At 76.2% G+C, this 92,419-nt stretch carries 97 protein-coding genes and 1 pseudogene (1 of these 98 cut by a window edge); 22 read left to right on the top strand and 76 right to left on the bottom strand.

What is annotated here, in order from left to right; genetic code table 11:
* Nucleotides 1-184 precede the first annotated feature (184 nt).
* The 8 genes from dapB to WA616_RS18935 all read right to left on the bottom strand — a co-directional run bounded on the left by dapB (nt 185) and on the right by WA616_RS18935 (nt 8,309).
* Nucleotides 185-991 carry a 4-hydroxy-tetrahydrodipicolinate reductase gene (gene dapB / locus WA616_RS18970; RefSeq protein ID WP_083628866.1) on the bottom strand — a complete coding sequence of 269 codons (807 nt, stop codon included), beginning with the start codon at nt 989-991 and terminating at the stop codon, nt 185-187.
* 48 nt (nt 992-1,039) lie between these two features.
* Nucleotides 1,040-1,411: a VanZ family protein gene (locus WA616_RS18965; protein WP_336032319.1), complete on the bottom strand. Its 372-nt coding sequence runs from the start codon at nt 1,409-1,411 to the stop codon at nt 1,040-1,042.
* A gap of 15 nt (nt 1,412-1,426) precedes the next feature.
* Complete coding sequence (locus tag WA616_RS18960) at nt 1,427-2,866, bottom strand: M16 family metallopeptidase (protein ID WP_336032317.1); 1,440 nt, start codon at nt 2,864-2,866, stop codon at nt 1,427-1,429.
* Nucleotides 2,808-5,084 carry a polyribonucleotide nucleotidyltransferase gene (locus WA616_RS18955; RefSeq protein WP_336032315.1) on the bottom strand — a complete coding sequence of 759 codons (2,277 nt, stop codon included), beginning with the start codon at nt 5,082-5,084 and terminating at the stop codon, nt 2,808-2,810. Before WA616_RS18955 ends, WA616_RS18960 begins: the two co-directional genes overlap by 59 nt.
* A gap of 243 nt (nt 5,085-5,327) precedes the next feature.
* Nucleotides 5,328-5,597 carry a 30S ribosomal protein S15 gene (gene rpsO / locus WA616_RS18950; protein WP_336032312.1) on the bottom strand — a complete coding sequence of 90 codons (270 nt, stop codon included), beginning with the start codon at nt 5,595-5,597 and terminating at the stop codon, nt 5,328-5,330.
* A 127-nt stretch (nt 5,598-5,724) separates the two neighbouring features.
* Nucleotides 5,725-6,693, bottom strand: coding sequence for a bifunctional riboflavin kinase/FAD synthetase (locus WA616_RS18945; protein WP_336032309.1), 969 nt, complete (start codon nt 6,691-6,693; stop codon nt 5,725-5,727).
* A gap of 32 nt (nt 6,694-6,725) precedes the next feature.
* Complete coding sequence (locus tag WA616_RS18940) at nt 6,726-7,865, bottom strand: branched-chain amino acid aminotransferase (protein WP_336032308.1); 1,140 nt, start codon at nt 7,863-7,865, stop codon at nt 6,726-6,728.
* Between the two features lie 120 nt (nt 7,866-7,985).
* Entirely contained in the window at nt 7,986-8,309 is a 324-nt protein-coding gene (locus WA616_RS18935) for an antibiotic biosynthesis monooxygenase family protein (protein ID WP_336032307.1), read from the bottom strand.
* Between the two features lie 78 nt (nt 8,310-8,387).
* On the opposite strand from WA616_RS18935, the gene WA616_RS18930 reads away from it, so the two are divergent.
* Nucleotides 8,388-9,068, top strand: coding sequence for an HAD family hydrolase (locus WA616_RS18930; RefSeq protein WP_336032305.1), 681 nt, complete (start codon nt 8,388-8,390; stop codon nt 9,066-9,068).
* A gap of 23 nt (nt 9,069-9,091) precedes the next feature.
* On the opposite strand, the gene truB is transcribed toward WA616_RS18930, so the two are convergent.
* From truB to rimP, 11 genes and pseudogenes are all read right to left on the bottom strand, one after another.
* Nucleotides 9,092-10,012, bottom strand: coding sequence for a tRNA pseudouridine(55) synthase TruB (gene truB, locus WA616_RS18925; RefSeq protein ID WP_336032303.1), 921 nt, complete (start codon nt 10,010-10,012; stop codon nt 9,092-9,094).
* Nucleotides 10,013-10,067: 55 nt separating this feature from the next.
* Entirely contained in the window at nt 10,068-11,372 is a 1,305-nt protein-coding gene (locus WA616_RS18920; RefSeq protein WP_336032301.1) for an MATE family efflux transporter, read from the bottom strand.
* The gene (locus tag WA616_RS18915; RefSeq protein WP_336032299.1) at nt 11,369-12,427 is read right to left on the bottom strand and encodes a DHH family phosphoesterase; all 1,059 of its coding nucleotides are present in this window, start codon (nt 12,425-12,427) and stop codon (nt 11,369-11,371) included. The genes WA616_RS18920 and WA616_RS18915 overlap by 4 nt, the downstream gene beginning before the upstream one ends.
* A gap of 5 nt (nt 12,428-12,432) precedes the next feature.
* On the bottom strand, nt 12,433-12,678 hold the full coding sequence (locus WA616_RS18910) for a hypothetical protein (RefSeq protein WP_336032297.1): 246 nt from the start codon (nt 12,676-12,678) through the stop codon (nt 12,433-12,435).
* Nucleotides 12,675-13,145 (bottom strand): 30S ribosome-binding factor RbfA, encoded by a 471-nt coding sequence (rbfA, locus tag WA616_RS18905; RefSeq protein WP_336032296.1) that lies wholly within the window; start codon nt 13,143-13,145, stop codon nt 12,675-12,677. The genes WA616_RS18910 and rbfA overlap by 4 nt, the downstream gene beginning before the upstream one ends.
* Nucleotides 13,146-13,221: 76 nt before the next feature.
* Nucleotides 13,222-13,515, bottom strand: coding sequence for a DUF503 domain-containing protein (locus WA616_RS18900; protein ID WP_073421844.1), 294 nt, complete (start codon nt 13,513-13,515; stop codon nt 13,222-13,224).
* A gap of 46 nt (nt 13,516-13,561) precedes the next feature.
* Nucleotides 13,562-15,394, bottom strand: a complete 1,833-nt coding sequence (gene infB, locus WA616_RS18895; protein WP_245794753.1) for a translation initiation factor IF-2 — start codon at nt 15,392-15,394, stop codon at nt 13,562-13,564.
* Nucleotides 15,395-16,444: 1,050 nt separating this feature from the next.
* Nucleotides 16,445-16,588, bottom strand: a pseudogene (locus WA616_RS18890) (translation initiation factor IF-2 N-terminal domain-containing protein); the annotation flags it as partial.
* Between the two features lie 69 nt (nt 16,589-16,657).
* Nucleotides 16,658-17,035, bottom strand: a complete 378-nt coding sequence (locus tag WA616_RS18885) for a YlxR family protein (protein WP_336032332.1) — start codon at nt 17,033-17,035, stop codon at nt 16,658-16,660.
* A gap of 41 nt (nt 17,036-17,076) precedes the next feature.
* On the bottom strand, nt 17,077-18,210 hold the full coding sequence (nusA, locus tag WA616_RS18880) for a transcription termination factor NusA (protein WP_336032292.1): 1,134 nt from the start codon (nt 18,208-18,210) through the stop codon (nt 17,077-17,079).
* A complete protein-coding gene (gene rimP / locus WA616_RS18875; RefSeq protein WP_336032290.1) occupies nt 18,207-18,893 on the bottom strand; it encodes a ribosome maturation factor RimP in 687 nt (228 codons plus the stop codon). Before rimP ends, nusA begins: the two co-directional genes overlap by 4 nt.
* Before the next feature lie 219 nt (nt 18,894-19,112).
* On the opposite strand from rimP, the gene WA616_RS18870 reads away from it, so the two are divergent.
* Both WA616_RS18870 and WA616_RS18865 read left to right on the top strand, forming a co-directional pair.
* Nucleotides 19,113-19,646: a hypothetical protein gene (locus WA616_RS18870; RefSeq protein WP_336032288.1), complete on the top strand. Its 534-nt coding sequence runs from the start codon at nt 19,113-19,115 to the stop codon at nt 19,644-19,646.
* A gap of 36 nt (nt 19,647-19,682) precedes the next feature.
* Entirely contained in the window at nt 19,683-20,141 is a 459-nt protein-coding gene (locus tag WA616_RS18865) for a ferritin-like domain-containing protein (protein ID WP_336032287.1), read from the top strand.
* A gap of 21 nt (nt 20,142-20,162) precedes the next feature.
* Here WA616_RS18865 and WA616_RS18860 read toward each other — a convergent pair whose 3' ends face one another.
* Genes WA616_RS18860 through dxr form a run of 5 tightly spaced genes read right to left on the bottom strand, consistent with a single transcriptional unit; the run spans nt 20,163 to nt 26,798 of the window.
* Nucleotides 20,163-22,073 carry a penicillin-binding transpeptidase domain-containing protein gene (locus tag WA616_RS18860; protein WP_336032285.1) on the bottom strand — a complete coding sequence of 637 codons (1,911 nt, stop codon included), beginning with the start codon at nt 22,071-22,073 and terminating at the stop codon, nt 20,163-20,165.
* A 46-nt stretch (nt 22,074-22,119) separates the two neighbouring features.
* Nucleotides 22,120-22,971: a GNAT family N-acetyltransferase gene (locus WA616_RS18855; RefSeq protein WP_073421839.1), complete on the bottom strand. Its 852-nt coding sequence runs from the start codon at nt 22,969-22,971 to the stop codon at nt 22,120-22,122.
* Between the two features lie 34 nt (nt 22,972-23,005).
* Entirely contained in the window at nt 23,006-24,169 is a 1,164-nt protein-coding gene (ispG, locus tag WA616_RS18850) for a flavodoxin-dependent (E)-4-hydroxy-3-methylbut-2-enyl-diphosphate synthase (protein ID WP_336032281.1), read from the bottom strand.
* Nucleotides 24,170-24,210: 41 nt separating this feature from the next.
* Nucleotides 24,211-25,572 (bottom strand): M50 family metallopeptidase, encoded by a 1,362-nt coding sequence (locus WA616_RS18845; RefSeq protein ID WP_336032330.1) that lies wholly within the window; start codon nt 25,570-25,572, stop codon nt 24,211-24,213.
* Between the two features lie 23 nt (nt 25,573-25,595).
* The gene (dxr, locus tag WA616_RS18840) at nt 25,596-26,798 is read right to left on the bottom strand and encodes a 1-deoxy-D-xylulose-5-phosphate reductoisomerase (RefSeq protein WP_336032279.1); all 1,203 of its coding nucleotides are present in this window, start codon (nt 26,796-26,798) and stop codon (nt 25,596-25,598) included.
* Between the two features lie 73 nt (nt 26,799-26,871).
* On the opposite strand from dxr, the gene WA616_RS18835 reads away from it, so the two are divergent.
* On the top strand, nt 26,872-27,192 hold the full coding sequence (locus WA616_RS18835) for a DUF2631 domain-containing protein (protein WP_336032277.1): 321 nt from the start codon (nt 26,872-26,874) through the stop codon (nt 27,190-27,192).
* A gap of 112 nt (nt 27,193-27,304) precedes the next feature.
* Here the strand turns inward: WA616_RS18835 and WA616_RS18830 are convergent, their stop codons facing one another.
* From WA616_RS18830 to WA616_RS18820, 3 genes are all read right to left on the bottom strand, one after another.
* Nucleotides 27,305-28,042, bottom strand: a complete 738-nt coding sequence (locus WA616_RS18830) for a VIT1/CCC1 transporter family protein (protein WP_336032275.1) — start codon at nt 28,040-28,042, stop codon at nt 27,305-27,307.
* A gap of 24 nt (nt 28,043-28,066) precedes the next feature.
* Nucleotides 28,067-29,248 (bottom strand): 23S rRNA (adenine(2503)-C(2))-methyltransferase RlmN, encoded by a 1,182-nt coding sequence (gene rlmN, locus WA616_RS18825; protein ID WP_336032274.1) that lies wholly within the window; start codon nt 29,246-29,248, stop codon nt 28,067-28,069.
* A gap of 63 nt (nt 29,249-29,311) precedes the next feature.
* Nucleotides 29,312-30,544 (bottom strand): hypothetical protein, encoded by a 1,233-nt coding sequence (locus WA616_RS18820; RefSeq protein ID WP_336032272.1) that lies wholly within the window; start codon nt 30,542-30,544, stop codon nt 29,312-29,314.
* A 106-nt stretch (nt 30,545-30,650) separates the two neighbouring features.
* Between WA616_RS18820 and WA616_RS18815 the strand changes: the two genes are divergently transcribed.
* Genes WA616_RS18815 through WA616_RS18805 form a run of 3 tightly spaced genes read left to right on the top strand, consistent with a single transcriptional unit; the run spans nt 30,651 to nt 33,197 of the window.
* Entirely contained in the window at nt 30,651-31,298 is a 648-nt protein-coding gene (locus tag WA616_RS18815) for a TrmH family RNA methyltransferase (protein ID WP_336032270.1), read from the top strand.
* Nucleotides 31,299-31,335: 37 nt separating this feature from the next.
* Nucleotides 31,336-32,097 (top strand): polyphosphate kinase 2 family protein, encoded by a 762-nt coding sequence (locus tag WA616_RS18810; RefSeq protein ID WP_336032269.1) that lies wholly within the window; start codon nt 31,336-31,338, stop codon nt 32,095-32,097.
* Entirely contained in the window at nt 32,094-33,197 is a 1,104-nt protein-coding gene (locus tag WA616_RS18805; RefSeq protein WP_336032268.1) for a DUF952 domain-containing protein, read from the top strand. The genes WA616_RS18810 and WA616_RS18805 overlap by 4 nt, the downstream gene beginning before the upstream one ends.
* On the opposite strand, the gene WA616_RS18800 is transcribed toward WA616_RS18805, so the two are convergent.
* The 5 genes from WA616_RS18800 to rpsB all read right to left on the bottom strand — a co-directional run bounded on the left by WA616_RS18800 (nt 33,161) and on the right by rpsB (nt 37,765).
* Entirely contained in the window at nt 33,161-34,183 is a 1,023-nt protein-coding gene (locus WA616_RS18800; RefSeq protein WP_336032266.1) for a phosphatidate cytidylyltransferase, read from the bottom strand. The two genes, WA616_RS18805 and WA616_RS18800, sit on opposite strands and share 37 nt — an antisense overlap.
* Nucleotides 34,184-34,358: 175 nt before the next feature.
* The gene (frr, locus tag WA616_RS18795) at nt 34,359-34,916 is read right to left on the bottom strand and encodes a ribosome recycling factor (protein ID WP_073421830.1); all 558 of its coding nucleotides are present in this window, start codon (nt 34,914-34,916) and stop codon (nt 34,359-34,361) included.
* Nucleotides 34,917-35,005: 89 nt separating this feature from the next.
* Nucleotides 35,006-35,791, bottom strand: coding sequence for a UMP kinase (gene pyrH, locus WA616_RS18790; RefSeq protein ID WP_073421829.1), 786 nt, complete (start codon nt 35,789-35,791; stop codon nt 35,006-35,008).
* 136 nt (nt 35,792-35,927) lie between these two features.
* The gene (gene tsf / locus WA616_RS18785; protein ID WP_073421828.1) at nt 35,928-36,743 is read right to left on the bottom strand and encodes a translation elongation factor Ts; all 816 of its coding nucleotides are present in this window, start codon (nt 36,741-36,743) and stop codon (nt 35,928-35,930) included.
* A 92-nt stretch (nt 36,744-36,835) separates the two neighbouring features.
* Nucleotides 36,836-37,765: a 30S ribosomal protein S2 gene (gene rpsB / locus WA616_RS18780; protein ID WP_336032263.1), complete on the bottom strand. Its 930-nt coding sequence runs from the start codon at nt 37,763-37,765 to the stop codon at nt 36,836-36,838.
* Between the two features lie 298 nt (nt 37,766-38,063).
* Here rpsB and WA616_RS18775 point away from each other — a divergent pair, with 298 nt between their 5' ends.
* A complete protein-coding gene (locus WA616_RS18775) occupies nt 38,064-38,594 on the top strand; it encodes a murein hydrolase activator EnvC family protein (RefSeq protein ID WP_336032262.1) in 531 nt (176 codons plus the stop codon).
* A gap of 7 nt (nt 38,595-38,601) precedes the next feature.
* Here WA616_RS18775 and whiG read toward each other — a convergent pair whose 3' ends face one another.
* The 15 genes from whiG to rpsP form a co-directional block, all read right to left on the bottom strand.
* Nucleotides 38,602-39,402, bottom strand: a complete 801-nt coding sequence (gene whiG, locus WA616_RS18770) for an RNA polymerase sigma factor WhiG (protein ID WP_336032261.1) — start codon at nt 39,400-39,402, stop codon at nt 38,602-38,604.
* Nucleotides 39,403-39,483: 81 nt separating this feature from the next.
* Nucleotides 39,484-40,419: a tyrosine recombinase XerC gene (locus WA616_RS18765; protein WP_336032260.1), complete on the bottom strand. Its 936-nt coding sequence runs from the start codon at nt 40,417-40,419 to the stop codon at nt 39,484-39,486.
* A gap of 84 nt (nt 40,420-40,503) precedes the next feature.
* Nucleotides 40,504-41,763, bottom strand: a complete 1,260-nt coding sequence (dprA, locus tag WA616_RS18760; protein WP_336032259.1) for a DNA-processing protein DprA — start codon at nt 41,761-41,763, stop codon at nt 40,504-40,506.
* Nucleotides 41,760-43,280, bottom strand: a complete 1,521-nt coding sequence (locus tag WA616_RS18755; protein WP_336032258.1) for a YifB family Mg chelatase-like AAA ATPase — start codon at nt 43,278-43,280, stop codon at nt 41,760-41,762. The genes dprA and WA616_RS18755 overlap by 4 nt, the downstream gene beginning before the upstream one ends.
* Nucleotides 43,277-43,636, bottom strand: coding sequence for a YraN family protein (locus WA616_RS18750; RefSeq protein WP_073421823.1), 360 nt, complete (start codon nt 43,634-43,636; stop codon nt 43,277-43,279). Before WA616_RS18750 ends, WA616_RS18755 begins: the two co-directional genes overlap by 4 nt.
* Before the next feature lie 131 nt (nt 43,637-43,767).
* A complete protein-coding gene (locus WA616_RS18745) occupies nt 43,768-44,088 on the bottom strand; it encodes a DUF2469 domain-containing protein (RefSeq protein ID WP_073421822.1) in 321 nt (106 codons plus the stop codon).
* On the bottom strand, nt 44,085-44,873 hold the full coding sequence (locus tag WA616_RS18740; RefSeq protein WP_336032257.1) for a ribonuclease HII: 789 nt from the start codon (nt 44,871-44,873) through the stop codon (nt 44,085-44,087). Before WA616_RS18740 ends, WA616_RS18745 begins: the two co-directional genes overlap by 4 nt.
* Nucleotides 44,874-45,053: 180 nt before the next feature.
* Nucleotides 45,054-45,776, bottom strand: coding sequence for a response regulator transcription factor (locus tag WA616_RS18735; RefSeq protein ID WP_336032256.1), 723 nt, complete (start codon nt 45,774-45,776; stop codon nt 45,054-45,056).
* Between the two features lie 256 nt (nt 45,777-46,032).
* Entirely contained in the window at nt 46,033-46,932 is a 900-nt protein-coding gene (lepB, locus tag WA616_RS18730; protein ID WP_073421820.1) for a signal peptidase I, read from the bottom strand.
* 75 nt (nt 46,933-47,007) lie between these two features.
* Nucleotides 47,008-47,364 (bottom strand): 50S ribosomal protein L19, encoded by a 357-nt coding sequence (gene rplS / locus WA616_RS18725; RefSeq protein ID WP_073421819.1) that lies wholly within the window; start codon nt 47,362-47,364, stop codon nt 47,008-47,010.
* Between the two features lie 188 nt (nt 47,365-47,552).
* On the bottom strand, nt 47,553-48,068 hold the full coding sequence (locus WA616_RS18720; RefSeq protein ID WP_073421818.1) for an NUDIX hydrolase: 516 nt from the start codon (nt 48,066-48,068) through the stop codon (nt 47,553-47,555).
* The gene (gene trmD / locus WA616_RS18715; protein ID WP_073421817.1) at nt 48,061-48,804 is read right to left on the bottom strand and encodes a tRNA (guanosine(37)-N1)-methyltransferase TrmD; all 744 of its coding nucleotides are present in this window, start codon (nt 48,802-48,804) and stop codon (nt 48,061-48,063) included. Before trmD ends, WA616_RS18720 begins: the two co-directional genes overlap by 8 nt.
* Entirely contained in the window at nt 48,801-49,325 is a 525-nt protein-coding gene (gene rimM, locus WA616_RS18710) for a ribosome maturation factor RimM (RefSeq protein WP_336032249.1), read from the bottom strand. The genes trmD and rimM overlap by 4 nt, the downstream gene beginning before the upstream one ends.
* Before the next feature lie 16 nt (nt 49,326-49,341).
* Nucleotides 49,342-49,578, bottom strand: coding sequence for an RNA-binding protein (locus WA616_RS18705; RefSeq protein ID WP_073421815.1), 237 nt, complete (start codon nt 49,576-49,578; stop codon nt 49,342-49,344).
* 3 nt (nt 49,579-49,581) lie between these two features.
* The gene (gene rpsP / locus WA616_RS18700; RefSeq protein ID WP_073421814.1) at nt 49,582-50,079 is read right to left on the bottom strand and encodes a 30S ribosomal protein S16; all 498 of its coding nucleotides are present in this window, start codon (nt 50,077-50,079) and stop codon (nt 49,582-49,584) included.
* Nucleotides 50,080-50,237: 158 nt separating this feature from the next.
* Between rpsP and WA616_RS18695 the strand changes: the two genes are divergently transcribed.
* Nucleotides 50,238-50,636, top strand: coding sequence for a VOC family protein (locus WA616_RS18695; protein WP_336032244.1), 399 nt, complete (start codon nt 50,238-50,240; stop codon nt 50,634-50,636).
* Here WA616_RS18695 and WA616_RS18690 read toward each other — a convergent pair.
* The 7 genes from WA616_RS18690 to WA616_RS18660 all read right to left on the bottom strand — a co-directional run bounded on the left by WA616_RS18690 (nt 50,606) and on the right by WA616_RS18660 (nt 59,614).
* A complete protein-coding gene (locus tag WA616_RS18690; protein WP_336032242.1) occupies nt 50,606-52,378 on the bottom strand; it encodes a proline--tRNA ligase in 1,773 nt (590 codons plus the stop codon). The genes WA616_RS18695 and WA616_RS18690 overlap by 31 nt on opposite strands.
* A gap of 53 nt (nt 52,379-52,431) precedes the next feature.
* Complete coding sequence (locus tag WA616_RS18685; RefSeq protein WP_336032239.1) at nt 52,432-53,514, bottom strand: amidohydrolase family protein; 1,083 nt, start codon at nt 53,512-53,514, stop codon at nt 52,432-52,434.
* Nucleotides 53,511-55,079: a signal recognition particle protein gene (gene ffh / locus WA616_RS18680; protein ID WP_336032236.1), complete on the bottom strand. Its 1,569-nt coding sequence runs from the start codon at nt 55,077-55,079 to the stop codon at nt 53,511-53,513. The genes WA616_RS18685 and ffh overlap by 4 nt, the downstream gene beginning before the upstream one ends.
* A 103-nt stretch (nt 55,080-55,182) precedes the next feature.
* Complete coding sequence (locus WA616_RS18675; RefSeq protein WP_336032234.1) at nt 55,183-55,386, bottom strand: hypothetical protein; 204 nt, start codon at nt 55,384-55,386, stop codon at nt 55,183-55,185.
* 86 nt (nt 55,387-55,472) lie between these two features.
* On the bottom strand, nt 55,473-57,839 hold the full coding sequence (locus WA616_RS18670) for a [protein-PII] uridylyltransferase (protein ID WP_336032232.1): 2,367 nt from the start codon (nt 57,837-57,839) through the stop codon (nt 55,473-55,475).
* 99 nt (nt 57,840-57,938) lie between these two features.
* Nucleotides 57,939-58,277: a P-II family nitrogen regulator gene (locus WA616_RS18665; RefSeq protein WP_073421809.1), complete on the bottom strand. Its 339-nt coding sequence runs from the start codon at nt 58,275-58,277 to the stop codon at nt 57,939-57,941.
* A complete protein-coding gene (locus tag WA616_RS18660; RefSeq protein WP_336032230.1) occupies nt 58,274-59,614 on the bottom strand; it encodes an ammonium transporter in 1,341 nt (446 codons plus the stop codon). Before WA616_RS18660 ends, WA616_RS18665 begins: the two co-directional genes overlap by 4 nt.
* Nucleotides 59,615-59,944: 330 nt before the next feature.
* Here WA616_RS18660 and WA616_RS18655 point away from each other — a divergent pair, with 330 nt between their 5' ends.
* The 4 genes from WA616_RS18655 to WA616_RS18640 are packed head-to-tail and all read left to right on the top strand — an operon-like array spanning nt 59,945 to nt 62,524.
* Nucleotides 59,945-60,649, top strand: a complete 705-nt coding sequence (locus tag WA616_RS18655; RefSeq protein WP_073421807.1) for an energy-coupling factor ABC transporter permease — start codon at nt 59,945-59,947, stop codon at nt 60,647-60,649.
* Nucleotides 60,646-61,002, top strand: a complete 357-nt coding sequence (locus WA616_RS18650; protein WP_336032227.1) for a PDGLE domain-containing protein — start codon at nt 60,646-60,648, stop codon at nt 61,000-61,002. The genes WA616_RS18655 and WA616_RS18650 overlap by 4 nt, the downstream gene beginning before the upstream one ends.
* Nucleotides 61,003-61,004: 2 nt before the next feature.
* Nucleotides 61,005-61,784 (top strand): cobalt ECF transporter T component CbiQ, encoded by a 780-nt coding sequence (gene cbiQ / locus WA616_RS18645; RefSeq protein ID WP_336032225.1) that lies wholly within the window; start codon nt 61,005-61,007, stop codon nt 61,782-61,784.
* Nucleotides 61,781-62,524 (top strand): energy-coupling factor ABC transporter ATP-binding protein, encoded by a 744-nt coding sequence (locus WA616_RS18640; RefSeq protein WP_336032222.1) that lies wholly within the window; start codon nt 61,781-61,783, stop codon nt 62,522-62,524. The genes cbiQ and WA616_RS18640 overlap by 4 nt, the downstream gene beginning before the upstream one ends.
* Nucleotides 62,525-62,537: 13 nt before the next feature.
* Here the strand turns inward: WA616_RS18640 and ftsY are convergent, their stop codons facing one another.
* Nucleotides 62,538-63,770 (bottom strand): signal recognition particle-docking protein FtsY, encoded by a 1,233-nt coding sequence (gene ftsY / locus WA616_RS18635; protein WP_073421804.1) that lies wholly within the window; start codon nt 63,768-63,770, stop codon nt 62,538-62,540.
* A 72-nt stretch (nt 63,771-63,842) separates the two neighbouring features.
* Between ftsY and WA616_RS18630 the strand changes: the two genes are divergently transcribed.
* Both WA616_RS18630 and WA616_RS18625 read left to right on the top strand, forming a co-directional pair.
* Nucleotides 63,843-65,549, top strand: coding sequence for an alkaline phosphatase D family protein (locus WA616_RS18630; RefSeq protein ID WP_336032218.1), 1,707 nt, complete (start codon nt 63,843-63,845; stop codon nt 65,547-65,549).
* A 12-nt stretch (nt 65,550-65,561) separates the two neighbouring features.
* Nucleotides 65,562-66,377 carry an endonuclease/exonuclease/phosphatase family protein gene (locus WA616_RS18625; protein ID WP_336032216.1) on the top strand — a complete coding sequence of 272 codons (816 nt, stop codon included), beginning with the start codon at nt 65,562-65,564 and terminating at the stop codon, nt 66,375-66,377.
* A 57-nt stretch (nt 66,378-66,434) separates the two neighbouring features.
* Here WA616_RS18625 and smc read toward each other — a convergent pair whose 3' ends face one another.
* The 12 genes from smc to WA616_RS18565 all read right to left on the bottom strand — a co-directional run bounded on the left by smc (nt 66,435) and on the right by WA616_RS18565 (nt 78,842).
* A complete protein-coding gene (gene smc / locus WA616_RS18620) occupies nt 66,435-70,019 on the bottom strand; it encodes a chromosome segregation protein SMC (RefSeq protein ID WP_336032214.1) in 3,585 nt (1,194 codons plus the stop codon).
* A gap of 55 nt (nt 70,020-70,074) precedes the next feature.
* Entirely contained in the window at nt 70,075-70,278 is a 204-nt protein-coding gene (locus WA616_RS18615) for a hypothetical protein (RefSeq protein WP_073421800.1), read from the bottom strand.
* Nucleotides 70,279-70,427: 149 nt separating this feature from the next.
* The gene (locus WA616_RS18610) at nt 70,428-70,703 is read right to left on the bottom strand and encodes an acylphosphatase (protein ID WP_336032213.1); all 276 of its coding nucleotides are present in this window, start codon (nt 70,701-70,703) and stop codon (nt 70,428-70,430) included.
* The gene (gene mutM / locus WA616_RS18605) at nt 70,700-71,575 is read right to left on the bottom strand and encodes a bifunctional DNA-formamidopyrimidine glycosylase/DNA-(apurinic or apyrimidinic site) lyase (protein ID WP_336032211.1); all 876 of its coding nucleotides are present in this window, start codon (nt 71,573-71,575) and stop codon (nt 70,700-70,702) included. Before mutM ends, WA616_RS18610 begins: the two co-directional genes overlap by 4 nt.
* A gap of 5 nt (nt 71,576-71,580) precedes the next feature.
* Nucleotides 71,581-72,408, bottom strand: a complete 828-nt coding sequence (gene rnc, locus WA616_RS18600) for a ribonuclease III (RefSeq protein WP_336032209.1) — start codon at nt 72,406-72,408, stop codon at nt 71,581-71,583.
* An 11-nt stretch (nt 72,409-72,419) separates the two neighbouring features.
* The gene (gene rpmF, locus WA616_RS18595) at nt 72,420-72,599 is read right to left on the bottom strand and encodes a 50S ribosomal protein L32 (RefSeq protein ID WP_073421798.1); all 180 of its coding nucleotides are present in this window, start codon (nt 72,597-72,599) and stop codon (nt 72,420-72,422) included.
* 2 nt (nt 72,600-72,601) lie between these two features.
* On the bottom strand, nt 72,602-73,225 hold the full coding sequence (locus tag WA616_RS18590) for a YceD family protein (protein ID WP_083628854.1): 624 nt from the start codon (nt 73,223-73,225) through the stop codon (nt 72,602-72,604).
* Between the two features lie 105 nt (nt 73,226-73,330).
* Nucleotides 73,331-74,017 (bottom strand): hypothetical protein, encoded by a 687-nt coding sequence (locus WA616_RS18585; protein ID WP_073421796.1) that lies wholly within the window; start codon nt 74,015-74,017, stop codon nt 73,331-73,333.
* Nucleotides 74,014-74,496 (bottom strand): pantetheine-phosphate adenylyltransferase, encoded by a 483-nt coding sequence (gene coaD, locus WA616_RS18580; RefSeq protein ID WP_336032204.1) that lies wholly within the window; start codon nt 74,494-74,496, stop codon nt 74,014-74,016. The genes WA616_RS18585 and coaD overlap by 4 nt, the downstream gene beginning before the upstream one ends.
* Nucleotides 74,493-75,047 (bottom strand): 16S rRNA (guanine(966)-N(2))-methyltransferase RsmD, encoded by a 555-nt coding sequence (gene rsmD / locus WA616_RS18575; RefSeq protein ID WP_336032202.1) that lies wholly within the window; start codon nt 75,045-75,047, stop codon nt 74,493-74,495. Before rsmD ends, coaD begins: the two co-directional genes overlap by 4 nt.
* Nucleotides 75,044-77,242: an ATP-dependent DNA helicase RecG gene (gene recG, locus WA616_RS18570; RefSeq protein WP_336032199.1), complete on the bottom strand. Its 2,199-nt coding sequence runs from the start codon at nt 77,240-77,242 to the stop codon at nt 75,044-75,046. The genes rsmD and recG overlap by 4 nt, the downstream gene beginning before the upstream one ends.
* A 1-nt stretch (nt 77,243) precedes the next feature.
* Nucleotides 77,244-78,842 carry a DAK2 domain-containing protein gene (locus tag WA616_RS18565; RefSeq protein WP_336032197.1) on the bottom strand — a complete coding sequence of 533 codons (1,599 nt, stop codon included), beginning with the start codon at nt 78,840-78,842 and terminating at the stop codon, nt 77,244-77,246.
* A gap of 161 nt (nt 78,843-79,003) precedes the next feature.
* Here WA616_RS18565 and rpmB point away from each other — a divergent pair, with 161 nt between their 5' ends.
* Nucleotides 79,004-79,195 (top strand): 50S ribosomal protein L28, encoded by a 192-nt coding sequence (rpmB, locus tag WA616_RS18560; RefSeq protein ID WP_073421792.1) that lies wholly within the window; start codon nt 79,004-79,006, stop codon nt 79,193-79,195.
* An 83-nt stretch (nt 79,196-79,278) separates the two neighbouring features.
* Here rpmB and WA616_RS18555 read toward each other — a convergent pair whose 3' ends face one another.
* The 3 genes from WA616_RS18555 to WA616_RS18545 are packed head-to-tail and all read right to left on the bottom strand — an operon-like array spanning nt 79,279 to nt 81,447.
* On the bottom strand, nt 79,279-79,902 hold the full coding sequence (locus tag WA616_RS18555) for a cytidylate kinase-like family protein (protein WP_336032193.1): 624 nt from the start codon (nt 79,900-79,902) through the stop codon (nt 79,279-79,281).
* Nucleotides 79,890-80,429 (bottom strand): GNAT family N-acetyltransferase, encoded by a 540-nt coding sequence (locus WA616_RS18550; protein ID WP_336032191.1) that lies wholly within the window; start codon nt 80,427-80,429, stop codon nt 79,890-79,892. Before WA616_RS18550 ends, WA616_RS18555 begins: the two co-directional genes overlap by 13 nt.
* Nucleotides 80,413-81,447: a thiamine-phosphate kinase gene (locus tag WA616_RS18545; protein ID WP_336032188.1), complete on the bottom strand. Its 1,035-nt coding sequence runs from the start codon at nt 81,445-81,447 to the stop codon at nt 80,413-80,415. Before WA616_RS18545 ends, WA616_RS18550 begins: the two co-directional genes overlap by 17 nt.
* A 92-nt stretch (nt 81,448-81,539) precedes the next feature.
* On the opposite strand from WA616_RS18545, the gene WA616_RS18540 reads away from it, so the two are divergent.
* A complete protein-coding gene (locus tag WA616_RS18540; RefSeq protein WP_073421789.1) occupies nt 81,540-81,773 on the top strand; it encodes an Lrp/AsnC ligand binding domain-containing protein in 234 nt (77 codons plus the stop codon).
* A 97-nt stretch (nt 81,774-81,870) separates the two neighbouring features.
* Nucleotides 81,871-82,374, top strand: coding sequence for a DUF3515 domain-containing protein (locus WA616_RS18535; RefSeq protein ID WP_336032185.1), 504 nt, complete (start codon nt 81,871-81,873; stop codon nt 82,372-82,374).
* Nucleotides 82,375-82,384: 10 nt separating this feature from the next.
* Here the strand turns inward: WA616_RS18535 and WA616_RS18530 are convergent, their stop codons facing one another.
* Together WA616_RS18530 and WA616_RS18525 are read right to left on the bottom strand one after the other, a co-directional pair.
* Entirely contained in the window at nt 82,385-83,032 is a 648-nt protein-coding gene (locus WA616_RS18530) for a hypothetical protein (RefSeq protein ID WP_336032183.1), read from the bottom strand.
* Entirely contained in the window at nt 83,029-84,165 is a 1,137-nt protein-coding gene (locus WA616_RS18525) for a D-alanine--D-alanine ligase family protein (RefSeq protein ID WP_336032180.1), read from the bottom strand. The genes WA616_RS18530 and WA616_RS18525 overlap by 4 nt, the downstream gene beginning before the upstream one ends.
* Before the next feature lie 107 nt (nt 84,166-84,272).
* On the opposite strand from WA616_RS18525, the gene WA616_RS18520 reads away from it, so the two are divergent.
* Nucleotides 84,273-85,061, top strand: a complete 789-nt coding sequence (locus tag WA616_RS18520) for a CDP-alcohol phosphatidyltransferase family protein (RefSeq protein WP_336032179.1) — start codon at nt 84,273-84,275, stop codon at nt 85,059-85,061.
* Between the two features lie 225 nt (nt 85,062-85,286).
* Here WA616_RS18520 and WA616_RS18515 read toward each other — a convergent pair whose 3' ends face one another.
* The 3 genes from WA616_RS18515 to WA616_RS18505 are packed head-to-tail and all read right to left on the bottom strand — an operon-like array spanning nt 85,287 to nt 88,248.
* The gene (locus tag WA616_RS18515) at nt 85,287-86,435 is read right to left on the bottom strand and encodes a cystathionine gamma-lyase (protein WP_336032177.1); all 1,149 of its coding nucleotides are present in this window, start codon (nt 86,433-86,435) and stop codon (nt 85,287-85,289) included.
* On the bottom strand, nt 86,432-87,433 hold the full coding sequence (locus WA616_RS18510) for an NAD(P)H-dependent glycerol-3-phosphate dehydrogenase (protein WP_336032176.1): 1,002 nt from the start codon (nt 87,431-87,433) through the stop codon (nt 86,432-86,434). The genes WA616_RS18515 and WA616_RS18510 overlap by 4 nt, the downstream gene beginning before the upstream one ends.
* Nucleotides 87,430-88,248, bottom strand: coding sequence for a lysophospholipid acyltransferase family protein (locus WA616_RS18505; protein WP_336032173.1), 819 nt, complete (start codon nt 88,246-88,248; stop codon nt 87,430-87,432). Before WA616_RS18505 ends, WA616_RS18510 begins: the two co-directional genes overlap by 4 nt.
* A 122-nt stretch (nt 88,249-88,370) precedes the next feature.
* Between WA616_RS18505 and cofC the strand changes: the two genes are divergently transcribed.
* From cofC to WA616_RS18490, 3 genes are read left to right on the top strand one after another with little or no spacing between them, the layout of a single operon-like run.
* Complete coding sequence (gene cofC, locus WA616_RS18500) at nt 88,371-89,009, top strand: 2-phospho-L-lactate guanylyltransferase (RefSeq protein WP_442902012.1); 639 nt, start codon at nt 88,371-88,373, stop codon at nt 89,007-89,009.
* A gap of 52 nt (nt 89,010-89,061) precedes the next feature.
* A complete protein-coding gene (locus WA616_RS18495) occupies nt 89,062-91,167 on the top strand; it encodes an RNA degradosome polyphosphate kinase (protein ID WP_336032170.1) in 2,106 nt (701 codons plus the stop codon).
* Nucleotides 91,157-92,104, top strand: coding sequence for an NUDIX hydrolase (locus WA616_RS18490; protein WP_336032168.1), 948 nt, complete (start codon nt 91,157-91,159; stop codon nt 92,102-92,104). Before WA616_RS18495 ends, WA616_RS18490 begins: the two co-directional genes overlap by 11 nt.
* 22 nt (nt 92,105-92,126) lie before the next feature.
* Here WA616_RS18490 and leuD read toward each other — a convergent pair whose 3' ends face one another.
* Nucleotides 92,127-92,419, bottom strand: partial view of a 3-isopropylmalate dehydratase small subunit gene (leuD, locus tag WA616_RS18485; protein WP_336032167.1) — the end only. The gene runs 316 nt beyond the window's last position; the window shows 293 of its 609 coding nt (coding positions 317-609); its start codon lies off the right edge, out of view — the gene reads right to left on this strand; it ends in the stop codon at nt 92,127-92,129.

Below are 92,419 nucleotides of genomic sequence, written 5' to 3'. Positions count from 1 at the left end.
CGTCAGCAGCGGCTTGTCCTACCGTACGCCGTGTCCAGAGGCTCTGCACCCTCGGGGTGCTCCTCCGTGGCCCTCGCGGGCTCCGTCCGGCGCGAAGAGAACAGTACACCAACTCCGAGGGGGTCTGCACGGGGGGTCCCGTGGGACGCCGGACACACCCCGGACACCTCCCCCGAGGCGGGCCTCAGAGCCCCAGGAAGGACTCCAGACCGACGGTCAGACCCGGGCGCCGGCCGATCTCCCGGACGGCCAGGAGCACGCCGGGCATGAACGAGGCCCGGTCGTACGAGTCGTGCCGCAGGGTCAGCGTCTCCCCCGCCGCACCCATGAGCACCTCCTGGTGCGCCACCAGGCCGGTGAGCCGCACGGCGTGCACGGCCACCCCCTCGACGTCGGCCCCGCGGGCACCGGGCAGTGAGTCGGTGGTGGCGTCCGGGGACGCGGGCAGGCCGGCCGCACGCCGCGCGGCGGCCACGAGGCGGGCGGTGCGCACCGCCGTCCCCGAGGGGGCGTCCACCTTGTTCGGGTGGTGCAGCTCGACGATCTCGGTCGAGGGGAAGAAGCGCGCGGCCTCCTGGGCGAAGCGCATCAAGAGGATGGCGCCGATCCCGAAGTTGGGGGCGATGACGACGCCGACGTCGGGCTTGGGCTCGAGCCACTCGGCGACGGTCGCGAGCTTCTGCTCGTCGAAGCCGGTGGTGCCGACCACGCAGGAGATGTTCTGGTCGATGCAGAAGCGGATGTTGTCCATGACGACGTCCGGGCGGGTGAAGTCGACGACCACCTGCGCGCCGGCGTCGGCGACGTTGAACAGCCAGTCGCCCTCGTCCACCATCGCCACGAGCTCGAGGTCGTCGGCGGCGTTGACCGCCTTGACCACCTCGGTGCCCATCCGCCCCCGGGCGCCGAGGACGCCGACCGAGATCCGTGGCGGCTCTCCCACCACGGTGCCGGGAGCCTGCTGGTCGGGGGTCGGGGTGCTCGTGGTCACCCGGTCAGTCTCCCGGGGTCCCCGGACGGCGCAAGTGTCGGGCCGTCCTCAGACGGCGGGGACCCGCCGCTCCCCCACCGCCCAGGCGGCCAGGCCGAGGGCGATGCCGACGGCGTCGGCCAGCCAGTCGGTCACCGTGCCCGAGCGCCCGAGCAGCGGCAGGGCCTGGACCACCTCGCTGACGGCGCCGTACCCGAGCAGCAGCACCCCGAGCGGCACCGGCCGGATCCCCGCCCAGCGGCCGGCGAGGGTCAGCGCCAGGAACAGGACGAGGTGCACGACCTTGTCCACCCCCGGCGGCGACGACGGCACGTCCGCCGCCGGCGCGAAGAGGACGGCGAGCGAGACGAGCACCGTGACGGCGAGGACGCCGCGGGACAGGGCGCCGTGCACGCGCAGGGCGGGGTGGGGTCGGGCCATGGTGCGGGCGGCCTCTCAGAGCCGGTCGAGGTCGGACTCGCGGTACGGGCCGACGACGGCCAGGCAGGTGTCGCGGCCGAACAGGTCCGCGGCGGCGGCACGCACCTGCTCCTCGTCGACGGCGGCGATCCGCTCGAGCACCTCGCGCACCGGCACGTACTCCCCGTGCGAGAGCTCGCTCTTGCCCAGCCGGCTCATCCGCGACCCGGTGTCCTCCAGGCCGAGGACCGTGCCGCCGCGCAGCTGGCCGCGGCCGCGGGCGACCTCCTCGGCGGTGATCCCCTCGGCGGCCACGCGCGCCAGCTCCTCGCGGACCAGCCGGAGCACCTCGGGCACCCGCTTCTTGGCGCACCCGGCGTAGACGGAGAACGACCCGGTGCCGGCGTAGGAGGTCAGCGCCGACCCGACGCTGTAGACCAGCCCGCGCTTCTCGCGGATCTCCTGGAACAGGCGCGAGCTCATCCCGCCGCCCACCGCCGTCTCCAGGACCGCGGCCGCGTAGCGGCGCTCGTCGAAGCGGCTCAGCCCGACGCTGCCCAGCAGCAGGTGCGTCTGCTCGGTCCTCCTGCTCACCAGGCCGGCGGGCCGGGCGGGGCGGCCGAGCACCAGCTCGTCGCCGCGGCGCAGCGGCGCCGGCGGCACGGAGCCCGACAGCCGGTCGCCGAAGACCGCCGTCACCAGGTCCACCACCTGCTGGTGGTCGACCCGGCCGGCCGCGGTGACGACCATCGACGGGAGCGCGTATCGGGACCGGTACCAGCCGTCGACGTCGTCGCGGGTCAGGCCCTCGATCGACTCGACGGTGCCGAGCACCGAGCGGCCGAGCGCGGTGTCGCCGAAGAGCGTCTCGGCGAACAGGTCGTGCACGAGGTCGGAGGGCTCGTCGTCGCGCATGGCGATCTCCTCGAGCACCACCGTCCGCTCGGACTCGAGGTCCTCGGCGGTGTTGAGCGCCTCGGTGACCAGGTCGCCGAGCAGCGTGACCGCCAGCGGGAGGTCGCTGGCGAGCACGTTGGCGTAGTAGCAGGTGTGCTCCTTGGCGGTGAAGGCGTTCATCTCACCGCCGACGGCGTCCATCGCCGTCGCGATCTCCAGGGCGCTGCGGCTGCGCGTGCCCTTGAACAGCAGGTGCTCGAGGAAGTGCGAGGCGCCGGCGACCCGGTCGCTCTCGTCCCGCGAGCCCACGCCCACCCAGATGCCGAGCGTGGCCGAGAGGACGCCGGGCATCGTCTCGGTGAGCACCCGCAGCCCGCCGGGCAGCACGGTGCGCTCGACGCGGCCGCCGACCTCGTCGACGTCGAGGACACGGGTGACACCGACCGGGGCCGGGACGGACGCGAGGTCGGCAGACCCCGCGCCCGTCCCGGCCCCGGCAGGAGTCGGGTCGGCGACCGTGTCAGGCCTCCGCGGACGCGTCGGCCGCAGCCGCGGTGTCGGCGGGGGCGGCACCGTCACCGGCGCCCTCCGCGGCGACCGGCACGAGGCTGATCTTGCCGCGGGCGTCGATGTCGGTGATCTCCACCTGCAGCTTGTCGCCGACGTTGACGACGTCCTCGACCTTGCCGATGCGCTTGCCGCCGCCGAGCTTGCTGATGTGGACGAGGCCGTCCTTGCCGGGCAGCAGCGAGACGAAGGCGCCGAACGGCGTCGTCTTGACGACGGTGCCGAGGAAGCGCTCCCCGACCTTCGGCATCTGCGGGTTGGCGATCGCGTTGATGCGGTCGACCGCCGCCTGCGCCGAGGGGCCGTCGGAGGCGCCGACGTAGATCGTGCCGTCGTCCTCGATGGTGATGTCGGCGCCGGTCTCGTCCTGGATCGAGTTGATCATCTGGCCCTTGGGGCCGATGACCGCGCCGATCTTGTCGACCGGGATGCGCACCGTGGTCACGCGCGGGGCGTACGGGCTCATCTCGTCGGGGGCGTCGATGGCCTCGTTCATCACGTCGAGGATGTGCAGCCGGGCGGCGCGGGCCTGGGTCAGCGCCTGGGCGAGCACGTCGGACGGGATGCCGTCGAGCTTGGTGTCGAGCTGCAGCGCCGTGACGAAGTCCTTGGTGCCGGCGACCTTGAAGTCCATGTCACCGAAGGCGTCCTCGGCGCCGAGGATGTCGGTCAGCGCGACGTACTGGGTCTTGCCGTCGACCTCGTCGGACACCAGGCCCATGGCGATGCCGGCGACGGGGGCCTTCAGCGGGACACCGGCGTTGAGCAGCGCGAGGGTCGAGGCGCAGACCGAGCCCATCGACGTCGAGCCGTTGGAGCCGAGCGCCTCCGACACCTGCCGGATCGCGTAGGGGAACTCCTCGCGGTCGGGCAGCACCGGCACGAGCGCCCGCTCGGCGAGCGCGCCGTGGCCGATCTCGCGGCGCTTGGGCGAGCCCACGCGGCCGGTCTCCCCGGTGGAGTACGGCGGGAAGTTGTAGTTGTGCATGTACCGCTTGCGGTTCACCGGCGACAGCGTGTCCAGCTGCTGCTCCATGCGCAGCATGTTCAGCGTGGTGACGCCCAGGATCTGGGTCTCGCCGCGCTCGAACAGCGCCGAGCCGTGCACGCGGGGCAGCACCTCGACCTCGGCCGACAGCGGCCGGATGTCGGTCAGGCCGCGGCCGTCGATGCGGACCTTGTCGCGCAGGATGCGCTGCCGCACGACCTTCTTGGTGACGGCGCGGAACGCGGCCGACACCTCCTTGTCGCGGCCGGCGAACTGCTCGGCCAGCGAGGCGGTGACCTCGTCCTTGAGCGCGTCGGTGGCGTCGTTGCGCTCGGTCTTGCCGGCGATGGCCTGCGCCTGGGTCAGCCGCTCGAGGGCGGCGGACTCGACGGCGGCGTAGACGTCGTCCTGGTAGTCGAGGAAGCGCGGGAACTCCGCGACCGGCTTGGCGGCCTTCTCGGCGAGCGCGGCCTGGGCCTCGCACAGCGCCCTGATGAACGGCTTGGCGGCCTCGAGGCCCTGGGCCACGACCTCCTCCGTGGGCGCGGTGGCGCCGCCGGAGACCAGCTGGATCGTCTTCTCGGTGGCCTCGGCCTCGACCATCATGATCGCGACGTCGCCGTCGGGGAGCAGGCGGCCGGCCACGACCATGTCGAAGACGGCGTCCTCGAGCTCCTCGTGGGTGGGGAAGCCGACCCACTGGCCGTCGACCAGCGCGACGCGGGTGCCGCCGACCGGGCCGGAGAACGGCAGGCCGGAGAGCTGGGTCGACGCGGAGGCGCCGTTGATGGCCAGCACGTCGTAGAGGTGCGCCGGGTCCAGCGACAGGACGGTGATGACGACCTGGACCTCGTTGCGCAGGCCCTTGGCGAAGGTCGGGCGCAGCGGGCGGTCGATGAGCCGGCAGGTGAGGATCGCGTCCTCGCTGGGGCGGCCCTCGCGGCGGAAGAACGAGCCGGGGATGCGCCCGGCGGCGTACATCCGCTCCTCGACGTCGACCGTCAGCGGGAAGAAGTCGAAGTGCTCCTTGGGGTGCTTGCCGGCCGTGGTGGCCGACAGCAGCATGGTGTCGCCCATGCTGACGACGACCGAGCCGGCGGCCTGCTTGGCCAGCCGCCCGGTCTCGAAGGTGATCGTGCGGCTGCCGTGGCTGCCGTTGTCGATGACCGCGGTGGCGGTGGTGACCCCGTCCTCGGGGTCGTACTCGGCAGCGGTGCTGCTGGCGGTGGTGGGTGCGGACACGTCGTCCTCTTCCTACGTCGCATGCGGCGACGTCCTCTTCGTGGCGCCCGGCGCCGGACTGCTCCCGGGTGACCGGTCTTCGATCGAAGCCCCCGGGGACGTTCCCCCCGCGACGGGAGGGCATGCCCGGAGGCCACCACCGAGGACCGGCCGGCGTCGGAGCGCGCGGCGGGCGCCGTGGTCCCGTGGGGCGGACGCCCCACGAGAGAGGGGACCGTCCCGGTGGGACGGTCCCCTCTGGGGTCAGCGGCGCAGACCGAGCCGCTCGATGAGCGAGCGGTAGCGGTTGATGTCGGTCTTCGCCAGGTAGTTCAGCAGCCGCCGGCGGCGGCCGACCAGCAGGAGCAGGCCCCGCCGGCTGTGGTGGTCGTGCTTGTGCATCTTGAGGTGCTCGGTCAGGTCACTGATCCGGCGGGTGAGCATCGCGACCTGGACCTCGGGCGAGCCCGTGTCCTTCTCGACCGTCGCGTACTCGGTCATTATCTGCTGCTTCGTCGCGCTGTCGAGCGCCATGGGCGGGCCTCCGGGCCTGGTCAGGTGTGGCCCCCGGTCTGGTTCACGAGGGCAGCTCGCACACACGTCGGGCGGGACCCGACACCTCCGAGGCTACCAGCGTGCCCGCGGCCGCCCGTGCCGGTGATCACCCGGCGGGGGGCAGCCCCAGGACGGCGCGGGTGCGGGCGACGTCGCCGGCCATGGCCTCCACGAGGGCGTCCACCCCCGCGAAGGAGGTCATCGGCCGCAGCCGGGAGACGAACTCGACGCCGACGTGCTCGCCGTAGAGGTCCCCGGTGAAGTCGAGGACGTACGCCTCGACGGTGCGCCGCGACCCCTGGAACGTCGGGTTGGTGCCCACGGAGATCGCCGCCGGGGCGCTGCGGAGCGTCGCGCCGGAGGGGTCGAGCGTGACCAGGTGCCCGGCGTAGACGCCGTCGGCGGGGATCGCCGTCCACGGCGGGCTCTCGACGTTGGCCGTGGGGTAGCCGAGCTCCCGGCCCCGCCGGTCGCCCCGGACGACGACGCCGTCGACCCGGTGCGGGCGGCCCAGCGCCCGCGCCGCGCTCTCCATGTCCCCGGCCGCGACGCAGGCGCGGATGTAGGTGGAGGAGATGGTGACCTCGCCGTCGGCGGAGTCGTCGCCGGCCAGCGGGATGCCCTCGACGGCGAACCCGAACCGGCGGCCCTCCTGGGCGAGGGTGGTGACCGTGCCCGCGGCCCGGTGCCCGTAGGTGAAGTTCTCGCCGACGACGACCGCCGAGGCGTGCAGCTGCTCGACGAGCACCCCGTGCGCGAACTCCTCGGGGGTGTGCCGGCTGAACTCCAGGGTGAACGGGATGACGCACATGCCGTCGACGCCGAGCCCGGCCACCAGCTCGGCCTTGCGGTCCAGCGACGTGAGGATCGCCGGGTGCGAGCCGGGCCGCACGACCTCGCTCGGGTGCGGGTCGAAGGTGACCAGCACGCAGGGCCGGCCCAGCGACCGGGCCCGCTCGACGGCGGTGCCGATCAGCTGCTGGTGGCCGCGGTGGACGCCGTCGTACTGGCCCACCGTGACCACCGTCCGCCCGAGGTCGGCCGGGGTGGCCGCCAGCCCGCGCCAGCGCCGCACGCGCCGTCCTCCTGGGGGTCCGCCGGGGTCGCTCAGGCGACCCGGTGCAGCCAGCCGTGGGTGTCGGGCACCCGGCCGTGCTGGATGTCGAGCAGGTGTTCCCGCAGGCCCATGGTCACCGGGCCGGGGGTGCCGTCGCCGACGGTGAAGTCGCCGGTGCGCGCCTTGACCTCGCCGACGGGGGTGATGACGGCGGCCGTGCCGCAGGCGAAGGTCTCGGTGACCGTGCCGTCGGCGACACCGGCGCGCCACTCGTCGACGCTGAACTTCCGCTCGGTCACCCGCATGCCGCGGTCGCGGGCCACGGTGATCAGCGAGTCGCGGGTGATGCCGGGCAGCAGGGTGCCGGTGAGCTCGGGGGTGACCAGCTCCGCGTCGTCGCCGGAGCCGAGGACGAAGAACAGGTTCATCCCGCCCATCTCCTCGACGTACCGCTTCTCGACGGCGTCGAGCCACACGACCTGGTCGCAGCCGGCGGCGATCGCCTGCTCCTGCGCCAGCAGGCTCGCGGCGTAGTTGCCGGCGCACTTGACGTCGCCGGTGCCGCCCGGCGCGGCGCGGATGTAGTCCTCGGAGAGGTAGACGCTCACCGGGTGCACGCCGCGCGGGAAGTAGGCGCCGGCGGGGCTGGCGATGACGAGGAACAGGTACTCGGTGGCCGGGCGCACGCCGAGGAACGGCTCGCTGGCCAGCTGGTACGGCCGCAGGTACAGCGTCTGGTCGGGGCCGGTGGGGACCCAGTCGCGGTCGGCGTCGACGAGCGCGTCGACGGCGGCGAGGAAGGCCTCCTCGGGCACCGGCGGCATGGCCAGCCGGCGGGCGCTGCGGGCGAAGCGGGCGGCGTTGGCCTCGGGCCGGAAGGTGGCGACGCTGCCGTCGGGCTGGGCGTAGGCCTTGAGCCCCTCGAAGATCGACTGCGCGTAGTGCAGCGCGGCGGTGGCCGGGTCGACCTGCAGCGGCCCGTAGGGCGTCAGCCGGGCGTCGTGCCAGCCGCGGCCGGCCTCGTAGCGGGCCACGAACATCGAGTCGGTGAAGGAGCGGCCGAAGCCCGGGTCGGCCAGCACGGCCTCCCGTTCGGCGGCGGGACGGCGGGTCACCGGCTCCACGGTCACCGGCACGCCCTCGGTGAAGATCCGGGAGGAGGTGCGGCTGTCGGCGAGCGTGTCGGTCATGTCTCCCACCTGGGTGAGCTCGTGCGGGCGCCGGGCCGGCGGAGGGCCGGCCCGGGCTCACAGTAGCCCCGGGTCCGGCGGCGGCCGGGAGCCGACCGCCGCCGTACCCACCCGGCCGGCTCAGGGCCGGTCGGGCGCCGAGCTCTCGACCACCTGGTAGGACCACAGGTGGTGCGAGTCGCTGGCGGCCGGGGCGAGCTCGTCGCCGCCGCCGGAGTGCGCCCGGGCGAAGTCCTGGCCGCCCTCCCAGGCCTGGTAGGCCTCCTCGCTCTCCCACCGCGTGTAGACGAGGTACTGGTCGGTGCCCTCCAGGGGGCGCAGCAGCTCGAACCACTCGAATCCGGGGGTCTTCTCGACCAGGCCGCCCCGGCCGCGGAAGCGCTCCTCGAAGCGCTCCTGCGCGTGCGGCGGGACCACGATCGCGTTGATCTTGACGACGCTCATGCGCGGCTCCTTCCCGGCGTGGCGGCCGGTCACACGCACGCCCCTGCGGCGCCGCCGGTCCCGGGCGAGGATGGCCCGGTGACCCAGGACCCGCGGCCCGGCGTGCTGTTCGACGTCGACGGCACCCTGCTCGACACCAACTACCTGCAGGTCCTCGCGTGGTGGCAGGCATTCCGCGACACCGGGCACGACGACGTGTCCATGGCCGACTGCCACCGCGCCATCGGCATCGCCAGCGAGCAGCTGGTCACCCACCTGCTCGGCGAGGACGCCGAGGACGCCGAGGAGATCTCGGAGACCAAGACCCGGCGCTACGAGCCGCTGCGCGAGCTGGTCTCCGCCTTCCCCCGCGTCGACGAGCTGCTCGCCGCCTGCCGCGAGCGGGACCTCGCCGTGGTGCTGGCCACCAGCGGCAAGGAGTCCGACCTCGAGTGGATGGTCCCGGCGATCGGTGGCGAGGACGTCGTCGACGGCTCGACCACCTCGGCCGACGTCGAGTCGGCCAAGCCCGCGCCGGACCTGCTGCGGACGGCGGCCGAGCGCAACGGCCTGGACCCGCGCCGGACGGTGGCCGTGGGCGACACGATCTGGGACGTGCGGGCGGCCCGCGACGCCGGCTTCCCGTGCATCGCGCTCACCTGCGGCGGGATCTCGCGGCAGGAGCTGCTCGAGGAGGGCGCCGACGAGGTCTACGCCACCCCGGCCGACCTGCTCGAGCACCTCGACGACTCGCTCATCGGCAAGGCCGCCCGGGGCTGACGCGCCGGGCGCCGAGGCGCCGGTCAGGAGGGTGGGAAGCCCACGGTGACCCGGGCCGTGGTCCCGGCGTCCTCGACCAGCGCGGCGAGCCGCCCGGCCGGGTCGAGCGCGGCCACCAGGCCGGGGTGCCCGGTGGCGGGGATGCGCTGCCCGTAGCCGAGGGCGCGCGCCTCGTCGTCGGTGAGCCGCCGCTCCGGGTAGATCGCCGTCGCGGCGTCGGGCAGGGACAGCACGCCCGGTCCCCCGCCGGCGGCGAGCGCGGCCGCGGCCTCCTCCACCGGCGCGGCCTGCGCGGTGGTGAAGGGCCCGGAGGCGGTGCGGCGCAGCGCGGTCAGGTGGCCACCCACGCCGAGGGCGGCGCCGGCGTCGCGGGCGATCGCGCGCACGTAGGTGCCCGCGGTGCAGGCGACGGTGACCTCGACGTCGACCAGCCCGGGCGCGGGGCGGGTGACCGCGTGCACGTCGAGGCGGTGCACGGTGACCGCCCGCGGCTCGAGGACCACCTCCTCGCCGGCGCGCACCCGGTCGTAGGACCGCCGCCCGCCGACCTTGACCGCGCTCACCGAGGAGGGCACCTGCAGCAGCGGCCCGGTCTGGGCGGCGAGCGCGGCGCGGACGGCGTCGTCGTCGACCCCGTCGGCGGGGGTGGTGGTGAGCACCTCGCCCTCGCGGTCGTCGGTGACGGTGGTCTGCCCGAGCCGGACGGTGGCCTCGTAGACCTTGTCCGAGCCGCCGAGGTGGCCGAGCAGCCGGGTGGCGGCGCCGACGCCGAGGACCAGCAGGCCGGTGGCCATCGGGTCGAGGGTGCCGGCGTGCCCGACGCGGCGGACCGACAGCACGCGGCGGGCGCGGGCGACGACGTCGTGGGAGGTCATGCCGCCGGGCTTGTCGACCAGCAGGATCCCGGGGGCGATGTCGGCGTCGGCGGCGCGGCGGCGGCTCATCCCGGGGTCCCCGCGAAGACGTGGAGCGCCGGAGGAGCGTCTTCGTGGGGTGAGCTCATGCGCCCACCGTCGCAGGTGCGGTCAGCCACCTGTCCCCCGCCACCCGGGCGAGGACGGCGACCAGCCGCAGCGCGATGAAGAGGGTCAGGCCGGTCCAGACGCCGGCGAGCCCCCAGCCGAGCGGGCCGGACAGCAGCGACAGCGGCAGGAACCCGAGCAGCGCCGCGCCCACCGTGACGGTGCGCAGGTAGGCCACGTCGCCCGCGCCCATGAGCACGCCGTCGAGGGCGAACACCACCCCGGCCAGCGGCTGGAAGCCGGCGAGGAACCACCAGACGAGCTCCGCCTGCTCCCGGACGGCGGGGTCGCCGGTGAACAGCGGCACGAGCAGGTCGCGGCCGGCGAGCAGGAGCACGGCGACCAGCGCGCCGGTGCCGAGGCCCCACAGCACCACCCGCCGGGCGGTGGCCCGGGCCTCCTCCGGCCGCCCGGCGCCCAGGGCGTGGCCGACGAGCGTCTGTGCGGCGATGGCGTAGGCGTCGAGGACGAGGGCGAGGAAGAGGAACAGCTGCAGCGCGATCTGGTGGGCGCCGAGCTGCGCCTGCCCGGCGCGGGCGGCCACCCCCGCCGCGGTGAGGAACGCCGCCTGGAGGACGGTGGCGCGCAGCAGCAGGTCGCGGCCGAGGACCAGCTGCGCGCGGACGGCCGCGGGGCGGAGGCGCCAGTCGGCGCCCTCGCGGAGCAGCGCCCGCACGAACAGCGCCGCCGTCACCGCCTGGCCGGCGAGGTTGGCCACCGCGGAGCCGTTCAGCCCCAGACCCGAGGTGTGCACCAGCAGCGGGCACAGCACCAGGCTGAGCACGCTCCCGGCGACGACGAAGCGCACGGGCCGGCGCAGCTCCTGCACCCCGCGCAGCCAGCCGTTGCCCGCGAGGGACACCAGCAGCAGCGGCGCGCCGCACCCGGCGATCCGCAGCCACCCCTCCCCCGCGGCGGCCACCTCGCCCGGGCCGCCGGCGAGCGCGCGGGTCAGCGGGCCGGCCAGCACCTGGAAGAGGACCACGACGGCGGCGCCGAGCAGCAGCGCCAGCCAGGTGGCCTGCACGCCCTCGGCGACCGCACCCGCCCGGTCGCCGGCCCCGGCGCGGCGGGCGGCGCGGGCGGTGGTGCCGTACGCGAGGAAGTTGAGCAGCGCGGCGGCCCAGGCCAGCAGCCCGCCGCCGACGGCGAGCCCGCCCAGCGGGACGGTGCCCAGGTTGCCGACGACGGCGGTGTCGACCAGCAGGTACAGCGGCTCAGCGGCCAGGACCACCAGCGCCGGGACGGCCAGCCCGAGGACCGACGGCGCCCGCGCCGTCACCGGGCGAGCGTCGCGGGTGTCCCCTCGGCCCCGACCGTGCCCCGGGTCGTGGCCCCGACCGTGGCGCGGAGCGTGGCGCGGATCGCCGCGACCGTCGCCTCCCGGTCGAGGTGCGAGGTGAAGCCCGCGGCGGCGCGGTGCCCGCCGCCGCCGAGCGCCGTGGCGACGCGGGCGACGTCGGTGGCCCCGCGCGAGCGCAGCGACACCGACCACGAGCCGTCGTCCTGGCCCTTGAGCACGCAGGCGACGTCGGCCTCGGCGGTCGCGCGGACGACGTCGACCAGCGCCTCGAGCTGCTCGCCGGGCAGGCCGTGCTCCGCGGCCTCCGCGGTGCTCGACCAGGTCCACACCAGGCCCTGGCCGACCTCCGGCTCCAGGACGGCGCGCCCGGCGACCGCCGACAGCAGCCGCAGCCAGCCGAACGGCGCGGTGTCGAACAGGCGCCGGCTGATCGCGGCGTGGTCGATGCCGGTGCCGAGCAGCCGGGCGGCGAGCAGGTGCGTGTCGGGCCGGGTGCTGCCGAAGCGGAAGGAGCCGGTGTCGGCGGCGAGGCCCGCGTAGAGCAGCGTGGCCAGCGGCGCGTCGAGGAAAACGCCGAGCTCGTCGAGCAGCCCGGCCACCAGGACGACGGTGGCGGGCGCCGCGCCGTCGATCAGCCGCACGTCGCCGAAGCCCGGGTTGCTGGCGTGGTGGTCGACCACGACGGAGGTGCCGGCCCGCTCGAGCAGCACCGCCAGCTCGCCGAGACGGGCCGGGGAGGCGACGTCGAGGCTGACGAAGACGTCCGGCGCGGGGTCGACGGCGGTGGCCGGGGTGAGCCCCTCGGCACCCGGCAGCCAGCCCAGGGACGCCGGGAGCTCCGGCCGGCCCGGGAAGGTGGCGGTGACGCGGGCGCCGCGCCGGCGCAGGCCCTCGGCGAGCGCGAGCGTGCTGCCGAGCGCGTCGGCGTCGGGCTGCACGTGGCCGGAGAGCACGACGGTCGCGCCGGCGTCGGCGGCCGCGGCCAGCACGGCGGCCGGGGTGCGCGGCGGCACCCCGGCGGACAGGAGGGTCACCGGCGTCAGGCGTCGGGGCCGGGGTCGGACACCGGGGCGGCGTCCTCGTCCTCGGACACGGTGCCCCCGCCGGGCGCCAGCGCCGGGCCGCCGTCGTCGGGCAGGTCGGAGGCGATGCTCGGCGCCGTGCCGATCTGGCCGTCGCGGCCGCCGTCGGTGGGGTCACCGGCGTTCGGCTCCTGCCGGCCGCCGAGCTCGGAGAGCCCCTGGCCCTCGCCGGGCAGGTACGGATCCGGGTCGTTCTCGCTCATGAGGCGCTCCTGTGCTCGGGAGAGGTGTCGGCGCCCTCGTCGTCGTCCTCGTCCGGGTGCCGGTAGGGGTCGGCCTCGCCGGCGTAGCTCGCGTTCTCGCGCAGGCGGGCGAGCTCGGCGTCGGCGTGCCGGACCCGCTCGAGCGCCTCGTCCAGCTCGCGGGCGGTGTCGGGGACCATGTCGGCGACGAAGGTCAGCGTCGGCACGAACTTGATGCCGGTCTGCCGGCCGACGGTGGAGCGCAGCACGCCGGTGGCGCTGGCCAGGGCGCGGGCGGAGTCGGCCACGGCGGTCTCGTCGCCGTAGACGGTGTAGTAGACCGTGGCCTCGTGCAGGTCACTGGTCACCCGGGCGTCGGTCACGGTGACCATGCCGAGGCGCGGGTCCTTGATCTGCGACTCGATCGCCGCGGAGACGATCTGGCGGATGCGCACCGCGAGCTTGCGGGCGCGGGCGGGGTCGGCCACGGCGGACCTCCGGGGGTCGGGGGCGCGCCGGGGTGGCGCGCCCGGACGGGCGTGGGACTGCGGCCGGCCGGTGTGGCTAGTCGGTGTCGGAGAACAGCTGCCGGTGCGTCGACAGCAGCGTCACCTCCGGCCGCTCGGCCAGCAACCGCTCGCAGGCGTCGAGGACGTCGGTCACCTGGCCGGCGTCGCCCGCGACGGTGGCGACCCCGACCTGCACGCGGCGGTGCAGGTCGAGGTCGCCCACCTCGGCCGCGGCGACGGCGAAGCGGCGCCGCAGCTCGGCCACGATCGGCCGGACGACGGCGCGCTTGCCCTTGAGCGAGTGGACGTCGCCCAGCAGCAGGTCGGCGGTCAGCGACCCGGTGAACACCCGGTCTCCTCCCTGGGACCTGCCGTGGGCGACGTCCGGCGCGGTCTTACGCGCGCGGCTTCTCGCGCATCTCGAACGTCTCGATGACGTCCTCGATCTTGATGTCGTTGAACGACCCGAGCCCGATACCGCACTCGTAGCCGTCGCGGACCTCGGTCACGTCGTCCTTGAAGCGGCGCAGCGACTCGACGGTGAGGTTGTCGGCGACGACCACCCCGTCGCGCACCAGCCGGGCCTTCGAGTTCCGGGTGATGACGCCGCTGCGGACGATGGAGCCCGCCACGTTGCCGATGCGCGGCACGCGGAAGACCTCGCGGACCTCGGCGGTGCCCAGCGCGACCTCCTCGTACTCCGGCTTGAGCATGCCCTTGAGGGCCGCCTCGATCTCCTCGATCGCCTGGTAGATGACCGAGTAGTACCGGACGTCGACGCCCTCGCGGTTGGCGAGCTCGGTGGCCTGGCCCTCGGCCCGGACGTTGAAGCCCAGGACGATGACGTCGTCGGCCAGCGCCAGGTCGATGTCGCTCTTGGTGATGCCGCCGACGCCGCGGTGGATGACCCGCAGCGAGATGTCGTCGCTCACCTCGATCTTCATCAGGGCCTCCTCGAGCGCCTCCACGGTGCCCGAGTTGTCGCCCTTGATGATCAGGTTGAGCTGGCGGTTCTCCTTGAGCGCCGCGTCGAGGTCCTCGAGGCTGATCCGCTTGCGCATGGAGGCGTTCTGCGCGTTGCGGATGCGGGCCTGGCGACGGTCGGCGATCTGCCGGGCGACGCGGTCCTCCTCGACGACGAGGAACGTGTCACCGGCACGCGGCACCGAGGTGAGACCCACGACCTGCACGGGGCGGGCCGGCAGGGCCTCCTTCAGCTTGTTGCCGTGCTCGTCGAGCAGCGACCGGACACGGCCGTACGCGTCGCCGGCGACGATCGAGTCGCCCTGGCGCAGCGTGCCGCGCTGGACGAGGACGGTCGCGACGGGGCCGCGGCCCTTGTCCAGCTTGCCCTCGATGACGACACCCTGCGGGTCCTGCTCGGTGTTCGCGCGCAGGTCCAGGGAGGCGTCGGCGGTCAGCAGGATCGCCGTGAGCAGCTCGTCGATGCCCTGGCGGGTGGTCGCGGAGACGTCGACGAACATCGTGTCGCCGCCGTACTCCTCGGCCACCAGCCCGTACTCGGTGAGCTGCTGACGGATCTTGGCGGGGTTGGCCCCCTCCTTGTCGATCTTGTTGACCGCGACCACGATCGGCACCTCGGCGGCCTGGGCGTGGTTGAGCGCCTCGACCGTCTGCGGCATGACGCCGTCGTCGGCGGCCACGACCAGGACGACGATGTCGGTCACCTTCGCGCCGCGGGCACGCATCGCGGTGAACGACTCGTGACCCGGGGTGTCGATGAAGGTGATCGGACGCTCGTTGTCCTCCAGCTCGGTGACGATCTGGTAGGCGCCGATGTGCTGCGTGATGCCGCCGGCCTCGCGCGCCACCACGTTGGTGTTGCGGATGGCGTCCAGCAGCTTCGTCTTGCCGTGGTCGACGTGACCCATGACGGTGACGACCGGCGGGCGGGCCTCCCAGTCCTCCTCGTCGCCCTCGTCGCCGAAGGTGAGGTCGAAGGTCTCGAGGAGCTCGCGGTCCTCGTCCTCCGGGCTGACGACCTGGATGTCCCACTCGATCTCGGCGCCGAGCAGCTGGAGCGTCTCGTCGTTGACCGACTGGGTCGCGGTGACCATCTCGCCCAGGTGGAACAGGGCGGTGACCAGCGCGGCCGGCTGGGCGCCGATCTTCTCGGCGAGGTCGGTCAGCGAGGCGCCGCGGGGCAGCCGGACGACCTGCCCGTGGCCACGCGGCAGGCTGACGCCGCCCATGCTGGGCGCCGCCATGGAGTCGAACTCCTGACGCCGCTGCTTCTTGCTCTTGCGCCCGCGGACCGGACCGCGGCCACCGGGACGCCCGAAGGCACCCGCGGTGCCCGCACCCGAGCCACCGCGGCCACGGCCACGGCCACCGCCGCCACCGCGGAAGCCACCGCCGGCCGGCGCGCCGACGCCACCGGGGGCGCCACCGCCACCGGGACGGAAGCCACCGCCGCCGCCGGGACCACCCGGACGGCCACGGCCGCCGGGACCACCCGGACCGCCGCCGGGACGGCCGGCACCGGCCGGACGCGGCGGCATCATGCCGGGGTTGGGCCGGGGCGGCATCATGCCCGGGTTCGGCCGGGGACCACCCGGGCCGGCCGCGGGACGCGGGCCGCCCGGACGGGGACCACCGGCACCGGGCGCGGGACGCGGACCGCCGGCACCGGGCGCCGGGCGGGGACCGCCGGCACCGGGGCCCGGACGGGGACCGCCGGCCGCGGGACCCGGACGCGGGCCACCGGCAGCCGGACCCGGACGCGGGGCGCTGCTGAAGGGGTTGTTGCCCGGCCGCGGGGCCGGACGGGGACCCGGGCGCGGACCGGCACCCGGGGCACCGGGCGCGGCACCGCCGGGACGCGGGGCGCCGGGAGCGGCCGGGCGCGGGGCACCCGGACGGGCGCCACCGGGCACGGGACCACCGGCCGGACGCGACACGGGGCCGCCCGGACGGGGGGCACCCGGCGCGGCCGGACGCGGGCCCTGCGGGGCGACCGGCTGCTGCGTCGGCGCGCTCGCGGCCGGGGCCTGCGGGGCGGCCGGCTGCTGCACCGGCTGCTGGGTCGGGCGCGGGCCGGGCACGGGGGCACCCGGGCGCGGGGCACCCGGACGCGGGCCCGGCGCCGGGCCGGCCGACGGGGCGGGCACGGACGGCGCGGCCGGCGCCTGGGGGGCGCGTGCGGCCGGCGCGGGCGCCGACGGGCGCGGCGCGGCCGGGGGCGTGGGACGGGGCGCGGGAGCGCTCCCGCCGTTGCCGCCGCCGTTGCCGCCGCCGGTGGCGGCGCCGAGGGCCTCCCGCAGCCGCCGGGCCACCGGGGCCTCGACGGTGGAGGAGGCGGACTTCACGAACTCGCCCTGCTCCTTGAGCTTGGCGAGAACGGTCTTGCTGTCGACCCCGAACTCCTTGGCGAGTTCGTGGACGCGGGCTTTGCCTGGCACGGATCTCCTCTGGTGAGGCCGGCGGCTCGCCCGCGCGACCTCGTCGTCAGTGGTGCATGGTCTGGCTTGTCATCGTGGGGACTTCACGGCTTGCTCATCCGACGACGTCCTGCTCTCGACGTGCGGACCGGCCGGGTGCCGGTCCGTCTGGGGAAGTGCGGTCTGTCGTTCGTCCGGTGTCGCCCGTCCCGGGTCGCGGTCGCCCGGCGCGGAGGCGCCGAGGACGTGCTCCCGGAGCGGACCGGCCTCCACCGCGGCGCCGCCTCCGGGGAGGCGCAGCGCCCGGGGGAAGGCCCGGCGTCGCTCCGCTGCGTGCAGGCACTCCGGCGTGGGGTGCAGGGACGCACCCCTACCGGGGAGCCTCCTCCGCGGATCGGGCACCAGGGCGCCGGAGCGGAGGACGACACGCAGCAGGTCGGTGACCGGAGCGCGCTCCCGGCAGCCCACACAGGTGCGCACCGGGATCGACGTTTCGGCCACCCGTCATGTTAGCGCGCGGCGGGGCCCCGGTGTTCCGGGCGTCGCTGACCGGTCCGGGGCGCCCCTCCACCGGGGTACGGGCGGCCGCCGGGGGCCCCGGCGCGCACCGGCGGCGGACCCGACCGCAGCGGCGGCCGGCCCACGCCCGGCGACGGCGCGGCGTCGTCGGCCTGGGCGTCGCTGCGGATGTCGATCCGGCAGCCGGTGAGGCGGGCGGCCAGGCGGGCGTTCTGGCCCTCCTTGCCGATCGCCAGCGACAGCTGGTAGTCGGGCACGACCACCCGCACGGCCTTCGCCTTGGGGTCGACCAGCGTCGCCGAGGCCACGCGGGCGGGGCTCAGCGCCGAGGCCACGAAGGTGGCGGGGTCGTCGGACCAGTCGACGATGTCGATCTTCTCGCCGTGCAGCTCGCTCATGACGTTGCGCACGCGCTGGCCCATCGGGCCGATGCAGGCGCCCTTGGCGTTGAGCCCCGGCACGGAGGTGCGGACGGCGATCTTCGACCGGTGCCCCGCCTCGCGGGCGACGGCGACGATCTCGACGCTGCCGTCGGCGATCTCGGGGACCTCGAGGGCGAACAGCTTGCGCACCAGGTTCGGGTGGGTGCGCGAGATGGTCACCTGCGGGCCGCGGTGGGTGCGGGCCACGGAGACGACGTAGGCGCGCAGCCGGCTGCCGTGCGGGTACCGCTCCCCCGGCACCTGCTCGGCCGACGGCATGACCGCCTCGACCTTGCCGATGTCGAGCAGCACGGCCCCCTGCGCGTTGCGGCGCGCGTCGGCCTGGACGACGCCGCTGACGATGTCGCCCTCGCGGCCGGCGTACTCGCCGAAGGTCTGCTCGTGCTCGGCGTCGCGCAGCCGCTGCACGATGACCTGCTTGGCGGTGCTGGCCGCGATCCGGCCGAAGTCGGAGGGGGTGTCGTCCCACTCGCGCACGACCTGGCCGTCGTCGCTGAGCTCCTGGGCGAGCACGGCCACCTCGCCGCTCTTGCGGTCCACGTGCACCCGCACGTGCCGGGCCGCGCCGTCGGCGTGCCGGTAGGCGGTCACCAGCGCCGTCTCGATGGCCTCGATCACCGTGTCGGCGGGGATGTCCTTCTCCCGCTCGATGGCCCTGAGGGCGGTCAGGTCGATGTTCACTGTCGTCCTCCGTCGTCGCCCTCGTCGTCGTCCAGCAGGTCCTCGTCGAGGTCGTCGTCGTCCGTGTCGCCGTCGAGGTCGTCCCCGAGGTCGTCCAGGTCGTCGTCGACGTCGCCGTGGCCCGGGTCGCCGTCCGCGGGTCCGTTCTCGTCCCTGCCGGGCCGGCCGAACTCGACCTGCACCCGGCCGGCGCCCAGCTGCGCCCACGGCACGTGCCGCGGGGTGGGCGCCTTCTTCTTCGCGCCGGGCTTGCCCGGCTTCTCGACCGCCAGGGTCACACCCGAGTCGTCGACGGCGGTGACGCGGCCGGTCAGCTGGTCACCGCCGACCGCGACCGCCACCAGCCGCCCGGTGTTGCGCCGCCAGTGCCGCGGCTCGGTCAGCGGCCGGTCGACGCCGGGGCTGGTCACCTCGAGCACGTACGGCGCGCGGCCGAGCTCGCCGTCGTTGCGGTCGAGCACGGCCGAGACGGCCCGGCTGACCTCGGCGACGTCGTCGAGGGAGACGCCCTGGTCCCGGTCGACGACGACGCGCACGACGCTGCGGCGGCCGGCGGGGGTGACCACCAGCTCCTCCAAGTCGTACCCGGCGTCGGCGACGACCGGCGTGATCCAGCCGGCCAGCCGCGTCGCGGCCGGGTCCCCACCCCTCGCTGCCGGGTCCTGGCCCTTCGCTGCGGACACGGGCTCCCTCCCTCCTGACCGGTCGGAGCTCGTGCTCGGCGGACCGCACCCGGGCCGGCCGGCGGCGCGCACGGCACCGCCCGGCGGCGTACCCGGGAAGTGGTCAGGCTACCGCTCCGCCGCGGGCCCGGCCCCGGCCGCTCGGCGGGGACGGACCGACCGGGCCGACCCGCCCGTCGCTGCCCGCGGCGCGCGGGGGCGCCTGGGAGGATGGCGGTGATGTCCACCTCCCTCCCCGACGGCTCCCCCGCCGGCTTCTCGCGGCGCCGGCTGCTCGCCGGCGCGGCCGGGCTGGCCGTGCTGGCGGCGGCCGGGTGCACCGCGGGCGACGGCGGCGGAGCGGCCGCGCAGACGTCGGCGCAGGACGACCGGCTGGCCGCGCAGCTGCCGGTGCAGGAGGCGGTCGTGGCCGCCTACGACGCCGCGGTGGCCGCCGACCCGGCCCTCGGCGGCGAGGTGGCCCCGCTGGCCGAGCAGGCGCGCACCCAGCTCGAGCGGCTGCGTGCCGCCGCGCCCGGGGCGGCCGCGTCGTCGTCCGAGTCGTCCTCCGAGTCGTCGTCGTCCGGGTCGTCGTCCGGGGCGTCGGCTCCCGCCCCGCCGGCGGGCGGGGACGTGCGCGGCTGGCTGCGCGAGCAGGTGGCCGCCGCCGCGGCGGGGCACACCGCCGCGTGCGTGGAGGCCTCCGGCGCCCGAGCGGCCCTCCTCGGCGCGGTGGCGGCCGGGCTGCGCGGCCACGAGGCGGCGCTCGCATGAGGGCTCGCACGGGGACTCGCGGGAGGAGTGGCCGACGTGGCCGATGACGGGACCGCCGCCGGCGGCGAGGACGCCACGCTGCGCGAGGCGCTGGCCGCCGAGCACGCGGCGGTGTGGGGGTACGGCGTCGTCGGGGCGGCGCTGCCGCCGGACGCGCGCGGGCCGGCCGTCGACGGCGAGCTCGCCCACCGCGACCTGCGCGACGGCCTGGCGGCGCTGCTCGAGGAGCGCGACGCCGACCCGGTGCCCGCGGAGGCCGGCTACGAGCTGCCCTTCCCGGTGCTGTCCGACGTCGACGCCGCGGCCCTCGGCGCCGTGCTCGAGGAGGGCGTGAGCGCGTCCTGGGTGGCGCTGCTGGGCGCCGCGGAGCAGCCGGCGGTCCGCCAGCTGGCCGTGGACGCGCTCGGCGCCGCGGAGGCGCGCGCCGTGGGCTGGCGCCGGGCGGCCGGGCGCACGCCGGTCACCGCGGCGCTGCCCGGCCTGCCCGACTCCTGACGGGCCCGCCCCGGCGGGGCGTCAGCCGACGGCGCCCAGGAAGGCGTCGGTGACCGCGACGGCGGCGCTGCTGGACTGCCCGCCCTCGACGAGCACCGCGAAGGCGATGTCGCCCTGCGCCCCGCCGAGCCGGTAGCCGACGAACCAGCCGTGCGAGTCCGGCGGGGTGTTGGTGCCGTACTCGGCGGTGCCGGTCTTGCCGTACACCTCCCCGCGGTCGGCCAGGGCCGTCGCGGTCCCGCCCAGCACCACCTGGCGCATCATCGGCCGCAGCTGGTCGAGCACGGCCTGCCCCGGTCCCGCGGGCGCGGGACCGGCGGGCTCCGCGCCGACGACCTCGACCGGCGCCGCCGGGGTGCCGCTGGCGATGCCGGCGGCGACGAGCGCCATCTGCGCGGGGCTCATCAGCACCTGGCCCTGGCCGATGGCGTTGGCAGCCTTGGTGGTGCCGGTGGAGTCCGACGGCACGCTGCCGGAGAAGACGCCGACCGGCAGCTGCCACTCGGTGCCCACGCCGTAGGAGGCGGCCGCGGCGGCCAGGGCGTCGTCGGGCAGCTCCAGGCCCTCCTGGATGAAGGTGGTGTTGCAGGACTGCGCGAACGCCTCGGTGAAGGGCACGGTGCCGAGGTCGAACTGGTCCTGGTTCTCGAACTCGCGGCCCTCGACGACCGTCGTCCCCGGGCAGGCGACCGGGGTGTCGGGTGCCACCGTCCCGGTGGACAGCAGCGCGGTGGCCGAGATCGTCTTCATGCTCGAGCCGGGCGGGTACTGGCCGGACAGCGCGTTGGCCGGCACGGCCGCCTCGTTCGACGCGACGGCCAGGACCTCCCCGGTGCCGGGCCGGACGACGACGAGGTGGGTGGCCCGCGCCTCGGTGGCGACGGCGGCGTCGGCGGCGTCCTGCAGGGGGCGGACCAGCGGCGTCTGCAGCGGCTGCCCGGCGACCGGCGCGACGGCGGCCACCTCGCGGCCGGGATCGCCGGTGGCCTCGTCGGTGCTGACGACGGAGACGGTGAACCCGGGCGTACCGGTGAGCTGCTCCTGGAACGCCCGCTGCAGGCCGGACAGGCCCACCTGGTCGCCGGCGGCGTAGGCAGGGCCGGCCTCCTCGGTGGTGGTCTCCTCGATCACCTCGGCGGTCGCCGCGCCGACCCGGCCGAGCAGCGCGGAGGCGAACCGGGGCGAGGGGGCGAGCAGCCGGGTGTCGGTCGGGAAGACCGCGCCGGGCAGGTCGAACACCTGGGCGCGGATGGCCTCGAAGTCGGGGCGCCGCAGGGTGATGACCGGCACGAACTGTCCGGGCGGCGCGGCCTGGACGTCGGCGGTGATGTCCTCCGCCGGGATGCCGGTGGCCGCCGAGAGGCCCGCGACCAGCGCCGGCAGGTCGGTGACCTGGCCGGGATCGACGCCGACGTTGACGACCTCGGTGGGGGCGAACAGCGGCTGCCCCGCGGCGTCGGTGACCGCGGCGCGCTCGGGCAGCGCGCGGGTGAGCTGCAGGCGCTGCCCCTCCCCCAGCTCGGGGTGCACGAGCGCGGGCTCCGCGACGACCTGCCAGGCCTCCGCGCCGTCGCCCTCGCCCTCCCGCAGCTCGAGGGTGCCGTCGTAGGTCCAGTCGGGGGCGGCCTGCAGGTCCCAGGTGGCGGTCCACGCGGCGGTGGCGGTGCCGTCCTCGACGGTGACCGCGCCGAGCTCGGCGGACAGCGCCGCGCCGGGCAGGTCGGCGGCGGTCTGCTCGAGCAGCGCGGTGGCGGCGGCGGGGTCGGTGGTGGCGTCCGCGGCGGCCGCGGCGTCGCCGCCGGCCCAGTCGTCGAGGAAGGCCTGCGCGGCGGCGCGGACGTCGTCCTCGGAGCTGCCGGAGCAGGCCGCGAGGACCGGTGCGGACAGGAGGGTGAGGACCGAGCCGAGGACCGCCGTGCGTCGTGCTGCCACGTCCGGAGAGCCTGTCAGACGGCGGCGGCAGTTCCCGGGAGGCGCCTCAGAACAGGACGCTGGCGTAGCGGCCGACCTCGCGGAACCCGACCCGGCGGTACACGGCGCGGGCGGGGGCGTTGAAGTCGTTGACGTAGAGGCTGACCACCGGCGCGATGACCGTGCGGGCGTAGTCGACGACGGCGGCCATCCCGGCGGCACCGATCCCGCGGCCGCGGGCCTCCGGGGCGGTCCACACGCCCTGCACCTGGCAGGCCGCGCGCGACACCGCGCCGATCTCGGCCTTGAACAGCACCCGCCCGTCCTCGATCCACGCCAGCGACTGCCCGGCGCGGACCAGGTCCTCGACGCGCATGCGGTAGCCGATCCCGCCGTCGGCGCGCAGCGGGCTGACGCCGACCTCCTCGGTGAACATGGCCACCGCGGCCGGGAGCAGGACGTCGATCTCGGCCGGCCGCACCGGGCGCACCCGCGGCTCCGGCGCCACCGCGGGCGGGCCCTCGATCGCCAGCAGGGGCTGCCGCGGCCGGTGGTCGCGCGCCGGGCCCCAGGAGGGCTCGAGCAGCTCCCACAGCGGGTCGACGGCGGCGGCCGGGCCGACGATCGTCGAGCAGCGGCGCCCGGCCCGGCGGGCGCGCTCGGCGAACGCGGCCGCGGCCGCCCGCTCGGCGCCCGGGACGCTGAACGGGATCAGGTTCGCGCCGGCCAGGCAGACGGCGTCGAGGCTGCGGCCGCTGCCGATGCCCCACAGCGGCGCCCCGAGCGAGGCGGGGGCGGTGCCGGCCGCCTCCACCCGCCCGGCGAGCACGCACGCGGCGACCGGGTCGGCGGACAGCAGGCGGCGGACGGCCGGTTCGTCGCTCTCGTCGAGGACGCGGGCGGCCGGCGAGCGCAGCACGGAGGGGACCGGGGAGGGCGGACGGGGCGGCGCGTCAGCCGACGGTGACGACGGGCGGGCCGGAGGGGACGCCGTCGTCGTCGAGCTGCTCCCCGGCCAGGCGCATGGCCTCCTCGATGAGGGTCTCGACGATCTGCGACTCCGGCACGGTCTTGATGACCTCGCCCTTGACGAAGATCTGGCCCTTGCCGTTGCCGGAGGCGACGCCGAGGTCGGCCTCGCGGGCCTCGCCCGGGCCGTTGACGACGCAGCCCATGACGGCGACCCGCAGCGGGACCTCCATGCCCTCGAGCCCGGCCGTGACCTCGTCGGCCAGCTTGTAGACGTCGACCTGCGCGCGGCCGCACGACGGGCAGCTGACGATCTCCAGGCCGCGCTGGCGCAGGTTCAGCGACTCGAGGATCTGGGTGCCGACCTTGACCTCCTCCGCGGGCGGCGCGGAGAGGGAGACGCGGATGGTGTCGCCGATGCCCTGGGACAGCAGCGCGCCGAAGGCGACGGCGGACTTGATGGTGCCCTGGAACGCGGGGCCGGCCTCGGTGACGCCGAGGTGCAGCGGGTAGTCGCACTGGGCGGCGAGCAGCTCGTAGGCGCGGACCATGACCACCGGGTCGTTGTGCTTGACCGAGATCTTGATGTCGCGGAAGTCGTGCTCCTCGAACAGCGAGCACTCCCACAGCGCCGACTCGACCAGCGCCTCGGGCGTCGCCTTGCCGTACTTGGCCAGCAGGCGCTTGTCCAGCGAGCCGGCGTTGACGCCGATGCGGATGGGGATGCCGGCGCCCTTGGCCGCGCGGGCGATCTCGCCGACCTTGTCGTCGAACTTCTTGATGTTGCCGGGGTTCACCCGCACCGCGGCGCAGCCGGCGTCGATCGCGGCGAAGACGTAGCGCGGCTGGAAGTGGATGTCGGCGATGACCGGGATCTGCGACTTCCGCGCGATGATCGGCAGCGCCTCGGCGTCGTCGGTGTCCGGGACGGCCACGCGCACGATCTGGCAGCCCGAGGCGGTCAGCTCGGCGATCTGCTGCAGCGTCGCGTTGACGTCGGCGGTCTTGGTCGTGGTCATCGACTGGACGCTGACCGGGTGGTCGCTGCCGACCCCCACGTTCCCGACCATCAGCTGGCGGGTCTTGCGCCGGGGCGCGAGGACGGGCGGGGGTGCGGCGGGCATGCCGAGGCCGACGACGGTGGACATGCCCCCGAGTATCCCCGTTCTCCGCAGGTCGGCGCCGCGCGCTACTGGAGTGTGATCGGGTTGACGACGTCGGCGATGAGCAGCAGGCCCGACAGCGCGATGAACAACCCGGCGACGACGTAGGCCACGGGCATCAGCCGGGCGATGTCGAAGGGGCCGGGATCCGGCCGCCCGCGCCACCGGGCGACCACCGAGCGTGCCTTCTCGTACAGCGCTCCGGCGACGTGCCCGCCGTCGAGCGGGTAGATCGGCAGCAGGTTGAACAGGAACAGCACCAGGTTGACGCTGGCCAGCAGGCCGAGGAAGAAGCTCAGCTTCTGCGCGCCGCTGAACTCCTCGATGGCGAACACCTCGCCGGAGATCCGCCCGACGCCGACGACGCCGATCGGGCCGTCGACGTCGCGCTCCTCGCCGAGGAAGGCGGCGCGGAAGAGCTGCGGCACGCGCTGGGGGATCTCGACGAGCCGCTGCACCGACTGCGACACGACCATGCCGAAGTAGCCGGGCAGGTCGGAGAACGACTGGCGGGCGAAGCCGAACACCGGGCTGACGCCGAGGTAGCCGGCCGTCATGGTGCCCTCGCCGTCGTCGGTGGCGACGACGTTCTCGATCGGGGTGACGGTGAGCTCGCGGGTCGCACCGTCGCGCTCCACGGTCAGCGCCAGCGGCTCGTCCGCGGAGCCGCGGATCGCCTGCTGCACCGCCGTCCAGCTGTCGTAGGCGGTGGGGTCCAGCGTCCGCCCGTCGATGGCGACGATCGTGTCGCCGGGCTGCAGGCCCGCCTCGGCGGCGGGGCTGGCGACCGGCTCCGCGCAGCCGGGGGTGCCCTCCTCGCACAGCTGCCCGGCGTCGGCGCCGCTGGTGACGATCGGGATGCCGCAGACGTCGGTGTCCTGCTCGGCGGCGACGTCGATGCTCTCCGCCCCGGCCGGCACCACGCACGCGGGCACGCTGGCCAGCTGGGTGGTGATGACGTTGGTGCCGATGGCGGTGAGCAGCACCGCGAAGAACACGACGGCCAGCACCAGGTTGTGGAACGGCCCGGCGAACATCACGATGACGCGCTGCCACCAGGGCTTGGCGTAGAAGACCCGGCCGGCGTCGCTGGGCAGGACGTCGTCGAGGGCCTGGCCGCGGACCTCGGCGATGAAGGTCCGCATGCGGGTGGCCCGCGTGCTCTCGTTCTCCTCGGCGGGCGGGATCATGCCGACGATGCGGATGTAGCCGCCGAGCGGGATGGCCTTGACGCCGTACTCGGTCTCGCCGCGCCGGCGGGAGAACACGGTCGGGCCGAAGCCGACCATGAACTGCGGCACGCGCATGCCGAACTTCCGCGCCCAGAAGAAGTGCCCGTACTCGTGGAAGGCGATCGAGGCGAGCAGGCCGACGAAGAACGCGACGATCCCGAGGACCGTCAGGACGATGCTCAGCTCGGGCCTCCGGCGAGAGCGGCGCGGGCGTGCTGCCGGGCCCAGCGCTCAGCGGCCAGCACGTCGTCCACGCAGGTGGGGGCGCCGAGGTCCGGCGCGTCGTCGAGGGTACGCGCGACGAGGCCCACGACGTCCGGGAAACGCAGCCGTCCCCCCAGGAAGGCGGAGACCGCCTCCTCGTTGGCCGCGTTGTAGACCGCGGGGACGACGCCGCCGGCCTCCCCCGCCGCCCGCGCGAGGCGCACCGCCGGGAACGCGTCGTCGTCCAGCGGCGCGAACTCCCAGGTGCTCGCGGCCGACCAGTCCAGCGCCGGCTGCACGTGCGGCAGCCGGTCGGGCCAGGCCAGCGCGAGCGCGATGGGCAGCCGCATGTCCGGCGGGCTGGCCTGCGCGATGGTCGCGCCGTCGGCGAAGGTCACCATCGAGTGCACGATCGACTGCGGGTGCACGACGACGTCGATGTCGGCGTAGGGGACGCCGAAGAGCAGGTGCGCCTCGATGAGCTCCAGGCCCTTGTTGACCAGGGTGGCGGAGTTGATCGTCACCACCGGGCCCATGTCCCAGGTGGGGTGCGCCAGCGCCTGCTCGGGGGTGACGTCGGCGAGGTCCGCGGCCCGGCGCCCGCGGAAGGGCCCGCCGCTGGCGGTGAGCACCAGCCGGGCGACCTCTCCCCGGTCCCCGCCGCGCAGGCACTGCGCCAGCGCCGAGTGCTCGGAGTCGACCGGCACGAGCTGGCCGGGCGCGGCGGCCGCGGTGACCAGGTCGCCGCCGGCGACCAGCGACTCCTTGTTGGCCAGGGCGACGGTGTTGCCGGACCGGAGCGCGGAGAGCGTCGGCCCCAGGCCGATCGAGCCGGTGATGCCGTTGAGGACGACGTCGGCCGGGCGGGCGGCCAGCTCCTCGGCGGCGCGCGGCCCGGCGAGGATCTCCGGCAGCGCGTACTCCCCGCGCGCCCAGCCCCGCTGCGACGCCGCCGCGTAGAAGGCGAGCTGCAGGTCCTGGGCCGCCGTCGCCCGGGCCACCGCCACCGTGCGCACGCCGAGCGCGAGGGCCTGCTCGGCCAGCCGGGCGACGTCGCCCCCGCCGGCCGCCAGGGCCGTGATCCGCAGCCGGTCGGGGTTCTGCTCGGCGACCGCGATCGCCTGCCGGCCGATCGACCCGGTCGAGCCCAGCACGGTCACCTCGCGCGGCTCGCTCATGCGGCGCATCCTCCCCGACGCGCCGCACCACCTCGAACGGTGGCCTCCGGGCGGGGCTGGCAGGATGGGGACCGTGAGCGAGCACCACGGCCCGGGGGTCCGTCAGGACAACGCGCTGACCACGCGCGTCAACCAGCCCAACCGCGAGGAGGGCGTCGTCCGCGCCGGGGGGCACCCGGTCGAGGAGGAGCGCCCCGAGGACTGGGGGTGGCACGGCCGCTCCGGCAAGTGGGCGCAGATCGCCGGCTGGCTCACCGTGCTCTCGATGCTCGCCTACACGTGGGGCAACCACGAGGGCCGCATGGAGGACCTGTGGCTGTTCGGCATCGCCGCGGGCCTCGTCGTGATGCTGCTGTGGGACCTCCGCCGCAAGCGCACCGCCTGGCGCCCGTAGCGCCCGGCAGTCCCCGGGACGTCCCGCGACGACCCGGTCCGGCACCCGCCGGGCCGGGTCGTCGCGTGTCGGGGGCCGTCGCGGGTCAGGGCCGCCGTGTGTCGGGGCCGCCTCAGGCGGCGGTGACCCCGATCGCGGCGCCGATCAGGTAGGTGGCCCCGGCGGCCAGCGCGCCGAACAGCAGCTGGCGCAGCCCGGCGTACCACCACGGCCGCGGGGTGAAGCGGGAGGACAGCGCACCGGCGGCCACCAGGCCGACCGCGCCGCACAGCAGCGCCACCCACAGCAGCGAGAGCCCGAACAGGTAGGGCAGCAGCGGCAGCACCGCGCCCAGGGAGAACGTCAGGAACGACGAGACGGCCGCCGTCCGGGGTGAGGGGCGGTCCTCGGGGCTGACGCCGAGCTCGGCGACGACGTGCAGCCGCAGCGCCACCTCGGGGTCCCGGGACAGCTGGACGGCGACCTCGTGGGCGAGGTCCGGGTCGACGCCACGGTCGCGCAGCATCCCGACCAGCTCGCGCAGCTCCTCCTGCGGGTGCCGCTCGAGCTCGCGCCGTTCCTTGGCCACCTCGAGGTCGAGCTGCTCGTTCTGCGTCTTCACCGACGTGTACTCGCCGAGCGCCATGGAGATCGCGCCGGCGACCAGCCCGGCGACGCCGGTGAGCACGATCGTGCGCGGCGCCGCTCCTCCGCCGCCGACGCCGGCGACCAGCGCGGTGTTGGTGACCAGGCCGTCCATGGCGCCGAAGACCGCGGCGCGCAGCCAGCCGCCGGAGACGTCGCCGTGGTGGTGCTCGTGCAGCGCGGCGGGCTCCCCCGCCGCGGACTCCTCGGCGGTCCCGGCGCTCACGCGGCGCCGCTCACGCGTCGGCGCTCACGCGTCGGCCTCGGCGCCGAGCGGCACCGGTGCCTCCAGCACGGGCGCGGGGGTGGCGACCGCCGGCACGCCGGCGTCGTCCCCGAGGTCGGCGGCGGCGAGCTGGCCGCAGGCGCCGTCGATGTCCTGGCCGCGGGTGTCGCGGACCGTCGTCGGCACGCCCGCCGCCCGCAGCCGCGCGACGAACTCCCGCTGCGCCGGCAGCGGGCTCGCGTCCCACGGGCTGCCCGGCGTCGGGTTGAGCGGGATGAGGTTGACGTGCGCGAGCTTGCCGGCGAGCAGCCGACCGAGCAGGTCGGCCCGCTCGGGCTGGTCGTTGACGTCGCGGATGAGCGCGTACTCCACCGAGTAGCGGCGGCCGGTGCGCGCGGCGTAGTCGTCGGCGGCCTCCACCACCTCGGCGACCTTCCACCGGGTGTTGATCGGCACGAGGGTGTCGCGCAGCTCGTCGTCGGGGGCGTGCAGGCTGACCGCGAGGGTCACCGCCATGCCCTCCTCGGTGAGCTTTCGGATGCCGGGCACCAGGCCCACCGTGGAGACGGTGACCGACCGCTGCGACAGGCCGAGGCCGTAGGGCGCCTGGCCGAGCAGCGCGCGCAGCGTGGCGCGCACCCGCGGGTAGTTGGCCAGGGGCTCGCCCATGCCCATGAAGACGACGTTGGACAGCCGGCCGGGCCCGCCGGGGACCTCGCCGTTCGCCATCGCCGCCGAGGCCGCGACCGCCTGGCCGATGATCTCGGCGGCCGACAGGTTGCGGGTCAGGCCGTTCTGCCCGGTGGCGCAGAAGGGACAGGCCATGCCGCAGCCGGCCTGGCTGGAGATGCAGACGGTGGCGCGGTCGGGGTAGCGCATGAGCACGCTCTCGACCAGGGCGCCGTCGTGCAGCCGCCACAGCGTCTTGCGCGTGCGGCCGCCGTCGGCGCTGAGCGTGCGCACCGGGGTCAGCAGGCCGGGCAGCAGCGCCTCGCTGAGCGTCTCGCGGACCGCCGCGGGGACGTCGGTCATCTGCGCGGGGTCGGTGACGCCGCGGAAGAAGTGCCGGGCCAGCTGGTCGGCGCGGAACGCCGGCTGCCCGAGGTCGGCAACGACGGCGCGCGCCTCCTCCCGGGTCAGGTCGGCGAGGTGGCGCGGCGGCTTGCCCCGGCGCGGGGCGTCGAAGACGAGGGGCAGGGCAGTCATGGCGCCCTCCATCGTCCCACCCCGCCCGGCGCCGTGGGACGCGCCGCGGGTGAGGTCGCTCGCTCAGGAGGGCGGTGCGGCCGGGTCCCCGCTCGGCTCCGGGGTCGCCGACGGCTCCGGCGTCCCCGTCGGGGTCGGCTCGGGCGTCTCCGTCGGCGTCGGCTCGGGCGTCTCCGTCGGGGTCGGCTCCGGGGTTGCGGTGGGGGTCGGCGTCGCGGTCGGCGTCGGCTCCGGGGTCGCCGTCGGCGTGGGCGTGGGGACCGGGGCCGACGTCGGGAGGGCCACCGGGACCGGCGCCGGCTCCGGCGCGGGCGCCGGGACCACCACCGGCGGCGGGACGGGCACCACCTGCGGGACGACGGCCGGCGGGACGGCGGGCGGCGCCACCGCGGCCGGGGCCCTCGTCGCCGCGGCGGCGAGCACGGGCGCCGGCGCGGGGACGGCCTCCGGCTGCGGGGCCGGGGTCTCGACGGCGGTCGTCGGGACGGCGGGGACCGGCGGTGGGAGGACGGGGCGCACGGGCCGCGGCGCGCGCGTCGCCGTGGCGGTGGCGGTCGCGGTGGCCGTCGGCGAGGCCTGGACGGCGGAGGTCGGCACCGGGCCGGACGCCGAGCCCGCCAGCAGCACCGCGCCGGTGATCCCGCCGGCGGCGAGCAGGCCCAGGGCCACCGCCGTTCCGGTGCGGCGGCGCGGCCGCACCCGCGGGGCGACGACGACCCGGGGCGCCACCACCGGCACCGCGGCCGTCCAGGCGGGGTCGTCGGGCTCGTCCACGTCGGCGTCGAGGTCGGCGCCGAGGTCGGCGGCGTACGCGAAGCCGTCGGCGACGTCGAGGACCACCGCCTCCTCGGCCACCGCCTCCTCGGTCGCCGGCTCCTCGTCGGCGGGCTCGTCGGCGGGCTCGTCGGCGGCAGGCTCCTCTGCTGCGGCCGCCGCGACGGCAGGCTCCTCGACGCCGGGCACCTCGTCGACGGCCACCGTGGCCTCGACCGGGACCACCTCCACCGGGACCACGTCGTCCGCCGGCTCCCCCGCCGCGGCCGGCTCGACCGCGACCTCCTCGACCGCGACCTCCTCGACCGCGACCTCCTCGACCGCGATGGCGACCTCGTCCTCGGCGGGCTCGTCCTCGGCGGGGTCGTCCTCCGCGTCGTCCTCCGCGTCGTCCTCCGCGGCCAGCCAGAGGGGCAGCAGGTCCCGCAGGTCCGGCGTGGGCATCAGGCCGTCGTCGTCCACGAACGGGGTCGCGGCCGCGTCGGCGGCGCCCGGCGCCTCGTCGTCCTGCTGTGCCGTCATCCCACCTCGCAGTCACTCATGGTCATCTCCCGCTCACAGGTCGGAGTGATGGTGCCGGACGAGGGCGCCCGGGAGGCGGAGGCGCGGCCGGGCTAGCGTCCCCCGGGTGCCCGAGGCCACGGATGGGGAGACGGCGGCGCCGGGTCCGCTCGACGGCGTCGGCGTGGGGCCGTGGCAGGGCCCGTGGCCCGAGGACCCGCGCTACGACCCCGAGCTGCTCGCGCACGGCGACCGGCGCAACGTCGTCGACCGGTACCGCTACTGGACGGTCGAGGCGATCGTCGCCGACCTCGACCCGCGCCGGCACGCCTTCCACGTCGCCATCGAGAACTGGCGGCACGACCTGAACATCGGCACGGTCGTGCGCACGGCGAACGCCTTCCTCGCCGCCGAGGTGCACGTGGTCGGCCGCAGACGCTGGAACCGCCGCGGGGCGATGGTCACCGACCGCTACCTGCACGTGCGCCACCACCCCGACGCCGCCGCCCTCGGCGCGTGGGCGCGCGAGGCCGGCCTGCCGGTGCTCGCCGTCGACAACCTGCCCGGCGCCGTGCCGCTGGAGACCGCCGAGCTGCCGCGCGCGTGCGTGCTGCTGTTCGGCCAGGAGGGCACCGGGCTCTCGCCGGAGGCGCGCGGACTGGCCGACGCCGTCCTGTCCATCGCGCAGTTCGGCTCCACCCGCTCGATCAACGCCGGCGTGGCCGCCGGGATCGCCATGCACGCCTGGGTCCGCCGGCACGCGCGGCTGCCCTGACGCGCGCGTCCGGGCCGGGTGCGCCACCCTCGGCGGGGTGGGCCGACTCGACGACGTGGACCTGACCCTGGAGCTGTCGAAGAAGGACGGCAACAAGCAGCTGGCCGAGGCGCAGCAACGGCTGGTGCACCTGCGGCTGTTCCTCGGCGGCCAGCTCGGCGGGCCGATCGGGCCGCCGGTGTGCGTGCTCTTCGAGGGCTGGGACGCCTCGGGCAAGGGCGGCGCGATCAAGCGGCTGGTCGACGAGCTCGACCCCCGGCACGTGCGGGTCGCCCAGTTCGCCGCCCCCACGCCCACGGAGAAGCGGCACCACTTCCTGTGGCGCTTCTGGCCGGTGCTGCCCGGCTGGGGCGGCATGGCCGTGCTCGACCGCACCTGGTACGGCCGGGTGCTGGTCGAGCGGGTGGAGGGCTTCGCCTCCGACGAGGCGTGGCAGCGGGCCTACGGCGAGATCGTCGACCTGGAGACCACGCTGGCCGCCGAGGGCACGATCCTGGTGAAGTTCTGGCTGCACGTCTCCCCCGAGGAGCAGCTGCGCCGCTTCGAGTCCCGCGCCGCCGACCCGTACCGCGCCTGGAAGCTCACCGACGAGGACTGGCGCAACCGGGAGAAGCGGGCCGCGTACGAGGCCGCCGTCGAGGAGATGCTCGAGCGCACCGACCATCCCGGCGGGCGCTGGACCATGGTGCCCGCCGACGACAAGCGCCACGCCCGCGTCGCCGTCGTCCGGGCGGTGTGCGAGGCGATCGAGGCCGGGCTCGCCGCCCGCGGCATCGACCCGGACGCGCCCGCTCCGTGAGCGTCCTGCTCCACCTGTGCACCAGCGGCGAGTGGCGGGCCGCCCTCGACGCCGGTGCGCTGCGGCCGCCCGGGCCGTTCGTGCACCTGTCGCGGCCGGAGCAGGTGCACCTGCCGGCGCAGCGGCTCTTCCCGGGGCGCCGCGACCTCGTGCTGCTCGTCGTCGACCCCGCCCGCCTGACCGACCCCGTCGTGGACGAGCCCGGCGTCGCGGGCGACCCCGGCGGCATGCGCTTCCCGCACCTGTACGGGCCGCTGCCGACGTCGGCCGTGGTCGCCGTCGTGCCCCATCGGCCGCCGGTCCCGCCGGTGCTGCCCGAGCCCGGCGACGCGCTCGGCCGGGCGCTCGCCCTGTCGCTGTCCCTGCCGGTGCGCCGGGCCCCCGACGTGCGCGACGTCCCCGGCGGCGTGGCGGTCCGCGACCCGCGCTTCCCGCACTCGTACGACAACAACAGGCTGCTGCTCGGCTCTCCCGTCGACGCGGGCACCGTCGCCGCGGCCGCGGCGGACCTGTCCGTGCCCGCCGCGCTGCTGTCCTGGCCCGGCGCCGCGGCGGTCGCCGCGGAGCTGGCCACCTCCGGCTGGGAGGCCACGGAGCTGCTGGTCATGACCCGCCCGGCCCACCCGCCGCTGCCGGGCGGCGAGCGGGCGGAGGTGCTGGCCGAGCCGCAGGTGCGCGCCTTCCGCACCGAGGCCTGGCGGCGCGACCTGCCCGCCGGCCTGCCCGACCGGGACGAGGTGGTCGCCCAGCTCGTCGGCCGGGAGCCGCTCACCGGCACCGTCGTGGCGGTGCACGAGGTGGCGGTCCGGGACGGCGGCCGCGTCGTCGCCGCCGGTCAGCTGCGGGTCGACGGCGCGACGGCGGCGATCGAGGCCGTGGAGACCGAGCCCGCCGCCCGCGGGCGGGGCGCCGCCGACGCCGTCCTCGCCCGCCTCGTGCGGCTGGCCGCCGACGCCGGGTGCGACCTGGTCGCGCTCGAGGCCGACGCCGCGGACTGGCCGCGGCACTGGTACGCCCGGCGCGGCTTCGCCGTCGCCGGGTCGGTGTGGGAGGTGGCCCGGCGTCAGGCGGGCGGCGCCACCCAGGCCAGCAGCAGGTAGGCGACGGCGGCCGACGGCAGCAGGCTGTCGAGCCGGTCCATGATCCCGCCGTGGCCGGGCAGCAGCGTGCCCATGTCCTTGATGCCGAGGTCCCGCTTGATCAGCGACTCGCCCAGGTCGCCCACCGTCGCGCTCACCGCGAGGCAGACGCCGAAGAGCACGCCGCCCCACCACGGCCCGCCGAGGGCGAGGGTGACGATCGGCGTGGCGACGGCGACGCAGGCCACGATCGAGCCGGCCATCCCCTCCCAGGACTTCTTCGGGCTCACCGTCGGCGCCATGGGGTGCCGCCCGAACAGGACGCCGGCCGCGTAGCCGCCGACGTCGTTGCCGACCACGGTGGCGATGAACGCCAGCACCCGGGCGGCGCCGTCGTCGGGCACCAGCAGCAGCACGGCGAACCCGGCGAGCAGCGGGACGTAGAGGGCGACGAAGACGCCGGCGGTGGCGTCGCGCAGGTAGCCCTCGGGGCCGTCGCCGAGCCGCCACAGCAGGACGGCGACGACGATGAACAGGAACCCGGCGACCAGCCCGTCGGTGCCGCGGGTCCAGGCCAGCGCGAGCATCGCCACCGTGCCCACGAGGACCGGCGCGAGCGGCACCCGGACGTTGCCGGCCTCCAGCGCCCGGACCAGCTCGACGACGCCGACCAGGATCGCCACGGCGATGACGCCGAGGAACGCCGGCGGGTAGACCAGCAGCGAGGCGATGATGACCGCGCCGAGGCCGAGGCCCACGCCGATGGCCGCGACCAGGTCGCGCCCGGCGCGGCTGCTCTTCGGCGGGACGAGGTCCGGCTCGGGGTCGGGGCCGGGCACCGGGGCGATCACCGGGCCGCCGTGGGTGTCGTGGTCGTCCGCCGCCACCGCCGGGACGCCGGCCACCGGGGCGTCGGCGGGCGGGACGGCGGGGGCCGGGACGGCGATCTCCTGGGTGCCGGGCGGCTCGGCCCGCGGCACCGCGATCGGGCTGGTCGGCGGGGCCACCGGCCGGACGGGGCCGGTCGCCGGACCGTGGCCGCCCGCCGGCGGCGGGGGTGAGGGTGCACGCCGGACGGCCGGGATCGGCCCGGTGTCGGCCGCCCCCTCGGGGGCTGCGCCGGACGGACCGGCCCCGGCGGCGTCGGGACGGGAGGTCATCGGAGGGGCGGGGCGGAGCGGCTCAGACCTCGAGCAGCTCGGTCTCCTTGTTCTTGACCGCCTCGTCGATGCTCGCGACGTGCTGCGCGGTGAGGTCGTCGAGCTCCTTCTCCGCGCGGCGCACGTCGTCCTCGCCGGCCTCGCCGTCCTTGGCGATGCGGTCGAGCTCCTCCTTGGCCCGGCGGCGCACGTTGCGGATGGCGACCTTGGCGTCCTCGCCCTTGCTGCGCGCCTGCTTCACCAGGTCGCGGCGGCGCTCCTCGGTCAGCTGCGGGAAGACCACGCGGATGATCTGGCCGTCGTTGGTCGGGTTGACGCCCAGGTCGCTGTCGCGGATCGACCGCTCGATCGCCGAGAGCTGGCTGTTGTCGTAGGGCTTGATGACCGCCATCCGCGCCTCGGGCACGGTGATCGACGACATCTGCGGCACCGGGGTGGGTGCGCCGTAGTAGTCGACGAGGATCTTGTTGAACATCGACGGGGCGGCGCGTCCGGTGCGCACCGAGCCGAGGTCCTCCCGCGCGACCGACAGGGCCTTGTCCATCCGCTCCTCGGCGTCGAGCAGGGTGTCGTCGATCACGGGTCTCTCCTCCTGCGGCGGGCGGTGTCCGCCGTCGTCCTGCGGTGCGGTGCGGTGTGCTGCGGAGCCGGCGCCCGGGCGGCGCCCGCTCAGCTGATCAGCGTCCCGATCCTCTCACCCGCCACGGCGGCGGCGATGTTGCCGTCACGCAGCAGGTTGAACACCACGATCGGCATGCGGTTGTCCATGCAGAGGCTGATAGCGGTGGCGTCGGCGACCTTGAGCTGGTCGGCGAGGACCGTGGCGTAGTCGAGGTCGCGGTACATGGTCGCCGCCGGGTTGGTGCGCGGGTCGTCGTCGTACACGCCGTCGACGCCGTTCTTGGCCATGAGCAGCACCTGGCAGCCGATCTCCAGCGCGCGCTGGGCGGCGACGGTGTCGGTGGAGAAGTACGGCATGCCGGCGCCGGCGCCGAAGATGACCAGCCGGCCCTTCTCCATGTGCCGCACGGCCTTGCGCGGGATGTAGGGCTCGGCGACCTGGCCCATCTCGATCGCCGTCTGCACCCGGGTCTGCAGGCCGACCTGCTCGCAGAACGCCTGCAGGGCCAGGGCGTTCATGACCGTGCCGAGCATGCCCATGTAGTCGGCCTGCCGGCGGTCCATACCCGCCTGCGACAGCTCGGCGCCGCGGAAGAAGTTGCCCCCGCCGACGACGACGGCGACCTGCGTGCCCGAGTCGACGACGGCGGCCAGCTGGGTGGCGATGTCGTGGACGATGCCCGAGTCGACGCCGACCTTCCCGCCCCCGAAGGCCTCACCGGAGAGCTTGAGGAGCACCCGCTGGTAGCCCGCGCCGTCGGCGGGCTGGAAGGCACTGGGGGCCGAGAGCGGCGGGCTCTGCGGCGCGGTCTGCGGCGCGGCGGTGTCGGTCAACGGTCCATCCCTCGCTCGACGTCGTTCCGGTGATCCTGCCAAACGGGCCGCGCGGCGCCAGCCGGGCCCGGACAGGCCACCGGCCCCGTCCCGGGTGCGGGACGGGGCCGGTGGGGTGCCTCGTGCTGCCTGGAGGTCAGGCCTGGCCGACCTCGAAGCGGGCGAACCGCTGCACGGTCAGGCCCGCCTCGTCGACGATCTGCTTCACCGTGCGCTTGGGCTCGGTGATCGACGGCTGCTCGAGCAGGACGAAGTCCTTGTAGTAGGCGTTGACCCGGCCCTCGACGATCTTGACGATCGCCTGCTCGGGCTTGCCCTCCTCCTTCGCCGTCTGCTCGGCCACGCGGCGCTCGGTCTCGACGGCCTCCGCCGGGACCTCCTCGCGGGTCAGGTAGCGCGGGCGCGCGGCGGCGATGTGCATCGCCAGCGAGCGCGCGGCCTCCTCGTCGCCGCCCTGGTACTGCACGGCGACGCCGATGGCCGGCGGCAGGTCGGTGGCCCGCTTGTGCAGGTACACCGCGGTCGGGCCCTCGAAGGTGGCGAAGCGGGAGAGGACGAGCTTCTCGCCGATGCGGGCGGACTCGGACTCGATCAGCTGGGCGACGGTCTGGCCCTCGACCTGGACGGCCATGAGGTCGTCCAGGGTCGCCGGGGACTGCTCGAGGACGATCTCGATGAGCCGCTCGGCCAGCGCGACGAAGTCGGCGTTCTTGGCGACGAAGTCGGTCTCGCAGTCGAGCTCGAGCAGGGCGCCGTGCTTGCTGACGACGATGCCGTTGGTCGTGGAGCGCTCGAGGCGCTTGCCGACGTCCTTGGCACCCTTGATGCGCAGCAGCTCGATGGCCTTGTCGTACTCGCCGTCGGCCTCGGTCAGGGCCTTCTTGGCGTCCATCATGCCGGCGCCGGTGGCGTCGCGGAGGCGCTTGACGTCGGCAGCGGTGAAGGCGGGCATGTCACTTCCTCACGGGTCTGAAGGGGGTGGTGCGGACGTGCCGCGGCGCCGCCGCCCGGCCCGCGGGGGGCGGGACGGCGGCGCCGGCGGGGTCAGCCGTTCTGGGCGCCCTGGGTGCCGGTGGAGGTGTCGCCGGTGGCGGGCACGCCCTCGACCGGGGCCACTACGTCGGCCGAGACGGCCGGCGGGGCGGCCGGGGTCTCGGGGAGCGGGGTGGCGGCGCCGTCGTCGCCCGCACCGCCGGTGAGCAGCTCGCGCTCCCAGTCCGGCAGCGGCTCGTCGCCACCGATGGCCTGCTCCCCGCCGTCCTCGCGGCCGGCGTTGGCCTGCGACGCCGAGCGGGCCATGAGGCCCTCGGCGACGGCGTCGGCGACCACGCGGGTCAGCACGTTGATCGCGCGGATCGCGTCGTCGTTGCCCGGGATCTTGTAGTCGACCTCGTCGGGGTCGCAGTTGGTGTCGAGGATCGCGACGACCGGGATGCCCAGCTTGCGGGCCTCACCGACGGCGATGTGCTCCTTCTTGGTGTCGACGATCCAGATGGCGCTGGGCACCTTCTGCATGTCGCGGATGCCGCCGAGGCTGCGCTCGAGCTTGGCCTTCTCGCGGGTCAGGCCGAGCTGCTCCTTCTTGGACAGGCCGGCCATCACGCCGGTCTGCTCCATGTCCTCGAGCTCCTTGAGGCGCTGGAGCCGCTTGTGGACGGTGGAGAAGTTGGTGAGCATGCCGCCCAGCCAGCGCTGGTTGACGTAGGGCATGCCGACGCGCTGCGCCTGCTCGGCGACGACCTCCTGCGCCTGGCGCTTGGTGCCGACGAACAGGATCGTGCCGCCGTGCGAGACCGTCTGCTTGACGAACTCGTACGCCGCGTCGATGTACCCGAGCGTCTGCTGCAGGTCGATGATGTAGATGCCGTTGCGCTCGGTGAAGATGAAGCGCTTCATCTTCGGGTTCCAGCGGCGGGTCTGGTGCCCGAAGTGCACGCCGCTGTCGAGCAGCTGCTTCATGCTGACGACTGCCATGGTCGCCTTCCTGTCTGCGCGCGGCCGCAGGACGGCCGCGCTCCTCGGTTGACGCGGGCGCCGGGTGGCTGCCCGCCCTGGCGTCCTGCTGACCCACCGACCCGGTGCGGGACCGGGACCGAGGTGGGGCTGCCCCGCCGTGCGAGGCGGGAGGAGGACGCGCGGAGTCGACCCGCACAGACGGGTCGCGCCTGACAGCATACGCGGCGCCGTCCGGGCCCCTCCCCCGCCGTCGGGTCCGTCCACAGGCCGGCCCTCCGGGCCTCGCTGCGTCCATCGGGGCGCGAGGCTCGCCGGCGTGCTCCCCCGCCTGCTGCCGGTGCTGCTCCTGGCCCTCGCGGCGCTGCTCGCGCCGGCCACCGCGGTGGCCGAGCCGGCCGCCGGGCCCGTGGCCGGGGCCGTCGTCGGGGCCGGGTCACCGTGGGTGTCCCCGCTGGGCGACCCGCCGGCCGTGACCCGGCCGTTCGAGCCGCCGCCGACGCCGTACGGCCCGGGCCACCGCGGCGCCGACCTCGGCGGCGTGCCGGGCGACGTCGTCCGGGCGGCCGGGGACGGCGTCGTCGTCTTCGCCGGGATGGTCGCCGGGCGGCCGGTGGTGAGCGTCGACCACGCCGGCGGCCTGCGGACGACCTATGAGCCGGTGGCCGCCTCCGTCGCCGCGGGGCAGGGCGTGGCGCGGGGCGACCCGCTGGGGACGCTCGCGCCGGGGCACGCCGGGTGTCCGGCCGCGGCGTGCCTGCACTGGGGCCTCCGCCGCGGCGAGGTGTACCTCGACCCGCTGGCGCTGCTGCGCCCGCCGCGGGTCCGGCTGCTGCCGCTGCGCCCGTGAGGGGCGGTCAGGCGATGTCGGCCAGCTTCGTGCGCAGGTGCAGCACGGCCTTGGTGTGCAGCTGGCAGATCCGGCTCTCGGTGACGCCGAGGACGCGGCCGATGTCGGCCAGCGTCAGCCCCTCGAAGTAGTAGAGGCTGACGACGACCTTCTCCCGCTCGGGCAGTTGCTCGACGGCGCGGGCCAGCAGCTGGCGGGACTCGCCGTGCTCGGCGACGGCCTGCGGGTCCAGGGCGTTGGCGTCCTGCAGCGTGTCGACCAGGCGCGGGGCGCCGCCCTCGTCGTCGGTCAGCAGCTCGTCGAGCGCGACGACGTTGACCAGGGACAGCTGGCCGAGGAACTTCCGGACCTCCTCGACGTCGAGGTCCATCTCCGCCGCGATCTCCTCGTCGGTGGGGCTGCGCCGCAGGCGGCTCTCCAGCGCGGCGACCGTGCGCTCGAACTGCCGGGCGCGGTTGCGCACCGACCGCGGGATCCAGTCGGTGCTGCGCAGCTCGTCGATGATCGCGCCGCGGATGCGGGCCATCGCGTAGCTCTCGAACTTGACCTCGCGCGAGGGCTGGTAGCGGGTGATCGCGTCGATGAGGCCGAAGGTGCCGTGGGAGACGAGGTCGGCCTGCTCGACGTGCGCGGGCAGGCCGCTGCCGACCCGGCCGGCGACGTACTTCACCAGGGGGGCGTAGTGCAGGATCAGCCGGTCGCGCAGCGCGGGTGACCGGTCGGCGACGTACTGCGCCCAGAGGTCGGCGAGCGCCGCGTCGGCGTCCTCGTCGGACCCCCCGATCCGGTGGATGGTCGCCTCGGGCACGTCTGCGCTCCCCGTGTGGTGGTCGGTCGGGTCCCCGCGGTGCGGCGGGGCGGGCCGGGTGGTCTCGGGCACGGCGGGCGCTCAGGCCCTCGGGTGGGCCTGGGCGTGCACCGCCCGCAGCCGCTCGACCGTCACGTGCGTGTAGATCTGCGTCGTCGCGAGGCTAGCGTGGCCGAGCAGCTCCTGGACCGAGCGCAGGTCGGCGCCGCCCTCGAGCACGTGGGTGGCCGCCGAGTGCCGCAGCCCGTGCGGCCCGACGTCGGGCGCCCCGGGGGCCTTCGCCACGGCGGCGTGCACGGTGCGCCGGGCCTCGCGCGCGTCCAGGCGGCGTCCGCGCGCCCCGAGCAGCAGGGCCGGGCCGGAGTCGGCTGTGGCCAGCGCCGGCCGGCCACGCACCAGCCAGGCGTCGAGCGCCCGCTCCGCCGGGGCGCCGTAGGGCACGCTGCGCTCCTTGCGCCCCTTGCCGAGCACCCGCAGCAGCCGGCGTCCGCGGTCGACGTCGTCGACGTCGAGGCCGACCAGCTCGCTCACGCGGATGCCGCTGGCGTAGAGCAGCTCCAGGACGGCGGCGTCGCGCAGGCCCACCGGGTCGTCGGCGCCGGCGGTGGACTCGACGACCGCGCGGGCCTGGTCGGGGGCGAGCACGTCGGGCAGCGTGCGGTGGGCCTTGGGGCTGACCAGCCGCAGGCCGACGTCCTCGGGGGTCAGGCCGGCGCGGCGCAGCCAGGCGGTGAACGAGCGGGCCGCGGCGGCGCGGCGGGCGGTGGTCGCCCGGCTGGCGCCCTTCGTCCGGCCCTGCGCGAGCCAGCTGCGCAGTACGGCGAGGTCGAGCTCGTCGACGCGGGTGCCGCCGCGGCGGGCGAGGTGGTCGAGCAGCCAGACCGCGTCGGTGACGTATCCCCGGACGGTGTGCGCCGAGAGGTCGCGCTCCCCGGTGAGGGCGTCCTCGTAGCCCTCGAGCGCCGCGGCGAGCGCCGGCGGCAGCGCGGCGCGGGCGTCGGCGGTCCGGGCGGTCACGTCCCGACCGTCCGACGACACCCCCGCCCGGTCAAGGCGCCGCGCCGGTCGGCCGCCCGCGACGGAACGGGCGTCCCACCGTCCTCAGCGGCGCCGCGCCCGCTCCGGTGGCGGGGCCAGCCGCCAGCCGGTGCCGGTCCACTCGACCAGCCCGGAGATCTCCAGGCCGGGCAGCACCCGCATCGCCTCCAGCGGCCCGCAGCCGGCGACCGCCGCCAGCCGCTCGGCGCTCACCCCGGCGCGCACCGGGCAGGCGTCGAGCACCCGCCGCGCGAGGTCCGACAGCCCGTCGCGCGGGGAGTCCGGCCGGTCGGGCGGGTCGGCGAGGTCGCTGCCCAGGTCGCCCACCTCCTCGATCACCTGCGCGGCGCTGGAGACCAGCCGGGCGCCGGACTCCGCGTCGCGCAGCAGCTCGTGGCACCCGACCGACAGCGCCGAGGTGACCGGGCCCGGCACGACCAGCACCCGCTTCCCCAGCGCCTGCGCGCGGCGGGCGGTGGCCTGCGCACCGGAGCGGGCCGCGGCCTCCACCACCACGGTGCCGCGGGTGAGCCCGGCGATGAGCCGGTTGCGGACCAGGAAGCGGTGCCGGTGCGGTGCCGCGCCCGGCGGCCACTCGCTGACCAGCAGCCCGCCGCCGTCGACGATGCGGGCGAAGACCGTCGAGTGCGCGGCCGGGTAGGCGCGGTCGACGCCGCACGCCAGCACCGCCACGGTCGGCGCACCGGCGGCCAGCGCCCCGCGGTGCGCGGCGACGTCGATGCCGTAGGCGCCGCCGGAGACCACCGTCCAGCCCCGCTCCCCCAGCTGCGCGCCGAACTCGGCGGCGACGTGCTCGCCGTAGGACGTCGAGGCCCGTGACCCGACCACGGCCACCGATCGGTCGACGGCCGCGTCGAGCGGCGCCTCGCCCCGCACCCACAGTGCCATCGGCGGCATCAGCGCCTTCGTGCGGTCGAGGTCTCCCCCGCCGCCGTCCCCGCTGTCTCCCCCGCCGGCGTGCGCGGCCACGGTCAGCGGGTGCAGGGCGAACGCCGGCCACTCGTCGTCCTCGGGCACGACGAGCCGGGCGCCGCAGCGCTCGGCGCGGCGGAGGTCGGCGAGGCTGGCGTCCTGCTCCGCCCGCGCGCCGACGAGGGCGCGCAGGGCGGCCGGTGCGGTGCCGTCCCGCAGCGCGCGCACCGCCGCCGCGGGGCCGACGTCCTCGACGTACCGCCACAGGGCCACCGAGCCGGGCTCGGCGGCCCGGGTGAGCCACGCCCTGGCCCGGCGCACGCCGGCCGCGCCGTCGGGGGTGCCCGGCGCCTCGACCGCCGCGGCGAGGTCGTCCTCCAGCCCGGTCACGCGGCCACCCGCTGCAGCCGCATGCCGAGCGCCTCGGCCACGTCGTCGGCGTGCGGCACGGGACGCCCGTCGAGGTCGGCGAGCGTCCAGGACACCCGCAGCACCCGGTCGAGGCCACGCACCGACAGCAGGCCGCGGTCGAGCGCGCGCTCGGCCAGCGCCAGTGCCGGCCGGGGCACCGGCCACCGCTCCCGGAGCAGCCGGCCGGGCACCTGGCTGTTGAGCGCCAGGCCGGTGCCCCGCAGCCGGGCGGCGGCGGCCTCCCGCGCGACCGCGACCCGGGCCGCCACGGTCGTCGTCGACTCCGGCTCGGCACCGGCGCCGAGCCACGCGGCGCGTCCGACCGGCGGCAGCTCGACCCGCAGGTCGATCCGGTCGAGCAGCGGGCCCGACAGCCGCGCCTGGTACCGGCGGCGCTCCAGCGGGCTGCAGGTGCAGGCCGCGTCCCCGGCGGCGCTGGCGCACGGGCACGGGTTGGCGGCCAGCACCAGCTGGGCGCGGCACGGGAAGGTGGCCGACCCCGCCGCCCGGCTGATGGTCACCGCGCCCCGCTCGAGCGGCTGGCGCAGGGTGTCGAGCGTCGCCCGCGGGAACTCCGGCGCCTCGTCGAGGAACAGCACGCCCCGGTGGGCGCGGCACAGGGCGCCGGGGCGGATGGCGCCGGAGCCGCCGCCGACCAGGGCCGCCATCGTGGCCGAGTGGTGCGGTGCCTCGAAGGGCGGCCGGCTCACGAACGGGGCGTCGGGCGGGAGCGTGCCCGCCACCGAGTGGATGGCGGTGACCTCCAGCGCGGCGCGCTCGTCGAGGACCGGCAGCAGCCCGGGCAGCCGCTCGGCGAGCATCGTCTTGCCCGCGCCGGGCGGGCCGGTGAGGAACAGGTGGTGCCCGCCGGCCGCGGCGACCTCGACCGCGCGCCGCCCGGCCGCCTGGCCGACGACGTCCCCGAGGTCGGGCACCGGCGCGGGGGGCGGCAGCGGACCGCGGGCGTGCGCCGCGAGCCGGGCCCGCCCGGACAGGTGGTCGACGAGGTCGCCCAGCGTCCCGGCGGGCAGCACCTCCGCGCCGTCGACCAGGGCCGCCTCGTCGGCGTTGCCGGCCGGGACGACGACGGTGCGGTGCCCCGCGCGCCTGGCGGCGAGCACGGCCGGCAGGACGCCGCGCACCGGGCGCACCGACCCGTCGAGGCCGAGCTCGCCGAGCAGCACCAGCCCGTCGGCCGCGTCGGCGGGCACCGCGCCCGCGGCGGCCAGGACCGCGGCGGCCAGCGCGAGGTCGAACCCGCTCCCCTGCTTGGGCATGGAGGCCGGCGAGAGCCCGATGGTGATGCGGCGCATCGGCCACGACGCCCCGGTGTTCACCACGGCGGCGCGGACCCGGTCGACCGACTGGCGCACCACGGCGTCGGGCAGGCCGACCAGCGCGACGCCGGGGAGGCCCGCCGACATGTCGACCTCGACCTCGACCATCGCGCCGGTGACGCCGGCCAGGCCGACCGACCAGGTGCGGGCCAGGGTCACGAGAACGCCCCGCGCAGGTGGGTGACGAGCGCCGGGCCCGCCGGGCGGACGAGGACGCCGACGACGTCGAAGCGCAGGTCGGGCGCGTGCTCGTCGTGGGCGGCGAGCCAGCGCCGGGCCAGCGTGCGCAGGCGCCGCTGCTTGGCGGCCGGCACCGCCTCGACCGGGTGGCCGAAGCCGGTGGCGCGGCGGGTCTTCACCTCGCAGAAGACGATCGCCGCGCCGTCGCGGGCGACGATGTCGAGCTCGCCGTCGCGGCAGCGCCAGTTGCGGTCGAGGACGCGCAGGCCGGCGTCGGTGAGGTAGGTCGCGGCGATCGACTCGCCGCGGCTGCCGAGTTCGGAGGGAGTGGGCACCCGCCGACCGTCACCGCGGCCGGCCCCGGGAGGGGGCGTCCGGCGACGTCTGTGGACACCGGACGCGCCTGTGGACGGCCGCGGCGGTCCCGTCGGCCCCGCCGGTCAGCGTCCGGGGCGTGGAGGCGACATCAGGTGATGCGGGGCCCGTCGGGCAGCTCGAGGTCGGGCTTGTCGAGCTCCTCGACGTTGACGTCCTTGAACGTCAGCACGCGCACGTTCCGCACGAAGCGGGCCGGGCGGTACATGTCCCACACCCAGGCGTCGGAGAGCTTGAGCTCGAAGAACACCTCGCCGCCGGCCTCGCGCACCTGCAGGTCGACGGAGTTGGCCAGGTAGAAGCGCCGCTCGGTCTCCACCACGTAGGTGAACTGGCGGACGATGTCCCGGTACTCGCGATAGAGCTGCAGCTCCATCTCGGTCTCGTACTTCTCCAGGTCCTCGGTGCTCATCGCGGGTCTCCGGAGATCGTGCGCATGCCCCCATCATCGACCATGCCGCCCGCGGCGGTGAGGTGGAGTTCCCGGCCGGCGTGCGCGTCGCGGGCGCGGACGACGTTGACGAAGCGCGACCGGTGCTCCGGGCAGGGGCCGTGACGCTCCAGCGCGGCCGTGTGCGCGCCGGTCGTGTAGCCCTTGTGCACGGCGAAGTCGTACTCGGGGAACCGCTCGTGCAGGTCGAGCATGATCCGGTCCCGGGTGACCTTCGCCAGCACCGACGCCGCGGCCACGCACGCCGCCACCCGGTCGCCCTTCCAGACGGCGAGGGTGGGCACGCCGAGGCCGGGCACCGGGAAGCCGTCGGTGAGCACGTAGTCGGCCGGCGGGTCGAGCGCGCTCACCGCGCGGCGCAGCGCCTCGAGGTTGGTGACGTGCATGCCGCGCGCGTCGAGGTCCTCGACCGGGATGACCACCACCGACCAGGAGACCGCGCGGTCGACGATCTCGTCGTAGGCCCGGTCGCGGGCGGCGGCGGTGAGCAGCTTGGAGTCGGCGAGCCCCGGCACGCGGCCGCGGCGGCCGGCGGGCAGCACGCAGGCGGCGGCCACGAGCGGGCCGGCGCAGGCGCCGCGGCCGGCCTCGTCGGCGCCGGCGACGGCGGAGAACCCGCGCCGGCGCAGCGAGCGCTCCATGTCCCACAGCGCGTCGCTGCCGGGCGGCTCCGGCGGTGCCGGACGGCGGGTCCGGGCGGCCGGCACGGCGGCGGCCCGGTGGGCGGGGGGAAGACGGCCTGCCATCGCCGTCCGACAGTACGACCCGGCACCGACGGACCGGACCGGGCCCGGGGGGCCCGCACCACACGGCCGCGGGCCGGCCCCCGGGTCAGTGGGGACCGGCCCGCGGACCGGAGCGGACCGAGAGGCCCGCGGTGCCGGACCGCCGAGGAGGCGGACGGTCCGGGCAGAGTGGATGGAGGTTCAGACCTCCACGGGGGCGGGGGCGGCGGCCACGGCGTGGGCGCCGCAGCTGCAGGCGGCGGTGCCGCGCGAGGACAGGACCAGGGAGACGGCGTGCGCGCGGTCCCGGGCACCCAGCTTGCGCAGGATCGCCTTGACGTGCGACTTGACGGTGTCCTCGCTGATGAACAGGTTGCGGCCGATCTGGCGGTTGGACTGGCCCTGCAGCAGCTCGTCGAGGACGTCCTGCTCGCGGCGGGTCAGCGGCACCTCGGGGGTGAGCGGCTTGGCCACCGGCGCGGCGGCGGCACCCTCGACCCGGCGGATCTGCGGGTCCACCACGGTGCGGCCGGCACGGGCGGCCAGGATCGCCCAGCCGAGCAGGGTCGGCGAGGTGTTGAGCATGAGGTAGCCGCGGACACCGGCGGCGACGGCCTCGTTCACGACGGCCGGGTCCTCGGAGGTGGCCAGCGCGACGACGGCGACCCGGGGGAAGCGGCGGCGCAGGTCGCGGACGACGTTGAGGGTGGCGGCGCGACCGGCACCCAGCTCGACGACCACGGCGTCGGGGCGGGCGGTCTCGACGAGGGTCAGCGCCCGGCGGAGCTCGCCCGGGGTGCCCACCGACTGCATGCCGGCGGTCTCGTTGACCATGCTGACCAGGCCGCGGCGCAGGACGGGGGCGTCGGCGAGGAGGAGCACGCGGGTGACGCCGCGGGTGGCGCTCGCCAGGGGTGCGGACACGACTTACTCCATTTCGGGGAACCGGTGTTGCTCTCGATTACTCCATCGGGCGGTATTGGCGGCCGCTTGAACACTTCTTGGGGATTTTTTCTGCCTTTTCTGGTGCGGCCGTCGTCACACGGGAAACGCGCACCGGTCACCGACTCGCGATTGTCGACATGGGGACGACCATTCTGCGGAATGGTCGGACGGGAAAACGGCGACGGCGCCGCCCCGGGGAGGGACGGCGCCGTCGAGGGAGCGCACGGGGAGCGGGTCAGCCCGGCGGGGCGCGGCGCAGCCGCCGTCGCCGGTTCCACACCGCGACCGGCAGCGCACCGACCAGGCCGGCGCCCAGGGGCAGCACCTGGCCGATCCGGCCGCTCGTGGCGGCGGCCTCGGCGGCCTGGATGTCCGGGGAGTCGAGCGTGCCGAAGCGGTCGACCGGCCAGACGATGAGCGCCGCCTTGCCGATGACGTCGTCGACGGCGATCGTGCCGCCGTAGCGGTCGCCGACGTGCGCGCGGGAGTCGGCCGACGCCGAGCGGTGGTCGCCCATGACCCACAGGCGCCCCTCGGGGACCGTCACCGGGCCGAACGGGCGGCTCTCCAGCGGGGTGTCCTCGAAGATGTAGGGCTCGTCGAGCGGCTCGCCGTCGACGGTCACCCGGCCCTCGGCGTCGCAGCACTGCACGGTCTGCCCGCCGGTGGCGATGACCCGCTTGACGTAGTCGTCCTCGCTCGGCGGCGCGACACCCACGGCGCGGCCGAGCCACAGCAGGCCGCCGGTGAACCAGTTCGAGGGCTCCTGGTAGTCGACCTCGGGCACCCAGGTGTCGGGGCCCTCGAAGACGACGATGTCGCCGGGCTCGGGCTCGCCGAACCAGTACGGGACCTTGTTCACCAGCACGCGGTCGCCGGTGCAGCCCGGGCAGCCGTGCAGCGTCTGCTCCATCGACCCCGAGGGGATGAAGAACGCCTGGGCGAGGAACGTCTTGACCAGCAGGGCCAGGACGAAGGCCACCAGCAGCAGCACGGGCAGCTCGCGCAGGAGGGAGCTCTTCTTCTCCGGCTGGGCGGGCCGGCGCCGCCAGAGGGACCGTCGGGCCGCCGTCCTGGGCGGCGGGTCCTCCCCCGGGACGACGTCGGCGGGCCCACCGGACCGGTCGCTGCTCATCAGGAGTCAGCGTACGGCCGCGGTGGACCCGCCGCGGTCAGGCCGGGCGGAGCCGGCCGGGGAACGGAGGTCGCGTCAGCGCGCGACGGTCTCGCGCTTCTCCTTGATCTTGGCGGCCTTGCCGCGGAGCTCGCGCAGGTAGTACAGCTTGGCGCGGCGGACGTCACCGCGGGTCAGCACCTCGATCTTCTCGACGACCGGGGTGTGCACCGGGAAGGTGCGCTCGACGCCCACGCCGAAGCTGACCTTGCGGACGGTGAAGGTCTCGCGGATCCCACCGTTCTGGCGGCGGATCACCACACCCTGGAAGACCTGGATGCGCGAGCGGTTGCCCTCGACGACGCGGACGTGCACCTTGACGGTGTCCCCGGGGCGGAACTCGGGGATGTCGTCGCGCAGCGAGTCGGCGTCGAGTACGTCCAGGGTGTTCATCGCAGCATTCCTCGGTCTCAGCGTGTGGCTCGTCGTCGGCCCGGGCAGCGGGGCGCCCCACTCCGGACCAGGTGTCGGCTGCGACTCCGGGAGGGAGTTGCCCGTCGGCGGGCGCCTCCGGTCTGCAGCGACTCTCTACTGTGCCACATCCGCGCCACCCTGCCGAGCGCGGCCCCCGGGCGACGGGCTCAGTCGACCACGCGGGGTGGCCGGCGCCACGGCCCGGCGAGCAGCTCCGGCAGCACGGCGGCGAGCTCGCGCGGCGCGAACTCCACGTCGGCCGCGGCGATCTCCGCCGCGGTCCACCAGCGGTGCGGCTCCTCGCCGAGCAGCTCGAGCTCGGTGCGGCCGGCCGGGTCGACCTCGTGGACGACGTCGCGCAGCACGAAGAAGGTCTCGCGCGAGTCGACCTGCACGCCCGCGAAGGGACCCACGTGCCGGCGGAACCACACCGGGCCCTCGAGGGCCGCGGGGTCGACGACCAGGCCGATCTCCTCGGCGAGCTCCCGGGCGGCCGCGACGCGCACGCTCTCGCCGTCCTCCACTCCCCCGCCGGGCGTGTACCAGAACAGCACGTCGCCGGGCGGGACGGCGGGGTCGGTCAGCCGGGCGCCGAGCAGCAGCACCCGGCCGTCGGGGTCGAGGACGACGACACGGGCCGTCGGCCGGACCACCGCCCGGGCGACCTCCGCGCGGTCAGGCACCGTCGAGAACCGCCCGCTCGGCGGGGGTGAGCGCGTCCCCGGGGAGCGCGGCCAGCAGGTCCGGGCGCCGGGTGGCGGTCCGCCGCAGCGACTCCGCGCGCCGCCAGCGGGCGATCGCCGCGTGGTCGCCGGACAGCAGCACCGGCGGGACGTCGAGCCCGCGCCAGGACGCCGGGCGGGTGTAGGACGGGCCCTCGAGCAGCCCGTCGGCGTGCGAGTCGAACTCCACGGACTCGCGGTTGCCGACGACGCCGGGCAGCAGCCGGGTGACCGCCTCGACCATCACGAGCACCGCGGACTCCCCGCCGGCGAGCACGTAGTCGCCGATCGAGACCTCGGACACGGGCCCGGCGGAGGCGGCCCAGTCGGCGACCCGCTGGTCGATGCCCTCGTAGCGGCCGCAGGCGAAGACCAGCCCGGGCTCGGCGGCCCACTCGGCGGCGACCGCCTGGGTGAACGGGCGGCCGGCCGGCGTCGGCACGACCAGCCGGGTGCCGGGCGGGCGCACCGCCTCCAGCGCGCGGGCCCACGGCTCGGGGCGCATGACCATGCCGGGGCCGCCGCCGTAGGGGGCGTCGTCGACGGTGCGGTGGACGTCGTCGGTCCACTGCCGCAGGTCGTGCACGCCGACGGCGACCAGGCCGCGGTCGGCGGCCTTGCCGAGCAGCGACTGGCGCAGCGGCGCCAGGTACTCGGGGAAGATCGTGACGACGTCGACGCGGTACGGCTCGCTCACAGGTCGAGCAGCCCCTCGGGCGGGTCGACGACGACGAACCCGCCGGGCACGTCGACCGTGGGCACGATCGCGGCGACGAACGGGACGAGCAGCTCGCCGCCGTCGACGCGGCGCACGACGAGCAGCTCGGCACCCTCGTGCCGGACGGCGGTGACCTCGCCCAGCGGCGTGCCGTCGGGCAGCCGGGCGGCGAGCCCGACGAGCTGGTGGTCGTAGAACGCGTCGGGGTCCTCGAGGTCGGGGAGCTCGTCCACGGGGACCTCGAGGAGGGTGTCGCGCAGGGCCTCGACGGCCTCGCGGCTGTCGTAGCCCTCGAAGGCGAGCAGCAGCACGTCGCGGTGCCAGCGGGCCGCGGTGATCGTCAGCGGCCCGCGCCCGGCGGGGTCGGTGCGGAGGGCGACGCCGACGCGGAAGCGCGCACCGGGGTCGTCGGTGCGCACCTCGACGGTCGCTTCACCACGGACACCGTGGGGCCGGCCGATCCGGCCGACCACCACGGTGTCCTGGGGAGGGGTTCCCACGTGCGGGACGCGGGGCTCAGCGCCCGTCGGTGTCGACGACGTCGACCCGCAGGCCGCGGCCGCCGACGCCGGCCATGACGGTGCGCAGGGCCTTGGCGGTGCGACCGCCGCGGCCGATCACCTTGCCGAGGTCGTCGGGGTGCACCCGGACCTCGAGGGTCTTGCCGCGGCGACCGCCGACCAGGTCGACGGTGACGTCGCGCGGGTGGTCGACGATGCCCTTGACAAGGTGCTCGAGCGCCTCTTCGAGCACGTCTTACTCGGCGGGCGTCGAGGTGGCACCGGCCGCCGGGCCCTCGCCACCGGCACCGGCGGCCTCGGCCACCGTGTCGGCGGCGCTGCTGTCGGCGGTGTCGGCGTCGGCCTTGGGGGCGGCCTTCTTCTTCGGGGTGGTGGCACCCGCGGCGGGCTCCTCGCCGTTGCCGCGGACGGCCTCCTCGTAGAGGGCCTTGCGGTCGGGCTTGGGGGCGGCGACCTTCATGGGCGGCGGCGCGGCCTCGCCCTTGAACTTCTGCCAGTCACCGGTGACGCGGAAGATGGCCGCGACCGGCTCGGTCGGCTGCGCGCCGACACCCAGCCAGTACTGCGCGCGGTCGCTGTCGACCTCGATGAAGGAGGGGTCCTCCTTCGGGTGGTACTTGCCGATCGTCTCGATGACGCGACCCTCGCGCTTGGTGCGCGAGTCGGCGACGACGATGCGGTAGTACGGAGCACGCATCTTGCCCAGACGCATGAGCTTGATCTTGGTGGCCACGGTGGCTCGAACTCTCCTCGAACGCTGTTCGTCGGTGCTCGCCGGACGGACGCGTGGGGTTACGCCGGGGCGGAGCCAGGGACACGGCCGGCGTCGGTGAGAGGGCCGCGCACCGCCGTGTTCGACCGACCATGATGCCAGACGCGAGGAGGTCCGCCGTGACCAGCCGGGGTCTGCTCCACCACGTGGAGCTGTGGGTGCCCGACCTCGACCGGGCGGAGCGCTCGTGGGGGTGGCTGCTGACCGCGCTGGGCGCGGCGCCGTACCAGTCGTGGGAGCACGGCCGGTCCTGGCGGCTCGGCGACGTGTACGTCGTGGTCGAGCGCTCCCCCGACCTGGCGGCCGGCGTCCACGAGCGGCGCCGGCCGGGCCTCAACCACCTGGCGTTCTGGGCCGGGAGCGACGGCGACCTCGACGCGCTGGTGGACCAGGCCCCGGCGCACGGGTGGCGGCTGCTGTTCGCCGACCGCCACCCGTTCGCCGGCGGCCCGGACCACCGGGCCGCCTACCTCGAGGACGCCGACGGCTACGAGGTGGAGCTGGTCGCCGGGCCCTGACGCACGGCGGCCAGGACGGCGGCCGCCGCGTCGGCGACCGGCACCTCGGTCCGGTCCCCGCTCACGCGGTCGCGGACCTCGACGACGCCCTGCGCCAGGCCGCGCCCGACGGTGACGATGGTCGGCATCCCGAGCAGCTCGGCGTCCTTGAACTTCACGCCGGGCGACACCTTCGGCCGGTCGTCGTAGAGGACGGTCAGCCCGGCGCCGACCAGCTCCCGCGACAGCGACTCGGCGGCCTCGAAGACGGCGGCGTCCTTGCCGGTGGCGACGACGTGCACGTCGGCCGGGGCGACCTCGCGCGGCCACACGAGGCCGAGCTCGTCGTGGGTGGACTCGGCGATCGCGGCCACGGCGCGCGAGACGCCGATGCCGTAGGAGCCCATCGTGACCGTGACGAGCTTCCCGTTCTCGTCGAGCACCTCGAGGCCGAGGGCCTCGGCGTACTTGCGACCCAGCTGGAAGATGTGCCCGAGCTCCACGCCGCGGGCGAGCTCCAGCGGGCCGGAGCCGTCGGGCGCGGGGTCGCCGGGCAGCACCTCGGCGGCCTCGACGGTGCCGTCCCAGGAGAAGTCCCGGCCGGCGACGAGGTCGAACACGTGCCTGCCGGGCGCGTTGGCGCCGGTGACCCACCGGCTGCCGGGGACCACGCGCGGGTCGACGAGGTAGCGGATGCCCGACTCGCTGCCGCTGCCCAGCACCTGCGGGCCGATGTAGCCCTTGACCAGCGCGGGGTGGGCCTCGAAGTCGGTGAACGGCTCGACCTCGGCCGGCGCCACCTGGGCCTCCAGCCGCTTGGCGTCGACCTCGCGGTCGCCGGGGATGCCGATGACCAGGGGCTCGCGGGTGCCGTCGGGGTGCACCAGCGTGACGACGACGTTCTTCAGCGTGTGCGCGGCGGTGTACCCGGCGTCGGGGAACAGCTCGTCCGCGACGGCGACCAGCGTCTCGATGGTCGGGGTGTCGGGGGTGTCCTCGACGTGCGCCTCGGGCAGCCCGTCGAACGGCACGGCCTCGGGCACGACGGTGGCGACCGCCTCGACGTTGGCCGCGTAGCCGCCGGCCGAGCGCACGAAGGTGTCCTCGCCGATGTCGGTGGGGTGCAGGAACTCCTCGCTGCGCGACCCGCCCATGGCCCCCGACATCGCCGAGACGATGACGTACTCGAGGCCGAGCCGGTCGAACACGCGGATGTAGGCGTCACGGTGCGCGGCGTAGCTCTTGTCCAGCCCGGCGTCGTCGACGTCGAAGGAGTAGCTGTCCTTCATCGTGAACTCGCGGCCGCGGAACAGGCCGGCGCGGGGCCGCGCCTCGTCCCGGTACTTGGTCTGGATCTGGTACAGCGACAGCGGCAGGTCCTTGTACGACGAGTACAGGTCCTTCACCAGGAGCGTGAACATCTCCTCGTGCGTGGGGCCGAGCAGGTAGTCCGCGCCCCGGCGGTCCTGGAGCCGGAACAGGTTGGGGCCGTACTCGGTCCAGCGGTTGGTCGCCTCGTAGGGCTCGCGGGGCAGCAGCGCCGGGAAGTGCACCTCCTGCGCGCCCATCGCGTCCATCTCCTCGCGGATGACGCGCTCGACGTTGCGGAACACCCGGTAGCCCAGCGGCAGCCAGGTGAAGCCGCCCGGCGCGGCGCGCCGGATGTAGCCGGCGCGGACCAGCAGCCGGTGGCTGGGGACCTCGGCGTCGGCGGGGTCGTCGCGCAGGGTGCGCAGGAACAGCGTGGACATCCGCAGGAGCACGGGAGCAGTGTCCCAGCACCGGCGAAGCGGTTTCCCGGCAGCGTCGGGAGCCGTCAGACGACGCGGCCGCGCAGCAGCCGCAGCACCGGCCGCGTGAGGGTGTGCAGGTCGGCGCGCGGGTCGGTGTCGTAGACGACGACGTCTGCCGGGGCGCCCTCCTCGAGCCCGGGCAGCCCGAGCCACGTGCGGGCCGCCCACGACGCCGCGCCCAGCGCCGCCTCGGCCGGGAGCCCCGCCTCGCACAGCGCCCGCACCTCGTCGGCGATCCGGCCGTGCTCGATGCCGCCGCCGGCGTCGGTGCCGGCGAACACCGGCACGCCGGCCTCGTGGGCGGCGCGCACCACGGCGCCCGAGCCCGCGTACAGCCGCCGCATCGTGCTCGCGTACGCCGGGAACCGCTTCTCCCCCGCCGCGGCGAAGCCGGGGAAGTTCTCCACGTTGACCAGCGTGGGGACGACGGCGGTGCCGCGGGCGGCCATCTCGGCCACGAGGTCCTCGGTCAGCCCGGTGCCGTGCTCGACGCAGTCGATGCCCGCGCGGACCAGGTCGGGCAGCGCGTCGGTGCCGAACGTGTGCGCGGTGACCCGCGCGCCCTCCTCGTGGGCCGCGGCGATCGCGGCGGCGACGACGTCGGCCGGCCACTCCGGCGCGAGGTCGCCCACCGAGCGGTCGATCCAGTCGCCGACGAGCTTCACCCAGCCGTCGCCCCGGCGGGCCTGCTCCCGCACCTGCGCGACGAGGTCCTCGGGCTCCAGCTCGACGGCCAGCCCCGGGATGTAGCGGCGGGTGCGGGCCAGGTGCCGGCCGGCCCGGATGATCGTCGGCAGGTCCGGCTCGTCGTCGAGGGCCCGGGTGTCCACGGGCGAGCCGCAGTCGCGCAGCGCCAGCACGCCGGCGTCGCGCTCGGCCACGGCCTGCTCGCGCAGCCCGGCGAGGTCCTCGACGTGCACGCCGCCGCGGCCGATGCCGACGTGGCAGTGCGCGTCGACCAGGCCGGGCAGCAGCCAGCCGCCGCGGGAGACGGTCTCCGCTCCGGGCACCGGCTCGGACGTGAGCCGGCCGTCGCGTACCCACAGGTCCCGGTGCGCGCCCTCGGGGAGGACGACGCCGGAGAGGTGCAGCGCGGGCGCGCTCACCGCCCGGGCCGCTCGTCCCCGAACTTGCTGAAGTCGAGCTTGGACAGGTCCGGCAGCGCCTGGCCGGGCGGCAGCGAGGGCATGCCGCCGGGCAGCTGGCCCGGGAAGCCGGCGCCGGGGGGCAGCCCGGGGGCGCCCATCGGGCGGCGGGCCGGGGCCTTGCCCTTGCCGCCCTTCTTGCCCTTGCCCTTCTTCGACGACTGAGCCTGCATCTGCCGGCCGCGGGCCTTCTTGGACATGGGGCCCATGCCGGGCAGGCCCATGCTGCCGGCCATCTGGCCCATCATCTTCTGGGCCTGGGCGAAGCGCTCCAGCAGCTGGTTGACCTCGGTGACGGTCACGCCGGAGCCGTTGGCGATGCGCACGCGTCGCGAGGCGTTGATGATCTTCGAGTCGACGCGCTCCTGCGGCGTCATCGACCGGATGATCGCCGCGGTGCGGTCGAGGTCGCGGTCGTCGACCTGCTTGAGCTGCTCCTTCATCGCCCCGGCGCCGGGCAGCATGCCGAGCAGGTTGGCGATCGGGCCCATCTTGCGGATGGCCATCATCTGCTCGAGGAAGTCCTCGAGCGTGAAGCCCTCGCGGCTGACGAGCTTGCCGGCCATCTTCTCGGCCTGGTCGGCGTCGAAGGCCTGCTCGGCCTGCTCGATGAGGGTGAGCACGTCGCCCATGCCGAGGATGCGCGAGGCCATCCGCTCGGGGTGGAAGACGTCGAAGTCGGTGAGCTTCTCGCCGGTGGAGGCGAACATGATCGGCTGCCCGGTCACGTAGCGGACCGAGAGCGCGGCACCACCGCGGGCGTCGCCGTCGAGCTTGGTGAGCACGACGCCGGAGAAGCCCACGCCGTCGCGGAACGCCTCGGCGGTGGTGACGGCGTCCTGGCCGATCATCGCGTCGACGACGAAGAGCGTCTCGTCCGGCCGGACGGCGTCGCGGATGCCGGCGGCCTGGGCCATGAGCTCGGCGTCGATGCCGAGGCGGCCGGCGGTGTCGACGACGACGACGTCGTGCATGGTGCGGCGGGCGTGCTCGATCGAGTCGGCGGCCACCCGGACGGGGTCGCCGACGCCGTTGCCCGGCTCGGGGGCGTAGACGTCGACCCCGGCCTGGCCGGCAACGATCGCGAGCTGGTTGACCGCGTTCGGGCGCTGCAGGTCGCAGGCCACCAGCAGCGGGGCGTGGCCCTGGGACTTCAGCCAGCGGCCGAGCTTGCCGGCGAGCGTGGTCTTACCGGAGCCCTGCAGACCGGCGAGCATGATCACCGTCGGCGACTGCTTGGCGAACCGCAGCCGGCGGGTCTCGCCGCCGAGGATCTCGACGAGCTCCTCGTTGACGATCTTGATAACCTGCTGGGCCGGGTTGAGCGCCTGCGAGACGGCGGAGCCGCGCGCCCGCTCCTTGATCGCGGAGATGAAGGCGCGCACCACCGGCAGCGCGACGTCGGCCTCCAGCAGCGCGATGCGGATCTCGCGCGCAGTGGCGTCGATGTCGGCGTCGGTCAGCCGGCCCTTGCCGCGCAGGCCGGTGAAGACCTTGTCGAGGCGGTCGGAGAGTGTCTCGAACACGAGCAGTCCTCAGCAGTCACGGGCGCTGTCGTGGCCCCGACGGGCCGCGCCTCCTGACTCCAGCGTATCGACCCGGGCGGTCCCGCCCCGGCCGTGCGGGCGCTCAGGCCGCGCGGCGCACCGCCGCCCCGACCACGACGTCGAGGCCGCCGAGCAGGAAGGCGGTGCCGCAGTCGGTGCACGCCCACTCGGGGCACTCGCCGCCGTCGGCGGTGTGCCCGTCGGCACACCCGGGCTGCTCGAACACGGTGTCCTCGCCGCAGGTGGGGCAGGGCCAGGTCTGGTACGGCACGGTCTGGTCCGGCACGCGGGCTCCCCTCGCTGTCGGTGGCGGGACCCGTCCGTCCCGCATCTGCCGCGACGGTCGCACGGGCCACCGACAGTCCCGCGCACTCAGCGCGGCGTGTCCCCTCCCCCGCTGTGCGCCGGGTCGGGCACCGCGCCCCGCGCGGCGGCCACCAGCGCCGCCTCCACCCGCCCGCGCTGGGCGGCGTCGATCGGGCAGCCGGCGGGGTTGCTCACGTAGAAGTAGTCGGCGGCGTCGGCCCCGAGCGTCTCGATCCGCGCGGAGGTGACGTCGAGGCCCTCGGCGCCCAGCGCGGCGGTGAGCCGGTAGAGCAGGCCCGCCCGGTCGCCGGCGCGCACCTCGACGATGCTCGTGGCCTCCCCGCTGACCTCCGAGTCGTGCCAGGAGACCCGCGGCGGCGCGGAGCGGGCGGCGTCCTGCCGGTAGTCGGCCTCGCGCTGCCGCAGCCGGTCGGCCAGCGGCAGCGTGCCCTCGAGGGCGGCCCGGACGGCGTCGGCGAGGATCGCCGGCTGCGGCGCCCGCCCGAACCGGGGGCGGACGGCGAACACCGCGGTGGCCCGGCCGCCCGCCACGTTGACCTTCGCGGCGCGCACGTCGAGCTGGTTGAGGGCGAGCACCCCGGCCAGCCGGCTGAACAGGCCCTGCTCGTCGGGGGCACCGATGGTCACCTGCTGGCCGTCGGCGACGTCCTCCACGCCGACGGTCACCGCGCCCTCCCCCGGGCTGGTCACGCTCGGCTCGGTGGGGTGCAGCACCGGCTCGGGCCCCTCGACCGGCGTGCCGCCGAGGTGCGCCTGCACGCGAGCGACGAGGTGGGCGACCAGGTGCGCCTTCCACGGCGACCAGGCCGAGGTGCTGGTGGCCGCGCCGTCGGCCTGCGCCACGGCGTGCAGCAGCTGCAGCACCTGCGCGTCGCGGCCGATGGTGTCGGCGACCCGCTCGATGGTGGCCGGGTCGTCGATGTCGCGGCGGGTGGCGGTGTCGGGCAGCAGCAGGTGGTGGCGCACGAGGGTGCCCACGGTGGCGACGTCGGCCGGGGTGAAGCCCATCCGCGCCGCGATGCCGGCGGCGATCGGCTCCCCGACGACGCTGTGGTCGCCGGGCCAGCCCTTGCCGACGTCGTGCAGCAGTGAGGCGACCAGCAGCAGGTCGGGCCGGTCGACGTCGCGGGTGAGCTCGGCGGCGGCCGCGGCGGCCTCGACCAGGTGCCGGTCGACGGTGAACCGGTGCCACGGGTGACGCTGCGGCAGCGAGCGCACCCGCTCCCACTCCGGCAGCAGGCGGGTGAGCAGGCCCTCCTGGTCCAGCTGCTCGATGACCGGGACGGCGGCGCGGCCGCTGGCCAGCAGCCGCAGGAACGACCAGCGGACCTCCGCGGGCCAGGGCTCCGGCAGCGGCGGCGCGTGCACCGCGAGCACCTTGAGCGTGTAGGGCGACAGCAGCAGGTCCTCGCGGGCGGCGGCGGCCGCGCCGCGCAGCACCAGGCCCGGGTCGGTGGCGGGGCGGGCGTCGCGGGCCAGCACCACCTCGTCGCCCTGCCGGACGACGCCCTCGGCCAGCGGCTCGCGGCGCACCCGGCGGTAGCGGGCGCGCGGGCGGCGGACCAGGGCGGCGTCCACGCGCCGCCAGGTGTCGTCGGCGACGAAGGCCAGCCGCCGGCCGGCGAGGCTGACCTCGCGCAGCAGCACGTCCTCGTCGGGCAGGCCGAGGGCCGCCGCGACCGGCCGCTGCTCCTGGCGGACCAGGACGTCGGTGGGCCGGCCGGCGCGGCGGCGCAGCTCGTCGCGGACGTCGAGCAGGAAGGCGTAGGCGGCCTCGGCCTCCGCGGAGGGCTCGTCGCCGAGCTGGGCGGCGGCGACCGCGCGCAGCACCTGGCCCTCGCGCAGGCCGCCGTAGGCCTCCTTGAGGTCGGGCTCGAGCAGGAACGCCAGCTCGCCGACCTGGCGGGCCCGGCCGCGGCGCAGGTCGCGCAGCTGGGGCAGCAGCCGCGACGCCGACTGGCGCCAGCTGGCGAGCGTGGCGGTGCGCAGCGCGGCGGCCAGCCCGGCGTCGCCGGCGACCGGCCGCGCGTCGAGCAGCCCGAGGCCGGCCTTGACGTCTGTGGAGGCGACCGAGACGGCCTCGGCGACCGAGCGCACGGAGTGGTCGAGCCGGACGCCGGCGTCCCAGATCGGGTACCAGACGGCGTCGGCGAGCGCGGCGACCTCGGGCCGGCCGTCGTGGACGAGCACCAGGTCGAGGTCGGCGTGCGGCGGGGGCTCGCGCCGGCCGAGGCTGCCGACGGCGACGAGCGCGACGCCGTCGGTGCCGGTGCGCGGGGCCGGTGCGCCCCGGCCCTGCCGCGGCGGCGGGGTGCCGGCCACGGCGTCGGCGAGCAGGTCGCCGAGCCACGCGTCGAGCAGCTGCACCCGCCCGGCGCGGGGCAGGTCGGGCAGCGAGGCCAGGTCCGGCACGGTCTCCCCCTCGGTCAGCGGTGCGGGAACGGCGTCGGCCGGGGCGGTGGTCTCCCCACCACCCCGGCCGACGCGACGTGCTCCGGGGTCAGTCCCGGGTCAGAGCGCGTCCTCGCCGCGCTCGCCGGTGCGGACCCGCACGATCTCGTCGATCGTGGTGACCCAGACCTTCCCGTCGCCGATCTGGCCGGTGGAGGCCGACTCGACGACGGCGTCCACCACCCGGGCGGCCTCGATCTCGCCGACGACGACCTCGATGCGGACCTTGGGGACGAAGTCCACCTGGTACTCCGCGCCGCGGTAGACCTCGGTGTGGCCGCGCTGGCGGCCGAAGCCCTGGACCTCGCTGACGGTGAGCCCGGTGATCCCGATCAGCTCGAGGGCGTTCTTCACGTCGTCGAGCTTGAAGGGCTTGATGATGGCGGTGACGAGCTTCATGCCCGGACCCCTTCCGTGGTCTTCGGCGTGGTGGCCTGGGAGAGGGCGGACCCGCTGCCCCCACCGAGGCTGGTGAAGTCGTACCCGGACTCGGCGTGCACGACGGTGTCGATCCCGGCCACCTCGTCCTCCTCGCTGACGCGGAAGCCCATGGCGGCCTTGACCAGGGTCCCGATGACGTAGGTCAGCACGAAGGAGAACACGAGCACCGCGCCGGCCCCGACGGCCTGCCGCCAGAGCTGGTCGACGCTGCCGCCGAAGAAGAGGCTCTCCACGCCGGCGGGGGCGTCGGGGTCGGCCAGGAAGCCGATGGCCAGGGTGCCCCACAGGCCGCCCACGAGGTGCACGCCGACGACGTCGAGCGAGTCGTCGTAGCCGAGGCGGTACTTCAGGCCGACGGCGAGGGCGCACAGCGCGCCGGCGATGACGCCCACGATGATCGCGCCGACCGGCGAGACGGCGGAGCAGGCGGGGGTGATGGCGACCAGGCCCGCGACGGCGCCGGAGGCGGCACCCAGCGAGGTGGCGTGGCCGTCGCGCAGCTTCTCGGTGACCAGCCAGCCGAGGACCGCGGCGCCGGTGGCGGCGAGGGTGTTGACCCAGACGACGGCGGCGGTGTTGTTGGCCGCGAGCGCGGAGCCGGCGTTGAAGCCGAACCAGCCGAACCACAGCAGGCCGGCACCGAGCATGACCAGCGGCAGGTTGTGCGGGCGCATCGCCTCGCGGCCGAAGCCGCGCCGCTTGCCGAGCACCAGGGCCAGGGCCAGGCCCGCGGCGCCGGCGTTGATGTGCACCGCGGTGCCGCCGGCGAAGTCGATGGCGGCCAGGTCGTTGGCGATCCAGCCGCCGGTGTGGGTGACCGCGCCGTCGTCGTCGGTGAGGGTGAAGTCGAAGACCCAGTGCGCGACCGGGAAGTAGACGACGGTGGCCCAGATGCCGGCGAAGACCATCCAGGAGCCGAACTTGGCGCGGTCGGCGATGGCGCCGGAGATCAGGGCGACGGTGATGATCGCGAAGACCGCCTGGAAGCCGACGAAGGCCATCGAGGGCAGGCCGCCGGCCTCGCTGGTGGTGTCCTCCATCAGGCCCTTGAGGCCGAAGAACTCGCCGGGGTCGCCGAGCAGGCCCAGGCCGACGTCGTCGCCGAAGGCGAACGAGTAGCCGTAGAGCACCCAGAGCACCGTGATCAGGGCGAGGGCGCCGAAGCTCATCATCATCATGTTGAGGACGCTCTTCGCGCGGACCATGCCGCCGTAGAAGAGCGCCAGGCCAGGGGTCATCAGCAGCACGAGGGCCGCGCTGGTGAGGATCCAGGCGGTGTCGCCGGTGTTGACCACGGCAACCTCCTGAGGTGGGTCGTGGGCCGTCGGCCGCAACGAGGACGGGCCCCGGCGGGCCGGGGTCGGGGCGGGTCGCGGTCGCTGCCCTCCCTGGCGGCGACGCGGCGTTCACGGTGCCGGGGCGGTGTTTCCAGGGACGTCGTCGCCGCGTTTCCGGGCGGTGAACTCCCGTTCGCGTGTCCCGCACCCGTGTGACGGCCGTGTTGCACGCCCCGCGGGGAGGTGCGACCGGGCGGATCTGCGAGGGCGGTGCACCTGCAAGCGATGTGCAATAAGGTGCCCGTCGGGTCGGCACCGGGCCGGTCCTCTCAGCCTGCGGAGGTCCGCGTGCACGTCCCCGACGGGTTCCTCGACGCCCCGACGTCGGTGGCCACCGGCGCCGTGGCCGCCGGGACCGTGGCCCTCGCCCTGCGCGGCGCGCGCCGCGAGCTCGACGAGCGCACCGCTCCCCTGGCCGGCCTCACGGCCGCCTTCGTCTTCGCCGTCCAGATGGTCAACTTCCCGGTCGGCGCCGGCACCAGCGGCCACCTGATCGGCGGCGCGCTCACCGCCGTGCTGGTCGGGCCGTGGACGGCGGTGCTCTGCATGACCGTCGTCCTGCTGGTCCAGGCCGTCCTGTTCGCCGACGGCGGGCTCACCGCCCTCGGCACGAACGTGACGCTCATGGGCCTGGTGGCCGTGGCCGCCGGCTACGGCGTCTTCCGGCTGCTCGTGCGGCTGCTGCCCCGCACGCGCTCCGGGGTGCTCGGCGCCGCGGGCGCCGGCGCCTTCCTGTCGGTGCCGGCCGCGGCGCTGGCCTTCGTCGGGCTGTTCGCCGCCGGCGGCGTCGCCGACGTCCCGCTCGGCACGGTGCTCGCCGCCATGGGCGGGATCCACCTGCTCATCGGCATCGGCGAGGCCGTCATCACCGTCGCCGTGCTCACCGCGGTGCTGTCGGTGCGGCCGGACCTGGTGCACGGCGCCCGGCACCTGCGCCGCCCCGCCGACCTCGCCACCCGCCCGGGCCTGCGCGCCGAGGGGGCCCTCCGATGAGCGGCCCTGCGACGAGAGGCACCGCGACGAGCGGCACCGCGACGAGGAGCCGGCGCGCGTTCTGGATCGCCGGGCTCGTGGTCACCCTGGTGGTCGCCGGGTTCGTCAGCTACTACGCGAGCGCGCACCCCGACGGGCTGGAGTGGGCCGCCGGCGAGAGCGGCTTCGCCGACACGGCCCGCGACAGCGCCGTCGCCGGCTCCCCGCTGGCCGACTACGGCGTCGAGGGCGTCGACGACGGCCGGCTGTCGGGCGGGCTGGCCGGCGTCATCGGCGTCGCGGTCACCCTCGTGCTCGCCGGCGGCCTCACGCTGGTGCTGCGCCGCCGCACCGGCACCGCCGACCGGGACTGAGCGTGGGCGCCGGGCACGGCGGCCCGCTCGGCTCGGCCTACGTCGCGCGCGACACCGTCGTCCACCGGCTGCCGGCGCACGTGGCGCTGGTCGCCGTCGTCGCGTTCGCGCTGGTCGTGGTCGCCACACCGGTGCGGGCGGCCTGGGCGCCGGCCTACGCCGGGTACGCCGTCCTGGTGCTGGGCGCCGCCGCGCTGGCCCGCGTCCCGGCCGGCCGGCTGCTGCGCGGCCTGGCGGTGGAGCTGCCGTTCGTCGTGTTCGCGCTGCTGCTGCCGGTCGTGGCCCGCGGCCCGCGCGTGGAGGTCCTCGGGCTGTCGCTGTCGGAGAGCGGGCTGGTCGCCGCGGGCGGCCTGCTGGCCAAGGCGACGCTGTCGGTGCTCGCGGCCACGGTGCTCGCCGCCACCACCACGCCGCAGGACCTCGTCCGCGGGATGCAGCGGCTGCGGCTGCCGGCGGTGCTCGTGCAGATCCTGTCGTTCATGGTCCGCTACGCCGACGTCGTCGCCGGAGAGCTGCGCCGCATGCGGGTGGCCCGGGAGTCGCGCGGCTTCCGCGGCCGCGGCCCCGGCGCGCTGAAGGTCGTCGCCGGCACCGCGGGGGCGCTGTTCGTGCGGTCCTACGAGCGCGGCGAGCGGGTGCACCTGGCGATGCTGTCCCGCGGCGGGGACGGCCGGCTGCCCGCCGGGCCCGCCCTCGCCGTGCCCGCGCGCACCTGGCTGACCGGGCTGGCGCTCCCCCTGTCGGCGGCGGCCCTGCTGGCGGCGGGGATGCTCGGGGCGTGAGTACCCCGCCGTCCCTCCTCGTGGAGGACCTGGCCTTCGCCTACCCCGACGGGCACCAGGCGCTGTTCGGCGTCGACCTGCGCCTCGAGCGCGGCGAGCGGGTGGCGCTGCTGGGGCCCAACGGGGCCGGCAAGACGACGCTGGTGCTGCACCTCAACGGCATCCTCGCCGGGGGCCGCGGGCGGGTGAGCGTGGCCGGGCTGCCGGTGGGGAAGCGGAACCTGCCGGAGGTCCGCCGCCGGGTCGGCATCGTGTTCCAGGACCCCGACGACCAGCTGTTCATGCCGACCGTCGGCGAGGACGTCGCCTTCGGCCCGCGCAACCTGGGCCTGCCCGAGCCGGAGGTGGCCGCCCGCGTGGCCGCGGCGCTGGACCAGGTGGGCATGGCCGGGTCGGCCGACCGCCCGCCGCACCACCTGTCGTTCGGCCAGCGCCGCCGGGTCGCCGTCGCCACCGTGCTGTCCATGCACCCGGAGGTGCTCGTGCTCGACGAGCCCTCCTCCAACCTCGACCCGGCCGGGCGGCGCGAGCTCGCCGAGGTCCTCACCGGCCTGCCGGTGACCATGCTGATGGTCACCCACGACCTGCCCTACGCCCTGCAGCTGTGCCCGCGCTCGGTGGTGCTCGACGGCGGCGTCGTGGTCGCCGACGGCCCGACCCGCGAGGTGCTCGCCGACGCCGACCTGCTGGCCGCGCACCGGCTCGAGCTGCCCTACGGGTTCGACCCCTCGCGGGCCTGAGCCCCCGGCGGCCTCAGTCGGCGCCGCCGACGAGGCCCTCGGCGAAGGCCTCCGGCTCGAACGGCGCGAGGTCGTCGGCGCCCTCGCCGAGCCCGATGAGCTTCACCGGGATGCCGAGCTCGCGCTGCACGGAGACGACGATGCCGCCCTTCGCGGTGCCGTCGAGCTTGGTGAGCACGACGCCGGTGACGTCGACGGCCTGCGTGAACACCCGCGCCTGCACGATGCCGTTCTGGCCGGTGGTGGCGTCGAGGACCAGCAGCGTCTCGGTGACGGGGCTGACCTTCTCCACGACCCGCTTGATCTTGCCGAGCTCGTCCATGAGGCCGGACTTGGTGTGCAGCCGGCCGGCGGTGTCGACGACGACGGTGTCGACCTCCGCCTCCACGCCGGTGCGGGCCGCCTCGAACGCCACCGACGCCGGGTCGGCGCCCTCGCGGCCGCGCACGGTCATCACGCCCACCCGCTCGCCCCAGGTCTCGAGCTGGTCGGCGGCCGCGGCGCGGAAGGTGTCGGCGGCGCCCAGGACGACGCTGCGGCCGTCGCCGACGAGCACGCGGGCGATCTTGCCGACCGTCGTCGTCTTGCCGGCGCCGTTGACCCCGACCACGAGGAGCACCCCGGGGCGGCCCTCGCGGCGGTCGGTGCCGAGCGTGCGGTCGAGGTCGGGGCCGAGGACGGCGGTGAGCTCGCGGACCAGCAGCGCGCGCAGGTCGGCCGGGGTCGCGGTGGCCAGCACCATCGACTGGGTGCGCAGCCGCTCGACGATCTGCGTGGTCGCGGCGACGCCGACGTCGGCGGCCAGGAGGGTCTCCTCGACCTCCTCCCAGTCGTCCTCGGTGAGCCGCTCGCGGGCGAGCACGGTGAGCAGGCCGCGGCCGAGGGAGGACTGCGAGCGGGCCAGCCGCGAGCGCAGCCGCACCAGCCGGCCGGCCGACGGCGGCGGGGTCTCGAAGACGAGGCCCGGCTCCGGGACGGCGGGCGGCAGGTCGACCGTGGGCGGCGCCTCGGGCGCGACGGCGTCGGGCTCGGCCGGCGCGAGGCCCAGCCCGGACGCCGTGGCCCCGGCCGGGCGGTCCTCCGGGGGCGCCGGCGGCGCGGCGGGCGGCCGCGGGCGGGTGAGCGTCGTGCCCGCGACGGCGTCGTCGTCGAGCCGGGTGGTGCGGCGGCCCCGGCCGACCAGCAGGCCCACCCCGGCGACCAGGGCCACGAGGACGATCGCGATCGCGATCAGCACGAACTCCATGCCGCCCAGTCTCCCAGCCGCCGCACGGCGGGCTCTGGGCGGAACCCGGGTGCGTGGAGCACGCTGGGCGGCGTGACGTTCCCCGCGGGAGACAGCCCCGCCCTGCTGCTCGGGCCGCTGCTGCGCCACGTCGACCCGGTGTCGGCCACGGTGTGGGTGGAGACCGACCGACCCTGCACCGTCGACGTCCTGGGGCGCACCGCGCGCACCTTCCGCGTGGGCGGCCACTGGTACGCGCTCGTCGTCGTCGAGGGCCTGGAGCCCGGCAGCACCACCCCCTACGAGGTCCGCCTCTCCGCCGACGGCACCGACGGCGTCCGGGTGTGGCCCGAGGAGAGCTCCCCGTTCCCGCCCAGCCGGATCCGCACCCCCGGCCGGCCCGGCCCGTTCCGGCTGGCCTTCGGCTCCTGCCGCTACGCCGCGCCGAGCACCGTCGACCTCGGCGAGGGCATCCCGCCCGACGCGCTCGACGCCTACGCCCAGCGGGTGGCCGACCTCCCCGAGGAGGAGTGGCCCGACGCGCTGGTGCTGCTCGGCGACCAGGTCTACGCCGACGAGCTGACCTCGGCCACGCGCGCCTGGCTCACCGTGCACCGCGGCGAGCCGGTGCCCGAGGACGCGCAGGTGCGCGACCGCGAGGAGTACACGCGGCTGTACGCCGAGTCCTGGATGGACCCGCAGGTGCGCTGGCTGCTGTCGACGATCCCGTCGTCGATGGTCTTCGACGACCACGAGATGATCGACGACTGGAACACCTCGGCGGCGTGGCGGCGGCAGGTGACGGCCACCGACTGGTGGGCCGAGCGGATCACCGGCGGGCTGGTCAGCTACTGGGTGCACCAGCACCTGGGCAACCTCAGCCCGGCCGAGCTCGCCGCCGACCGCACCTGGCAGGCGGTGCTCGCCCTGCCCGAGGGCACCGACGCCGAGCCGCTGCTGCGCGAGATGGCCGTCGCCGCCGACCGCGAGCCTCGGACGGTGCGCTGGAGCTACGTGCGCCACTGGGGCGACGCGCGGCTGGTCATGGTCGACAGCCGGGCCGGCCGGGTCCTCGACGAGCAGGGCCGCCGCATGGTCGACGACGACGAGTTCGCCTGGATCGAGGACCAGATGCGCCAGGCGGTCGCCGACGGCGTCGACCACCTGCTGGTCGGCACCTCGCTGCCGTGGCTGCTCCCCCACGCCATCGACTCGATCGAGCGGGTGGACGAGGCGGTCGCCGTCCGGCACGAGGGCCGGTGGCGGGGAAAGGCCGCCGAGGCGCTGCGCCAGGCCGCCGACCTGGAGCACTGGGCCGCCTTCGGGCACAGCTTCGACCGGCTCGCGGCCGCGCTGCTCGCCGTCGCCCGCGGGGAGCACGGCCGCGCCCCGGCGACCGCGCTGGTGCTCTCCGGCGACGTCCACCACGCCTACGCCGCCGAGGTGGTCTCCCCCGGCGGCCTCACCGGCCGGGTGCACCAGCTGACCGTCTCCCCGCTGCACAACCAGGCGCCGCACCCCATCCGCGTCGGGTTCCGGATCGGCTGGAGCCGGTGGGCGCGGCGGTTCACCGCCGCGGTCGCGCGGGCAGCGCGGGTGCGGCCGCCGTCGGTGGAGTGGGCCAAGGCGGCGGGCCCCTTCTTCGGCAACCAGGTCGGCGAGCTGGTGCTCGAGGGCCGGCAGGCGCGCTTCGTGCTGCACGTGAGCGACCACCGCCCCGACGGCGAGGAGTGCCTGCAGCAGGTGCTCGACCTGCCGCTGGCCGACCCGGTCCCGGCGACGGTGCCCGCGCAGGGGTGACAGGCTGACGGGGTGACCGACCCCTCCGGCGTGAAGCCCGCCCCCGGTCCCGACCAGCCGCCCATCCCGGTGCGGCTGGTCACCTTCAACACCCACCACGGGGTGGGCGACGACCGCCGGCACGACCTGCCGCGGCTGGCCAAGGTGCTGGCCGCCGCCGACGCCGACGTCATCTGCCTGCAGGAGGTGGACCGGCACTTCGGCGACCGCAGCGAGGACGTCGACCAGGCGCTGCTGCTGTCCCGCGCGCTGGACATGCAGCTGGCGTGGGGCCCGGCGATCGACGAGGAGCGGCCGGGCGACGCCCCGCGCCGCCAGTACGGCAACGCGCTGCTGTCGCGGCTGCCGATCCTGGTCAGCGACGTGCACCCGCTGCCGGGCACCGGCGAGCCGCGCAGCGCCCTGCGCACGCTGGTCGAGCTCGACGGCGGCGCGCTGTGGGTGACCACCACGCACCTGACCACCCGGTCGGCCGAGGAGCGGGCCCGGCAGGTGCAGCTGCTGCGCGACCTGCACACCGACTCGATGGAGACCGGCGTGGTGGTCGGCGACCTCAACGCCGCCCCGGACGCGCCCGAGCTGTCGGCGCTGCGGTCCGACTTCTCCGACGCGTGGACCCTCGCCGGCGACCGCGACGACCAGGCCCGCTGGCGGTTCTGGCAGCGCGACGAGGGCCACACCCACCCGGCGCGCGCGCCGCACGTGCGCATCGACCAGGTGTGGGTGACCCCGGGCATCCAGGTGGCCGCGGCCCGCGTGCTCGACGGCGCCGGCGCGTCGGACCACCTGCCGCTCGTGGTCGACCTGCTGGTCCCCTCCGGCGTCTGAGGCCAGGCATAGGAAGCTATCCGCACGTTCTCGCGCCCGAGACGTGCGAACAGCTTCCTATGCCTGGGCCGGGTCGGGCTCGCGCAGCCGCTGGCTGATGACGCCGGTGATGCCGTCGCCGCGCATGCTCACGCCGTAGAGCGCGTCGGCGATCTCCATCGTGCGCTTCTGGTGGGTGATGACGATGAGCTGCGACGTCGCCCGCAGCTGCTCGACCAAGGTGAGCAGCCGGCCCAGGTTGACGTCGTCGAGCGCCGCCTCCACCTCGTCGAGCACGTAGAACGGCGAGGGCCGCGCCCGGAAGATGGCCACCAGCAGGGCGACGGCGGTCAGCGAGCGCTCGCCGCCGGACAGCAGCGACAGCCGCTTGACCTTCTTGCCGGGCGGGCGCGCCTCGATCTCCACGCCGGTGGTGAGCATGTCCTCGGGGTCGGTGAGCACCAGCCGGCCCTGACCGCCGGGGAACAGCGTCGCGAAGACGCCCTCGAACTCGCGGGCGACGTCGGCGAAGGCCGCGGCGAACACGTCGTGGATGCGCCCGTCGACCTCGCGGACGACGGTGAGCAGGTCGCGGCGGGTGGCCTTGAGGTCCTCCAGCTGCGTGGCGAGGAAGGTGTGCCGCTCCTCCAGGGCCGCGAACTCCTCCAGCGCCAGCGGGTTGACCCGGCCGAGCGTGACCAGGTCGCGCTCGGCCTGCGCGGCGCGGCGCTCCTGGGTGGCGCGGTCGTAGGGCAGCGGCCCGGGCGCGGGCTCCCCTGCCGCCTCCGCGGCGGCGAGCCGGGCGGGCGAGGGCGGCACCGGAGCGGCCGGGCCGTACTCGGCGACCAGCGTGGGCAGGTCGACGCCGAACTCCTCGGCGGCCCGCTCCTCCAGGGCCTCGATGCGCAGCCGCTGCTCGGCGCGGGCCACCTCGTCGCGGTGCACCTCGTCGGTCAGCCGCTCGAGCTCGGCGGTGGCCGCGCGGACGCGGGTGCGCACCTCGAGCAGCTCGGCCTCGCGGGCGCTGCGCTGCCGGGCCAGCTCGTCGCGCTCGGCGGCGGCGCGGGCCAGCGACGTCGCCAGGGCGGTCAGGGCGTCCTCCGCGCCGGCGCGCACCCGGGTGGCGACCTCGGCGCCCCGCCGGCGGGCCAGGGCGGCCGCCGCGGCGCGCTCGCGGGCGGCGCGCTCCTGCCGGGCCTGCCGGCGCAGCGCCTCGGCGCGGCCCGACAGCGCCCGGGCGCGCTCCTCGGCGGTGCGGACGGCCAGCCGGGCCTCGGTCTCGGCCTGCCGGGCGGCGGCGACCTCCAGCCGCAGTCGGTCGCGCTGCCCCGGGTCGGGCTCCTCCGCCGCGGGCGCCGCCTCGGCCTCGGTCAGCCGCGCCTCGAGCTCGGCGAGCCCGGTGGCCGACTCCTCCAGCGCCCGCTCGGCCCGACGCCGGGCGGCGTCGGAGCGGTCGGCCTCGGCGGCGGCCGAGCGGGCGGCGGCGCCCAGCTCGGCGAGCTCGGCGGCCAGCTTCGACCGGGTGCGGTCGGCGTCCCGGCGGGCGGCCTGCGCGGCCTCGACGTCGGCCGAGCGGGCCTGCGCGGTCTCCCGGGCGGCGGCCAGCCGCGCGGCGAGGTCGGCGGCGCGGTCGGCCGCGGCGGCGTGCTCGCGCTCGGCCTCGTCGACCCGCGCCCGCACCTCCAGGCCCGACGGCGCCTCCGCGGCGCCGCCGGAGGCGCGGTCGGCGGCGACCAGGTCGCCGTCGACGGTGACCGCGCGGACGGTCGGGTGGGCCCCGACGAGCGCGGCCGCCGCCCCCAGGGTCGGGACGACCACGACGCCGTGCAGCGCCCGGGCCAGGGCCGGCCGCAGCTCCCCGGGCGCCTCGACGAGGTCGACCGCCCAGCGCAGGCCCTCGGGCAGCGCGGGCTCCCCGGCGCGCGACGGCGCGGCCGGGCCGCCGCTGACCAGCAGCGCGGCCCGGCCGCCGCCGACGTCGCGCAGGTGCGCCAGCGCGTCGGCGGCGCCGGTGACCCCGGCGACGGCGACGGCCTCGGCCAGCCCGCCGAGCGCCGCGGCCAGGGCCACCTCGGCGCCCGGGGCGACGGTGATCCGCTCGGCGACCGGCCCGAGCACGCCGGCCAGCGCGCCGGAGGTCCCGGCGGCGAGCACGGCGGCGGCGCCGTCGGCCGGGGCGAGGCCCTGCGCGAGCGTGTCGCGGCGGGCGGCCCAGGAGGCGCGGTCGCGCTCCGCGGCCCGCTCGGCGTCGGCCAGCTCGGTGACCGCGCGGGCCGCGGCGGTCCGGGCGGCGACGGCGTCGGCGTGCGCGGTGACCAGCGCGACGTCCTCGTCGTCGGCGTCGCCGGTGCCGGCGCGGCGCTCGTCGAGCCGGGCCTGCGCGGCCTCGGCGCGGGCGGCGGCCTCCGCGGCGGCCTGCGCCAGCCGCTGCGCCTCGGCCTGCCCGGCGGCGGACCGGGAGCGCGCGGCGGCGACCTTCCCCGACAGGCGGGCCAGGCCCTCGCGGCGGTCGGCGATCGCCCGGGTGGCCACGACCCAGGCGCGCTCCTCGGCCGCGAGCGCCTCCTCCAGCTCCGTGCGGGCGGCGACGGCGGCCGACAGCCGGCCGCGCTCGGCCGCGAGGCCGGCGGCCAGCTCGGCCTCGGTCGCGTCGACGCGGTCGGCCTCGGCCTCGAGCTGCTCGGGGTCGCGCCCGCCGGTGCCGCCGGGGACGGGGGCCGAGAGGTGCCGGGAGCGCTCGGCGGCCAGCGAGGCGATGCCGCGGAAGCGCTCGGTCAGCGCGGACAGCCGGTACCAGGTGTCCTGCGCGGCGCCCAGGCGCGGGGCGTCGGCGGCCTGGGCGGCGTCGAGGTCCGCCTCCCGGCGCGCGACGCCGGCGAGCTCGGCCTCGACGACGGCGCGGCGGGCGCGGGCCGCGGCCTCATCGGCGACGTCCTTGTCGAGCGCGTCGCGCAGGCCCACCAGGTCGTCGGCGAGCAGCCGCAGGCGCGCGTCGCGCAGGTCGGCCTGCACGCCGGCGGCGCGGCGGGCCACCTCGGCCTGGCGCCCGAGCGGCTTGAGCTGGCGGCGCAGCTCGGCGGTGAGGTCGGCCAGCCGGTCGAGGTTGGCCTGCATCCCGTCGAGCTTGCGGAGCGCCTTCTCCTTGCGCTTGCGGTGCTTGAGGACGCCGGCGGCCTCCTCGATGAAGGCCCGGCGGTCCTCGGGGCGGCCGGAGAGGACGGCGTCGAGCTGGCCCTGGCCGACGATGACGTGCATCTCGCGGCCGATGCCGGCGTCGCTGAGCAGCTCCTGCACGTCGAGCAGGCGCACCTTGTCGCCGTTGATCTCGTACTCGCTCTCGCCGGAGCGGTACATGCGGCGGGTGACCGACACCTCGGTGTAGTCGATCGGCAACGCGCCGTCGGCGTTGTCGATGGTGAGCGTCACCTCGGCGCGGCCGAGCGCGGAGCGCCCGGCGGTGCCGGCGAAGATGACGTCCTCCATCTTGCCGCCGCGCAGGGACTTCGCGCCCTGCTCGCCGAGCACCCAGGCGATGGCGTCCACGACGTTGGACTTGCCCGAGCCGTTCGGCCCGACGACGGCGGTGATGCCCGGCTCCAGGCGCAGCGTCGTCGCGGACGCGAAGGACTTGAAGCCCTTGAGCGTCAGGCTCGACAGGTGCACGGGAGGGAGGCTCTCACCCGGCGGCGGATCCGCGCGCCGGGTGGTGGTGCAGGTGTTACGCGAGCGCCGGCGCGGTGGTGTCGCCGGCCATGCTCAGCAGCTCGGAGGCGATGACGGCGTCGCGGGCGGCGTCGCGCTGGGCGCGCAGCTCGCCGAGCTCCTGCTCCAGGCGGCGCACCTTCGCGCGCAGCGCCGCGTTCTCCTCGAGTACGCGGAGCTCCGCGGGCGACACGACGGAACCGAACAGGGCCTTGGCCATGGCGACAGCGGCCTTTCGACAGCGGGAGGGGTGCCCGCCGCCCCGGGAAGTCGGTCGGCGCGGGCTCGGTGCCTCCAGGGTGACAGCACCCGACACGCAGGTCAACGGCCACACTGGACACCTCCCGTGTCGGGTGGATGTCGTCTTCGTCACGCCGTGGTGAAGCCCTGTCCCCCCTGCACCGCGCGGTCCTCGGACACCACGCCGGTGACCGAACCGGGCGCGCGCGGCCCGTCGAGCGCGGCGACGACGGCCCGGACGTCGTCGGCCGGCCCCTCCAGCTCGACCTCGACGCGCCCGTCGGGGAGGTTGCGCGCGGACCCCGCCAGCCCCGCCGCGTCGGCCAGGCCGCGGACGAACCAGCGGTAGCCGACGCCCTGCACGATGCCGCTGACCAGCACGCGCACCCGCACGTCCGGGCTCACGACCGCCTCGCGCGCGGGCGCGGCTGGCACTGCGGGCAGCTGTAGCTCGAGCGGTTCATGAACGACTCCCGGATGATCGCCGTCCCGCAGCGCGGGCAGGGCCGGTCGAGCTGGCCGTAGACGGCGAGGAAGCGGGAGAAGTAGCCGCTCTGCCCGTTGACGTCGACGTAGAGCGAGTCGAAGGACGTGCCGCCCTGGGCGAGCGCCTCGCCGAGCACGCTGCGCACGCCGTCGAGCAGGTCGCCGACCTGGGCGCGGGTCAGCCGGTCGGTGGGCCGCGCGCCGTGCAGCCGGGCCCGCCACAGCGACTCGTCGGCGTAGATGTTGCCGACACCGCCGATCAGCGTCTGGTCCAGCAGCGCCCGCTTGACCTCGGTCCGCCGCCGCCGCAGCGCCGCGCTGAAGCCGGCCTCGTCGAAGGAGGGGTCCAGCGGGTCGATGGCGATGTGCGCGAGGCGCGACGGGATCCGCTCCCCGTCCGCGTCCTCCACCGCCAGACCGCCGAACGTGCGCTGGTCGACGAAGCGCAGCTCGCGCCCGCCGTCGGTGAAGGTGAACCGGGCGCGCAGGTGGGTCTCGTCGGGCTGGCTGCGCTTCTCGACGAGCAGCTGCCCGCTCATGCCGAGGTGGGCGACCACCGCCCGGCCGGAGGGGGCGCCGTCGGGCTCGGTGAGCGGCAGCCACAGGTACTTGCCGCGGCGGTGCGCGGCGGCGACGGTGCGGCCGGTCACGGCCCCGACGAAGTGCTCGGCGCCCTCGAGGTGCCGGCGGACGGCGCGCGGGTGGTGCACCTCGACCGTGGCCACGGTGCGGCCGGCGACCCAGCGCTCGAGACCGCGCCGGACCACCTCGACCTCGGGCAGCTCGGGCACGGGGGCTACTCCACGGGTGGCGCGACCGGGCCGCCCGCCGGGTCCGCATCCAGGTCGGCCGCCGGGTCCGCCGCGGGGCCCTCGCTGGAGACGGCCTGCCAGGCGGCCTCGGCGGCCTCCTGCTCGGCGGCCTTCTTGGTGCGGCCGCTGCCGGTGCCCCGGAGGACGCCGGCCAGCGACACCGACGCGGTGAACGTCTTGGCGTGCGGCGGGCCCTCGTCGGTGACGTCGTAGACCGGGGCGCCGAGGCCCCGGGCGGCACCGAGCTCCTGCAGGCTGGTCTTCCAGTCCAGGCCCGCGCCGCGCTTGGCCGACTCGACCAGCAGCGGGTCGAACAGCCGGTGCACGATCGCCGCCGCGGCGTCGAGGCCGAGACCCAGGTGGATCGCGCCGATCAGCGCCTCGAGCGCGTCGGCGAGGATCGAGTCCTTCTCCCGGCCCCCGGTGGTCTCCTCGCCGCGGCCCAGCAGCAGGTGCGGGCCGAGGCCGCCGGCGCCGAGCCGCCGGGCGACGCCGGCCAGCGAGGTCATGTTGACCACCGACGCCCGCAGCTTCGCCAGCCGGCCCTCGGGCAGGTCGGGCTGGCTGCGGTAGAGCTCGTCGGTGACGACCAGGCCGAGCACGGCGTCGCCGAGGAACTCCAGGCGCTCGTTGGTCGGCAGGCCGCCGTTCTCGTAGGCCCAGGAGCGGTGGGTCAGCGCCAACGCCAGCAGGCCGCCGGGCAGCTCGACGCGGAGTGCGTCGAGCAGCCAGGCGGCTGCTCGGTCGGCGTGCGCCTGACCCGCCGGCGACCCGCCCTCGGGGACCACCGGCGTGCGGGCGGCGCTGCCCACGGACGCCGTCGTCAGACGGAGAGGACCTGGCGGCCGGCGTGCTGGCCGCAGTTCGGGCAGGCCTGGTGCGGCGGCTTGAGCTGACCGCAGGCGCGGTTCGGGCAGGGGCTGAGCGTGGGGGCGCTCGCCTTCCACTGCGACCGGCGGGCGCGGGTGTTGGCGCGGGACATCTTCCGCTTCGGGACGGCCACGGTCAGTTCTCCTCAGGGTCGTCCGGACGGTCGGTGACCGCTCCGGTGGTGAGTCGGCCGGCGAGGCCGGCCCAGCGGGGGTCGACCAGCTCGTGCGAGTGGTCGGCCGGGAGGTCGTCGATGCGCTGGCCGCAGCCGGAGCACAGGCCCGCGCAGTCGTCGGTGCAGGTGGGCGAGAGCGGGAGGGCCAGGACGACGGTGTCGCGGACCATCGGCTCGAGGTCGATGCGCTCGCCCTCGACGAGGCGGACCTCGTCCTCCTCGCTCGTGGCCTCGGTGGTGCTGCCCGGGTAGGCGTAGAGCTCCTGGACGTCGAGCTGGAGCGAGTCGTGGACCGGCTCCAGGCAGCGGGCGCACTGGCCCTCGACCGGGACCTCGACGTCGCCGGAGACCAGCACGCCCTCCATCACCGACTCCAGGCGCAGGCGCAGGTGCACCGGGGCGCCCTCGGGGACGCCGACGAGCTCGAGCCGCCACCCGTCGGGTGCGGGGACCGTCCGGTCGAGCTCCTGCATGGAGCCCGCCCGGCGGCCGAGCTCGCGCAGCTCCACGGCCCAGGGGTTGGCGGCGGGACGCCGGGCGTCGGGGCTCGCGGCGCCGGGGCGGCGGGATGGGGCGGCAGGCATGTCGGTACTCGCGGTCGTCAGGAGGAGGGGATCCGGTCCGGGGAGGTCACCGGTGGACCAGCAACCGAGACTACCCGATCCTGCCGGGGTGCCGTCCGGCCCCGCTCAGTCGCGCAGGGTCTCCCGGGCCTTCTCCACCGAGCGCAGCATCCGCTCCAGGGTGGAGCCGAAGTCGGCGAGGCGGGTGTCGACGTACTCGTCGACCTCCGTGCGCATGCGGGTGACCTCCGCGACGGTCTGCGCGCCGAGCTCGTCGGAGCGGGCGACGGCGCCGCGGTAGACCTCGGTCTCGGTGACCAGGCGCTCGTGCTCGGCCTGCGCGACGGCGAGCAGCTCCGCCTGCTGGGCCTCGGCGTCGGCCAGCACCGCCGCGTGGTGGTCGCGGGCCTCGGCCAGCAGCCGGTCGGCCTCGGCCTCGGCCTGCTCGAGCAGCTCGTCGGCCTCGGCCTGCGCGCGGGCGAGCAACTCGTCGCGCTGGCGGCGGGCCGTGCCGAGGATCTCCTCGCGCTGGCGGCGGGCGCCGGCGACGAGCCGGTCGGCCTCCTCGCGGGTGCGGCCGGTCAGCTGCTCGGCCTCGGCCTGCGCCTGCTCGAGGATCTCGGTGCGCTGCTCGACGATCGCGCCGGCGGCGTGCACCTCGTCGGGGAGGTTCTCCCGGAGGTCGTCGAGCAGGTCGAGCAGCTGGTCGCGCGGCAGGATGCACGAGCCCGACATGGGCACGCTGCGCGCGTTCTCGATCAGCCGGCTGAGCTCGTCGACGGTCTCGTAGAGCCGGTAGACGACCTCGGTCACGCCGAACCGTCCCGCTTGGCGAGCAGCCGGTCGAGGACGGCCTTCGGGACCAGCCGGGACACGTCGCCGCCGAAGGTGGCGATCTGCTTGACCAGGCTGGAGGACAGGTGCCCGACCTGCGGAGCGGTGGGCACGAACAGCGTCTCGATGCCCGCGAGCTCGCGGTTCATCTGCGCCATCTGCAGCTCGTACTCGAAGTCGCCGACCGCCCGCAGCCCCTTGACCACCACCGGGATGTCGTGGCTGCGGCAGTAGTCGACGAGCAGCCCGCTGAAGCTGTCGACGACGACGTTGGGCAGGTCGGCGACCGCCTCGCGCAGCAGCTCCATGCGCTCGTCGACGCTGAACAGGCCGGCCTTGCCGGGGTTCACCAGCACGGCGACCACCAGCTCGTCGTACAGCCCGGCGGCCCGCGCGATCACGTCGACGTGGCCGTTGGTGACCGGGTCGAACGACCCGGGACACACCGCTCGCCTCACGGGAGGCGACCGTACCGGAGCAACGCCTCTCCGTAGCGGCGGTCGCGGATCCCGGTGAGCGGTGTCGGCCACTCCCACGGCTCCTCGCGGGCGGACCGCTCGACGACGACCACCGCTCCCGGAGCCAGCCACTCCCCCGTGACCAGCGCCCCCAGGACGCCGAGCACCTCGGCGACGGGGACGGCGTAGGGCGGGTCGGCGAGCACGAGGTCGAAGCGGGCCGGCGGCGCGCCGCCGACCACGGTGGGCACCGAGCCCGCCACCACCCGCGCGCCGGGCAGCCCGACGGCGGCGACGTTGGCGCGCAGCACCGGCAGCACCCGCGGCCCGTTCTCGACCAGCACCACCGACGCGGCCCCGCGGGAGAGCGCCTCGAGGCCCAGCGCGCCCGACCCGGCGTAGAGGTCGAGGACGGTGGCGCCGTCGAGGTCGAGCAGCGTGCCGAGGCTGTTGAACAGGCCCTCGCGGGCGCGATCGCCGGTGGGCCGGACGCCGCTCGGCGGCACCGTGAGCCGCCGCCCGCCGGCCGCCCCGGAGATCAGGCGCGTCATGCCTTCTCGAGGTACTCGGCGCGCTCGTCGGTGGCCAGCGCCGCCACCTCCATCGCCAGGCCCGGGTGGTCGGCCAGGCCGCGGTCGGTGGCCAGCAGCGCGGTGGCCTCGGTGCGCGCGGCGGCGATGAGCTCCTCGTCCTCCAGCAGCGAGAGCATCCGGATGCCGGAGCGGCGGCCGGACTGCGCGGCGCCCAGCACGTCGCCCTCGCGACGGGTCTCGAGGTCCAGGCGGGCGAGCTCGAACCCGTCGGAGGTGCCGGCGACGGCGGCCAGCCGCTGCCCGGTCGACGTCGTCTCGCGGGCCTCGGTGACCAGCAGGCACAGCCCGCGGTGCTTCCCCCGGGCGACGCGGCCGCGCAGCTGGTGCAGCTGGCTGACGCCGAACCGGTCGGCGTCCATGACGACCATCACCGTGGCGTTGGGCACGTCGACGCCGACCTCGACGACGGTGGTGGCGACGAGCACGTCGACCTCGCGGGCGGCGAAGGCGCGCATCGTCGCCTCCTTGGCCTCCGGCGTCATCCGGCCGTGCAGCACCGCGAGGCGCAGGCCGGCCAGCGCCCCCTCGTCGAGCGCGCGCGCGACGTCGAGGACGGCCAGCGGCGGGCGCCGGTCGTCGTCGCCGCCCTTCGCGTCCCCGGGCGCGCCGTCGGCGTCGTCGGGTGCGTCGGTCTCGTCGTCCCCGGTCTCGTCGTCGCCGATCCGCGGGCAGACGACGTAGGCCTGCCGGCCGGCGGCGACCTCCTCGCGCAGCCGCTCCCAGGCGCGGTCGAGCCAGGTCGGCTTGTCGGCGACCGGTACCACGGAGCTGGCCACGCCCCCGCGGCCGCTGGGGAGCTGGCGCAGGACGGAGGTCTCGAGGTCGCCGTAGACGGTCATGGCCACGGTGCGCGGGATCGGCGTGGCCGTCATGACCAGCACGTGCGGCGGCCGCTCACCCTTGGCGCGCAGCGCGTCGCGCTGCTCGACGCCGAAGCGGTGCTGCTCGTCGACGACGACGAGGCCGAGGTCGGCGAACTCGACGCCCTGCTGCAGCAGCGCGTGGGTGCCGACGACGATGCCGGCGCTGCCGTCGGCGACCGCGGCCCGGGCGGCGCGACGGGGCGCGGCCTTGAGCGAGCCGGTGAGCAGCACGACCTTCGTGCCCGCGGGGTCGCCGTCGAGCTCGCCGGCGCGGGCGAGCGGGCCGAGCATCGCGGAGATGCTGCGCGCGTGCTGCGCGGCCAGGACCTCGGTGGGCGCCAGCAGCGCCGCCTGCCCGCCGGCGTCGACGACCTGGGCCATCGCCCGCAGCGCCACGACGGTCTTGCCCGACCCGACCTCGCCCTGCAGCAGGCGGTGCATCGGCTGGTCGCGGGACAGCTCGGCGGCCAGCTCCTCCCCCACCTCGCGCTGCCCCTCGGTGAGGGAGAACGGCAGGGCGGCGTCGACGGCGTCGAGCAGCCCGCCGGACCGGCGCGGGCGGGCGGTGCCCGGCTCCAGGGCGGCGGCCCGGCGGCGGGCGGCGAGCACCAGCTGCAGGGTGAGCGCCTCGTCCCACTTCAGCCGGTCCTGGGCGCGCTCGACGTCCTCGGCGGAGGTGGGCCGGTGGACGTCGAGCAGGGCGGCGGCGAGGCTGAGCAGCCCGTGCCGGGAGCGCAGGTCCTCGGGCAGCGGGTCCTCGACGAAGCCGAACCCGCCGGTGGCGTCGAGCAGCAGCTTCACCGACTTCTGGATCACCCAGCTCGAGACGTCCTTGCTCGCGGGGTAGATCGGGATGAGCGCGCGGGCCCAGTCCTCGTCGTCGTCGCCGGTGATGAGGTGGAAGTCGGGGTGCGCGAACTGCTTGGAGTTGCGGTACTCGCCGACGGTGCCGGCGAACAGCCCCCAGGAGCCCTCCTCGAGCTTCCCGAACTTCCGGTTGAAGAAGACGAGCTGCATCTGCCCGGCGCCGTCGCCGACGGTGACCTCGGTGAGCGTCCCGGGGCGGTTGCGCATCCGCCGGCTGGTGACCTTGCGGACCTGCGCGAGCACGGTGACGCGGTCGCCGACCTGCAGGTCGTCGAGGCGGGCGATCTCGCCGCGGCGGGCGTAGCGGCGCGGGTAGTGGCGCAGCAGGTCGCGCACGGTGCGCAGGTCCAGCGACTCGGCCATGGCCTTGGCCGTCTTCGCGCCGAGCACGCGGGAGAGGTCGGTCTCCAGGGTGACCGCCACGTCACTCCACCCCGATCTGCAGCGGGACCGCGGCCCCGCTCTCGTAGCGCACCACCTCGACGGTCGGGTGCGCGGCGGCCAGGTGTGCGCAGGCGGCGTCGCCGAGCGCGGGGTCGGGGCCGACGAGCACGGTGGCCATCTCCCCGCCGGCCGACAGCAGCCGGTCGAGCAGGTCGCAGGCGACGGCGGCGAGGTCGGCGCCGATGACCACGACGTCGCCCTCGGCCGACCCGAGGACGTCGCCCGGGCGGCAGGGGCCCGCGCTGGTCAGCGCCTCCTGCTCGGCGACGGCGACCTCGGCCCAGCGGGTGGCCGCCGCGGCCTCGGCCATGCCGATGACGTCGTCGCCGAACCGGCGGCCGGGGTCGGCGACCGCGACGGCGGCCAGCCCCTGCACCGGCGACCGGGTGGGCACGACGGCGACGTCGCGGCCGAGCTCCCTGGCGCGCTCGGCGGCGCGGGAGGCGGCCGGGGTGAGCGCCGGGTCGTTGGGCAGCAGCACCACCTCGGCGGCGGCGGAGGCGACCACCTCGGCGAGGACCTCGTCCTCGGTGACACCGTCGGGACCGCAGGTGACCGCCCGCACGCCCTCCCCGGCGAACAGCAGCGCCAGCCCGTCGCCCGGGACGACGGCGACCACGGTGCGCCGCCAGGGCACCGGCTCGGCCGGCCGCACCGGCGCCAGCGGCGTGACGCTGATCCCGTGCGGGCGTCCGGCCTCGATGCCGGCCTCGATGGCCGCGCCGACGTCGGAGGTGTGCACGTGCACGTTCCACTGCCGGCCGGTGGGGGTGTCGACGCCGACGACGACCAGGCTGTCGCCGAGCGCGGCCAGCCGCCGGTGCAGGACGGCGACGGCGGCCTCGTCGGCGTCGGCGAGCAGGTACTGCACCTCGCTGCCCGGGCCTGGCGGCGGCTGGTGCGGGACGTGGCCGTGTCCGTGCCCGGCCCGCTGCGGGCGGCGGTGCAGCGGCGGGCGGGCGGGCTCGACGCCGGTGACCGTGGTGACCAGCGCGTCGAGGACCAGGCACAGGCCCGCGCCGCCGGCGTCGACCACGCCCGCGGTGCGCAGCACGTCGAGCTGGCCGGGGGTGGCCTCCAGCGCCGCGCGGGCGCCGTCGGCGGCGGCGGTGACGACGTCGGCCAGGGCGGTGCCGCCCGCGGTGACGGCGGCGCACGCGGCCGCGGCGCCGGCCCGCGCCACGGTGAGGAAGGTGCCCTCCTCGGGGTCGGCCACCGCCGAGTAGGCGCCGTCGGCGGCCTGCTGCAGCGCGGCGGCCAGCGCCGGGCCGTCGGCGGGACCGGCGCCGGCGAGGGAGTCCGACAGGCCGCGCAGCAGCTGCGCGAGGATCGTGCCGCTGTTGCCGCGGGCGCCGAGCACCGCGCCCCGCGACAGCGCCGTCCAGGCGGGCTCCGCGGGGCCCGCGGCCTCCAGCGCGGCGACCGCGGCCTGCGCGGTCAGCAGCAGGTTGGTGCCGGTGTCGCCGTCGGGCACCGGGAAGACGTTGAGCTCGTCGATGCGGTCGCGGGCCTCGGACAGCGCGGCGACCGCGGTGCGGCACCACTGACCGACCGCGGCGTCGTCGAGCGCCTGCAGCACGGGCGGAGGGTACCCACGGACGACGACGGTCCCGTTCCCCGCGACGGGGGTCCCGGGCCTCGGCGACACCCGCGCGCCGGACCGGTTAGGATGGTCGACGGTCTAGCGGTCGCCGTCGGTGCGCCGCCGTCTTTCGAACGATTCTCTGGGAGTGATCCACCGTGGCTGCCGTGTGCGATGTCTGTGGCAAGGGGCCCGGTTTCGGTATGTCGGTGTCGCACTCGCACCGCCGCACGCCGCGCCGTTGGAACCCGAACATCCAGTCGGTGCGGGCGCTCGTCGCCCCCGGCAACCGCAAGCGGATCAACGCCTGCACCTCGTGCATCCGCGCGGGCAAGGTCGTCCGCGCCTGATCGCGCCGCCCCCGTGCGGGGGCGGGGTCCGACCGAGGACCCCGGAGGTCGCCGACCTCCGGGGTCCTTCGTCGTCCGTGCGCTCAGCCGATCCCCCGCGCCCGCGCCGCGGTGACCACCAGGTCGACGACGGTGTCCGGCGGCAGCGCCGTCCCGTCGACGACGAGGTGGTAGTGCCGGACGGCGGCCGGGTCGCAGCGGTAGAAGTGCCGCACGTAGGCCTCGCGGGTGGTGTCGTTGGCCCGCATCTCCTGCCGGGCCTCCTCCTCCGGCCGGCCGTAGCGCGCCACCACCGCCCGCAGCCGCGCCTCGGGCGGCCCGTCGAGCCGCACGTGCAGCGCGTCGGGCCGGTCCCGCAGCACCAGCGCCCCGGCGCGGCCGAGCACCACTCCCCCGGGCCCGTCGGCGATCTCGCGCAGCACCCGCTCGGTCTGCTCGCGGTAGGCGCGCTCGTCGGGCTCGCCGGTGAGCGGGACGACGCCGCCGATCGGGTCGGGCATCGCCCCGAGCGAGGCCACGAGGCGCCAGAGCCCGCGCACGACGCGCTCGTCGTTGGCCTCGGCGTCGTCCTGGGAGACGCCCAGGCGGCCGGCCACCTGGGCCGGGATCGCCCGGTCGTGGAAGGCGAGGCCCAGCCGGTCGGCCACCGCCGGCCCCACCTCCGGGCCGCCCGCGCCGTAGGACGCGGAGATCGTCACGACGCCCACGGCCGCTCCTCCCCGGGATCGGTCAGCTGCCGGCCGAGGAAGACCGCCCCGGCCTCCCCCGCGTAGATGCCGTACCCCGGCACGGGGCGGTATCCCATCGCGGCGTACAGCCCGAGCGCCTCGGGCTGCCGGTCGCCGGAGTTGAGCACCACCGAGCGGTACCCGGCGGCGCGGGCGGAGTCCTCCAGCGCGGTGACGACCAGCTGCGCCAGGCCCAGCCGGCGGAAGGCGGGCACCACGTACACCCGCTTGACCTCGGCCTCCGTGTCGCCGTGTCGCCGCCAGGCGCCGCAGCCGGCGGGCTCGCCGCCGACCTCCGCGACGAGGAAGAGCCCGGCCGGCGGCACGAACTCCGCCGGGTCGACGGCGGCCTCGTCGGGCCCGCCGTAGCGGTCGACGTACTCCTGCTGCACCCGGCCCACCAGGTCGCGCGCCAGCGGGTCGTCGTACGGCACCGCCCGCAGCTCCGCGGTCCGGCCGTCGCGCAGCCGCACGCTGCGCCCGGCGACCTCAGCCGAAGTGGACATGCCCGGTCCTCCCTGCGCCCACGGCCTGCGCGACGTCGGCCGCCGGCTCGCCGCTGACGAACACGCCGGCCGCGCCGTCGCGGACCCCTCCGATGACCGTCCAGCCCGCGGGCGGTGCCGCGCCGGGCGGGAAGGTGGCCAGGAGGGCATGGTCCTCCCCGCCGGTGAGCACCCAGGACAGCGGGTCGGCGCCGAGGGCGGCGGCCACCTGCTGCATCGGCCCGGGCGGCTCGAGCATCGTCCGCACCAGGGCCGCGCGGTCGACGTCGATCGCCACGCCGCTCGCGTCGGCCAGGTGCCCGGCGTCGGCGAGCAGGCCGTCGCTGACGTCGCACATCGCGCTGGCCCCGGCGTCGGCGGCGGCCGGGCCCGCGGCGTAGGGCGGCGCGGGCCGGCGGTGCGCCGCGACGGCCGCGATGGGGCTGCTGAACCCTCGGCGCAGGACGGCCAGCCCGCACGCCGACCAGCCCAGCCGCCCGGCGACGGCGAGCACGTCGCCCGGGCGGGCCCCCGAGCGCAGCACCGGCGCGCGGCCGCCCAGGTCGCCCAGCGCGGTCACCGACAGCACGATCGCGCCGCTGTCGGGCGCCGAGGCCACCGTGTCCCCGCCGACGACGGCCGCGCCGAGCGGCGCGCACTCGGCGGCCATGCCGGCGGCCACGCCCTCCAGCCACGACGTCGGGGTGTCCGCGGGGCAGGCCAGCCCGACCAGCAGCGCGGTGGCCACCCCGCCCATCGCGGCGACGTCGGCGAGGTTGGCCGCGGCGGCCTTGTGCCCGACGTCCTCGGCGGAGGACCAGTCGCGCCGGAAGTGGCGGCCCTCGACGAGCACGTCGGTGGTGGCGACCACCCGGCCGTCGGGCACCCGCAGCACGGCGGCGTCGTCGCCGGGGCCGACCTCGGCGGCCGCCGCGGAGCCCGCGCGGGCGACCACCCGGGCGATGACGCCGAACTCCCCCACCACCCGGACGGTGTCGGCCAGGTCACCGCGGCCGGTCAGCGGACGGGGCCGTGTCACCGGCGCCCCCCGGCCGCTGGGGTACGTTGCGAGCCGGTCAGCCTGCCGGTGGCAGGCAGCCACCCGCAGACTCGTCCGAGGAAGGTCGTCCCGTGGTCCACGCCTACATCCTGATCCAGACCGAGGTCGGCAAGGCCGCCCAGGTGGCGTCCACGATCAGCGAGATCGCCGGGGTGACCAAGGCCGAGGACGTCACCGGCCCGTACGACGTCATCGTGCGCGCCGAGGCCGAGAGCGTCGACGACCTCGGCCGGCTGGTCGTCGCGCGGGTGCAGTCGGTGGACGGGATCACCCGCACGCTGACCTGCCCCGTCGTCAACATCTGAGCCGCTGAGCGAGCACACCCCCGCCGGGGAGGACGCGCCCCGCGAGCCGGCGCCCGACCCGCTGCGCCGGCTGGCCCTGCTGGCCGCCGCCGTCGTCGTGCCGGTCCTGCTGGTGCTGCTGGTCGTCCGCCTGGCCGGCGGGGGCGACGACGACCCGCAGGCGGACGACGCCCCGGTGGCCGACCTCGGCCCCACGACCGGGCAGCAGCGCGAGGACCTGCCGGTGCTGCCGGTCGAGGTCCCGCCGGCCACGCCCGAGGCGGACGCGAACTGCCCGGCGCTCATGGGGGCGCTGCCGCTGGACCTGCTCGAGGAGCCGGGCCGGATGGTGCAGTCCGACACCCCCTACGCCGCCGCGTGGGGCGAGCCGCCGGTGGTGCTGGTCTGCGGCGTCGACGCACCCGAGGGCCTGGTGCCCGGCGAGGGGCTGTTCACCATCAACGGCGTCACCTGGTTCGTCGACCAGTCCGACCCCGACGCCACGGTGTGGACCGCCGTCGACCGCGTCGTGTACGTGCAGGTGACCCTGCCGCCCGACGTCGACAGCGCACCGGTGACCGCGCTGAGCCGGGTCGTCGCGGAGACGCTGCCGGCCCGCTGACCCGCCCGGCTCAGGCCGGCGGCAGCTCCTCGAGCTGGGCGGCCACCACCTCGCGGACCTCGGCGACGGCCTCCTCCTCGGTGCCCGCCACCGCGGTGACCGCGACGCTGAACGCCCCGTGACCGCACCAGGCGAAGGCGGCCGGGCCGGTGAGGCCCGTCGCGGGGTCGGCCTCCGGCACGGTGAGCAGGCTGCACCCGGCCGGCAGGCCGGGCGGGTCTCGGCGGAGCACGCCCTCGTACACCTCGGCGTCGTTGCCGGCGAGGTCCTCGGCGTAGGCGCCGGCGCCCGCGGGGTCGTCGAACTGGTCGAGGAAGACGCTGGTCAGCGGGCCGGTGGTGGAGCCCCAGAAGCGCTCCCAGCCGTGCCGGTAGCCGTAGTCGCGCAGCACGGCCCGCTCGCGCTCGGGGTCCTCGGCGTAGGTGGCGACGTCGTCGACGGTCTTGGCGCCGGCGGGCGGCTGCAGGTCGGCGTCGGGGATGCGCGGCAGGCCCGAGGGCACCTGGGCGAGCACCAGGTCGCCGAGCTCCTCGACGCTGCCCGGCGTCGGGACGGCCTCGGACCGCACGCCCTCCGCCTCGGAGGCCGTGCAGGCGGCCACCAGGGGGCCGGCCAGCAGCAGGCCGGCGGAGAGGGCGGCCCGGCGGCCGCGGGTCACCGAGGGGCCGGCCGGCCCGCCCGCGCCAGCGCGGAGGCGACCAGCCGGTCGACCAGCTCGGGGTAGGACACCCCACTGGCCGCCCACATCCGCGGGAACATCGAGATCGGGGTGAAGCCGGGCATGGTGTTGACCTCGTTGACCACCAGCCGGTCCTCGCCGTCCGGGCCGGTGCCGAGGAAGAAGTCGACGCGCGCCAGCCCCTCGCAGTCCATGGCGAGGTAGGCGCGGCGGGAGGCCTCCTGGACCGCGCGGGTCTGCTCGGGCGTGAGGTCGGCCGGCACGTCGAACTCGACGGCGTCCTCGAGGTACTTGGCGTCGAAGTCGTACCAGTCGGTGCCGGGCTTGAGCCGGATCTCGGCCGGCAGGCTCGCCTCGGGGGCGCCGCCGTCCCTGCCGGCGAGCACCCCGCACTCGACCTCCCGGCCCGGGACGGACGCCTCGACGACGACCTTCCCGTCGACGGCGGCCGCGGTGGCCACCGCCTCGGGGAACTGCGCCCAGTCGGTGACCCGGGTGATGCCGATGCTCGAGCCCGCCCGCGACGGCTTGACGAAGACCGGCAGGCCGAGGCGCTCGCGGTCGGCGGCGGAGAGCGCGTCGGGGTGCGCCCACAGCGCGCCGCCGGCGTCGCGGAGGACGACGTGGTCGCCCTGCGGCAGCCCGGCGGCGGCGAGGAGCTTCTTGGTGAACTCCTTGTCCATCGAGGCGGCGCTGGCGAACACGCCCGACCCGACGTAGGGCAGGCCGCTCATCTCCAGCAGGCCCTGGATGGTGCCGTCCTCGCCGTAGGCGCCGTGCAGGACCGGGAAGACGACGTCGACCTCGGTGAGCGCCGCGCCGATCCCCTGCGCCGGCTCCAGGACCGCGAGCCCGCGCCCGGCGGGGTCGCCGACCAGGGAGACCGCCGTCCCGCCGGTGACCTCGGGCAGCTGCCCGTCGGTGATCGCGAGCCGCTGCGCCGGGTCGGGCAGGAGCCAGCGGCCGTCGCGGGCGATGCCGACGGGCACCACCTCGTAGCGCTCCGGGTCGAGGGCGGCGATCACGCTCCCCGCCGAGACGCAGGAGATCGCGTGCTCCGCGCTGCGCCCCCCGAACACGACCGCGACCCGCACCCTGCCTGTCCCGCTCATCGCGGCCGACCCTAGTCGACGCCCGAGCGCGTCCCGCGTCTCCCGCGGGGCCGGGGCCCGCGCCGTGTGGGAACCTCGTCGGGATGCGGGAGAACGTGGCCCCTCCGGTGGACCCCCGACCTCCGGCGACGACGGCGCACCAGGGGCACGGGGACCGTCCGGCGCGTCCGCACTCCCGCGGGCTGCGGCTGGCCGGCGCGGCCGTGCACGCCTACACCGCGCTCGGCTCGGTGCTGGCGCTGCTGTTCGTCCTCGCCGCGCTCGAGGGCGAGGTGGAGGCCGCGCTCTGGGTGGGCCTGGCGGCGCTGTTCATCGACGGCACCGACGGGATGCTCGCCCGCCGCGCGCGGGTCAAGGAGACGATCCCCTGGTTCGACGGCGCCCTGCTCGACAACATCGTCGACTACCTGACCTACGTCTTCGCGCCGATCGTCCTGCTCTGGACGACCGGCGCCCTGCCGCACGGGCCGGGGGGCTGGGTGCTCGCCGCGCTGCCGCTGCTGGCGTCGAGCTACCAGTTCTGCCGGGTCGACGCGAAGACCGACGACCACACGTTCCTCGGCTTCCCGAGCTACTGGAACGTCGTGGCGTTCTACGCCGTGGTGCTCGACCTGTCGCAGGTGGCCGTCGCGATCACGCTCGTCGTCTGCTCGGTGCTGGTGTTCGTGCCGGTGCGCTACCTGTACCCGTCGCGGACCGAGGCGCTGTGGCAGCTGAGCATGCTGCTGACGGCGGTGTGGTTCGTCTGCTACGCGGTGCTCGTCGTGCAGCTGCCCGACCCGAACCCGTTCGTCGTCGTGCTGTCGTTCGCCTACGTCGTCTACTACCTGGCGTTCAGCGGGTGGCTCACCGCCCGCGCCGCCCACCGCCGCCGCCGGGCCGCCCGCGCCGCCTGACGTCCCGCACGGAGGCCCGGGCGGTGATGCGCACCTGGGGTACGGCCGGGCGCCAGGACGCGCCGCGACCGCACGTCACCGGCGCGAGCGTGTGCGCTGACGCCGCATCCGTCGCCCGTGGATGCGGCGTGGGCGCACACCGTCGTCGCGTGTTGCGACAGCGCGCGCGGTGTGGGGCGCATCCGGACGCCGGAACGCACCGCGCCCGCACATCACCGGCCCGGCTCAGGCAGCGGACGCGGCGTCGAGCCCCGCGGTGAGGTCGGCGACGACGTCGCCGGTGTCCTCGATGCCGCAGGAGAACCGCAGGAAGCCCCCGGGGACGGCGTCGCCGCCCCACTGGGCGCGGCGGTCGACGGTGCTGTGCACCCCGCCGAAGCTCGTCGCCGCGGCCCACAGCCGGGTGGCGGCGAGGAACCGGGAGACCGCCGCCTCGTCGGCGAGCTCGGCGGACACGACGCCGTTGGGCCGCAGCATCTGCCGGGCCGCCAGCGCGTACGAGGGGTCCTCGGCCCGCCACGGCCAGCGCGTGCCGGTGACGGCGGGGTGCGCGGCGAGCGTCTCCGCCACCGCCGCCGCGGTCTCCCCCTGCCGGGCCAGCCGCAGGTCCAGGGTGCTCATCGAGCGGTGCCCGAGCCAGGCGTCGAACGCGCCCGGGGTGGCGCCGGTGTGGTCGCGCCAGCCCTTGAGCCGGTCGTACACCTCGTCGGAGGAGGTGCTCACGTGGCCGAGCAGCAGGTCGCTGTGGCCGGTGAGCGCCTTGGTGTCGGCGGCCATCGTCACGTCGGCGCCCAGCGCCAGTGGCCGCTGGCCGAGCGGGGTCGCGGTGGTGTTGTCGACGGCGAGCAGCGCGCCGGCGGCCCGGGTGGCCCGGGCGACGGCGGCGACGTCGCAGACGTCGAGCGCCGGGTTGCTCGGCGTCTCCAGGACCACCAGCCGGGCGCCGTCGAGGCCGCCGCGCGCGGCGACGTCGGCGATCCCGAGGGTGGGCACGTACTCGACGCGGATGCCCAGCCGCTCCAGCTCGTCGCGGGCCAGCAGCCGGGTCGTGTAGTAGCCGTCGCTGGGCAGGACCAGCCGGTCGCCGGCCGACACGAGCCCCAGGACGACGGCGGAGATCGCGGCCATGCCGGTGGCGAAGGACAGGCAGCGGCCGCCGTCCAGCTCGCCCACTGCGTCCTCGAAGGCCCGGAAGGTCGGGTGCTCGGTGCGGGCGTAGGCGTCGCGGCCTCCGGCGCGGGGCGGCAGGTCGCCCAGGTGGTACGGCGCGGCGAACACCGGCGAGGGGCGCAGCGGCGTGCCGGGCTCGGGCGGCCCGTCGCCGGCGTGCACCGACCGGGTGCCGTCCCCCCATCCGCCAGGCAGTCCGCTCACTCCGGCTTCGCCTCGCGACTCATGATCTCCTTGACCATCTGCGCCGCCGGGACGCCCTCGTGGCAGACCCGCACGACCGCCTCCGTCAGCGGCATCTCCACCCCGTGCGCGCGGGCGAGGTCGAGCACCGGCCGGCAGCTCTTCACGCCCTCGGCCGTCTGCCGGGTGGTGGCCTGCACCTCCTCCAGCGACAGGCCGCGGCCGAGCTTCTCGCCGAACGTGCGGTTGCGCGACAGCGGCGAGCTGCAGGTGGCCACCAGGTCGCCCAGGCCGGCCAGGCCGGCGAACGTCGTCAGCTCCGCGCCGAGCGCGAGCCCCAGCCGGGCGGTCTCGGCCAGCCCGCGGGTGATCAGCGAGGCCCGGGTGTTGTCGCCGAAGCCCATCCCCTCGGTGATGCCGCAGGCCAGCGCGATGACGTTCTTCACCGCGCCGCCGAGCTCGCAGCCGACGAGGTCGCGGTTGGTGTAGGGCCGGAAGTAGGGCGTGTGGCAGGCCGCCTGCAGCGCGGTCGCGCGGTCGTCGTCGGGGCAGGCGATGACCGTGGCCGCCGGCTGCTCCTCGGCGATCTCGCGCGCCAGGTTCGGCCCCGACAGCGCCGCCACCCGCTCGGGGCCCGCGCCGGTGACCTCGCCGATCACCTCGCTCATCCGCTTGGTGCTGCCGAGCTCGATGCCCTTCATCAGCGACAGCAGCGTGGCGTCGGGCGGCAGCAGCGGCGTCCACTCGCCGAGGTTGGCCCGCAGCGACTGCGACGGGACGGCCAGCACGACGACGTCGGCGCCGTCGAGGGCGACCCCGGCGTCGGTCGTGGCGGTGAGCGCGCCGGGCAGCCGCACGCCGGGCAGGTAGTCGGGGTTCTCCCCGGTCTCGGTGATCGCCGCGGCCAGCTCGGGCCGGCGGGCGTGCAGGGTCACCGCGCACCCGGCGTCGGCGAGCACCTTGGCGAACGTCGTCCCCCAGGACCCGGCCCCGAGGACGGCGGCGCGCGTGCCGCTCACGCGGCGCTCCCCGGCAGGTCGCCGGGCAGCGCACGCCGCGGCCGGGCGGCGAAACCGGGCGGCGCCGTCTCGCCGCGGACGTCGGCCAGGAGATCGCGCACCCGGCCCATGATGGTGTCGGTGACCTCGCGCAGCAGGTCGGGCGTCAGCGGGCGCCCGGCGCGGACCTCCTCGCGCAGCGCGGTGAGGTCGACCGGCTCGCCGACCAGGTAGTCGGTGGGCGTCCGCAGCCGCAGGTGCAGCTTCTTGCTGTGGTAGTCGTGCACCCGCTGCGGGCCCCACTGCGCCACCGGGAGCACGACGGCGTCGGTGGTCAGGGCCAGCCGGGCGACGCCGGTGCGGGCCTGCATCGGCCACCAGTCGTCGTCGCGGGTGACCGACCCCTCGGGGTAGATGACGACGACGTTGCCGGCCTCGAGGTCGGCGGCCGCGGCGGCCAGCGCACCCCGGGCCTCCGACGACCCGCGGGCCACCGGGATCTGCCCGGCGTCGCGCAGGATCGTGCCGGCCAGGCCCTTGAACACCGCCTCCTTGGCCAGGAAGTGCGGCACGCGCCCGTTGTCGTAGACCAGCCGCGCGCAGGCCAGCGGGTCGAGCACGGAGACGTGGTTGGCCACGAGCAGCACCGGCCCGGTGCGCGGCAGGCGGTCCCCGTGCCGGTACCGCAGCCGGAACAGCAGCGAGGCCACCGGGTAGATGACGACGACGGCCAGGCGCAGCGACCACGGCAGCCGCCCGCGCTCGTGCAGGGCGCGGGGCCGTGTCTGTCCCGGGACCGCGGGGGTCCCCGGGGTCGGGTCCTCGGTCACCGGCATCCCTCCGCTGGTCGTGACGACCGGCCCATGATCGACCCTCGCCGGGGCCGGTGGTCGCACCGGGGTCCCCTCGCGGCGACGCGCCCCGGGGCCCGGCGCCCGCGTGTGCTCACATGGGTGGTGTGCGGTGGTCCCTGGTCGTCCCGGCGAAGCGGCTCGGCGCGGCCAAGACCCGCCTGGCGCCGCTGACCGGCGGCGGCCGCGGCGACCGCCCCGACCTGCACGCGGACCTGGTGCTGGCGCTGCTGGCCGACACCGTCGCCGCCGCGCGCGCCTGCCCCGCGGTGGCCGCCGTCGTGGTGGTCACCGACGACGAGCGGGCCGCGGCCACCGTGCGCGCCCTCGGCGCCCGCACCGTGGCCGACGAGCCCGACCGCGGGCTGAACCCGGCGCTGGCGCACGGCGCCCGGGCGACCGGGGCGGCGGCGGTGGCCGCGCTGTCGTCGGACCTGCCGGCGCTGCGGCCGGCCGAGCTCGCCGCCGCGCTCGACGCCGCAGCGGCGGTCCCCCGCGGGTTCGTCGCCGACGCCGCGGGCACCGGCACCACGCTGCTCACCGCCTCGGGCGTGCCGCTGGACCCGCACTTCGGCAGCGGGTCGGCCGCCGCCCACACCGCCGCGGGCGCGCGGGCGCTCACCGGCGACTGGCCGGGGCTGCGCCGCGACGTCGACACCCCCGCCGACCTGCGCGAGGCCACCGGCCTCGGGCTCGGGCCGGCCACCGCGGCGCTGCTGCCCCGGCTGCCGCGGCCGGCGGCCTGAGGCCCCCGGGCGCGGTCCCTCGCCGTTCACCTGCGTGGGGCACGATGACCGGGTGGCTGCCGAGACGACACCCGTGGCGACCGGGCCGGAGACCCCCGTCCCCGCCGACGGGTCGACCGCCCTGCCCGCCGACCGCTTCCTCAACCGGGAGCTGTCCTGGCTGGACTTCAACGCGCGGGTGCTCGAGCTGGCCGAGGACGAGTCGATGCCGCTGCTCGAGCGGGTCAAGTTCCTGGCGATCTTCGCGGGCAACCTCGACGAGTTCTACATGGTCCGCATCGCCGGGCTGAAGCGCCGGCTGAGCACCGGGCTGACGGTCCGCTCCCCCGACGGCCTCACCATCCGCGAGCAGCTGGCCCGGGTCACCGCCCGCACCCAGGAGCTGGTGCACCGGCACGCCGTCGTCTTCGAGCAGGACGTGACGCCGCGGCTGGAGGCCGAGGGCATCCGGATCGTGCACTGGCGGGACCTGGCCGAGTCCGAGACCCGGCGGCTGCGCGAGTACTTCCGCGACCAGGTGTTCCCGGTGCTGACGCCGCTGGCGGTCGACCCGGCGCACCCGTTCCCCTACATCAGCGGCCTGTCGCTCAACCTCGCCGTCTCGGTGCGCGACCCCGAGACCGGCGCGCCCCGCTTCGCCCGGCTCAAGGTGCCCAACAACGTGCCGCGCTTCGTGCCGGTCGGGCCGGACGACGAGGCGACGTTCCTGCCGCTCGAGGACCTCATCGCCGCCCACCTGGCGCTGCTGTTCCCCGGCCTGGAGGTGATCGACCACCACCTGTTCCGGGTCACCCGCAACGCCGACCTCGAGGTGGAGGAGGACCGCGACGAGGACCTGCTGCAGGCCCTCGAGCGCGAGCTGGCCCGCCGCCGCTTCGGCCCCGCCGTCCGGCTGGAGGTCACCGAGACGATGGACCCGCAGATCCTGTCGGTCCTCGTGTCCGAGCTCGAGGTGAACCCCGAGGACGTCGTCACCGTGCCGGGGCTGCTCGACCTCGCCTCGCTGTGGGCGCTCTACGGCCTCGACCGGCCGGAGCTCAAGGACGAGCCGTTCGTGCCGGCCACCCACCCGCGGCTGTCGGAGGGCGAGACGCCGAAGAGCGTCTTCGCGACGCTGCGCGAGGGCGACGTGCTGGTCCACCACCCGTACCACTCGTTCGCCACGAGCGTGCAGCGCTTCATCGAGCAGGCCGCCGCCGATCCGCACGTGCTGGCGATCAAGCAGACGCTGTACCGCACGTCGGGCGACTCCCCGATCGTCACCGCGCTCATCGAGGCGGCCGAGGCGGGCAAGCAGGTCGTCGTCCTCGTGGAGGTGAAGGCGCGCTTCGACGAGGAGGCCAACATCACCTGGGCCCGGTCGCTGGAGCGCGCCGGCTGCCACGTCGTCTACGGCCTGGTGGGGCTCAAGACGCACTGCAAGACGGCGCTGGTGGTGCGCCGGGAGAACGGCGTCATCCGACGCTACGTGCACATCGGGACGGGCAACTACAACCCGAAGACGGCGCGCCAGTACGAGGACCTCGGCATCCTGACCGCCGACCCGCGGGTGGGCGCCGACCTCACCGACCTGTTCAACGTGCTGACCGGCTACTCGCGGCAGACGTCCTACCGGCAGCTCATGGTGGCGCCGCAGGGCATCCGCGCCGGGCTGCTGGAGAAGATCCGCCGCGAGGCACGGCACGCCGCGGAGGGGCGGCCGTCGGGCATCCGGATCAAGGTGAACTCGCTGGTCGACGAGCGGCTCATCGACGCGCTGTACGAGGCGTCGCGGGCCGGGGTGCCGGTGGAGCTGTTCATCCGCGGGATCTGCGCGCTGCGCCCCGGCGTGCCCGGGCTGTCGGAGAACGTCCGCGCCCGCTCGATCGTGGGCCGCTTCCTCGAGCACTCGCGTGTGATGGCCTTCGTCAACGGCGGCGACGAGGAGTGGTGGATCGGCAGCTCCGACCTCATGCACCGCAACCTCGACCGGCGGGTGGAGGTGCTGCTGCGGGTCTGCGACGACACCGCGCAGCGGCAGCTGCAGGGCATGTTCGACGCCGCGATGGCGCCGGGCGTGCGCTGCTGGGAGCTCGGCCCCGACGGCGCGTGGGTCCGCGGCGGCGAGCGCGACTACCAGGCCGGCCTGATGCGGGCGGTGACCGAGCATGCCGGCTGAGCGCACCCGCGCGGTGATCGCGGCGGCCGGCGGCGTGGTCTGGCGCCCGGCCGGCGGCGGCACCGGGGTCGGCACCGGGGGTGCCATCGAGACCGTCGTCGTCCACCGGCCGCGCTACGACGACTGGTCGCTGCCCAAGGGCAAGCTCGACGCGGGCGAGAACGCGCTGACCGCCGCCGTCCGGGAGGTCTGCGAGGAGACGGGGCTGCAGGTGGTGGCCGGGCGGCGCAGCGTGCGCACGCACTACGAGGTCGCCGCCGGCCCCAAGCACGTCGACTACTGGCTCATGCGGGCCGTCGGCGGGGGGTTCACGCCCAACGACGAGGTCGACGAGCTGCGCTGGCTGCCGGTCGACGACGCCTCCCGGCTGGTCACCCACGCGCACGACCGCGCCGTGCTGGCCGACCTCGCGCGCGAGGACGTCCCGCGGGCGCCGTCGCTGCTGCTGGTGCGCCACGCCAAGGCCGGCAGCCGCCGCGACTGGGACGGCCCCGACGAGGAGCGGCCGCTGGAGAGCCAGGGCCGGCGGCAGGCCGCGCAGCTCGCCGCGGTGCTGCCGCTGTTCGCGCCGCGGGAGCTGCACACCGCCGACCGGGTGCGCTGCCGGCAGACGCTGGAGCCGCTCGCCGCCGCCACCGGGCTGGAGCTGCACACGCTGCACGCCCTCGGGGAGGAGGAGTACGCCGCCGACCCGCGCGCCGGGCTCGACGCCGTCGAGGCGATGCTCGCGCCGTCGCCGGAGCCCGGGGTGCGGGTGGTGTGCAGCCAGGGCGGGGCGATCCCGTCGGTGCTCGCGAGTCTCGGGGTGCGCTTCGAGGGCACCCGCCTGCACCCGCCCGCGGCCAAGGGCAGCGTGTGGGCGCTCGGCGGGCGGCCGGGCGCGCTGCTCGCCGACTACTACCGCGAGTTCGACCCGGACGCCGACGCCCCCCGCTGAGGGGGCGCCGGCGCCGGGGACGTCACCCGGCGGGGAGCGCCGGGAGCGCCTTCGGCAGCCACGCGGGGCGGCGGTCCTCGAAGGCCTCGATGTCGCCGAGGTGCCGCTCGGTGAGCCCGACGTCGTCGAGGCCCTCGAGCAGCCGCCAGCGGGTGTACTCGTCGACCTCGAACGGCACGGTGGTGTCGCCGTAGGAGACCGTCCGCGCCTTCAGGTCGACCGTCACCGGGGTGGCCGGGTCGGCCTCGACGGCCTGCCACAGCGCCTCGACGTCGGCCTGCGGCAGGACGACGGTGAGCAGCCCCGACTTGGTCG

This window comes from Geodermatophilus sp. FMUSA9-8 (assembly GCF_037034165.1).
GTDB lineage: Bacteria > Actinomycetota > Actinomycetes > Mycobacteriales > Geodermatophilaceae > Geodermatophilus > Geodermatophilus nigrescens.
This window is presented reverse-complemented; position numbering and strand designations above follow the sequence as displayed.

Excerpts from the sequence above, each read along its gene's own strand:
- WA616_RS18965 (WP_336032319.1), bottom strand. The coding sequence starts at position 1,411 with ATGGCCCGACCCCACCCCGCCCTGCGCGTGCACGGCGCCCTGTCCCGC.
- rpsO (WP_336032312.1), bottom strand. The coding sequence starts at position 5,597 with ATGGCGCTCGACAGCGCGACGAAGCAGCAGATAATGACCGAGTACGCG.
- WA616_RS18940 (WP_336032308.1), bottom strand. The coding sequence starts at position 7,865 with ATGACCGACACGCTCGCCGACAGCCGCACCTCCTCCCGGATCTTCACC.
- WA616_RS18935 (WP_336032307.1), bottom strand. The coding sequence starts at position 8,309 with ATGAGCGTCGTCAAGATCAACGCGATCGTGGTCCCGCCGCACGCGCAG.
- truB (WP_336032303.1), bottom strand. The coding sequence starts at position 10,012 with ATGAGCCGCCGCCGCGCCGCCGACGCCGACATCGCCCCCGGGATCCTG.
- WA616_RS18910 (WP_336032297.1), bottom strand. The coding sequence starts at position 12,678 with ATGAGCGAGAACGACCCGGATCCGTACCTGCCCGGCGAGGGCCAGGGG.
- infB (WP_245794753.1), bottom strand. The coding sequence starts at position 15,394 with ATGGCGGCGCCCAGCATGGGCGGCGTCAGCCTGCCGCGTGGCCACGGG.
- WA616_RS18870 (WP_336032288.1), top strand. The coding sequence starts at position 19,113 with ATGTCCACCTCCCTCCCCGACGGCTCCCCCGCCGGCTTCTCGCGGCGC.
- ispG (WP_336032281.1), bottom strand. The coding sequence starts at position 24,169 with ATGTCCACCGTCGTCGGCCTCGGCATGCCCGCCGCACCCCCGCCCGTC.
- dxr (WP_336032279.1), bottom strand. The coding sequence starts at position 26,798 with ATGAGCGAGCCGCGCGAGGTGACCGTGCTGGGCTCGACCGGGTCGATC.
- rlmN (WP_336032274.1), bottom strand. The coding sequence starts at position 29,248 with ATGACTGCCCTGCCCCTCGTCTTCGACGCCCCGCGCCGGGGCAAGCCG.
- WA616_RS18820 (WP_336032272.1), bottom strand. The coding sequence starts at position 30,544 with ATGACGGCACAGCAGGACGACGAGGCGCCGGGCGCCGCCGACGCGGCC.
- tsf (WP_073421828.1), bottom strand. The coding sequence starts at position 36,743 with ATGCCCGCCTTCACCGCTGCCGACGTCAAGCGCCTCCGCGACGCCACC.
- rpsB (WP_336032263.1), bottom strand. The coding sequence starts at position 37,765 with ATGGCAGTCGTCAGCATGAAGCAGCTGCTCGACAGCGGCGTGCACTTC.
- WA616_RS18745 (WP_073421822.1), bottom strand. The coding sequence starts at position 44,088 with ATGAGCACCGAGGACCTGGAGAAGTACGAGACCGAGATGGAGCTGCAG.
- WA616_RS18740 (WP_336032257.1), bottom strand. The coding sequence starts at position 44,873 with ATGGCAGGCCGTCTTCCCCCCGCCCACCGGGCCGCCGCCGTGCCGGCC.
- lepB (WP_073421820.1), bottom strand. The coding sequence starts at position 46,932 with ATGAGCAGCGACCGGTCCGGTGGGCCCGCCGACGTCGTCCCGGGGGAG.
- rplS (WP_073421819.1), bottom strand. The coding sequence starts at position 47,364 with ATGAACACCCTGGACGTACTCGACGCCGACTCGCTGCGCGACGACATC.
- WA616_RS18665 (WP_073421809.1), bottom strand. The coding sequence starts at position 58,277 with ATGAAGCTCGTCACCGCCATCATCAAGCCCTTCAAGCTCGACGACGTG.
- WA616_RS18650 (WP_336032227.1), top strand. The coding sequence starts at position 60,646 with ATGAGCGGCCCTGCGACGAGAGGCACCGCGACGAGCGGCACCGCGACG.
- ftsY (WP_073421804.1), bottom strand. The coding sequence starts at position 63,770 with ATGGAGTTCGTGCTGATCGCGATCGCGATCGTCCTCGTGGCCCTGGTC.
- WA616_RS18615 (WP_073421800.1), bottom strand. The coding sequence starts at position 70,278 with ATGGCCAAGGCCCTGTTCGGTTCCGTCGTGTCGCCCGCGGAGCTCCGC.
- WA616_RS18590 (WP_083628854.1), bottom strand. The coding sequence starts at position 73,225 with ATGCCTGCCGCCCCATCCCGCCGCCCCGGCGCCGCGAGCCCCGACGCC.
- rsmD (WP_336032202.1), bottom strand. The coding sequence starts at position 75,047 with ATGACGCGCCTGATCTCCGGGGCGGCCGGCGGGCGGCGGCTCACGGTG.
- WA616_RS18550 (WP_336032191.1), bottom strand. The coding sequence starts at position 80,429 with ATGTCCACTTCGGCTGAGGTCGCCGGGCGCAGCGTGCGGCTGCGCGAC.
- WA616_RS18525 (WP_336032180.1), bottom strand. The coding sequence starts at position 84,165 with ATGAGCGGGACAGGCAGGGTGCGGGTCGCGGTCGTGTTCGGGGGGCGC.
- WA616_RS18505 (WP_336032173.1), bottom strand. The coding sequence starts at position 88,248 with ATGCCGGTGACCGAGGACCCGACCCCGGGGACCCCCGCGGTCCCGGGA.
- WA616_RS18490 (WP_336032168.1), top strand. The coding sequence starts at position 91,157 with ATGCCGGCTGAGCGCACCCGCGCGGTGATCGCGGCGGCCGGCGGCGTG.